Genomic DNA, 103,355 nt, shown 5'->3' with positions numbered 1-103,355 from the left:
CAGTGGCGCCGACGCCATCAAGCCCGAGCTCGAACCTGCCACTACCAGGCGCGGGCCGCCCAATAGCCGCAAGATCACGATCTACGGCTGGAGTACTAGGTGAGCGGGGACGCCGAGGTTCTGGGGGGAGGGCCTATAACCCATGAGTCGTCGCTCCAATGGATTGGTCGGCATTTGGGCTGAGGCCCAACGCCAGCAGCAACGCCAGCTTGAGGCGCAAGCCAGGCAACAGCGTGAACATGAACGGCAACACCGCGCCCACCAGCGGGAACTAGCACGCAGCCATCGCGAGCAGCAGGCCGCGTACCGGCAGCAGCGAGAGGCCGATGCCAGGCGGCGGACGGAGGAGCTGGAGGCCCAGGTCAAGTCCCTGCTGGGCTTGTTGTCCGCCGGATGTCGGACTGCAGCATTCAGAGCCACCACGCTCACCCGACCCGAGGACATCGCGGCATTCTCCCCGGGCCAACTCGCCTACCCCATCGCAATGCCGAATCCGAGCCAGTACCAAGCACAGGGCGGTTGGACCTCCAACCGGCGAGCTCAGGCGCAGGCCGAAACGCGGGCCCGGTTCGAGCGTGACTGGCACGCCGCGCAGGCTGCAGAGGCACAGCGTCAGCAGCAGCTGGCGACGTATCAGCAGCAGTATGAGCAATGGGCCAATGCTCAGCTGGCGGAGATCCGCCGGCACAACACCGGCATTGCCGAGATGACAACGGCACTTCGCAACGGTGATCCCGAAGCAGCGGTGGAGTACTTCTCTGCTGCTCTCTATTCGTCTGCCGCGTGGCCGGAGGGGCTGCCGCGTCAGGTGTCTGCTGCGTACGACTCGGCTGCGCGCCAGCTGGTTCTGAACTGGGAGCTGCCCAAATACGACGTCATCCCCGAAATGAAGTCGGTGCGGTACATGGCTTCGGCGGATCAGGACAAGGAGACAGCTCGCCCCGCAGCCCAGCGTCGAGCGATGTATCGGGACGTGCTCGCGCAGTGCGTTCTCCTCGTTCTGCACGACCTCTTCGCAGCCGATGAGTTCGGCGCTTTGGAGTCGGTCGCATTGAACGGGTTCGTGGACGACCACGACCCGGCGACGGGCAGACAGGCACAGGTCTTCCTGGCCACTGTAATGGCTTCGCGTTCAACCTTCACCGAGCTCCACTTGGAGCAGGTGAACGCTGCCGATTGCCTGGTGGACGGTCTTCGAGGCCAGCTGTCTCTGCGCCCTGATCAACGCGCTACGGTACGGCCTGGCCGGGTGCCCGAGGATGTAGGCAACGGCGTCGTCACCCACGGAGGAGACGATGAGCCGGATCTATACGAGATGGATCCGATCGCCTTCGAATCGCTGGTCGCTGATCTGTTCCGTGCCATGGGCATGCAGGCGGTGACGACTCAGCGCTCGAACGACGGCGGTGTGGATGTCGATGCGCTGGATCCGACCCCGATCCGGGGTGGCAAGATCGTCGTGCAGGTGAAGCGCTATCGCAACACCGTGCCGCCGACAGCTGTCCGTGACTTGTACGGCACCGTCCAGGACGCCGGCGCTAATAAAGGCGTACTGGTCACGACTTCCGGATTCGGCCCCGGCTCGCACACCTTCGCCAACGGCAAGCCCCTAGAACTGGTATCTGGCGCCGAATTGGTTGACCTGCTGCACCGGCACGGACTGCGTGGACGCCTGGGCAGCCGCGGACGCTCGGTTCCTGCCCAGCGGGCGACCCCGCGTGCTGCGGACGAGGCGGATGACGCCAACATCTTGAGCATGTCCTGGTCAGGCACCGTCGCCGTGGACGTGTGCGCCCTCGTCTGCCATGGCAACCGGGTACTGGACGACGACCACTTCGTCTTCTTCAACAATCCCCAGACACCAGATTGCACGGTCCGTGCGCATGCTGCTGTAGCGCCGGACAAGGCCGCAATCCGGGTGTCCTTCGACGCACTGCCCGATAGAGCTGACCGACTCGTCTTGGTCGCCGCAGTCGACCCTGCCATTAATCCTGAGGCAGACCTTTCCGGGTTCACCGAGGCTCGCATCCGACTGCTGGACCTCCCGGGGGCCGAGCTCGACCAGCTAGAGGTCTCAGACGGCCGCGCCAATGAAACCGCTTTGGTGCTCGGGTCATTCCGCCGCCGCGTCGGCGACAACTGGGAGTTCGTTATCGGAGGCAAGGGATACAGGGGCGGGCTGGAGGAGCTGATCCGGGAGTACGGCATTGACGTGGGTTCGTAGTGGCCTTCCTGCGAACACGGCTGGACGAGGACCGAGCTGGCTAGCAGATGCGACGCCAAAGGCACGTATCGGCGGCGCAGTGCGTGCCAGATCCGTGCCAGATCGAGCAGCCAGCCACGGTCAATCGGGGGCGCCGGGGAGCAGGTACGTCCCGACGGGCTCAGTCTCGTTCTGCACCTCTTGACCAGCCAAGACGGTCCCGTGATCGGCGCCAGGCCTAAAAGGCAGGCATCACCGGGAGCTCGTCGCGTTCCTGGGTGCGTGTAGTGATTCTTCTGCCTGTGTGGCCGGATCGCTCCCTTGTGGATGCTTCAGGCGCCTGTCACACAGGCAGATAGGTGGACGAGGGGGAGGGGGAGCTTCATGGCTGCGTCAGGGGAGAACTGGGCCAGGCCTTCAGATTGGGCAGTGAAGCGGTTCGGGCAACAGGCCGGCAACCTTGCTGCAGGCGTCCCGGTACAACTGGCCAAAGCGCACGCGAAGGCTCACGCCACACACGTCGCAGCCGGGCTGAAGAAGCGAAGCCCATACGGCGTGACCCTCGCGGAGGCCGTGCGCGAGTACCTGGCGGACATGGCGCGCGAGCTGGGCGAGCCCGTGCGAGAGGTGCGTTCGTACGAGTACGCGGTGATCAACGATCACGCGCTCTTCCCGTTCAAGTACGCAGACAGGCCGAGGCCCCTCGATCGCGCCCGGTTGCCCGCCAAGGCTTCTTCTACACGACGCCGCATGTTCTGGGCGCACGCGCCGGAGCCGCGGGATGCGCTGTTCGACCTCGACGGCGACCTGACAACGGAGGAGTACCTGGAACTGCACGAAGCGTTTGAAGAGCTGGGGGCCTCGACGAAGCTGGTATGTGTGTTCTTCACGGCCAGCCCTGAGAGCGGCATCCATGCCATCCATTGGGGACAAGCCCACCTCGAACCGGACCGCACCTTTGACTGGCTCCACAGCGAACAGCTCCCGGTCGCCCCCCAGCCGCTTGTGTGACGGCTCAGGGCGGGCGCGACCTGAGCCGTAGCAACGACGATGGGCGCCTGCCGGGCCGCCCCTGGGCCGTGCGAGGCCGCTCGGCAGTGACCGACAGCGACAACCAGTGACAGATCAGCTAGGGGTGGGGTAGGAGGAAAGACCAGGTCGCGGGCCCTCTGCCATACGGGTTTCCATCCGGGGATGGACGTCAGGCAAGATGGGGTGTATCTGCCCACACATCTATTGCCGGACGGTTTCTCTTGGCTGAGTTCATCTACACCATGCGCAAGACGCGCAAGGCGCACGGCGACAAGGTGATTCTCGACGACGTCACCCTGAACTTCCTGCCCGGCGCGAAGATCGGTGTCGTGGGCCCCAACGGTGCCGGTAAGTCCACGGTGCTGAAGATCATGGCGGGGCTCGAGCAGCCTTCCAACGGCGAGGCGTACATCTCGCCCGGTTACAGCGTCGGCATCCTGATGCAGGAGCCGCAGCTCGACGAGTCGAAGACCGTGCTGCAGAACGTCCAGGACGGCGCCGCCGAGCTCATGGGCAAGCTGCAGCGGTTCAACGAGGTCGCCGAGCTGATGGCGACCGACTACTCGGACGCGCTGATGGAGGAGATGGGTAAGCTCCAGGAGGACCTGGACCATGCCAACGCCTGGGACCTGGACGCGCAGCTCGAGCAGGCCATGGACGCCCTGGGCTGCCCGCCCGGCGACTGGCCCGTGGTGAACCTCTCCGGTGGTGAGAAGCGCCGCGTCGCGCTCTGCAAGCTGCTGATCGAGGCGCCGGACCTGCTGCTGCTCGACGAGCCCACCAACCACCTGGACGCCGAGTCGGTGAACTGGCTGGAGCAGCACCTGTCGAAGTACCCGGGCGCCGTGGTGGCCGTGACCCACGACCGGTACTTCCTGAACAACGTCGCCGAGTGGATCCTCGAGCTCGACCGCGGCCGCGCGCTGCCCTACGAGGGCAACTACTCCACCTACCTCGACAAGAAGGCGGCCCGCCTGAAGGTCGAGGGCCGCAAGGACGAGAAGCGCGCCAAGCGGCTCAAGGAGGAGCTGGAGTGGGTCCGCTCCAACGCCAAGGGCCGGCAGACGAAGTCCAAGGCGCGCCTCGCCCGCTACGAGGAGATGGCAGCCGAGGCGGACAAGATGCGGAAGCTGGACTTCGAGGAGATCCAGATCCCGCCGGGCCCGCGGCTCGGTTCCATCGTGGTCGAGGTCGAGAAGCTGTCGAAGGCCTTCGGCGACAAGGTGCTCATCGAGGACCTGTCCTTCACGCTGCCGCGCAACGGCATCGTCGGCGTCATCGGTCCGAACGGCGCGGGTAAGACGACGCTGTTCAAGATGATCCAGGGCCTGGAGACACCGGACACCGGTTCCATCAAGGTCGGCGACACGGTCAAGATCTCGTACGTCGACCAGACCCGGGGCAACATCGACCCGAAGAAGTCGCTCTGGGCGGTCGTCTCGGACGAGCTGGACTACATCAACGTCGGCCAGGTCGAGATGCCCTCGCGGGCGTATGTCTCGGCGTTCGGCTTCAAGGGGCCGGACCAGCAGAAGATGGCCGGGGTGCTCTCCGGTGGTGAGCGCAACCGCCTCAACCTGGCGCTGACCCTCAAGGAGGGCGGCAACCTGCTGCTCCTCGACGAGCCGACCAACGACCTGGACGTGGAGACGCTTTCCTCGCTGGAGAACGCGCTGCTCGAATTCCCCGGTGCGGCCGTGGTCATCTCCCACGACCGCTGGTTCCTGGACCGGGTCGCCACGCACATCCTGGCGTACGAGGGCGACTCCAGGTGGTACTGGTTCGAGGGCAACTTCGAGTCGTACGAGAAGAACAAGATCGAGCGCCTCGGCGCGGACGCGGTCCGCCCGCACCGTGCCACGTACAAGAAGCTGACGCGAGGCTGACCGTGCGGCACATCTACTCCTGCCCCCTGCGCTGGTCGGACATGGACGCCTTCGGGCACGTCAACAACGTGGTCTTCCTGCGGTACCTGGAAGAGGCGCGGATCGACTTCATGTTCCGGCTCGCGCCGGGGGACGGTTCGCCGTCGTTCTCCGGCGGGTCGGTGGTGGCCCGGCACGAGATCGACTACGTCCGCCCACTGGTCCACCGGCACGAGCCGGTGACCGTCGAGTCCTGGGTCACCAAGATCGGCGCGGCCTCGCTGACCATCGCCTACGAGGTCAAGGACGCCGAGCAGGTCTACGTACGGGCGTCGACGATCGTCGTCCCCTACGACCTCCGGGCCCAGCGGCCGCGGCGGATCACCGCCGAGGAGAAGGCGTACCTCCAGGAGTACCTGGACGCGCCGGGAGCACTCGTCGCATGACGGCGCGCCTGGCGTTCGCCGACGCGGGGGAAGCGGCCGATCTCACCGCTTTCCTGTCCCGGCTGATCCACTACGACCGGGCGGCCGCGGTGCGGCTGCAGTCGGGCGCGGCCGGTGGCGGCCCCGGGTCCGGTGGCGGGCAGAGCCTGGCGGTGTTCGGGCGCCCGCCCTCCTTCGAGGTGCTGGCGATCCGCACGGCCCGTCTGGAGACGCCTGCTGCGCTGGACGTCACGGTATCCGCGGGAGAGCTCCTCGAGTCGGTCGACGAGACCACCGGCACGGCGGCTGTCCCGGCCGCGGTCACCGGCCCGCCCTGGGCCGGTCTGCTGCCGCCCCGCAGCGGCTGGCAGCAGGTCCAGAGCCTGCCGTCGCCCGAGGCGATGCGGTCCACCGTGGCGGCCGTCGTCGCCGAATTCCGGGCGCGCACCGAGGGATTGGCCGCCGACCGGCGAACCCGGGCCGAGCTCGACCGGATCGGCCGGGAGATCTGGTCCCGGCCGGTCGGCGACACCGAACTCCCGGTACGGGCCGCGCACGCCGCCCAGTCGCTGGGCTTCCTGCGGCCGGTACGGGTCGCGGTGCCGGACCTCGGTACGACAGGCGGGCCCGGCGAGCCGTTGGCGCTGCTCGCCGCCGGCTCCTGGCTGCGGCTGCGCACCCCGTACGGCTCGGTGGCGGTGCGCAGGGGGACGGAGTCGATCGGTCTCGGCGGGCTGAGCGTCACCCCGGCGTAGTGCGGGTCCTGTGGCGGCGCTGCGCGTGTCGTCTGCTGCCGGACGAACCCCACCACGTCGCGGTGGTAGCGCGGCCGCGGCGCGTCGCATCCCGGTCCGGCGGGCGGGGTGGCCCGGTCATCAGCCCTCGGTGTTCACCATGGAAGCCGCGGCGTAGGTGAGGTACTTCCAGAGCTCCCGTTCGTGTTCCTCGGCGAGCCCCATTTCGTCCAGGGCCGCCCGCATGTGCTTCAGCCAGGCGTCATGGGCGGCACGGTCCACCTGGAACGGCGCGTGTCGCATTCGCAGGCGGGGATGCCCGCGGTTGTCGCTGTAGGTGCGGGGGCCGCCCCAGTACTGGATCAGGAACAGCGTGAGCCGTTCCTCGGCAGGGCCGAGATCCTCCTCCGGGTACATCGGCCGCAGCTCGGGATCCCCGGCGACACCCTGGTAGAAGTGGTGGACCAGGCGACGGAAGGTCTCCTCGCCGCCGACCTGCTCGTAGAAGGTCTGCTCCTGAAGCGTGCCGCGCGGAATCTCTGTCACACGTCCATGGTCTCAGACGTCACGCCGCAAACCGGGGCCCCGGCTGATTCGCCCGCCGGAGCATCGCTCGCCTCCCGGGCGGACGCGCCGCACAGTGGGGACATGGGTGCAGAACACGGCGCGGACATGGGCGCAGAACAGGAATTGCGGGCCGTGCTGGTGCGGGAGATCGCGGAGAGCGGTGCCCTGGCGGATCCGGCCTGGCGAGCGGCGTTCGCCGAGGTGCCGCGGCATCTCTTCGTGCCGTACTTCTTTGTCGGCGGCTTCCCCGGCCACGAGCGGCTGTGGGGCGAGGATCCGGACCCGGAGCGGCGCGAGCGCTGGCTGAAACGTGTGTACGCCGATGAGGCGCTGGCCACCCGGATGCGGGACGGTGAACTGATCTCGTCCAGCAGCCAGCCTTCGCTGATGGCGCGGATGCTGCACAGGCTCGACGTGCGGGACGGGAACGCCGTGCTGGAGATCGGCACGGGCAGCGGCTACAACGCGGCACTGCTGGCCCATCGGCTCGGAGACTCCCGGGTCACCACCGTCGACCTCGACCCCGAGATCACCGAGTCGGCCCGCCGGCACCTGCGGGCCGCCGGATACGCGCCCGCGGTGGTCACCGGGGACGGCGCCCGGGGCTGCCCGGGGCGCGGCCCGTTCGACGCGATCATCGCGACCTGCGAGCTCCCTTCCGTACCGCAGGCCTGGCTCGCACAGTGCCGGCCCGGGGCCCGCATCCTGGCGCCGCTGTCGACCGGGCTGATCCTGCTCCGGGTGCGGGACGCGGAGCACGCCGAGGGACGGTTTCTGCGCACGCCCGCCTACTTCGTGCCGCTGCGAGGGGGATCGGCGCAGGAGATCACCCCGCAGGCCGAAGGACTGCCCGGCAGGGCGGGCGAGGACGACCTCTTCCGCTTCCTGCTCACACTGACCGCGGGCAGCCTCCAGCCACCGGACGCGCTCTCCCTCTGGGAGCGCGCGGGGCGCCCGCAGAGGGAGAGATACGGCATCACGCTGAGCAGCGGGCGCGAGTGGGCCTGGCTGGACGAGCCCGACGGGCCGTGCGCCTGGCCGCTGGGACCGCAGAAGGACGTCGCTAATCCCGGTGGATCCTGATGGTGGTCCAGGCACCGACGTGGACCCGGTCGCCCGGTTCGAGCTGGACCGGCACGTAGGGCTGGATCGGGTCCTCGGCGCCGTTGACCGTCGTGCCGTTGGTCGAGTTCTGGTCGACCACGGCCCAGGAACCGTCGGGCTGCTGGACCAGCACCGCGTGCTGATGCGAGACGCCCGGGTCCTCGGGCGGGACCGACAGATCGATGTCGGGGGACTCGCCGGTGGAATGCCTGCGGCGGCCGATGGTGATCTGGCTACCGGTGAGCGGAAGCTGCTGCTCGGGGGAGTACGCGGGCAGGTTCAGGCCGGTGGCCTCGGGCCCGCTGCGCTGCATCATCGCCATGAAGTACTCACGGTCGGGGCCGACGGTGAGCGACCAGTTCCCGGGGCCCTGGGACTGCTGCGGCACGGGGGGCCGCTGTTGCTGAGGCGGCTGCGGAGCTTGCTGCTGGGCCTGCGACGGCGGGGGCAGCAGCCAGTCGTCGGGGCCCGGCTGCGGCGGCTGAGGCTGCTGGGGAGCCTGCGGCGCCCGCGGCGGCTGCGCGAACGACGGAGGCTGGGCGAAGGACGGTGGCTGCGCGAACGACGGCGCCGGAGGCCCGGACTGCTGCTGATACGACGGCGGGGGCGGCCCCTGCCGATGCGACGGGTCGTTCGTCAGCGGTTCGGCGGGACGGTTCATCTGCGAGGGCCGAGAGCTCTGGTAGTCGAACGAGTCCGGCGGCCGCGGCTGCTGGGACTGGAAGTCCGGCGGCAGGTTGGGGGCCACCGGCGTGTAGGACGTCGCGGTGTTGGTGAGGAAGTTCCAGCGGCACTCCTCGCAGAACGGCGCTCCGGCCTCCCGGGGGGTACGGCACTGCGGGCAGAGCTCCGCCTGGGCGGTGGGCTCCGGCGGGTAACCGTAACCGGCGGCAGGATGACGGTCCTGCTGGGGCTGCTGCTGCTGCGGCGGCTGCTGCTGGGGGGCTCCGCCCCCGGTGTACGCCGGCGGCGGTGGGGGAGGCGGCGGCACGGCGCCCATGCGATGGCCGCAGACCTCGCACCAGTCGTCGGAACCCGACTGGTGTCCGTTCGGGCAGGTCGGCATGGAGTCGCTTCCCCCTCTCCTCATCCGGCCCGAAGGCCGCAAAACGTTACTTCTGTTGCTTTTCGTTACTTCTTGACGCGAACTGTCTTCGTGGAGCGCGTTTCGAGGGTCATCTCGTCCGCCTCCGCGACCTTTGCCTTCAGTCGCACAGTACCTGCCACCTCGTCGACGACGTCCACCACCTTTGCCAGCAACTTCGCAGTGTCCTCGTTCCCGGAGGCCGCCGCCAGCTGTACCGCGCGGCCGAGCTTCGCCGTCGCACCATCCAGATTGCCCGACTTACGGGCATCCAATCCTTGTTGGATGGCTTGCGCCAGTTCGGCCTGTCCGGTGTAGTGCGCGACCTGGGGATTGATGGAGGTGGACGCCACCATGTCGTCCGTCCACACCGCACGCACCAGCCCCTGCGACAGCGTCTGCGAGGTGCCTGTCTGCGGGGCGCCTCCGGACGGACCGTGTCCGGACGGATCGTGTCCGGACGGCTGGGGGAGGACCAGCGAGACCCGGGCGGCGAGCATCTCCTGACCGATGCCGGCCTCCGGCACCTGCACGCAGATGTGGTAATCGCGGGACTCGTCGCCCCACGAGCCGGTCGGGTAGTCCCCGGCCCGCGGCCCGACTTCGGTACGCCGGTCCGTCAACTGCTCGACCCGGGGCGCCACTTGCTTGACGAACTTGATCTGTACGCCGACCGGCGTCCACAGCCGCAGCGAGACGTCCGCGACCTCCTTGCCCATCGCGTGCTCCATCATCCGTGTGAAGTCGGCGGCCAGGCCTGCCGGATCGGCCACGATGTCGGCCGTGCCCAGCAGCGCCGAGGCGATGCCGGTGACCTCCTTGACCTCCCAGTCGGTGCCGACCCCGCGGGCATCACAGGTGAACCGGCCGGCAGCGGCATCGATGGCGGCTCGCAGGTCCTCCGGCGACTCGTGCTCGTTACGGCCGTCGGTGAGCAGGATTCCGTGCCGTATCACCTGCTCGCCGAGAGGGCTGCCGACGGTGTTCAGCAGCCGGTCGGCAAGCCGCAGCCAGGTGCCGATCGCCGTACCACCGCCCGCGCTCAGCCTGCGCAGCGCTTCCTTGGCCTGATCGCGGGTCTGCGGATCGGCGATGGCCAGGCCGCCGTTGCCCGGGTAGATGTCCTTCGCCACATGGGTGCCCGCGACCACCGCGAAGGCGGTGCCGTCCCGCAGGGCGTCGATGGCCGCGGCCGTCGCGTCGCGTGCGTTGCGCATCTTCGTCGGCGGATAATCCATCGAGCCGGAACAGTCCACCATGAGCACTACGGCGGCTCCGGCCGCTCCCCGGGAGGCGGACGACGTGGTCAGCTCGGTGAGGGTGCCCCCGCTGGTGCCGCCTCCGGTCGAGGTGACCGTCACGATGGCGTTGACCTCGCGGCCGCCCTCCGGCAGGAACTCGTTCTGATAGACGTCGACGGAGAACTGCGGCACGGTCGATTTGGAGAAGTTGGCCATCGGGGCGGCTCCTTGAGGGCACGGCTACGGGTACACGGAACCAGTCTGCGGACAGGAGCGTGCGGACAGGGATGTGCGGACAGGGATGTGCAGACACCGATCTGCGGATACGGATATAGCGGCCTTCACGCCTCCTTGTAGCCGGATCCTGCCCCTTGTCGCGGCACCAGGAACGGCAGAACGGCCACTGTTACGTTGTCGTGGCCCCCGCCGTCGAGCGCATGACCGACGAGCACCTGGGCGCAGTGCAGCGGGCGGGCGCCCGCGTCGGTGGTGACGACCTGGGCCATCTCATCGGCCGATTCCGCGTAGTTCCACAGCCCGTCCGAGCAGACCACCACCACACCGGGGCGGTCCGGTTTGAACGATGCGGTGTGCGGCTCCAGTTCGTACGCGTCGGCGCCGAGCCACCCGGTGATGGCATGGGCGCGCTCGTCCGCGTACGCCTGCGCCTCGCTCAGCAGGCCGGTCGCGACCATCTGCGCGGCCCAGGAGTCGTCCTCGGTGAGCCGGGACGGCTGCGCGCTGCGGTCGTCGGGCACCCAGTAGACACGGCTGTCGCCGACCCAGCCGACGATCAGGAGGCCGCCCGCCACGATGGAGGCGACCAGGGTACACGCGGGGGCGTTCTGGTGCCGGTGCGGCTCGTGCTCCGTGGCCTGCGCGGGCACCGTGGCAAGGACGTTGACCGCTTCCGATGCGGCGACGATCGCGTCGTGCAGCGCCTGCTGCGGGTGGGTGCCCTGCGGGAGCGAGACCTGCAGCGCCGCATTGGCGGCGCTCGCGGCCGCCGCCGATGCCTCGTCGGGGCGGGTCGCCGATGACACGCCGTCACAGACCACGGCGACCACGGCGGGTGAGCCGTCGGGCAGGGCGACCGAGGAGACCACGAAGGCGTCCTCATTGCGGTGGTGGCGCAGCCCCCGGTCACTGACCGCGGCCACCGCGTCCAGTTCCTGCTCCATGTGGTCACGCTCGCGCGGCTGGGCGTGCCCGCAGTTCTCGCAGTAACCTTCGCCGTCGATACGGCCGGTACGGCAGGCCACACAGACCTTGCCGCCCTCCGCCGCTGCGGTGGCGGGGGCCGCCGGGGCACGCGGGTCGGGCGCGGGCAGCGGGTAGTCGTCCGGCTCGGGCGGGTCGTCGCGCCGGACCTGCGGCGGCAGTTCGCCCCCGTCCGACTCGGTGCCCGGCACATCGGCCGCGGACTGTACGGGGGCCCGGTTGCCGGCACTGTCCTGGTCGGGGGCGGCAGGCCACCCGGCCGCTCCGGTTCCCGCCTCGGCAGCGCCCGCCTCGCCGGCAGCCGGCTCCGGCTCCGCCTCCGCGACGGTGGTGGGCCGGGCGTCCGGCGGGCCGGACACGGCCGACAGGTCGTACCCGCACGCGCCGCAGAACAAGTCGCCGGGCTCCAGCGGCTCCTCGCAGCTGGGGCAGGCAGCCCACTGGTTCATCTGGGACATCAACTCACACCCACGTCCGGGGGCGGAGACGGTTGGCCCGCTCCACCAGTTCGATCCTCTCCTCGCCACGCTGGGCGAGCCGGGCAAGTACCCGGAACGAGCGTTCGAGGCCGAAGCGCAGGCCCCGCTCGTCGAGTGGACTGCCGAGCAGGGTGGTGGACTCCACCACCTGGCCGCCCCGGCCCCCGGAGAGTATCCAGTCGAGAGCCGTGCCCAGCACTTCGGTCGCCAGCTGCTCCCGGCGTACGGCATCGAGACCGAACCCCTGCAGCGCCGTCACCTGGTTCGCCGCCGCCACCAGGTCGTCCAGCAGGGCATCGGTTGCGACACGCCGCCGCAGCCTTGCCCGTACGGTGGCGACCCGGGCCGCCGTGTAGTGGATCGACGCCTCGGGCACCGACTCCAGCGTACGGACGGCGCCGCTGCGGTCACCCACCGCCAGCTGCACCCGCGAAAGGCCGAACGCGGCGCTGACGAAGCTCGGGTCCGTGGCCCACACCAGGCGGTAGTACTCGGCCGCGTTGTCCAGCTGGCCGAGCACCTCGGCGCAGACGCCGAGCGCCAGCTTGGGTGCGGGCTCGCCGGGAAACGCGTCGTAGATCGCGTCGAAGGAGAGCGCAGCCGTCTCATGGTCACCGGTGACCAGCGCGGCCAGACCCCGGTACCAGACGACCCGCCAGTCGTCCGGGTGCCGCGCCTCCAGCGCCTGGATCAGCTCCACCGCGGCGTACGCGTCCTGGTTGTCCAGCCGGGCCCGGACCTGACGCAGCCTGCGCTCCGGCGAATCGCCCGGGGCGGCCTCCAGCGCGGCGATCACTTCGCTCGGCGCCGACGCCAGCAGCCCGGCCAGGAAACCGGCGTTGGGGTCGTTCGGATCGACCAGCGGTACGGGCAGCGCCAGCGCGGTGGCGCGTGCATCGAGACCTGCCAGGAACGGCCGGTGCGGCGCGGTCTGCGGTACGGCCGCCGGCGCCGTGGGCACCGGCGGCCGCTGCGCCGGAATCCCGGACACGGTGGCACGTCGCCGCGACGGCAGCGCGCGCATCCCGAGCAACGACACGTCGCCCACCGGCTCGGCGAAGAGATCGGTGTCGGTGACCCGCACCTCGGGCCCGAACAACGTCGAGAGCGCGGGCCGCGGCCGCCCCGTCTGCAGCGACACGGCCTCCCGCAGTACGCCGGTGAGCTGCTCGGCCATCTCCGCGGCCGAGGCGAACCTGCGTGCCGGGTCCGGGTCGGTCGCCCTGACCAGCAGCCGGTAGAAGGACTCGTACGCCCGGAAGACCTCGATGTGGTCCGGGTCGGGAAGGCTGTCCACGAACACGTTCGTATAGCCCTGGAAGTCGAAGGTCAGCACCGCCAGGGTGCGCGCCACCGTGTAGAGGTCGGAGGCGATCGACGGGCCCACCTCGGCGACCTCGGGCGCCTGGTAGCCGACCGTGCCGTAGATGGCCGACTCGTCGTCGTCCATCCTGCGCACCGCGCCCATGTCGATCAGCTTCAGCTGGTCCTGCTGCTGGATCGCGTTGTCGACCTTGAAGTCGCAGTACAGCACGTTGCGGCTGTGCAGGTGGCCGAGCGCCTCCAGGGCCTCGATGCCGTACGCACAGGCCTGCTCGACCGGCAGCGGATCACGCTTTCCGCCGCTGCCGCGCCGCTCGTTGGCGATCTCCTTGAGCGACTTCCCCCCGACGTACTCCATGACGATGTAGCCGTCCATGGAACCGGTGCGCTGGTCGAGGTGTTCGACGAAGTTGTAGATCCGCACGATGTTCGCGTGCTCGATCTCGGCGAGGAAGCGCCGCTCCGAGATCGCCGCGGCCATCGCGTCCTGGTCACCGGTGTCCAGCAGACCCTTGAGCACCACCCAGCGGTCGGAGACGGCACGGTCGACGGCCAGATAGACCCAGCCGAGGCCGCCGTGCGCCAGGCAGCCCATCACCTCGTACTGACCGTGCACGATGTCGCCGGTGTGCAGCTTCGGCACGAAGGAGTACGGGTGGCCGCACTTGGTGCAGAATCCTTCCGTCCTGCCCGGTCTGTCACCCCGCGAACGGCCCACCTGGGCCCCGCAGTCGGAGCGTGAACAGAACCGCTTCCGCTCCGGCACCTCCGGATGCTCCATCACCGCGGACCGCGGATCGGGGCGTGGCACATCGGGCACGGTGACCAGGCCGGCGCCGAGCCGGCTGCGGGCCGAAGAACTCGCCGGAGCCCCGGAACTGCGCACCGACACAGAACGGGCGGAGGCCCCGCCGGACAGCCCACGCGACAGCCGCCCGGACACCGAGCGGCGCGAGGTCGACGACCGCGACGAGGAGCGCCCGGACGCGCGGGACGACGAGCCCGTGCCGCCGCGCGCGGAGGAACTGTCACCGCCGCGGCCCGCCCGGGTGAGCCCGGTCGGCGGCGAACCCAGCATGCTCGTGGCGGACACCACCGGCGCCAGACCGCAGACACCGCAGTACAGCTCGCCGCCGCCCATGTCCTCGTAACTGCCGTCGCAGCCGGGCCGCTGGCACTTCTGCTGGTCGCTCATACTGCTTCCCTCACGCGTTCCCCCTGTGGTCGGCCGGCCCGGACCGCCTCGGGACCAGGACCTCCGCCGCCGCCTGCTGATAGCGCAGCACCGCCTGTTCGGCGACGCGCAGATCGCACGGTGCGCTCCACAACATCCTGCGGGCCGCGTCGTACCGCTCGATCAGCAGCGGATCCTCGGCCATCCCGTGCCGGGCGACCTTCGCCTTGTACGCGTCCAGCCTGCCGCGCAGTTCCGCGCGGACCGCGAGCGGCGCGGTGACCGCAGACAACGACTCGCGGGCGCGCAGCAGTTCGTCGTCCGCCTCCCGCTCCAACGACTCCAGGAGCGGGGACAGCCGGTGCCACTGCGCGTGCCTGCGGTATTCGGCTGCCGCGCGTAACTGTTCCTGCAGCACCGTCGAGGGGCCGCTCACCGCGGGCACCTCCGATGCGGCGATCTTCGCGAGGACCTCGCCGCGCGCCGATCTGGCCTCGGTGAGCGTGCGGTCGGCGCGTGACAGCACGTCCCGCAGCCGCAGCAGTCGCTGCTCGGCGTCCTGCCGCACCGTGAGCACCGCTTCGATCTCGCGCCTGATGTCCTCCAGAGCGCGGGCCGCCCGGTCGTAGCGCTCGGTGTCGGCGCGGCCGCCGCCGGGCGCCGAACTGCCCTGCGCGGGGTGCCAGTAGGCCAACGGGTCGGATATCACCTCGGCGCGCAGCGCCGACAGCTCGTCGGTGATCTCCGCGAGCTCGTCACCCGCCGGGTGCTCGCCCGGCCGTACGCCGACGGAGTGCGCCAGCGAGCGGGTGCGGGCCAGTTCGGCGGCGAGCAGATCTATCCGGGCGGGCAGCGCGGACCACACCGAGTCGGAGGCGACGACCATGTCCAGGGACTGCGCGTACAGCTCGTTCATCCGGGTCACCAGCTCATCGAGCGAGACCTGCTCGGCGAGCCTGGCCGGTCCCGTGTCCGGGGGCGGGGGCCCGGTGGGTGCGCAGTGGGTGGCGGCACCGGCAAGGGTGACGCCCCGGTCGCGCAGTACGTCGGTGAGCTCCGCGAGGTCCTCCCGGCCGGGCCAGCGCCTGCGCGCCCGTAGCTCGCGGGCCTCGTGCAGCGCCGCCGTGTAGGCGTCGAAGTACGCCCAGAGCACGGTGATGCGCTGCTCGGTGGCCGCCCAGCGGTCCTTGGTGAGGCCGGTCAGCTCGGCGCCCTCGAGGAGCCTGCGGCCGGCGTGGTCCTGCAGGGCGAGGAGCGAGGTCTCGATCGCCTCGTGCTCCGCGCCGAGCCGCGCCAGTGCCCGGTCCACCTCGTCCCGGTCCATCGCCGGTCCGGTGGACCTGCCGGGCCCCTCCGGACCGGGCACGGAACCCGCGACGCCCATCGTTCACCTCTCCGCTCGGATCCTGCCTTGCCCGTTCCGGGCCCTGCCCCGTTCGACGCTGCCCTGTTCGACTCTGCCCTGAACACCCCGCCTAGCGGTACTTGGGCGGGGGCGGACCCGATATCCCCTTCATGTCGGCTGCCAGCCACGCGTTGTACGCGTGCATCCAGGGGCTGCCGGTGCCGCCCTTGCGGTAGTCGACGAGCACCTGATTGATCCGGCGCACCAGATCGTCGTTGCCCAGCTTGGTCGCGACGCCGTAGTACTCGGTGGTGAACGGCTCGCCCTTGAGGGCGACCGCCGGGTCCTGCGCCGCCTGGCCCGCGGCCAGTGCGTTGTCCGTCACCACCGCGTCGACCAGGCCCAACTGGATCCGGACCAGGCAGTCCAGCTGATTGGGCACCGTGCGCTGCTCGGTCGGCGTGTCGGCGAAGATCGCGCCGAACGACTTCTGCTTCAGCGCGTCGTACGCCGTGGAGCCGGTGGCCGTGCAGACCCGCTTGCCCCTGAGCGTGTCGTTGTATCCGGTGATCGTGGAGTCCTTCGGGGCCAGCACCTGCTGTCCGGCCTGGAAGTAGGCGGTGGAGAAGGCCACCTGACGGATCCGCGCACAGTTGATCGTCATGGTCCGCACCACGATGTCGACCTTGTCGTTCTGCAGTGCTTCGATCCGCTGATTGGTCGGGATGGCACGGTAGGTGACCTTGTCGGGATCACCCAGGATGTTCTTCGCTATGGCCCGCACCAGGTCGATGTCGAAGCCCTCCAGCGCGCCGCTTGCCGGATCGCGGTAGCCCCAGCGGTAACTGTTCTGGTCGACTCCGACGACGAGACGGCCGGCCTTCTTGATCTTGTCGATGGTGGGACCGTCGGCACTGGACGGCTGCAGGCTCGCTTCCGGGTCCTTGCAGGTGTCGGCCTCGACGGGCGACGCCGTCGCCACCCCCTGGCCGGTCGGCTGCCCGCGGTCATCCGGGCCGGCCGCGCCCAGGGAGAGCGGGACCAGCGTCGCCGCCGCCGTCAGCACGCAGGCCGCGGCCATCCCTGTGACACCGCCCCAGCCACGCAGCACGCTGCGCCTCCCCACCTGGCGCCTTCGCATAGGCTGACGCCTCCTCATCGATACTCCGAAAGCCTGCGGCTCACACCCAGACCGGCGGCCGCGGCACCGAGCACCGCCAGCACCGCGGAGCCCACCGGCAGCCCGGCCAGCGCGCCGCGCCCGTCCGATGCGGCGCTGGTGAACTCGCTCTGTTCGTGGGCGAGCGCCTGCTCCAGAGCTTTGTCCACCTGGTCGAAGCACTGGCCGGTGGAGTCGGTCTTGCCGATGACCTGCTGCAGCGCGTCTTCGTAGTCGCCGCTGTCATCGGTGCGCCGGGCGGTGGCGTGCCGGTCCTGCCAGACCTTGACGTCCGTGACCGCGGCCCGCACCGGCTCGCTGCCCGCCTTGTCGTCGGCCAGGCTCACCGCCTTGTCGAGCCCGCCGACCAGGGACGCCATCTCCTGTGCGTAGGCGAACTCGTACTGGTCGTGCTTGCCGTCCTTGGTCAGCACGGCGCCGCGGGCGACCAGGGTGAGGTTCTCGTTGGAACGGGCCTTGAGCGAGCTGATCCGGGCGTCGGTGAGCACCTTGAGTGATTCCTGGCCGTGCGCCCGGGAGGTGTGCAGGTCGGCGTCCGCGACCAGATGCCCGGCGACCATCCACAGCAGCACCACGGCGGAGGCGACCGAGGCGGCCACCAGGCCGTGGTTGAACACCCGGTTGGTGCGCAGGAAGTTCCGCCGCTGCAGGTAGATCAGGCCGGCCAGTGCCAGGACACCCACCGCGGTCCCGAAGTAGGGCCAGACGGCGGCGGAGTCGTAGTCGTCGTACAGCCGGCCGGTCTCCGCCTCGTAGAGCTTCTCGGCGGCCGGCAGCAGTTCCGTGTTCATCTGCTGGTTGGCATACCGGAGATAGGCGCCGCCGAGCGGCAGACCCTGCCGGTTGGTGGCCCGGGCGCGCTCGATCAGGCCGGTGTAGCGGGGGAGTTGCTCGTTGAGCTGGGCTATCTGCCGACCGGAGTCGGTCGAACTGTCCGTGTTGACCGCGGCTTTCACCAGCAGCCGGGACGCCGTGGTGATGTCTGCGTCGTACCGGGCACGCACATCGGCCGGCTCCTGAGTCCCGGCGAGGAAGCCGCTGGCTGCCGCCGTGTCCGCGTCGGCCAGCGAGCGGTAGATGTTCGCCGCGTCCGCGCTGAGCGGCTGGCTGTGGTTCACCACATCGTCGGCGGCCGCCGCACGGTGGGAGATTTCGATCGCCGTCACGGCTCCGAAGGCCACCACCAGTGCGGCCACGAGCGAACCGATGACCCACAGCCGTCCCGGCTCGGTCCTCGCCGCGGCGCTCAGCCGCCTCCGGGACGCGGGCCGGCCGCTGCCGGGCGCCGGCGGGTGCGTGGACGGCGCGGGTGCGGGCGCAGGGGGGTACGCAGGTGGTGGAGACTGCGTCGCGCCCCCGATCGACGGCTGTACCACTTGACCTCCCCCTCGGTCATGGACCCTTGGTCACGGACGGTGTCCCGTCTCCCGCGGCGTCGGGAGACGTGTGCCCGGCCAGCAGTATGGCCGCAGGGAGCTGTCTTCACACCAGGATTGGCTGGATCTTGATCGACCTGTCGCCCGCCTCCCCGCTGTGTCCCCACCATGAATACGTCATGGCGATCATTTCGGTTCCCCTTCCGGACGTACCGATCCGCAGTTCACCCGCAGGAGCAACGGCTTGTCGCGCCGTCAGGCCCACGTCACCCCGTCAGGCCCACGCCACTCCATCAGGCCCACGTCACCCCGTCAGGCCCACGTCACCCCTTCAGGCATAGTGCGACCGCACCCGGGCCCGCGCCTCCGCGGGCGCCCCCACCCGGTCGAGTCCCAGCAGGGCGGCGCCGAGCACCGGCGATTCGGTCACCACCCGCGGTACCGCCTTCGGCGCGCGCTCGGCCAGCAGCCGGCCGATGTGGTCGTCCAACTGGGGATGGCGGGCGGCCAGTACGCTGCCGCCCAGCAGTACGGGTGTCTCCTCGCCCAGCAGACCCAGCCGCCCGAGCGCCACCGTGGCCAGCGAGACCACCTCCTCGGCCTGCCGCTCGACCAGCGAGCGCGCCGTCGCGTCACCGGCCGCGGCGGTGGCGAACAGCACCGGTGCCAGTTCGTGCTTGCGCCGGGCCGGCAGCCGGCCCAGGTGCAACGCCTCGATCAGGGCGTACATCGTCGGCAGCCCGAAATGCGCGGGCAGCGTCCGTGCCAGCTCGGTCGGGCCGCCCCGCCCGTCCTCGGCCCGTGCCGCATGCCACAGCGCCTCCTCGGCCAGCCCCCCGCCGCCGCCCCAGTCCCCGGATATCCGGCCGATCGCCGGGAAGCGGGCGGTGCGCCCGTCAGGTGTCATGCCGACACAGTTGATGCCGGCACCGCACACCACGGCCACCCCGCGCGGCTCGTCCACCCCGGCCCGCAGAATCGCGAAGGTGTCGTTGCGCACCTCGACCGAACGGCCCCAGCGACGGGCCCGTATCGCGACGGCCAACTCGTGCTCCTCGACGGGCAGATCGGCGTTGGCCAGGCAGGCGGACACGAAGCCGGCGAACGGCTGGTCCGCTGCGCAGCCCGCCGCCCGCACCGCCTCGTCGACCGCCCCGGCCAGCACGTCCACCGCGGCCTCGACCCCCACCACCGGCGGCTGGAAACCGCCGGCCCGGCCCCTGCCCAGGACGGTGCCGTCCGCCGCGACGACGGCCACGTCCGTCTTGCTGTTGCCGGCGTCGATCGCCAGCACACTTGCTGTCACGCCCACGCCAGGTGCTCCCGGTTGTGCGCGAGGAGCTTGTCCGTCAGCTCATCGGCGTATGCGTACTGCCCGATCAGCGGGTGGGCGAGCAGCGCCCGGAAGACCCGGTCACGGCCACCGCGCAGCGCCGCTTCCAGGGCCAGGTCCTCGTACGCCGTGACGTTGGCGATCAGCCCGGCGTAGAGCGGGTCGAGGGCCGGCACCGCGAGCGGGGTCGCGCCGCTGCCGTCCACGGTGGCCTGGACCTCGATCACCGCGTCGTCGGGGAGGAACGGCAGCGTGCCGTTGTTGTAGGTGTTCACCACCTGGTAGCGGGAACCTCCGGAGCCGAGCAGCGAGGACGCCAGGTCCACCGCCGCCTCCGAGTAGAAGGCGCCGCCCCGCTTGGCGAGCAGCGCGGGCTTCTCGTCCAGCTCCGGGTCGCCGTACATCGCCAGCAGTTCCTTCTCCATCGCGGCGACCTCGGCGGCCCGCGACGGCTTGCTGCCCAGCTCCCGCACGACCTCGTCGTGCGCGTAGAAGTACCGCAGGTAGTACGAGGGCACCACGCCGAGCCGGTCCAGGACCGAGCGCGGCAGGTGCAGGTCGTCCGCGATCGCGTCACCGTGCTCGGCGAGCAGCTTCGGCAGCATGTCCGTGCCCTCGGGGCCGCCGATGCGCACGCCCAGCTCCCAGCTGAGGTGGTTGAGGCCCACGTGGTCGAGGAACACGTCCGACGGCGCGGCATCGAGGCGCGCGGCGAACTTCCGCTGGAAACCGATGGCGACGTTGCACAGCCCGACGGCGCGGTGACCGGCCTGCAGCAGCGCCCGGGTGACGATGCCGACGGGGTTGGTGAAGTCGATGATCCACGCGTTCGGGTTGGTGCGCCGGACCCGTTCGGCGATGTCCAGCACCACCGGCACCGTACGCAGCGCCTTGGCGAGGCCGCCGGCCCCCGTCGTCTCCTGTCCGACGCAGCCGCACTCCAGCGGCCAGGTCTCGTCCTGCAGCCGGGCCGCCTGTCCGCCGACCCGCAGCTGGAGCAGTACGGCGTCGGCGTCGGCCACGCCCGCGTCCAGGTCCGAGGTCGTGGTGATGACACCCGGGTGGCCCTGCTTCGCGAAGATCCGCCGGGCCAGGCCGCCCACCAGCTCGAGGCGGTCGGCCGCGGGGTCGACGAGTACCAGTTCGCTGATCGGCAGCGTGTCCCGCAACCGGGCGAAGCCGTCGATGAGTTCGGGCGTGTAGGTGGACCCGCCCCCCACTACTGCGAGCTTCATGTCAGCTACCCCTTCACTCCGGTCAGTGTGACGCCCTCGACAAAGGCCTTCTGTGCGAAGAAGAAGACGAGGATCACAGGGGCCATGACCAGTACGGTCGCGGCCATGGTCAGATTCCAGTTGGTGTGGTGCGCACCCTTGAAGGACTCCAGGCCGTAGGAGAGCGTCCAGGCCGCCGGGTTCTCCGAGGTGTAGATCTGCGGTCCGAAGTAGTCGTTCCAGGCGTAGAAGAACTGGAAGAGCGCGACGGCCGCGATGCCCGGTTTGGCCATCGGGACGATGACCCTGATCAGCGTGCGGAATTCGCCGCAGCCGTCGACCCGGGCGGAGTCGATGTACTCGTTGGGGATGGTCAGCAGGAACTGCCGCAGCAGGAAGATGGAGAACGCGTCGCCGAAGGCCATCGGGATGATCAGCGGCCAGAGCGTCCCGGAGAGATCCAGCTGCTTCGCCCAGAAGAGATACATCGGGATGATCACGACCTGCGGCGGCAGCATCATCATCGAGATGACGAGCATCAGCGACAGGTGCCGGCCGCGGAAGCGGAACTTGGCCAGCGCGTAGGCCACCGGGAGCGAGGACACCACGGTCAGCACGGTGCCGAGCCCGGCGTACAGCAGGGTGTTCCGCCACCAGGTCAGGAAGCCGGGGGTGTCGAAGACCTTGCGGTAGTTGGACCACTCGAAGGTGTGCGGCCACAGATCCCGGGTGAGGGTCTGCTGGTCGCTCATCAGCGAGGTGAGGACCACGAACACGAACGGCAGCACGAAGAAGAGCGCGGCGGCCACCCCCAGGGCGTGCACCGCGATCCAGTGCAGCAGGGCGCTGCGGCGTGCCGTCCGCCGGGCTTCGGTCACGTCGTCCCGTGGCGGCGCGGGCCGGTCGACGGCGTGGGTGAGCTGGGTCATGACGTCAGTCACCTGCCTGTACGAGTCCGCTGCGGCGCCGCATCAGCAGTGCGGTGAAGGCCATGGCGAGGGCGAAGAGGACCAGCGCGACCACGCAGGCGGAGCCGTAGTCGAAGCGCTGGAAGCCGAGCGTGTAGACGAGCTGCGGCAGGGTCAGCGTGGACTTGTCGGGGAAGCCGGGCTGGAACTGCTGGCCGCTGCCGCCGATGATGCCCGATGCGACCTTCCCGGCCACCAACGGCTGGGTGTAGTACTGCATCGCCTGAATGATCCCGGTGACCACCGCGAACATCACGATCGGTGAGATGTTCGGCAGCGTCACGAACCGGAAGCGCTGCACCGCGGACGCCCCGTCCAGCTCGGCCGCCTCGTACTGCTCCTTCGGTACGTCCAGCAGCGCGGCCATGAAGATCACCATCAGGTCGCCGATGCCCCAGACCGCGAGCATGGTCAGTGCCGGCTTGGACCAGCTCGCGTCGGTGAACCAGCCGGGCGTCGGCAGGCCGATGTCGCCGAGGATCGAATTGACCGGCCCGGTCCCGGGGTTGAGCAGAAAGACGAAGGCGAGGGTGGCGGCGACCGGGGGCGCCAGATAGGGCAGGTAGAACAGGGTCCGGAAGACCCCGGCGGCAGTCTTGATCTTGGTGATCAGCAACCCGATGCCGAGACCGAAGACCACCCGGCAGGCGACCATCACGATCACCAGCCAGAGGGTGTTCCGCATCGCCGGCCAGAAGTCCGGGTAGTTCGCGAAGACATACGTCCAGTTCTTCAGGCCGTTGAAGACCGGGGCCTTGAAGCCGTCGTACTCGGTGAACGAGAAGTAGACGGTCGAGACCAGCGGGTAGACGAAGAAGACACTGAACCCGATGAGCCACGGCGACATGAAGGCCGCCGCCCGCATCGCCGATCTCCGGCGCTTCGAACTCAAGGTGTAGGTGGCCATGGCGGGGGCTACTTCGCCTTCTCGATGTCCGTGTCGATCTGGTCCGCGGTCTTCTTCAGACCCGCCTGCAGGTCCTTCGCCTTGCCGGACTCGAAGTCGTAACCGAAGTCCTGCAGGGTCACCTGGTAGGTGCCGCCGTTGACGGAGGCCGGCGTGGTGTTGGACTTCGGGTTCTGCGCGATGTCCAGGAAGGTCTGCAGGCGCGGGTCGAACGTCAGCTTCGGCGATTTGAGCGCGGCCAGCGTGGAGGGGACGTTGTGGATGTCGTTGGCGAAGCCGACCACGGCGTCCGTGTCGGTGGTGATGTACTTGACGAACTCCCAGGCGGCGTTCTGCTTCTTGCTGGTCGACGCGATGCCGACGACGGTGCCGGTGATGTAGCCCTTGCCGTAGCTGTCGGCCTGGTCCGCCGGCACCGGCAGCGGGGCCACACCGATGTCCACCTTCGACTTGGCGTCCTCGGCCATGCCGAGCCGCCACTCACCATCGACCTGCATCGCGACCTGACCGGTCTGGAAGGGGTGCTTGGCGCCCCACTCGTCGCCGAAACCGGACCGGAACTTCTCCAGCTTGGTGAAGCCGCCGAGCTTTTTCACCAGGCCCTGCTGCCAGCTGAACATCTTCGCGAAGGCGGGGTCCTTGGCGATGTCGGACTTGCCGTTGCGGTCGAAGTACGTCGGGCTCCACTGGGCGACCAGGTGCCCGGGGGTGGACTCGTAACCGTGGAACGTCGGCATGAAGCCGAGCTGTTGGTAGGAGCCGCCCTGCGGCTTGGTGAGCTTGACCGCGTCCTTGTCGAACTCGGTCCAGGTCTTCGGCGGGGAGGCGATACCGGCCGCCTCGAAAGCGTCCTTGTTGTAGTAGAGCGCGTAAGCGTCACTGAGCAGCGGCAGGGTGCAGCGCTTGCCGTCGAACTGGGTGTACGCCTGCAGCGGCTTGGTGAACGTCTTGTCGAGGTCGATCTTCGACTTGTCGAGGAACGGCTTGAGATCGGCGAAGGCGCCGGACGAACAGAACTTCCCGACGTTGTCGGTGGTGAACGACGAGACCACGTCGGGGGCGTTCGAACCACCGGCCCGCAGCGCCTGGTTGATCTTGTCATCGGTCATGTTGCCGACGGTCTTGACCGTGATGTTCGGGTGCACCTTCTCGAAACGGTCGACGTCCGCCTGGATCGCCTTCACCTCACTGGGGGCGCTCCACCCGTGCCAGAAGGTGATGGTGGTCTTCGCGTCCGCGTCGTCGGTCGCCCCACCGGAGCTCTGGCCGGTACAGGCGGCGGCGAGCAGCAACACGGAGGCAGCGGCGACAGCGGCCGCGGCAGCTCGGCGGTTTCTGGGCATGACGGAATCTCCCTCTGGCGGATCCGGGGCGGTACGGGGCTGTACGGGGTCGGAGCGAGTGGCGCGGCAGCGGCGCGTGTGCGAGATCAGTGGGCCGAGGTGTCGAACACCTCGTCGCGGGTGGTGGCGAGGGCGCTCTCCAGCGCACCGCGCAGTACGGGATGTTCCTGCACGTCGCCGAGCACCAGCCGCGGCCGGGCGGCGGCCAGCTCGGCGAGTTCCCCCTGGACGAGTTCGCGCAGCGGTTCCCCGCCGGCCACGATCAGATCCCCGGACAGCACGAGCAGTTCGGGATCGAGCACCGCGACCAGCGAGGCCAGACCGGTGGCGATCCCGGTGGCGAACACCTCGAGCAGCCGCCGGTACGGTCCGGCGTCGGCCCGCGCGGCCTCGGCGATCAGCGCGCTCGCCACCTCGGCGTGCGAACCGTGCCCGATGTCCTGGATACCTGCCTCGCGGGCCAGCCGGGCCAGCGCCTGGGAACCGGCGAGCTCCTGGAAGCCGCCGGCGTTGGCCTTGGTGACCTGACGTACCAGCGGCGCACCGGGCACCGGCATGAACCCGACCTCGCCGGCGCCGCCGGTGAAGCCGCGGTGCAGCCGGCCGCCGAGGACGACGGCGGCGCCGATGCCCTCCTCGTTCCAGAGCAGTACGAAGTCGTCGTGCCCGCGGGCCGCGCCCAGCCGCTGCTCGGCGACGGCGACCAGATTGACGTCGTTCTCGTACTCGACCGGCATCGGCAGGGCGCCGGCCAGTGCGTCGAGCAGCGTGGCGGAGTGCCACCCGGGCAGGTGCGATGCGTAGCGGAGCCGCCCGGTGTTCGGATCGAAGGCGCCCGGCGTGCCCATCACCACCCGTCGCACATCGGCTCGCGCCAGACCTGCGGCCTTCACCGCACCGTCGAGGGCGTCCGTCACCTGCCGCACGACCCCGGTGCCACGCCGCCCCGGGGTCGCCAGCCGGAACTCCCCGACGGTCCGCCCGGTGATGTCGGCGACGGCGGCCCGGATGCGCTGCGGGTTCACATCGATCCCGGCCGCGTAGGCGGCCTGCGCGTTGACCGCGTACAACTGCGCGCTGGGTCCGGGGCGGCCCTCGCTGGTGCCGGTGGCGACCACGAGTCCGGCCGCTTCGAGACGCGCCAGCAGCTGGGAGGCGGTCGGCTTGGAGAGCCCGGTGAGCTTGCCGATCCTGGTGCGGGACAGCGGCCCGTGCTCCAGCAGCAGATCGAGCGCGGCCCGGTCGTTCATCGCTCGCAGTACCCGGGGGGTCCCCGGGGTGGCTCCACCGGCCATGTCGCACGCACCTGCCAAGTGTCAGGAAGTCACTGTGAGGAGTGGCTCTGTAGGAGTATCACTGTTAGGAAAGTTTCCAATCCGCTGGAGGAACCTAGGCCGCAGGTCAGCCGGTCGTCAATGGGCAGCCCCGCCGCACCTCGCTCCGGCAACCAAAGCGTTACCCGAACAGCACACAGGGCGCCCCCGGCGGAGTGCCGGAGACGCCCTGGTGGAGTTACTTCAGGTGTTACTTCGAGAGATCCTGCGAGGGAATCGGTGATGCCGCGATGGACTGCGGAGAGGTGGGGCTGGCCAGCGCCGAGGGCGCCGCCACCGCCGCCGCAGCATCGACCGGCGGTTCCTCGGTATCCACCGCGACCGGCCCGCCCACGATACGGATGCCCGCCTCGTCCAGCGCTCGCTTGAGCCGCCAGCGCAGCTCCCGCTCCACGCCCAGCGCCTTGCCCGGCATCGTCTTGGCCGAGACCCGCAGCACCATCGAGTCGAGCAGCACCGAGTCCAGCCCGAGCACCTCGACCGGGCCCCAGAGACGCTCGTTCCACGGCTCGGACTTCGCCAGCTCCTCGGCCACCGTGCCGATGACCTCGCGCAGCCGCTCCAGGTCCTCGGTCGGCCTGACCTGGACGTCCACCGCGGCCGTCGCCCAGCCCTGGCTGAGGTTGCCGATCCGCTTGATCTCGCCGTTGCGCACGTACCAGATCTCGCCCTTGTCGCCGCGCAGCTTGGTCACCCGCAGGCCGACCTCGATGACCTCGCCGGAGGCGACGCCCGCGTCGATGGTGTCCCCGACCCCGTACTGGTCCTCCATGATCATGAAGACGCCGGACAGGAAGTCGGTGACCAGATTGCGGGCGCCGAAGCCGATCGCGACACCCGCGACACCCGCCGATGCGAGCAGGGGCGCGAGATCGATCTTCAGCGTGGAGAGGACCATCAGCGCGGCGGTGCCGAGAATCACGAACGACGCCACCGAACGCAGCACCGAACCGATCGCCTCGGAGCGCTGCCGACGCCGCTCGGCGTTCACCAGCAGGCCGCCGAGCGCGGTGCCCTGAACGGCGGTGGCATGGCGGTTCATCCGGTCTATCAGCCGGGTGAGCGAGCGCCGGATGATGGAGCGCAACACCACGGCGATGACCAGGATCAGTGCGATCCGCAGACCGACCGACAACCAGGTGGCCCAGTTCTGCTCCACCCAGGCGGCGGCGTTGTCGGCCGACCGCTGTGCCCCGCCGAGGCTGTCGGCCGACCCGGCCCCGGCGCCGTCGCCCGCCGCAGCGAACCAGGTCACAGCAGTCACGACAGGAACCTCCAGAAGCACGGGCGGACGTTCCACACTAACGGCGCATCGGTCCTTCCCCGCGCCCCTCGGCGCCAACGAGACCTCTCTCACCTGCGACGCAGCGAAGTGTGGGCGAAAACACTCCGAGCCCGTTACCTGACGTTGGTAGCGCTTCGACCAGGCAGGAGTAGAGACTGAGAGCAGATCGTCCCGGCGCGAGCCACGCGCCGCCGGCGTACAAGGAGGCATCCGTCGTGCCGCATGTCCTGGTCCTCAACGCGTCGTACGAGCCGCTCGGCGTCGTACCGCTCCGTCGCGCACTCGTCCTCGTCCTGGAGAACAAGGCAGTCTCCCTGGAAGAGTCCGGCGCCTTCATGCACAGTGCCACCCGCATCGTCCCCGCGCCCAGCGTCGTACGACTGAAGCGGTTCGTCCGAGTCCCCTACCGGGGGCCCGTCCCCCTCACCCGCCGCGCGCTCTTCGCGCGGGACGGCGGGCGCTGCATGTACTGCGGTGGCGTCGCAACCAGCGTCGACCATGTCATTCCGCGCAGCCGCGGCGGACAGCACCGCTGGGACAATGTGGTGGCCGCGTGCCGCCGCTGCAACCACGTCAAGGCCGACCGGCACCTGCTGGAACTGGGCTGGCGACTGCACCACCAGCCCGCCCCGCCGAGCGGACTGGCCTGGCGCATCATCGGCACCGGGCACCGCGACCCGCGCTGGCTGCCGTACCTGCAACCCTTCGGCGCGGACGACGCCCTCGCCCGGATCGACGGCATCTCCGCCTGACGGTCCGGGGCGTCCGCGGCACGTCTCACGTTGTGCTGTTCGGGTGGTGAGCGCAGCACCCCCGTGGCGAAGGTGTCGACGCGTCGGGCCGGTGTGTCTGAATTGTCCGCGGAGAGGAGGTGTGGACCACCCCGGCAGGGAACGAAAAGTGACCCGGGACACGTTGGCTGAATGTATACGGATGGGGCCGCGCCTACTGGGTAGGGCTGTGTCCGACCTTGTAGCCGACTTTACGGAGGCCCCCGTGGCCGCTTCAGTCCAGCTTCTGCCCCCGGCCCTGTCCAAACGGGTGCCCGAGCTCCTGCCCGATCTGATGACCGACCCCGATGCCAGCACCAGCTCCATGGAACTGCCTCTGACGAGCGAGCCGCCGCTCGCCGATGTCGCGCCGCTCACCAGCGAGCCGCCGCTCGCCGATGGCACACCGCTGACCAGCGAACCGACCGCATACGGAACAGCCGCCGGAATCTGACGCCGCAGCCCGCAGCCCGCAGCCCGCAGCCCGAGCCCGAACGGGGAGTCCGCATGAGTCTTGCCAGGCTCGCCGAGCTGCACGGGGTCGCCACCTCGTATGCGCCCTCCGCAGATGTCACCGTCCCGGTCCGCGACGCCACCGTGATCGCCGTGCTCGCGGCGCTCGGCGTCGACGCGTCGACACCGGAGGCGGTGCACGAGGAGCTCGACCGGCAGGCGGCGGCCGCGGGGAGCCGGCTGCTCCCGGAGACCGTGGTGGCCCGGGGCGATGTGCGGCCGCAGGTGGTGCGCGACCTTCCGGACGGGACCGCGCTGCGCATCGAGACCGAGCAGGGCGCGACCCTCGACGCCTGGCACCAGCTGCCGTTAGGGGTGCACCGGCTGCACGCCGAAGCGCCCGACGGGCGGACCGGGCGGGCCACCCTCGTGGTGGCGCCGGAGCGGGTGCCGCAGCCACCCGGGCGCACGCACGGCTTTCTGGTCCAGCTCTACTCGCTGCTCTCCGCCCGCTCCTGGGGGATGGGCGACCTCGGCGACCTCGCGGACCTCGCCGCCTGGTCGGGGCGGGTGCTCGGCGCCGGGTTCGTCCAGGTCAACCCGTTGCACGCGGCGGTGCTGGGCACGCCCACCGATCCCTCGCCCTACCGGCCGTCGTCCCGCCGCTTTCCCGACCCGGTCCATCTGCGGGTCGAGGCGGTCCCCGAGTACGCGTACGTCGAGGACCACGGCCGGCTGAAGCAGGCCGCAGCACTGCGCGACGCCGTTCTGCGGGACGGCGGCCTGATCGACCGCGACGCGGTGTGGGCGCTGAAGAAGGAAGCCCTGGAGCTGGTGGCGCGTATCCCGCTCGGCCCCGGGCGGCGCGCCGCCTACGCGGACTTCCTCGCCGCGCAGGGCCAGGCCCTCGACGACCACGCCACCTGGTGCGCACTGGCCGAAGTGCACGGCTCCGACTGGCACGGCTGGCCCCCCGGACTGCGCGACCCCCGCTCGGCCGAGACGGCCCGGGCGCGCGTGGAGCTGCAGGACCGGGTGGACTTCCACATGTGGCTGGCCTGGCTGACCGACACCCAGCTCGCCGCCGCGCAGCGCGCCGCCGTCGACGCGGGCATGGGGATCGGCGTAGTCCACGACCTGGCCGTCGGTGTGCACCCGGGTGGCGCCGACGCCTGGGCACAGCAGGACGCCTTCGCCGCCGGCATGTCGGTGGGCGCCCCGCCGGACGCCTTCAACGCCCGGGGGCAGGACTGGGGCCTGCCGCCCTGGCGCCCCGACGCCCTCGCCGCTTCGGGTTATGCGCCCTTCCGGGGGCTGCTGCGCGGCATCCTGCGCAATGCCGGGGCGTTGCGCATCGACCATGTGATGGGTCTCTTCAGGCTCTGGTGGGTGCCGGACGGCGGCGACCCCACCGAGGGCACCTACGTCCGCTACGACGCCGAGGCCATGCTCGCCATCCTGGTGCTGGAGGCGCACCGGGCCGGTGCCACGGTCATCGGCGAGGACCTCGGCACCGTCGAGCCCGGTGTGCGGGAGGCCCTGTCGCGCTCCGGCGTACTCGGCACCTCCGTGCTCTGGTTCGAGCGCGACTGGAGCGATACGGGGCGGCCGCTGCCTCCCGAGACATGGCGGGAGGGGTGCGTGGCGACCGTCACCACCCACGACCTGCCGTCCACCGCCGCCCGGCTGACCGGTGAACACGTCGAGCTGCGGCACCGCCTGGGCCTGCTCACGCGTCCGCTCCAGCAGGAGGAGGCCGAGGACCGCGCGGAGATCTCGGAGTGGCTCGGCCTGCTCTCCCGCAGCGGGCTGCTGCCGGAGGGCCCCGGCTGCGAGGAGGGCGAGGTCCGCGCCGTCTACCGCTTCCTGCTCCGCACCCCCGCGCTGATGACCGGCGTCTGGCTGCCGGACGCGGTGGGGGACCGCAGGCCGCAGAATCTGCCCGGCACCTGGGACCAGTACCCGAACTGGCGGCTGCCGATCGCCGATGCGCAGGGCCGCCCCGTCACTCTCGAGGAGCTGACCGCATCCCCCCGTCTGCACCGGCTGATGAGTGAGTTCCCGGCGCGTAGGACACCCCCGGGCGCGCCTCGCGCCCGGGCGTTCGCTACGTTGGGTCCGTGGACAAGAAGAACGCCCTGCGCGCCGGCGCCGTAGCAGCCGGTACGACGCTGATGATGCTGCTCATGTCGTCCCCTGCGCTCGCGGTGACCCGCGACAACGGCGACGACCCCGGTCCCGGCCTGAGCGTGATCCAGACGATCGGCCTCTACGTGCTCATCCCACTGGCGCTGTTCGCGATCATCGCCGGACTGGTGATGGTGCTCGACAAGTCCCACAAGAAGGCCTAGCACCACCGCCGGCGTACCGGCCGCACCAAGGTCCGACGTGCTTTTCCGAGGCGCTGCGGAGTTGCCCACGCGACTCCGCAGCGCCTCTGTACGCGGGATAGGTTGCCGGGCATGACCGACTGGGACATCAAGAAGCTCCGGATCCTGCGCACCCTGAGCGAGCGCGGGACCGTGACGGCCACCGCCGAGGCGCTGCTGATGACCCCGTCGGCCGTCTCCCAGCAGCTCACCAACCTCTCGAAGCAGCTCGGTGTGCCGCTGCTGGTGGCACACGGCAGGCGGGTCAGGCTCACCGACGCGGCCCATCTCGTGCTCCGCCACGCGGAGGCGGTCTTCGCTCAGCTGGAGCGCGCCGATGCCGAGCTGGCCGGTTATCTCCAGGGCGAGGCCGGCGAGGTCCGGGTGGGGGCCTTCTCCACCGCGGTGCCGGCCCTGGTGGTGCCCGCCGTGGCCGCGCTGCGGGTGACCAGTCCGGGCGTCGATGTCCGGGTCAGGGAGGCGGAGGCGGCCGAGGCGTACGAGCTGCTCTCCGGCGGCGATGTCGACCTGGCCCTCTCGCTCGCCGCCCATGCGCCGACGGCGGGCGATCCGCGCTTCACCCGGGTGTCCCTGCTGGCCGACCCGCTCGACGTCGCACTGCCTGCCGGGCATCGGCTGGCCGCCGCCGAGGGGTTGCGGCTCGCCGATCTCTCCGCCGAGGCGTGGATCTTCGGGGGGAGCGGCCCCTGGTCGGAGATCACCACCGTCGCCTGCGAAGCTGCCGGCTTCGTCCCCGAGCAGGCGCACAGCGCGGCGGGCTGGACGGCGATCCTGGCCATGGTGGAGGCGGGGATGGGCGTCGCCCTGGTTCCCAGGATGGCCGCCGCGGAGCGCCGCGCCGGTGTGGTGACCCGCGTGCTGAGCGCCGACCAGCCGCGGCGTCAGGTGATCGCTGCGGTACGCCGCGGTGCACAGGACGGCCCGGCGGTGGCCCGGGTGCTCGCGGCGCTGCGCGACGCGGCGGCAGCGCGCGGCCCCCAGGGAAACGTTTAGAAGACCTGAAAGAATCGTCCGAAAACTTTCGATGGACACGATCGATCCGGCGAGGCACAGTCGAGTTATGACTTCCACCGACGCACCGGACTTCCAGGACCCGCACGCCAACGACGCAGCCCCCTACGGCGGCGGCGACCCGTACGCCGACTACCGCACCGGGGACTTCCCCTTCACCGAACTGGTGGACCTCGCCGACCGCAGGATCGGTGCGGGTGTCATCGCCGCCAATGACGAGTTCTTCGCCGAGCGGGAGAACCTGCTGGTCCGGGAGCGGGCCGTCTTCGACCCCGAGCGCTTCGGCCACAAGGGCAAGATCATGGACGGCTGGGAGACCCGCCGCCGCCGCGGTTCGCTGGACGCGCCGTTTCCCGCCCCCGACGAGCACGACTGGGCGCTGATACGGCTGGGAGCCCCCGGCGTGATCCGCGGGATCATCGTCGACACCGCGCACTTCCGCGGCAACTACCCGCAGCGCGTCTCGGTCCAGGCCACCTCGGTCGAGGGGTCGCCGAGCCCCGAGCAGCTGCTCGGCGGCGACGTGAAGTGGGAGGAGATCGTCCCGCCGACCCCCGTGCTCGGCCACGCGGCCAACGGCTTCGAGATCACCACCGGCCGCCGCTACACCCACATCCGGCTCTGCCAGCACCCCGACGGAGGCGTGGCCCGGCTGCGCGTGCACGGCGAGGTCGTCCCCGACCCGGCCTGGCTGGAGCTGCTCTCCACCGTCGACCTGGTCTCCGTACTCAACGGCGGCACCTACGAGGACGCCTCGGACAAGTTCTACTCGTCACCGACCCAGATCATCCTGCCGGGCACCTCCCGCAAGATGGACGACGGCTGGGAGAACCGCCGCCGCCGGGTCCGCGACACCAACGACTGGGTCCGCTTCCGGCTCGCCGCGCAGGGCACCGTACGCGCCGTCGAGATCGACACGGCGTACCTGAAGGGCAACGCGGCCGGCTGGATCGCGCTGAGCGGACGCGACGGCGAGACCGGCGACTGGTTCGAGATCCTGCCGCGCACCGCCCTGCAGCCCGACACGCTGCACCGCTTCAAGCTCGCCAGTACGGCGACCGTCACCCATGTACGCCTGGACACCTTCCCGGACGGCGGCGTCGCCCGCATGCGGCTGCACGGCACATTCACCGAGTCCGGCGCCGCAGCCCTGCGCACCCGCTACCAAGAACTGACCGCCTGACCCGGGCTGTCCGCCCCGAGGCCCCGCCGCAGCGGACCCGCACGGTGCAAGCGGCGGGCGGGCGGGGCCCGCAGGGCCACCCCACCCGCCGCACCATCACTACAGGCGCGCCGCCGCCGCGTCCGCGGCCTGAGCCCGCAACGCCCGCTCCACACCCGCCCGCGACTCCGACATCAGCCGCCGCAGCGCCGCGCTCGGCTCCGCCGACGCCAGCCAGGCGTCCGTCGCGTCCAGCGTGTCCTGCGACACCTGCAGAGCCGGATAGAGCCCGATCGCCACCTGCTGGGCCATCTCGTGGCTGCGGGAGTCCCAGACGTCCTTCACCGTGGCGAAGTACTTCTCCGTGTACGGGGCGAGCAGATCGGCCTGGTCGGTCTGCAGGAAACCGCCGATGACCGCTTCCTGCACGGCGTTGGGCAGCTTGTCCGACTCGACGACCGACTCCCAGGCCTCCGCCTTCGCGCTCTCGGTGGGCCGGGCGGCCCGGGCACTCGCCGCGTGCCGCTCACCGGCCGAGGTGGGATCGCGCTGCAGCTCGCTGGTGATCTCCTCGGTGTCGAAACGGCCGACCGCGGCGAGCCGGTGTACGAACGCCCAGCGCAGCTCGGTGTCGACGGCCAGACCTTCGATGGTCTGCTCACCCTCGAGCAGTCCGTTCAGCAGGTCGAGCTGGATCGGCGTACGCGCCGTCGCCGCGAAGGCTCGGGCCCACGCCAGCTGGTGGTCGCTGCCCGGCTCGGCGGACCGCAGATGCGCCAGCGCCGCGTCCGTCCACTGGGTCAGACCGCTCTCCCGCCACGCCGGGTCCGCGTACAGGTCGAGCGCCAGCTTCACCTGCCGGTGCAGCGACTGGACGACACCGATGTCCGACTCCTTGGCGATGCCGGACAGCACCAGGGCCAGGTAGTCGCGGGTGGCGAGCTCGCCGTCCCGGGTCATGTCCCAGGCGGAGGCCCAGGACAGGGCACGCGGCAGCGACTCGGTGAAGTCGCCCAGGTGCTCGGTGACGACCCGCAGCGACTCCTCGTCGAGACGCACCTTGGCGTACGAGAGGTCGTCGTCGTTCAGCAGGACCACCGCGGGACGCGCGGTGGTCTCCGGGAACGGCACCTCGGTCCGCTCGCCGTCCACGTCCAGCTCGATCCGGCTGGTGCGGACCAGCTTGCCGTCCTCGTTCAGGTCGTAGCAGCCGATCGCGATGCGGTGCGGGCGCAGTGTCGGCGCGCCCTTCGCGCCGGCCGGCAGGGCCGGGGCCTCCTGCGTCACGGCGAAGGAGGTGACATGGCCGGCGCCGTCGACCTCGATCTCCGGGCGCAGGATGTTGATGCCGGCGGTTTCCAGCCACGCCTTCGACCAGGCCTTGAGGTCACGCCCGGAGGTCTCCTCCAGCGCGCCGAGCAGGTCCGGAAGGCGGGTGTTGCCGAAGGCGTGCCGCTTGAAGTACGCCTGCACACCCCGGAAGAACTCGTCCGTGCCGACATAGGCGACCAGCTGCTTCAGCACCGACGCACCCTTGGCGTAGGTGATGCCGTCGAAGTTGACCAGGACGTCGTCGAGATCGTTGATCTCGGCCATGATCGGGTGGGTGGACGGCAGCTGGTCCTGGCGGTAGGCCCAGGTCTTCTCGGAGTTGGCGAACGTCGTCCAGGAGCCCGGCCACTTCGAGTTCGGCGCGTGCGCCAGGCAGGCGACCGAGGTGTAGGTGGCGAACGACTCGTTCAGCCACAGGTCGTTCCACCACTCCATGGTGACGAGGTCGCCGAACCACATGTGCGCCAGCTCGTGCAGGATCGTCTCGGCGCGCGCCTCGTAGGCGGCGTCGGTGACCTTGGACCGGAAGACGTACTGGTCGCGGAAGGTCACCGCCCCGGCGTTCTCCATCGCCCCGGCGTTGAACTCCGGTACGAAGAGCTGGTCGTACTTGGCGAACGGGTAGTCGTAGTCGAACTTCTCCTGGAACCAGTCGAAGCCCTGCCGGGTGACGTCGAAGATCGCCTCCGCGTCGAGGAACTCGGCCAGCGAGGGCCGGCAGTAGATCCCGAGCGGCACCGTCCTGCCGTCCTTCTCGTAACTGCTGTGCACCGAGTGGTACGGACCGGCGATCAGCGCCGTGATGTACGTCGAGATCCGCGGTGTCGGCTCGAAGCGCCAGACCTGGTCATCGGGGGTCGCATCCGCGGGACCCTGCAGCGGCGAGTTCGAGATGACGGTCCAGCCCTCGGGGGCCTTCACGGTGAACGCGAAGGTCGCCTTCAGGTCGGGCTGCTCGAAGCTGGCGAAGACCCGGCGGGCGTCCGGAACCTCGAACTGGGTGTAGAGGTACGCCTGGTCGTCCACCGGGTCGACGAAACGGTGCAGGCCTTCCCCGGTGTTGGTGTACGCGCAGTCGGCGACGACCCGCAGTTCGTTCGGCCCGGCGAGCAGCCCCGCCAGGGCGATCCGGGAGTCCTTGAAGACTCCGGCGGCGTCCAGCGCGGCGCCGTTGAGCACCACCTCGTGCACGGTGGGCGCGATCAGGTCGATGAAGGTCTCGGCGCCGGCCTCGGCGGAGTCGAAGCGCACGGTCGTCACCGACCGGTAAGTGCCTCCCGCCTGGGCCCCGCTCAGGTCGAGGTCGATCTCGTACGCGTCCACGGTGAGCAGGCGCGCCCGCTGCTGCGCCTCTTCGCGGGTCAGATTCGTGCCAGGCACCAGGAAATCTCCTCGGTATGCGACGTTTGGGGAGTCATCCTTCCACGTCGCACCCGTGCACAGCAGAGGATATCCGGGCCGCCCGGATCAGCCGGCGAGCTCGGCCGCCACCAGCTCCGCGATCTGGACGGCGTTCAGCGCGGCGCCCTTGCGGAGATTGTCGTTGGAGACGAAGAGGGCGAGACCGTTCTCGACGGTCTCGTCGTTGCGGATCCGCCCCACGTACGACGGGTCCTGGCCGGCCGCCTGGAGCGGGGTGGGGATCTCGGAGAGCTCCACGCCCGGTGCGTCCTTCAGCAGCTCATGGGCCCGCTCGACCGTGATCGGACGCGTGAACCGCGCGTTGATCTGCAGGGAGTGGCCGGAGAAGACCGGAACACGGACGCAGGTGCCGGAGACCTTGAGTTCCGGGATCTCCAGGATCTTGCGGGACTCGTTGCGGAGCTTCTGCTCCTCGTCGGTCTCGAACGAGCCGTCGTCGACGATCGAACCGGCCAGCGGAAGCACGTTGAAGGCGATCGGGCGCTTGTACACACCGGGCTCGGGGAAGTCCACCGCCGCGCCGTCGTGGGTCAGCTTGTCCGCGTCGGCCACCACCTTCGACGCCTGGCCGTGCAGCTCGGCGACGCCGGCCAGCCCTGAACCGGAGACGGCCTGGTAGGTGGCGACGATCAGCGCGGCGAGACCGGCCTCGTCGTGCAGCGGCCGCAGGACGGGCATCGCGGCCATCGTGGTGCAGTTCGGATTGGCGATGATTCCCTTGGGGCGGTTCGCGATCGCGTGCGGGTTGACCTCCGAGACCACCAGCGGGACATCGGGGTCACGACGCCAGGCGGACGAGTTGTCGATCACGACGGGCCCCTGGGCGGCGACCTTCTCGGCGAGCGCCTTGGACGTGGCGCCACCGGCGGAGAAGAGCACGATGTCCAGACCGGAGTAGTCCGCGGTCGACGCGTCCTCGACGGTGATGCCCTTGCTCTGCCAGGCGAGCGTGGTGCCTGCGGAACGGGCGGAGGCGAACAGCCGCAGCTCGTCGACCGGGAAGTTCCGGTCGGCGAGGATCTTGCGCATGACTGTGCCGACCTGACCGGTGGCTCCGACGATTCCGACCCTCACGCTGACTCCTCCGTACGTGTGCGCACCTACTGCGCGTAACTGCTGGCCTGGTGGTCACACCATGATGCGTATGTCCGACGGCACCTTGTCCAATCCATTGTCCGGGGTACGGACAGCGAACGCGCTGTGGGGCAGGCACCGGTCCTGGTGCCTGCCCCACAGCCTGGTTCTCACACCTTCTTCGTAAGGTGCGTCACACGGTCACGGCGTGACCTCGGCGATCTGCACACTGCCGATCCCGGCGACCGTGCCGCCGGTGGTGACCAGCTGCACCTCGCCGAAGAAGCTGCGCCCCGCGGGGGCCGATCCGGCGGCGACGATCTCGGCGCCGACCTGGGCGGAGGCCCCGTTGGCCAGCTTCACGGCCGTGTTCTCGTCCACCTTGACCGAGCCGAGCGACGGCGCGAAGTACACATCGCGGTAGTCGTAGGTCGTCGAGCCCGATGGAACCGCGTAGGCGTCGACCTCGATGGTGTACGTACCGGCGGCCGGCTTGGTCAGGCTGACCGACTCCTCGGAGTCGCCGTCCGCGGAGTAGCCGACCTGGGTGGCGCCCTTGTAGACGTACAGGTCCAGGTCCGCGCCGGTGTCCGAAGTACCGCCGATGGCCACGTCCAGACGCTCGACGCCCGCCCCGATGGTGACCGTGGTGGTCCGGCTCTCACCGGCAGTGATGGTCGGCGTCGCGTCCTGCGCGGAGCCGAGCGAGCCGCCCTTCAGCTTGCCGTCGATGGCGGCGAAGCCATTGGTGACCTTCCAGTCGACCAGGGCCGGGGTGCCGACCTTGGCCTCGGGGAGGGTCTGCACGGCCGGGTCGAAGGCGGCGCCGAGCAGGGCGACGTTCAGCTTGTACGGGTTGTCGAGGTACGGCGACGTGCGGCGGGCCTCGACCTCGATCTCCCAGACGCCCGGCGCCGGGTCCGCGTAGGAACGCAGATCGGGGCGGCAGGTGTTGGCCGGGTTGTCGTAGTTCGGGTAACAGCTCGGCGTCCCCGTGTCGTCGACCGGCACGCCGTAGGGGTGGATCGAGATGAACCGGGTCTGGCTGCCCGAGCGGAGCGCGCTCATCCCCACCTCGAGCGCCTTCGCGCCCTCCGGCACCGTCACGAAGTACGACCTGGTGCTGTCACGCTGCACCGAACCCGAGTCCGTGAAGGTGTACGAAGGCTTCGCCAGCGGCGTCGAGACCACCACGGTGGCCAGGATCTGCTGGTCCACACCCACCGTGCGGGCGTCGTCCACCTGGAGGATGGCACTGTGCGTACCGGCCGTCCTGGCCTTCGCCTGCACCTGCACGGTCACCGGCTCGCCCAGCGGAAGGTCCACCCGGCTCGGTCCGACGATCTTGAACGTGCCGTCGTCGTTCTTGAAGGACAGCCGGTGCGACAACGCCTTGTCCGGCCCTGTGGTGCGGGTGACCGTGACCTGGTAGGTCTTCTTCTGGCCGGTCTTCAGGCCGCCCTCGCGGTCATAGATGCCGGTGCCGAAGCCGGGCGTCTTCAGCGCGTAGGAGATCGCCGTGTCGACCGGGGCCTTCACGGTGTACTCGTGAGCCGGCGCCCGGTGGCCCTTGGCACCCTTCTCGATCAGCTTCCAGGCGCCGATGATGTTGATCAGGCCCGCGCCCTCGGCATGCGCCGGGATTCCCTTGATGTGGGTGGCCGTGCTGGTCAGCGCGGTACGCAGATCGGCCGGCGGCAGCTCGATGTGCTGCTGCTTCGCAGCCGAGAGGAGCAGCGCGCTGGCGCCTGCCGCCTGCGGCGACGCCATCGATGTGCCCTGCAGCATCGAGTAGCCGGCGGGCAGCGAGTAGCCCGCCTCCTTCACCGGCGAGCCGGGCAGCCAGGTCTGGGTGGAGTTGATGGCGGCGCCGGGTGCGGAGAGCGTCGGAGCGAAACCGCCGTCCTCACGCGGGCCGCGCGAGGAGAACGGCAGCATGTCGTACTTCTTGCGCACCGCGGAGCCGTAGTTCGACGCCCAGGTCTCCTTGGAGATGGTCGCGCCGACCGAGATGACATGGTCGGCGAGGCCCGGGTCACCGATGGTGTTGACGCCGGGGCCGTCGTTGCCCGCCGAGATGACCAGCTGAACGCCGTAGGTGTCGATGAGCCGCTTGTAGAGCTCGTCCCGGGCGTTGTTGCCGTCGTTGAGCGGCGGCAGACCGCCGATCGACATGTTCACGATGTCCACGCCGCGGTTCACGACCAGGTCCATCATGCCCTCGGTGAGCGCGACGTTGGTGCAGCCGCCGCTCCAGGTACAGGCTCGGGACGAGACGATCTTCGCGCCGGGCGCCGCGCCGTTCATCTTGCCGCCGAAGAGGCCGTTGGCCGCGGTGATGCCCGCGACATGGGTGCCGTGCTCGCTCTCGATGACGCCGATGTTGACGTAGTCGGAGGTGTCGCCGGCGCCGTCGTAGACGACGTTCTTGCGGATCTCGACGACGAAGGGGACGCGCTCGGCGACCTGCGTCCGCGGGTCGTCCTTACCGAAGTAGCCGATCTGGAACTTGTCCTTGTACGGCTTCATCGCGGCGTCGTCGGTGAAGTCGCCGTTGTCGTTCAGGTCCACCCGCACGGTTCCGGCGACCGGGTCGTACAGCACGCCCCAGACATCGGTGGTGTCGCCGTCCCGGTTGAGGTCGCCCGCCTCGTCACCACCCGTGGTGACCTTCTCGGCGAAGGTCTGCAGCCGGTAGGAACCGGCCGGGGCCTTCCACGTGCGCCCGCCCGCGGTGAAGGACGGACCGGTCACCGCGGTGTTCATCCGCAGCCAGGTGCCGTCGCCGTCCGAAACCGGGTCGGTGGACGTCACCCAGTCGACGATCTTCCGCTCACCGGTGGAGGTCTTCCGCAGCGCGGGATGGCTCAGGTCGACACCGGCGTCGAGGATGCCGATCGTCACCCCCCGGCCGTCCGACTTCGGGTGCTGCTTCACGAAGTCCACCGCGCCCGTCTCGAACGACGGGTTGTACGGGTTCTTCGCCGGGGTGTTCTTCCCCGGTGCGCCGTAGGAGCCCGAGGACGCTTGCGTCCTGGCGCTCTTCACCGTGTCGGCGGCGGGCGTCGGGTCGTCGAGCTTGATCTCCTGCTTGAGGTCGATGCCGTGGACCGAGGAGAGCTTCTCGGCGGCCTTGATCGCCGAACCCGCCCCGGGGGTGGGCAGCGTGGCCCGCACATAGCCGAGCTTGTCGTCGGTCTTGCCGACGACGGCGCCGGACACCGCGCCGAACTGCTTGCGCACCTGCTCGGTGGAGCCGGGCGCGGTGGCGACCATGACCGTGACGGTCTTGGCGCCCTTCGCCTCGGCCCGGTCGAGCAGCTGCGCGTCGGACGCGCCGAGCTTGTCCGCAGGGGACTTGGCGGATTTCACGCCGCCCGGTGCGGGATCGTCCGGACCGGCCGCGGCGAGCGCGGGAGCCACCCCGGAGGCGGCCAGCGCGAGCACCACGCCGGCCGCTGCCGCGATACGGGCGGTGCGTCTCGCCCGTGACACGGGGCGGGGTATGGAACGGGGGAATTCGAGGGTCATCTGCATCCCTGGATGTCAAAGAGGGTCCGGAATTCGGTGCCTGATGACCGGTAATCTTTACGTAAAGGACCGGTCTTTGGGGAGAGATGGCCTTGACGTGATGAGTTCATGGCGGACTTCCGCCATACGCCACGGCGGACACAGCGGGATGAAAGGTGACACCGGCCCGAGTCCGGCCGCCCGTCGTCGGCCAGGTCGTAACCTCACTGAATGAACAAGGAGCTCAGGGTGGCCGCGTATGCCATCTGCGTACGCGACGAACAGGTCCTGCTGGCCCGCTGGGTGGCGCGTGACGGAGCCAAACGCTGGACGCTGCCCGGCGGCGGGATGGACCACGGCGAGGACCCGCTCGACACGGTCGTCCGCGAGGTCGACGAGGAGACCGGCTATCGGTGCGAACCGGTCCGGCTGCTCGGCCTCGACTCGATCAACCGTGTCTACCCGCGCAAGCTCGGCATGTTCGCGGACTTCCACGGGCTGCGCATCGTGTACGAGGGCCGGATCACCGGCGGCGAACTGCGGCCCGAGACCAACGGCTCCACCGACCTGGCCGCCTGGCATCCGCTGCACGCGGTCGACGCCCTGAACCGGGTCGAACTCGTCGACGTCGGCCTCGGCCTGTGGCGGGAGCGGCCACCGCTGGGGCGGGCCGACCACCCCGTGCGGTGAACGCCGCGTACCGCGCGCCCCGGTGACCGTACCGCGTACCGTCAACAGCCCCGAAGTGGCGTCACCCTCGCGGCAGCACCACCAGATAGGCGGCGGGCTCCCGGTCGGCCGCGGCCATCAGCGCGGTGCGCACCACCACGGCCTGGTCCGCCGGTGCGGCGCGCAGCTTCCTCGGCGGGATGTGCACGACCGTGACGCCCAGCCTTTCCAGGTGTTCGCGCTTGCGGGCATACGGTGTCGCGGACGAGGTCTCCAGTTCCACCGCCACAGCCTCCTCCGGCCAGTACGCGTCGACGCCGCCCAACTGCGGGCCGCCCGGCAGCCGCAGGTCCACGTTCCACAGGGGATCGGGCAGCGCATGGCTCCGCACCATCGCGTAGAGCCGGTCCTCGGCGATGGCCCGGCCCTCCGCCACCAGCGCGTCCACCGCGTCCGCCACGTGCGGCAGGGTGAGCAGCTGTGAACCGGTCAACTCCTTTACCACTGCGGCCGGTTCGCAGTGCCCGCCGCGTACCGCCTCGGTGAGCAGCCGGCGTACCACATCCGGGTCCGAGAGGTTCGCGACCGCGTCGGCCAGTGCGCGAGCCACCGGTGCCACCGGCACATCGGCGACCTGCTGCGGCCGTGGCAGCGCCCGGGTACGGATCAGCCGGGCACAGCCCGTGGAGCGGAGCCGGCGGGTGCGCTCCACCAGCACATCGATCCGGTCGACCGCGATCAGCGGGGGAGCGGCCGAGAAGCCGTGCAGCGCGAGCGCGGCGAGGCCGGTGACCATGGCACTGCCGTACGCGGACGGGGCGGCCGCCGCGTTCCCGGCTGCTGCGTTGTCGGCCGCCGCCTTCTCGGCCGAGGTGGGCCCGGGCTGGACCGGCACCCGGACGGTGCGTTCCGCGGGGGGCCGCCCGGCGTAGAGCAGAGCGGCATGCAGCCGCTCCTCGCCGGTGAGTGGCCCCGGGTGCAGCACGAAGACCCCTGGCAGCAGTTGCTGCCAGGGGCCTCCGGGACGGCACCGGTCGCTGGTGCAGGCAGCGGTCACCCCGTGTTCACGCAGTTGGGCGGCGGAGAGCACCCGGTGCTGGACGGACAGGTGGCTGAGGGGGCGGGGGGAGATCGAGGACGAGGTCTCGCCGCCGCAGAGGGGGGAATTGCGATCCATGCCCCGCAGGTTCCCGCGCCGCGGCCGCCGGCTAACCGGTGTTACAGGACCGTCGACAAAACCGGACAACACCGCTCTAAAGTACGGACGTTCGACTGCCGATCAGGCCGTCGCCCGGATGGCCCAGGCGACGACCCCCGGATGGCGCACGGCCTAGGAAGCCGCCGGGCCGGCAGCCGCGTCACACGCCTGACCGCGCAGCGAGCGTGCCAGGTCGTCCCGGGCCTCCAGTACCAGCCGCCGCAGCGCGGGCGCCGCGTCCGGGTGCCCCTCCAGCCAGCCGTCGGTCGCGTCCAGCGTGGCCCGGTCGTCCTGCAGCCCCGGGAAGAGGCCCCGCACCACCAGCACCGCGATCTGAATCGAACGCGACGACCAGACCCGCTCGAGCGCCTCGAAGTAATGCGGCGTGAACGGCGCGGTCAACTCACGCTGCGAGGGCTGCCCGAACCCGGCGATGGTGGTCTCCACCAGCGCGTTCGAGAGCGTGTCGGACTCGACGAGCGCCGCCCATGCCTGGGCCTTGACCTCAGCCGTCGGCCGCGCGGCCAGGCAGCGCACCTGGTGCCGTTTGCCGGAGGCGGTGTCGTCCCGAGCCAGCTCGGCGTCGATCACCTTGTCGTCCGCGACGCCGTGCGCGGCGAGCGGCGAGAGCAGCGACCAGCGCAGCTCCTGGTCCACCTCGAGCCCGTCGATCTGCGCCGTGCCGTCCAGTAGCCCCTCGAGCAGCTGGAAATCGGAGTCGGTGGCCGCCGTGTCCGCGAAGAACCGCGCCCAGGCCAGCTGGTGCTGGCCGCCGGGCTCGGCCGCCCGCAGCTCCTTCAGCGCGCCCGCAGCGATCAGCCGGCCGCCCTCCTCGCGCCAGTCGGGCGCCGTGTAGTGGATGAGCGCGCTCCGCGTCCAGGCGTGCAGCATCTGCAGCACGCCGATGTCGCTCTCGCGCCCGGCGAACCGCAGCACCAGCGTGATGAAGTCCCGGGCCGGCATCAGCGCGTCCCGGGTCAGGTTCCACAGCGCGGACCAGCACAGCGCGCGGGCCAGCGGATCGGTGATGTCGCCGAGGTGCGCCCGCAGGGTGTCCAGCGATCCCGTGTCGAAGCGGACCTTGCAGTAGGTCAGGTCGTCGTCATTGACCAGCACCAGATCGGGCCGGTCGGCGCCGGTCAGCTCACCGACGACGGTGCGCGGCCCCGACACGTCGAGCTCGGCGCGCGCATAGCGCACCAGCGCGCCCGACTCGTGCCGATAGAGGCCGACGGCGACCCGGTGCGGGCGCAGTCCCGGATGGCTCTCGGCGGCGTCCTGCAGGACGGCGAGCTCGGTGATCCGGCCGCCGGCGTCGTAGATGACCGCAGGAGTCAGCGAGTTGACCCCGGCCGTCTGCAGCCAGGACCGGGCCCAGGACCCCAGCTCCCGGCCGCTGGTCTCCTCGAGCACCGACAGCAGATCGCCGAGCCGGGTGTTCCCGTACGCGTGCCGCTTGAAGTAGCGGCGGGCGCCCTCCAGGAAGGCCTCCTGTCCGACATATGCGGCGAGCTGCTTCAGCACCGAGGCACCCTTGGCGTAGGTGATCCCGTCGAAGTTGAGCTTGGCGTCCTCCAGGTCACGGATGTCGGCCGTGATCGGGTGGGTGGACGGCAGCTGATCGGCGCGGTACGCCCAGGACTTGCGGTTGTTGGCGAAGGTGACCCAGCCGTCGGTGAAGCGGGTGGCGTTCACCATCGAGAAGGACCCCATGAAGTCGGCGAACGACTCCTTCAGCCACAGATCGTCCCACCACACCATGGTCACCAGATCGCCGAACCACATGTGCGCCATCTCGTGCAGGATGACGGTGGCCCGGCGCTCGTACGCCGCCTGCGTGACCTTCCCGCGGTAGATGTACTCCTCGCGGAAGGTCACCAGGCCCGGGTTCTCCATGCCCCCCAGGTTGTACTCCGGAACGAACGCCTGGTCGTACTTGCCGAACGGGTACGGGTAGTCGAAGTGGTCGTGGAAGAAGTCGAGCCCCTGCTTGGTGATCAGGAAGACGTCGTCGGAGTCGAAGTGCTTGGCGAGCCCCTTGCGGCAGAGGGCGCCGAGCGGGATCTCCAGCTCCGTACCGTCGGCGAAGGTCCGCCGGTAGACGTCCGTCACCCGGTGGTACGGACCGGCGGCGACCGCGGTGATGTACGTCGGGATCGGCTCGGTCTCCGCGAAGCTCCACGTCCCGTCCACGAGTTCGCCGACGCCGTTGCTCCACGCCGTCCAGCCTTCCGGCGCGGTCACCTCGAAGAGGTAGGGCGCCTTCAGGTCCGGCTGCTCGAAGTTGGCGAAGACCCGGCGGGCGTCGGCCGGCTCGTACTGCGTGTAGAGGTAGACCTCGCCGTCCTCCGGGTCGACGAAGCGGTGCATGCCCTCGCCGGTCCTGCTGTACGCGCACTGCGCATCCACCATCAGCACGTTCTCGGCGGCGAGGTCGTCCAGGGCGATCCGGGCCCCGTCGAACACCACCGCCGGGTCCAGCGCCCGCCCGTTCAGCGTCACCGCGTTCACCGAGGGCGCCACCAGATCGGCGAAGACCGACGCGCCCGCCTGCCGCGACCGGAACCGGATCGTGGTCACCGAGCGGAACGTCCGCGGCTCGCCGTCCGGGATGTCCCCGATCGCCGAGCGGAGATCGAGGGCGACGGCGTACCCGTCGACGGAGAGCAGCTCCGCCCGCCTCCGGGCTTCGTCGCGGGACAGGTTCTCACCGGGCACGGGACACTCCTTCGTGTATACGATCCGTGGTCCGAATCCTCCCACGGGCCGCTCCGCGGCAGCATCCGGGAATGGCCGAAGCACCGAGAGACGTTGCCGAGGCAGAGACCGAAGCCCTTCCGAGGAGAGACATGTCAGAGAAGACCCCCGTCGACTTCTGGTTCGATCCGCTGTGCCCGTGGGCATGGATGACCTCCCGCTGGGTGCTCGAGGTCGAGAAGCTCCGGGACATCGAGGTCCGCTGGCACGTGATGAGCCTGGGCGTCCTCAACGAGGACAAGCTCGACCAACTGCCCGATGACTACCGCGAGCTGCTCACGGTCAAGGCCTGGGCCCCGGTGCGGGTCGTCGTCGCCGCGCAGCAGAAGCACGGCGACGAGATCGTCGGCAAGCTCTACACCGCGCTCGGTACCCGCTTCCACAATGAGGGCCAGGGCCCCACCCGGGAGGCGATCGCCGCGGCGCTGGACGACGTCGGTCTGCCCGCCGACCTGCTCGACTACGCCGACCAGGACCCCTTCGAGTTCGAGGCCGAGCTGCGCGCCTCCCACAAGGAGGGCATCGACAAGGTCGGCCAGGAGGTCGGTACACCGGTCATCGCCGTCCCCGGTGCCGACGGCGAACAGATCGCCTTCTTCGGCCCGGTGGTCACCCCCGCGCCCAAGGGCGAGGAGGCGGCCAAGCTCTGGGACGGCACACTGATGGTCGCCTCGATCCCCGGCTTCTACGAGATCAAGCGCACCCGCACCCAGGGCCCCGTCTTCGACTGACCCGCACCCCCGCCCGCACCCGGTACGCAGGCAACCCGTACGCAGACAGTCGGCCCCCGCGAGTCACATCCTCGCGGGGCCGACTTTTTTCCCTCAGGGGGCGGGTCGCTCGGCCACTCCCTCGGTCCGCCGCCCGAGCACCTCGCGTACGCCCGCGACCACCAGCACCACCGCCGTCGCGCCGAGCGACCAGAGCAGCTGCGGACGTGCCGTGTCGTCGGTCAGCATCAGGACGAAGACGGCCGCGAGCCCGGCCAGGGTGGCCCACGTCAGCCAGGGGAACGCCCACATCCGCAGCTGCAGCAGCTCCGGCGTGTCCCGTTCGATCTTCCGGCGCAGCCGCAGCTGCGAAGCCGCGATGAGCGCCCAGACGAACAGCAGCACCGCGCCGACCGCATTGAGCATGTAGAGGAAGACGGTGTCCGGCCACTCGAGATTGAGCAGTACGGAGATGAAGCCGAAGAGGACGGACGCGAGCACCGCCCGGCGCGGCACACTGCGGGTGAGCTTGAGCAGACCGCGCGGCGCCTCCCGACGTTCGGCGAGCGAGAAGATCATCCGGGATGATCCGTACAGATTCGCGTTCAGTGCGGACAGCATCGCCACGAAGACGACGATGTTCATGATGGTCCCCGCCGACGGCACGCCGATCGCGTCGAGCACCGTGACGTACGGCGAGAGCCCCGCCTGCTGCGCGGTCCAGGGCAGCACGGTCACGATGACCAGCATCGACCCGACGTAGAAGAAGAGGATGCGGAACATCGCGCTGCGCACCGCGCGGCCGACGGCACGCGCCGGGTCGTCGGTCTCGGCGGCCGCGATCGTCACCACCTCCAGACCGCCGAAGGCGAAGACCACCGTGAGCACGCCGGATATGACGCCGTGCCAGCCGCTCGGCAGGAAACCGCCGTCACCGGTGAGGTGGGAGAGACCGACGGGATCGGTGTCCGGGAGCACCCCGAAGACCGCGAGCAGCCCGAGCACCAGGAAGAGGACGATCGCGCCGACCTTCAACGTGGCGAACCAGAACTCGAATTCACCGAAGTTCCGCACCGCTGCCAGGTTGGCGCCGGTGAAGACCACCATGAAGACCAGCACCCAGGTCCACTGCGCGATGCCGGGCACCCAGCCATGGGCGATCTGCGCCGCGGCCGTCGCCTCCACCGCCAGCACGACCACCAGCAGGAACCAGTACAGCCACCCCACGGTGAACCCGGCCCACCGTCCGAGCGCCCGCTCGGCGTGCACCGAGAACGAACCGGACGCGGGCAGCGCCGACGACATCTCACCGAGCATCCGCATCACCAGCATCGCGAGCGCGCCCGCGATCAGATACGACACGATGATGCCGGGGCCGGCGACCGCGATCCCGGCGCCCGAGCCGACGAAGAGTCCGGCCCCGATCACCCCGCCCAGCCCCAGCATGGTCAAGTGGCGTTGCTTCAGCCCGTGGGAGAGGGGCTCGGCGGGGAGCTCAGCGGGGAGTCCTGCGGGGGGTGTATCGGACATGGTGCTCGACGCTCGCGATGCTCGTGACGTTTGGGGGAAGCCCACAGTCTGTCCGGGCGGATATCAGATGCGCAATGCTGACCGCGGCCCCTGTACCTCCAGTGACGAGCGTCACGCCGTCCGGCGGTTGAACCCATGTCTTTGTATGAAACCCACCAAGCCGTCAACCCCCGCTTTGTGGGCCGCTGATGGTGATCCGGCGCCGTCCGACGGGCTAACGTCACTCTGTTCCACCTGCCCTCGCCCGCCCTGCCCTCACCCGTGGAGTCCAGATGAGCACTGCTGCCGTCACCACCCGTCCCGGAGCGGTCCTCGCCGATCTGCTGCCGGCCACCCGCACCCGGGACATCGCGCTGGTGCTCGGCGGCGCCGCGCTCACCGGCATCGCCGCGCAGCTGGCCGTGCCGATCCCCGGCTCGCCCGTTCCGGTCACCGGTCAGACCTTCGCCGCGCTGCTGGTGGGCACCTCGCTCGGCGCCCGCCGCGGCTTCCTCTCCCTCGCGCTGTACGCGGTGCTGGGTGTCGCCGGGCTGCCGTGGTTCGCCGACGGCTCTTCCGGCACCGGTAGCGCTTCCTTCGGCTACGTGCTGGGCATGGTCATCGCCTCCGCCGTGGTCGGCGGCCTGGCCCGGCGGGGCGGCGACCGGTCGGTGCTGCGCACCGCGGGCACGATGGTGCTGGGTTCCGCGATCATCTACGCCATCGGCGTGCCGTATCTGGCGCTGGCTACCGGGATGTCGGCGACCGCGGCCATCGCCGCAGGGCTCACCCCGTTCCTGATCGGCGACGCGGTCAAGGCGGCCCTGGCCATGGGCGCGCTGCCGAGCGCCTGGAAGCTGGCGGGACGCCGCGGCTGACCGAGCACCGGCCGCGTACGGGGCCGCGCACGTGAGGGCCGAGATGTCCATGACGGTGCGGAATATCCCTGATGGGGCGCCCGGCGGGCGCCCCGGTCAGGCGTCCTCCCCACCCCTCGTGCCACACTCGACGCATGCGCGTGTACCTCGGCTCCGATCATGCCGGTTTCGAACTCAAGAACCACCTCGTCGAGTGGCTCACAGCCCAGGGCCACGACCCTGTGGACTGCGGCCCGCACATCTACGACGCGGTGGACGACTACCCGCCGTTCTGCCTCCGGGCCGCCGTGCGGACGGCCGCGGACCCGGAGAGCCTCGGCATCGTGATCGGCGGCTCCGGCAACGGGGAGCAGATCGCCGCGAACAAGGTCAAGGGCGTCCGGGCGGTGCTCGCCTGGAGCGAGCAGACCGCCGCGCTCGGCCGGGAGCACAACAACGCCAACGTCATCTCGGTCGGCGGCCGGATGCACACCCAGGACGAGGCGGTGAAGTTCGTCGAGACCTTCCTCGCCACGCCGTACTCCGGCGCGGAGCGCCACCAGCGCCGGATCGACATGCTCTCCGCGTACGAGGAGACCGGCGTCCTGCCGCCCGTTCCGGCCCACCACCCGCAGCCCGAGGCCTGATGCCCGAGGGGCACACGATCCACCGACTGGCCGCCGACCACTTCGAGAGGTTCGGCGGCCGGCCTGTGCGCGCGTCCAGTCCGCAGGGGAAGTTCTCCGACAGCGCCGCCCTCATCGACCGCCAGGTCATGGAGACCACAGAGGCGCACGGCAAACACCTCTTCCTGGGCTTCGGGGCCGGCGGCTGGGTCTACATCCACTTGGGCCTCTTCGGCAAGCTGGGCTTCGGCACGACCCCGGCGCCGCCGCCCACCGATACCGTCCGACTGCGCCTGCTGGGCGACGAGGCCTACGCCGATCTGCGCGGGCCGACCACCTGTGCGCTGATCACCGACGGCGAGAAGCAGGCGATACACGACCGCCTCGGCCCGGACCCGCTGCGCCCCGACGACGTATCGGACAAGGCCTGGGCGCGGGTCTCCCGCTCCCGTACCACCGTGGCCGCCCTGCTCATGGACCAGAAGGTCATCGCGGGCGTCGGCAACGTCTACCGCGCCGAGGTTCTCTTCCGGCACGGCATCGACCCGTACCGAGAGGGCCGGAGTCTGACCCGCGCCGAGTGGGACGGCATCTGGGCGGACCTCGTCGCCCTGATGCGTGAGGGCGTACGGAACAACCGCATCGACACCGTCCGTCCCGAGCACACCCCAGAAGCCATGGGCCGCGCACCGCGGGTCGACGACCACGGCGGCGAGGTGTACGTCTACCGGCGCGCCACGCTGCCCTGCCATCTCTGCGGCACCGAGATCCGCACCGCACCACTCGCCGCCCGCAACCTCTTCTGGTGCCCGGACTGCCAGCAGGACCGGGCCCGGCACTAGAACCCGTGGGGGAGCCACGGCGCGACGTCGGAGCCGAAGGCGAGCGACGCCTCGGCCACCGCGCCCTGCCGGAGTTCCCGCACCAGACCCGCGGCCGCCAGCCCGGACAACGGCGTGCCGCCGAGGTAGACCGCCGCCAACTCCTTGACCGACAGGGCCAGATCAGCGGGCTCGTCGACCCGACCGCAGGACGCGCCTTTCGCATCTCCGGTCAGCCGCCACCTTCCGGTGTTCCAGGGACAGAAGTCGTCCACCACGTCGAACACGACGTCCACCGGCGCCTGGTAGGTACGGGCTTCGAGCGCCGCGCCGACATCGACCAGGCGCACATGCAGCACATCGCGCACCTGGAGACCGCATCTGCGGATGTCCGACACCAGGTACTGCCACGGATCGTCGAGCGGCCGGTTGCGCACCCGGACGGTCGAGGTCAGATCCACCCCGAACAGGAAACGCCACAGCGCGGCATGGGCCACCGGATCCAGCGCGTTGATGTGCTTCACCACGACAGCACCGCAGGGGCCCGCCGCATCCCATGCCGGCTTGAGGCGAAAACGGGTGTATCCGACGATGTCGCCGTCCCGCTCGGCGACGACGCACTGCAAGGGCGATCCGCCTTCACGCTCGGAGGGCGGATCGAGAAGCGTCAGACGCTCCCAGCCCGGGGTACGGACGATCATGCCCGGCCGGGAGCCGGACGTCCGGGCATACAGCGCCTCGCACTGCTCCAGCACGTCCTGCGGTGCGGCGAACCGCAGTTGGACGTCGTCCGTCCCGGCCGGAACCGTCAGCGTCACCCGCGAGGTGTCGATGTCGGCCGAAAGCTGCCGGGTCGCGACGCCATATCCGAAGCGGCCGTAAATGGCCGGTTCCGATGCGGTCAGTATCGCCAGTGGCTCGCCCAGCGCCCGTACGTCGTCGAGCTGCCGCCGCATCATCGAGGTCAGGATGCCCCGCCGCCGATGCGTCGCGGCGACACTGACCATGGTGACGCCGGCCGCCGGTACCTGCGCTCCGCCGGGCACCGTCACCCGGAAGCTGAACGCCCCCGTCGTGCCCACGCAGAGGTCCCCGTCCCAGGCGCCGATGCACCGGTCGTTCTCGGTGAGGGCGTCCCAGAGCTCGCGCTCCTCGGGAGACTCAGGGGTGCCGCCGAAGGCGAGCAGCAATCCCGAATACCAGGTGTCCCGGTCGGCCGGACGCAATACTTTCAACTCTGTACGCATGGGCCATGCCTACCAGCGGGGGTCCACGCCGGGCGAGTCGATTTCGAACAAGATGTCAGAGGGGTCCCCTGCACGGGATCCGGGCGGGTGGATAAGGTCCGAACAATGGCCCGTGGCTCCGCAACAGAATCGTTCACGGCCCGGATGCGGAAGTCGGCGCACCGGGCTCGCATCGGCCTGCGCAGATCCGGCGTCGACTACTTCCGCGGGGACGGCTCGGACTGGATCGCCCTGGTGGGTCTGCTGCTGACCGTACCGGCGCTGGCCTGCGCCACCATGCTGATGCCGGTCTGGTGCGCACCGTCGGCGCTGGTCCTGCCGATCGTGGCCGGCGGCCTGCTGCTGCGCCCGGCGAGCCTTCTGGGGCTCTACGCGGCAGCGGCGGCGGCTCTGATCATCGAGTCGGTCAAGCTCGGTCCCTACACCCAGGGCCCCGCACGGGTCACCCCGGGGACGGTCCTCGTGGTGGCCGCCTGCGGACTCTTCGGCCTCCTCATAGCCCAGTTCCGCAGCCGGGTCGGAGTTCCGTGGCGACGCGGCGGGACCATGCTCTTCGACCTCCGTGAGCGGATTCGGGTCCAGAGCAAGCTCCCCGCGTTGCCGCAGGGCTGGCACCACGAAATGGCGCTGCGCCCCGCCGGTGGCCAGTCCTTCTCCGGCGACTTCGTGGTCGCCGCCCGTACCCATGGTGGCCGCACCCTGGAGGTCGTCCTCACGGACGTGTCCGGCAAGGGCATGGACGCGGGCTCCCGCGCCCTGCTCCTCTCCGGTGCCTTCGGCGGCCTCCTCGGCTCGCTACCGCCGCCCAGCTTCCTGCCCGCGGCCAACGGTTACCTGCTCCGCCAGGACTGGGACGAAGGCTTCGCCACCTCCATCCACCTGGTCCTCGACCTGGACACCGGCGACTACGAACTTCTCTCGGCCGGCCACCTCCCCGCTCTCCAACTCCACGCGGGCAGCGGCCGCTGGGAGGAGAAGTCCGGCGAGGGCCCGCTGCTGGGCGTCTACGCCGGCGCCCAGTTCGACCCGGCCAAGGGTTCGCTGGCACCCGGCGACGTCCTGATGCTCTTCACCGACGGCCTGGTGGAGGCGCCGGACCGCGACATCAGCGAGGGCATCGACCGGTTGACCGGGGAGGCGGACCGGTATGTGTCCTCGACGTTCGAGGGAGCCGCCTGGCATCTGATCGAGGCGGTCGCGAAGGACGTCAACGACGACCGGGCGCTCCTGCTGATCTGCCGCGACGCGGACGCCGGACCGATGCTGTAGCGGATGCGGCCCGACCACCCAGGCCCGACCACCCAGGCGGGGGCCGCCCCGGCCCGGGCAGCCCCGGCCCGGCGGACCGGCCCGGCACCGCCGTTACGCCGCCACGCCCTCCCGCTGCCGCGCCCCTTCGACCGGGTCGGACCGGAACGCCCACGCCATCTCCGGCTCCGTGGCGAACCGCATCACCCGCCGTACCGGCTTCGTGCAGAACAGCGTCACCGCGGCCGCCATGAACAGCGTTGAGAACACCTCGCCGAGCGGGCTCTTCAGCCAGCTGTAGTCGTCGATCCAGCCGGCGTACTCAATGGTCTTGATCAGCAGACCGTGCAGCAGGTAGCCGCAGAGCGTGCCGGCCCCCAGCGTCGTGAACCAGGTCCTGCCGCGCGGCACCAGAGCCAGGAAGCACGCGGTCAGCACGAGCGAGCAGACGGTGTTACCGAGCGTCATGACGACCCCGGTCCACCAGTCCATGCCCAACTGCTGGGCACTGGTACCGCGGTAGAACCAGCTGAGGGTCATCCGGGGCGCCGCCCAGTATGCGAACACCAGGGTGGCCAGCATCACCGCGACGGCGATCGGTCGCGCCCCACGCCGCTGCACCAGCCGGAAGTGCTCGGGCTTCAGCCGCAGGCCCAGGACGAAGAACGGCAGGAACTGCAGAACCCGCTGGAGATCGAGGTCGTCACTGATGTTCGGCGTGATCGACGCCAGCACCGCGATGACCATCGAGATGGTCAGCGGATAGCGCAGATTGCGCCAGATCGGTGTCGTCATCCGCCAGATGAACAGCGCGGCCAGGAACCAGGTCAGGTAGTACGGATCGAGCAGGCTGATCTCGTGACCGGGGTCGTCGTTGCCCCACTTCTCGTAGAGCGAGTAGGTCGTCTCGAAGATCACGTACGGGACGACGACGCCGGTGACCAGCCGGCGCAGCCGATCGGGCCGCATGTCGAAAGTGCGGGAGAAATAACCCGAGATAATGATAAATGCGGGCATGTGGAACGTGTAGACGACCATGTACAGCGCCCTGGTGGTACGGCTGCCGTCCATCAGTGGTTCCCACGCGTGTGCCATGGCCACGAGCACGATCGCGAGGAATTTCGCGTTGTCGAAGAGCGCGTCCCGCTGCTTCTTCGCGCCCGGTGCGGCCGCCGGTACGTGCGCCGCCTCCGGTCTGGGTGGAGCCTGTGCCGTCGGGGGATCCGGGAGTTCCGTCTCCCGTTCCAGGGGGAGTGCGGCCCGCTGATATCCGTGTGGAGCGTGAACCATTCGAGGCACCCTAGCGTTGCTCGAGGGATTTCGTAAAACCCTCTCCGACCTGTGTGATATTCGCAGTACGTATACCCCGTCCGCTTACATCCAGCGGCCTCACTTTATGTCCGTATATGTTCGTTCTAGGCCGGTCTAAATGCGACATAACTCCGAGCGGCAGTCGCGTTGCCCGCCCCAACGGCCCTTATCGCAATGCCCTGTGACCAAAATGTGTGGGCCATGAAACGATCGATCCATATTCGCGTTCGCAAGTAATGGTGCGAACGGTCGGGGGCAGTCCCTCCGGCGCGGAAGGCGCAGCCGGACGCCCGGAGTGAGCGGCGGACCCGCCGAGCGGGCCGGATGGCGCGAACCGATCGGCGACGATTCGCCACGAGGCAACAACCAGGGGGGTGTTGATGGCACGATGGTCATGCGGAAGAGTGCTGGAGCGTCGCCGCTCCCGGCCGGCAAGGCGGACCGACCAAGGGTGTGATCAGTTGTGGCCATTTCACTGTCTGTGGTGCTGCTGTTGGCGATCGTCCTTGTGGTGTTGATCCGGGGCGGATCCATCAAGGCGGGCCCGGCCATCGTCGCCGTACTCTTCGGCTTCTTCCTGGCATCGACGGGCATGGCGCCGTCGATCAACAGGTTCCTCAACTCGATAGCCGACACCATCAACCAGATCAACTTCTAGACCGGCGTCGCTCCCGGACCCGGGCGGCGGCCACGGCCCGGGCGGCCGACCTGCTGGAGACCCTCGGTAAGACCGGCCCGGCGACGGCGGCGAGCTGCGGGCGGGTGCTGGGCGTGTCACAGGCCAGCTGCTCCTTCCAACTGCGCCAGCTGGCAGCTCGACTGGGTGGACCGCTCGCCCGGCGAGGACGTCCAGTGGCAGGACGCGGCCCGCGGCATGGCCGCCACCGTCCGGGTCTCGGCCGCCGAGGCCGCCGCGATCAAGGCGCACTGGCGCGTGATCCTGGCCCCGTACCTGACCAGGGACGCCGCCGAGGTCCGGAGCGCCGACCCGGACGCCCTCGCCGACGACCGGCGCCACGTCCGCTACTTCATGGCGGCCTCGCCGCTCACCGGCAGCGACCTGGGGGACGGCACCGATGACCAGTAGCGCCATATCCGACCGATCGACTTCAGCGGCAGCGCCCCGGTGACCGGCAGCCTCGCCGTGCGCTGGAACCACGGCACGGGCTCCAGGCGTGACGTCGCCGAGCCGCTCATTCAGGTGCACGCCTACGACGAACACACCTTCGTCCTGCGGCAGAGCAAGAGCGTCAGCTACGAGCCCCCTTCATCGCGGGCCACCGTCGACGAGCTGCTGGATGCCTGGCTGCGCGTGCACCCGCGCCCGGGCTACGGGCTGGTCGTGGCCCACACCCACGGACACGGCGACCACGTCGCCACCGACGCCCAGTTCGCCGACCGGCCGGCGACCACCGTGGTGGCCCGGGAGCTGGAGGCGGTCCGGGAACGAGAGATCGCCGCCGCCGCTGACGAGATGATCGTCGCGGCTCTGAAGCGCGGCCCCGGCCGGAACGGGCACGCAGGGGGCGCGGACGGCTGATCCGGCCCGAGAGACGACGAAGGCCCAGGTGGAGGAAACACTCCTCTTACCTGGGCCTTCGTCATGTGGAGCGGGCGACGGGAATCGAACCCGCGTAGCTAGTTTGGAAGACTAGGGCTCTACCATTGAGCTACGCCCGCAAGCGGTGCGCCACAGGTCGGGATCGACCGCGGCACGAGATGCATCGTAGCGGGTCGGACCCGGTCGGCGCACACCGTCCCACAGCGCAGAAAGCGCGCGCGGCGCCGCGTCGGGGCATGTACCCTACGTGTCGCACCAACGGGGTGTGGCGCAGCTTGGTAGCGCGTCCGCTTTGGGAGCGGAAGGTCGTCGGTTCGAATCCGGCCACCCCGACCACCGGCACGACCCGATCAGACCAGCAGTAGAGCCGTTCATCGGCAGGACCCGCTCGCATTGTGGGTCTCCTCCCGCTTGCCGTTACTATGCAAGCTGTGTGCCCGCGTGTCTCTCAACCGGGCAGAGATTCTGAAGTCAGCCCCCAAGGAGACCGAACCGTGAAGAGCGCCGTGGAGACCCTGAACCCGACTCGGGTTCGGCTCAGCATCGAGGTGCCCTTCGAGGAGCTCAAGGACAGCCTCGACGCGGCGTACAAGAAGATCAACGAGCAGGTCACGGTGAAGGGCTTCCGTAAGGGCAAGATCCCGAACCGCGTCATCGACCAGCGCTTCGGCCGCGGTGCCGTCCTGGAGGAGGCCGTCAACGACGCCCTCCCGAAGTTCTACACCGAGGCCGTCAACGAGGGTGAGCTGAATGTCCTCGGCCAGCCCGAGGTCGACATCACCGAGCTCAAGGACGGCGAGCTGCTCGCCTTCACCGCCGAGGTCGACGTCCGGCCCGAGATCGCGATTCCGGACTACTCCGGCATCGAGGTCGAGGTCGACGCCGTCGAGGTCAGCGACGAGGACGTCGACAAGGCGGTCGAGGAGCTGCGTGAGCGCTTCGCGTCCACCAACCCGGTCGAGCGCGCCGCTGCCGACGGCGATGTCGTGACGATCGACCTGCAGGCCAAGGTCGACGGCGAGGTCCTGGAGGACGGCGTGGCCGAGGGTGTCTCGTACACCATCGGCTCCGGTGAGCTGCTCGACGGCATCGACGAGGCCGTGACCGGCCTGGAGGCCGGTGGCGAGGCCACCTTCACCTCCGAGCTCAAGGGCGGCTCCGCCGAGGGCAAGGCCGCCGAGGTCTCCGTCAAGGTCACCGCGGTCGCCGCTCGCGAGCTTCCCGACCTGGACGACGACTTCGCTCAGCTGGCCAGCGAGTTCGACACGCTGGACGAGCTCAAGGCCGACAGCCGCAAGCGCCTCGAAAGCAACAAGCAGTACGAGCAGGCCACCCAGGCCCAGGAGCGTGTCCTCGACAAGCTGCTGGAGCTGGCGGAGGTCCCGATCCCCGAGAAGCTCCTCGAGGACGAGATCAACACCCGCAAGCACAACCTTGAGCACCACCAGCTCGGCCAGATGGGCCTCGACCTCGCCAAGTACCTGGAGATCCAGGGCAAGACCGAGGAGGAGTTCACCGCCGAGACCAAGGAGCAGGCCGAGAAGGGCATCAAGACCCAGTTCATTCTCGACGAGCTGGTCAACAAGGAGAAGCTGAACGTCAACCAGGAGGAGCTCACCGAGCACCTCATGCGGCGCGCGCAGTCCTCCGGTATGAGCCCCGACCAGTTCGCCCAGGCGGTCGTCGAGGGCGGCCAGGTTCCGATGCTGGTCGGCGAGGTCGCCCGCGGCAAGGCCCTCGCGGTCGTCGTGGAGAGTGCCACGGTCAAGGACACCAAGGGCGAGATCGTCGACCTCACCGACGACGAGGACGAGGACGAGGCTGCCGAGTCCGCGGCCGCCGAGTCCGAGACCGAGTCCGCCGACGCGGCCGAGGGCGACGAGAAGACCGAGGCCTGAGCCTCCTTCCCGTACCGGTGACGCCCTCCCGGCGAGCCGGTCTCGCCGGATCGCCGCCGGGTGACCGGGTGTGATCACGAGCGAAGGGTCCGGACGTCCTGTGCGTCCGGACCCTTCGTCGTATGCGTGCAGCATCCGCGTGAAGTACGCGTGAACAGGTGGCTACCTTGCGCTCCGAGCGAACAGTTCCGGAACCGGGATGGCGTTGTCCTACCTGCGCGTTAGGGTCCATGAAGAGGAGGGCAGGGGAGTACCCGACCCCCGCACTCCTTCAGTACGAAGACGCTGAGACGGCCGCAGCCGTCAGAGACGAGCAGGTGGATACGTGACGAATCTGATGCCTTCCGCCGCCGGCGAGCCCAACATTGGTGGCGGCCTCGGCGACCAGGTCTACAACCGACTGCTCGGCGAGCGGATCATCTTCCTCGGCCAGCAGGTCGACGATGACATCGCCAACAAGATCACCGCACAGCTGCTTCTCCTTGCCGCCGACCCGGACAAGGACATCTACCTCTACATCAACAGCCCCGGCGGCTCGGTGACGGCAGGCATGGCGGTCTACGACACCATGCAGTACATCCCGAACGACGTGGTCACCATCGGTATGGGCCTCGCGGCCTCGATGGGCCAGTTCCTGCTGACCGGCGGCAGCGCCGGCAAGCGCTTCGCGCTTCCCAACACCGACATCCTGATGCACCAGGGCTCGGCAGGCCTCGGCGGCACCGCCTCGGACATCAAGATCCAGGCCGAGCAGCTGCTGCGTACCAAGAAGCGCATGGCGGAGATCACTGCCCGGCACTCCGGTCAGACCGTCGAGACGATCATCCGAGACGGTGACCGCGACCGCTGGTACACGGCGGAGGAGGCCAAGGAGTACGGCCTCATCGACGAGATCATCTCCTCCGCTTCGCGCGTTCCGGGCGGCGGCGGCACCGGAGCCTGAAGCTCCGCAGCCCCGCCCACGAGCCCGACCGACCACCGAACGCCACCAGGATGGTGAACACCCACATGAACGACCACTTCGCTTCCGCCGGCGGCCTGTACACCGGCCCGCAGGTCGACAACCGCTACATCGTTCCGCGCTTCGTCGAGCGCACCTCGCAGGGCGTGCGCGAGTACGACCCGTACGCCAAGCTCTTCGAGGAGCGGGTGATCTTCCTCGGTGTGCAGATCGACGACGCCTCCGCCAACGACGTCATGGCACAGCTGCTCTGCCTCGAGTCGATCGACCCGGACCGGGACATCTCGATCTACATCAACAGCCCCGGCGGCTCGTTCACGGCCCTCACGGCCATTTACGACACGATGCAGTTCGTGAAGCCGGACATCCAGACGGTCTGCATGGGCCAGGCGGCATCCGCCGCCGCCGTCCTGCTGGCGGCCGGCACCCCTGGCAAGCGCATGGCCCTGCCGAACGCCCGCGTGCTGATCCACCAGCCGTCCTCGCAGACCGGCCGCGAGCAGCTCTCCGACCTGGAGATCGCCGCCAACGAAATCCTGCGTATGCGCAACCAGTTGGAAGAACTGCTGGCGAAGCACTCCACCACGCCGATCGAGAAGATCCGCGACGACATCGAGCGCGACAAGATCCTCACGGCCGAGGACTCGCTCGCATACGGCCTGGTCGACCAGATCGTTTCGACCCGCAAGGGCTCCGTCGGGATGCTGGCCAACTGACGGGCGTTTGATTTGCCTGCCGTCCCCTGGCACGGTTCACGTCACAGTGAACCGTGCCAAGGGGGGCCCGAACGGGGGGCCCGGCAAGGTACCGTCGAATATGAGGCACCAGGAGACGCTGAACGTGGCGGCTCCCAGGCGAAGGGGAAGCACCTCGTGGCACGCATCGGTGATGGCGGCGACCTGCTCAAGTGCTCGTTCTGCGGCAAGAGCCAGAAGCAGGTGAAGAAGCTCATCGCAGGCCCCGGGGTGTACATCTGCGACGAGTGCATTGACCTCTGCAACGAGATCATCGAGGAGGAGCTCGCAGAGACCTCCGAAGTGCGATGGGAGGAACTCCCCAAGCCACGCGAGATCTATGAGTTCCTCGAGGGGTACGTCGTCGGCCAGGAGCCTGCGAAGAAGGCTCTCTCGGTAGCGGTCTACAACCACTACAAGCGCGTCCAGGCCGGTGAGAACGGCGGCGGTGCCAACCGCGAGGACGCGATCGAGCTCGCGAAGTCGAACATCCTGCTGCTCGGCCCCACCGGCTCCGGCAAGACGCTGCTCGCCCAGACGCTGGCCCGGATGCTCAACGTCCCGTTCGCCATCGCGGACGCGACGGCGCTGACCGAGGCCGGCTATGTCGGCGAAGACGTCGAGAACATCCTGCTGAAGCTGATTCAGGCCGCTGACTACGACGTCAAGAAGGCCGAGACCGGCATCATCTACATCGACGAGATCGACAAGGTCGCCCGCAAGAGCGAGAACCCGTCGATCACCCGCGATGTCTCCGGCGAAGGCGTCCAGCAGGCCCTGCTCAAGATCCTGGAAGGCACCACCGCCTCGGTGCCGCCGCAGGGCGGCCGCAAGCACCCGCACCAGGAGTTCATCCAGATCGACACCACGAACGTGCTGTTCATCGTGGGCGGCGCCTTCTCCGGCCTGGAGCGGATCATCGAGTCCCGGGCGGGCGCGAAGGGCATCGGCTTCGGCGCGACCATCCGCTCCAAGCGGGAGATCGAGGCGAGCGACCAGTTCCAGGAGGTCATGCCGGAGGACCTGGTGAAGTTCGGGATGATCCCGGAGTTCATCGGCCGCCTCCCGGTGCTGACCTCGGTCCACAACCTGGACCGCGAAGCGCTGCTGCAGATCCTGGTCGAGCCGCGCAACGCGCTGGTGAAGCAGTACCAGCGCCTCTTCGAACTCGACGGCGTGGAGCTGGAGTTCGACCGTCCGGCGCTGGAAGCCATCGCCGACCAGGCGATCCTGCGCGGCACCGGCGCGCGCGGCCTGCGCGCCATCATGGAAGAGGTCCTGCAGTCGGTGATGTACGAGGTGCCGTCCCGCCAGGACGTCGGCCGCGTCGTCATCACGGCGGACGTCGTCCGGAACAACGTGAACCCGACGCTCGTCCCGCGCGAGCCGCGGATCGTCGGCAACGACGGCCGGCACGAGAAGTCCGCGTAGCGGTTGGACTACGAACGCACAGGGGCGCCCGGTCGGTTCACCGACCGGGCGCCCTGCGTCGTTGCGGTGGCGCCGTTACTTGACCGGGACGCGGACCTCCTTGCGGAGGTCGGCGGTCACCTTGGCCGAGTCGTCGAGGCTGAGGCCGTCCCCCGCTCCTTGGGACGGAATGCCGACGCCGAGGGTGCTGTAGTCGGCCCACATACAGATGTACTCGGTGTTCGTCTTCTTCGTCGTGACGTTTTCACCTTGCGCCTGCTGGCACTTCATCACGGCGCCGTCGAGGCTGTCCGGGGAGACCGACTTCGGGTCGCCGATCCACTTCAGTTTGCTGTCGTTCTTCTTCAGGCCATCGAAGCCCTGGTCCACGGCGGCCGCCGGGTCCTTGACCTTGCCGTACAGGCCCAGGAAGGTGACGGTCCGCGCCCCGGCGATCTCCAGGGGGTTCACCTTGGACGGGTCGCTGAGGTCGATCGTCGAGTAAAGAGCGCCGACCGATTTGGCGTTGGTGATGCCGCTGCTGGCCAGGTCCTTCTCATCGCTGGACGACGCGTCCTCCGGGGGTTGGTTCTCCCCCGACCGCTTGTAGTCGCCGAGCACCTTCGCCGGCGTGATCAGCTTGTGCGGCCCGTCGTCGGCCACCGAGCTGTTGCCACCGCCCTTCGTCAGCAGATAGACCCCGCCGCCGATCACCGCGACCGCCACCACAGCCGCGACCACGATCAGCCCGGTCTTCTTCTTCGGTGCCTGCGGCGGAGCCGGCACCTGACCGTAAGGGGGCTGCTGGCCGTACGGCGGCTGCTGCGGCTGCTGGTCGTAGGGTCCCGGCTGCTGCTGCGGGTAGCCGTAGCCCGGCTGCTGGGGCGGTACACCCTGCGGGGCCTGCTGCGGGTAGCCGTAACCGGGCTGCGGCTGGCCGCCGGGCTGTCCGTACGGTCCCGGCTGCTGCGGCGGCTGCTGACCGTACGGTCCGGGCTGCGGCGGCTGCTGGCCGTACGGTCCGGGCTGCGGCGGCTGCTGACCGTACGGCCCCGGCTGCTGCGGCGGCTGCTGGCCGTACGGGCCCGGCTGGTTGTAGCTCATGGACTGGGTTCCCCCTCTGAATACTTACTTCTCGTGAACATCCTGACGGACGCAGTCACAGTGAAGTGCGACGGGGCGCACAGTCGCACCAAACATTCTCGTTTCAGTACGGGACCGTGACGCCCTTAAACTGAGCCGGTGACCGAGAACTCATCGCAGCAGACTCCAGAGCCCCTGCCCTCTCAGGAATTGCCGACCCAGTACACGCCGGCCGAGGTAGAGGGGAAGCTGTACGAGCGCTGGGTGGAGCGCGGTTACTTCGAGGCCGACGCGAAGAGCGAGAAGCCCCCGTACACCATCGTCATCCCGCCGCCGAACGTCACCGGATCGCTCCACCTGGGGCACGCCTTCCAGCACACGCTGATGGACGCCCTCACCCGCCGCAAGCGCATGCAGGGCTTCGAGGCCCTGTGGCTGCCCGGCATGGACCACGCCGGGATCGCCACCCAGAACAAGGTCGAGCAGCAGCTCGCCGAGGAGGGCAAGTCGCGCCAGGACCTGGGGCGCGCCGAGTTCACCGAGCGGGTCTGGCAGTGGAAGGAGGAGTACGGCGGCAAGATCCTCGGGCAGATGCGTCGCCTCGGGGACGGCGTGGACTGGTCGCGCGAGCGGTTCACCATGGACGAGGGCCTGTCCCAGGCCGTCCAGACGATCTTCAAGAAGCTGTACGACGACGAGCTGATCTACCGCGCCGAGCGCATCATCAACTGGTGCCCGCGCTGCCTGACCGCGATCTCCGACATCGAGGTCGACTACCAGGACGACGACGGCGAACTGGTCTCGCTGAAGTACGGCGAGGGTGAACAGACGGTGGTCGTCGCGACGACCCGGGTCGAGACGATGCTCGGTGACACCGCCGTCGCCGTGCACCCCGACGACGAGCGGTACGCGCATCTCATCGGCAAGCGGATCAAGCTGCCGCTGACCGACCGGACCATCCCGGTCGTCGCGGACGCCCATGTCGACCCGGAGTTCGGCACCGGAGCCGTCAAGGTGACGCCCGCCCACGACCCGAACGACTTCGCCATCGGGCAGCGGCACAACCTGGAATCCATGACGATCATGGATGAGCGCGGTGTCATCACCGTGCCGGGCCCCTTCCAGGGCCTGGACCGTTTCGAGGCGCGTGCCACGATCGTCGAGGCCATGCGCGAGCAGGGCCGGATCGTCGCCGAGAAGCGTCCGTACACGCACTCCGTCGGGCACTGCTCGCGCTGCAAGACGACCGTCGAGCCCCGGCTCTCCCTGCAGTGGTGGGTCAAGGTCGAGACGCTCGCCAAGGACGCGGGCGACGCGGTCCGGGACGGCCGCGTCAAGATCCACCCGAAGGAGATGGAGAAGCGGTACTTCGACTGGGTCGACAACCTCAACGACTGGTGCATCTCACGGCAGTTGTGGTGGGGCCACCGGATCCCCGTCTGGTACGGCCCGCAGGGCGAGGTCGTCTGCCTCGGACCCGGCGAGGAGGCACCCACCGGCGACGGCTGGCGGCAGGACGAGGACGTCCTCGACACCTGGTTCTCCTCGGGCCTGTGGCCGTTCTCCACGCTCGGCTGGCCGGAGCGGACCCCGGACCTGGAGAAGTTCTATCCGACCGATGTCCTGGTCACCGGGCACGACATCATCTTCTTCTGGGTGGCCAGGATGATGATGTTCGGTCTGTACGCGATGGACGGCGTCGCGCCGTTCCACACCATCGCGCTGACCGGTCTCGTCCGCGACGAGAACGGCAAGAAGATGTCCAAGTCGTTCGGGAACGTCGTCGACCCGCTGGACTGGATGGACGCCTACGGCTCCGACGCCGTCCGCTTCACCGTGGCCAACGGCGCCAACCCCGGCGCCGACGTGCCGATCGGTGAGGACTGGGTCAAGGCGTCCAGGAACTTCGCCAACAAGATCTGGAACGCCACCCGCTTCGCGCTGATGAACGGCGCGAACGTCGAGGGCGCACTGCCCTCCGCGGACCGGCTGTCGGCCAACGACCGGTGGATCCTGTCGCGGCTGAACGCGGTGGTGGCCGAGGCCGACACGTACTACGACGACTACCAGTTCGGGAAGCTCGCCGACACCCTCTACCACTTCGCGTGGGACGAGGTCTTCGACTGGTACGTCGAGTTGTCGAAGACCACCTTCTTCGCGGGCGGCGAGCCCGCGCAGGCGTCGGCGCGGGTCCTCGGCGAGGTTCTCGACGTGATGCTGCGGCTGCTGCACCCGATCGTGCCGTTCGTGACCGAGACCCTGTGGACCACGCTCACCGGCAAGGAGTCGGTCGTCATCGCCGACTGGCCCCGGGACTCCGGCTTCCGCGACAGCGCGGCCGAGCAGGAGATCGCCCTCGTCCAGCAGGTCATCACCGAGGTCCGCCGGTTCCGTTCCGACCAGGGCCTGCAGCCCGGCCAGAAGGTTCCGGCCGAGCTGGACCTGACCGGCACGGCGCTGGCACCGCACGAGGCGGCCATTCGTCAGGTGCTGCGACTGCAGCCGGCCGGTGAGGGCTTCCACGCCACCGCGTCGCTGCCGGTCGCCGGTGCGAAGGTCGCGCTGGACCTGTCCGGCACGATCGACGTCGAGGCCGAGCGCAAGCGTCTGACCAAGGACCTCGGCGCGGCCGAGAAGGAGAAGACGCAGGCGCTCGGCAAGCTCGGCAACGAGGCGTTCCTCGGCAAGGCGCCCGACCACGTGGTCGACAAGATCCGTACCCGGCTCGCCAAGGCCGAGGCGGACATCGAGCGGATCGAGGAGCAGCTGCGCGGCCTGCCGGCCGCGTAGGGCGGGTCGTGAGAGCAGCGCCGGCCGGGGCTCACCCCCCGGCCGGCGCTGCGCGCGGTACCGGACCGTTCTCGCAGCGTGCAGGGCGACCGTGAAACCACGGCGAGGGGGCGGGGCGCAAGCCCTCGCGCCCCATCTCCGTAGACTGGTCCTGTGAGCGAGCCCGACCCTTTCGACGAGATCGTCGACGCAGAGACCACAAGCGACCCCGACCTGGCGGTGATCGAGGCCGGTAGCCGTACCCTGCGTACCCAGTCCGGCCCGCCGCCGGGCGACGGCATCCCGGCCCGTCCCGCCGATCCGGAGGTGGACAAGGCGCTGCGGGCGGTGGAGCAGGAGCTGCTCGGCCGCTGGCCGGAGACCAAGCTCGACCCGTCGCTGGTACGGATGGAGGCGCTGCTCGACCTGCTGGGCGATCCGCAGCGGGCGTATCCCTCGATCCACATCACCGGCACCAACGGCAAGACGTCGACGGCCCGGATGATCGAGGCGCTGCTGGGCGCGTTCGAGCTGCGCACCGGGCGGTACACCTCGCCGCACGTGCAGTCGATCACCGAGCGGATCAGTCTCAACGGCGCCCCGATCGAGGCCGAGCGGTTCATCGAGGCGTACCAGGACATCAAGCCGTACATCGACATGACCGACGCGCAGCAGGAGCACCGGCTGTCCTTCTTCGAGGTGCTCACCGGCATGGCGTACGCGGCCTTCGCCGATGCGCCGGTCGATGTGGCGGTCGTCGAGGTCGGGATGGGGGGCAGCTGGGACGCCACCAACGTCATGGAGGCCCCGGTCGCCGTGATCACCCCGATCGCGCTGGACCACACCGACCGCCTCGGCGACACGCCCGGCGAAATCGCCGTCGAGAAGTCGGGGATCATCAAGCAGGGCGCCACGGTCATTCTGGCGCAGCAGCCGGTCGATGCCGCGCAGGTGATGCTGAAGAAGGCCGTCGAGACGGACGCCACCGTGGCCCGTGAGGGCATGGAGTTCGGCGTCGGCAGCCGGGAGATCGCGGTCGGCGGCCAGCTGCTGACGCTGCGCGGCCTCGGCGGTGAGTACGAGGAGATCTTCCTGCCGCTTTACGGCGCCCACCAGGCGCACAACGCCGCGGTGGCGCTCGCCGCGGTCGAGGCGTTCTTCGGCGTCGGCGCGCAGCAGGCGGGCCTGCTCGACGTGGAGCTGGTGCGCAAGGCGTTCGCATCGGTGCTCTCACCGGGCCGTATGGAGGTCGTGCGGAGCTCGCCGACCGTCGTCCTGGACGCCGCGCACAACCCGGCGGGCGGGCAGGCCGCGGCCGCTGCCATCACCGAGGCCTTCGGCTTCTCGCGGCTGATCGGTGTGGTCGGCACGAGCGGCGACAAGGACGTACGAGGGCTGCTCGAAGCCTTCGAGCCGATCTTCGCCGAGGTCGTGGTCACCCAGAACTCCACCCACCGCGCGATGAGCGCCGACGATCTGGCCGCGCTGGCGGTGGAGGTCTTCGGCGACGATCGGGTGGTCGTCGAGCCGCGTCTCGACGACGCGCTGGAGACGGCGATCACGCTGGCCGAGGAGGAGGACGAATACGCCGGAGCAGGTGTTCTGGTCACCGGCTCCGTGATCACGGTCGGCGAGGCCCGGCTGCTCCTGGGGAGGGCCTGACCCATGCGGACGCTCTGCGCTTCCACCCTGATCGGTGAGTTCTTCGTGATCGGCTTCGCCGGTCTGGTCGCCATGAAGGGCGACCTCTCCGGCACCACCGTCTGGACGGTCTGCGGCATCGCGATGCTGCTCTCGGTCCTGCTCTGCGGGATGCTCGGCCGGCCGGGCGCGATCCAGATCGGCTGGGCCCTGCAGATCGCACTGGTGCTCAGCGGCTTCGTGGTGCCCACGATGTTCTTCCTCGGCGCGGTCTTCGCAGGTCTGTGGTGGGCCTCGATCCACTACGGCCGCAAGATCGACGAGGCGAAGGCCCGCTGGGCCGCTCAGGAGGAGCAGGCTTCCGCAGGGCCTGACGCTGCGTAACGGTCGGCGGGTGCGGCCCTGTAACCTCAGGGGACGTACCCCGCGAACGAAGGAGTCCGCCCCGTGAGCCAGCGCACGCTCGTCCTGCTCAAGCCCGATACCGTACGCCGCGGCCTGATCGGTGAGGTCATCAGCCGTATCGAGCGCAAGGCGAACTGGACCATCTCCGCGCTGGAGCTGCGCACCCTCGACCAGGACACGCTCGAGCAGCACTACGGGGAACACCAGGGCAAGCCGTTCTACCAGCCGCTGGTGGAGTTCATGGCCTCCGGCCCGGTCGTGGCACTGATCGTCGAAGGCGATCGGGTGATCGAGGGTGTGCGCGCGCTGGCCGGCCCGACCGACCCGATTGCAGCAGCGCCCGGCTCCATTCGTGGTGATTTCGGGACCATCGTCCGGGAGAACCTCATCCACGCCTCGGACTCCGAGGAGTCCGCAGAGCGAGAATTGAAACTTTTCTTCCCGGCCGTATCCTGACGTCCTGTCAGCCCCATAGCGCCTGTGGCCTCGGGCGACCGAATTAATTCGGTCGCCCTTCGGCATATGCCCGGCGATTCCGGGAACGCATCGCTCCAACATGACGTCACCATGACTGAGGCGGGTGTATCTACCGCCCACATGGCGGAGACCCTCGCGCGATGTTCGTGCAGGCGGCACTACGATGAAGCCTTCACACCCACAGCGCTCACTTCGCCTACCCATTGCCCATCAGCTCCACTTGGGAAAGGCCCGACGCATCCTCATGGGGAACAAGGGGAACTCAATGTCGTTCATCGGCCGTGACATGGCTATTGACCTCGGGACTGCCAACACGCTGGTGTACGTCAGAGGTCGCGGAATCGTCCTCAACGAGCCGTCGGTCGTCGCCATCAACACCAACACCGGGGGCATTCTCGCCGTCGGTGCCGAAGCCAAGAAGATGATCGGTCGTACGCCGGGCAACATCGTTGCCGTGCGGCCGCTGAAGGACGGCGTGATCGCCGACTTCGAGATCACCGAGCGGATGCTCAGGTACTTCATCCTGAAGATCCACAAGCGCCGCTACCTGGCCCGTCCGCGGGTCGTCGTCTGTGTGCCTTCGGGCATCACCGGCGTCGAGCGCCGCGCCGTCATCGAGGCGTCCACGCAGGCCGGCGCCCGCCAGGTGCACATCATCGAAGAGCCGATGGCCGCGGCCATCGGCTCGGGACTGCCGGTCCACGAGGCCACCGGGAACATGGTCGTGGACATCGGTGGCGGCACCACCGAGGTCGCCGTGATCTCGCTGGGAGGAATCGTCACCGCTCAGTCGATCCGCGTCGCGGGCGACGAGCTGGACAACGCGATCATCCAGCACATCAAGAAGGAGTACTCCCTCCTGCTCGGTGAAAGGACCGCGGAACAGATCAAGATCACGATCGGCTCGGCGTTCGACCTGGAGAAGGACGAACACACCGAGATCCGCGGCCGCGACCTGGTCTCGGGCCTGCCGAAGACCGTGGTCATCTCGGCGGCCGAGGTCCGCAAGGCCATCGAGGAACCGGTCAACGCGATCGTCGACGCGGTCAAGACCACGCTCGACAAGTGCCCGCCGGAGCTCTCCGGCGATGTCATGGACCGGGGCATCGTCCTCACCGGCGGCGGCGCACTGCTCCGCGGCCTGGACGAACGGCTGCGCCACGAGACCGGAATGCCGATCCATATCGCTGAGGACCCGCTGGACTCGGTCGCGCTCGGCTCCGGCAAGTGCGTGGAGGAGTTCGAGGCGCTCCAGCAGGTACTGGACGCCCAGCCTCGGCGCTAGCCGGGCACCGGGCGGAACACGCCGTTCCGCCGTCACCGGGTGCGTCCGCCCGGTACGGCGGAACGTTGATATACACAAACGCATAGGAATTTTCGACGAGGAAGGCACGGCCTCCGCACGTGAGGGACACACGAGAGAGCCGGCTGCTCCTGGTGCTGCTGATCGTCATCGCGTTCGCGCTGATCACGGTGGACATCCGCGGCGGTGAGGCGTCACCGGTGGACGGCGCCCGTAGAGCCGCCGCCACCGTCCTCGGACCGGTCGAGAACGGCGTCGCGAACGTCGTGAACCCGGTGGGCAACGCGATCGGCGCAGTACGGGACTCCGGCGACCGCCACGCTCGCATCGCCGCGCTGGAGCGGGACAACGCCGCTCTGAAGCAGCGACTCGGCAGCACCGACCGCAACCGCAGCCGGGTCCGCCAGCTCGACGCCATGCTCAAGACCGCGGCCGCCGGCCAGTACGGCATCAAGGGCGCCGAGGTCATCGCGGTCGGAGCGGCCCAGGGCTTCTCCTGGACGATCACGATCGACGCCGGATCCGACGACGGCATAATGCGCGACATGACGGTGCTCAACGGCGCGGGGCTCGTCGGCCGGGTCACCACCGTCGGACCGCACACGGCGACCGTACTGCTCGCCAACGACCCCGACTTCACCGTCGGCACCCGCATGGAGAACACCGACGAAATCGGCTTCGCCACCGGTCGCGGCGACCGTCCGCTCGCCGTCCAGCTCCTCAACGGCAAGGCCCAGGTGAAGAAGGGCGACCGGCTGGTCACGTTCGGCTCCAGCAACGACAAGCCGTTCGTACCGGGCGTCCCGGTCGGCCAGGTCGTCAAGGTCGATCCCTCGCGCGGTGACCTGACCCGGACCGTCTCCGTCCGTCCGTTCGTCTCGTTCACCAAGCTGGACCTGGTCGGCGTCGTGGTCGAACCGCCGCGCGAGGACCCGCGCGACACCGTGCTGCCCGCCAAACCCGCGAAGCCGAAGCCGGCCCCCACGGTCACCGTCACCGTCACCCCGTCGGCGGACACCGGCGCCGGCACCGATGCCACCACCGATGCCGGTGCCGGTACCGACGCGGGCAGTGACCCCAACGCCGACCCGAACGCCGACCCCAATGCCAACACCCCCCAGTAGCAGGAGCTGATTCGCATGCGCCTCAACCGGATGCTGCTTTCGGCCACGCTGGTGGTCGTCGCCCTGGTCGTCCAGGTGAGCGTGCTCGCCCGACTCCAACTTCCCGGCGCCGTACCGGACCTGCTGCTGCTCACGGTGGTCGCCCTCGCGCTGGTCTACGGCCATCTGGCCGGCGCGTTCATCGGCTTCGGCGCGGGACTGCTCGCCGATCTCGCCCCGCCCGCCGACCACGCCGCCGGACGGTACGCCCTGGTGCTCTGCGTCGTCGGCTATGCCGTCGGGCTCGCCCGACCGGAGAACGGCCGCATCAGGTCCGTCGTCGGACCGATGATCGTGGTGGTGGCCGCGGCGATCGGCTCCACCCTGCTGTACGCCGGGGTCGGTTCGCTGGTCGGCGACACCGCCGCTCGCCATGTGGGCCTCGCCGGTCTGCTGTTCAGCGCGGCCGTGTACGACCTGCTGCTCGCGCCGTTCACCGTCCCGTTCATCATGGCGCTGGCCAGACGCACCGACAACGATCCGCTCGCCGATGCCCAGGGCGGCGGTGGTGCGGGCGATGTCGCGACCGGATGGCTGGCCACCGGCACCGGACTGCAGATCGGGAACCAGCGTGGCGGTCTGCGGTTGCGGGCGGCACGGTCACGGGCGAACAAGGCAGGACGCATCAAGGGGGTCAAACGACTGTGACGCGGCGCCACCCCGGGGACCCCCGTACCCCCAGCCGGGCAACCCCGATCCGGAGCACGCAGAACCGTGCAACCCAGAGCCGGAGCACGCAGTGAGCAATATTCCCGAGACCGGTCGCACCTCACGGGTGCAGATCCGGCTCGTCGTCATCCAGATCCTCGTCTTCTCCCTGCTGCTCACCCTCGGCGGCCGGCTCTGGTACCTGCAGATCCGCAACGGCGACGAATACACCGCCGAAGCCAAGAACAACCACGTCCAGCAGGTCGTCCAGCCCGCCGTGCGCGGCTCCATCCTCGACGCACGCGGTGTGCCGCTCGCCGACAACGAGACCCGGCTCGTGGTCTCCGCCAACCGCACCAAGCTGCTGAAGATGGCGGACGACGGCAAGGCCGTCCTCACCCGCCTCGCAGGCGTACTGAGCATGAAGCCCGCCGACGTCATCGCGAAGGTCAGGCTCTGCGACGCGAAGACGCCCAAGCCCTGCTGGAACGGGTCGCCCTACCAGCCGATCCCGGTCACCGAGGACGCCACCACCCAGCAGGCCCTCCAGATCCGCGAGCGCAGCGAGGACTTCCCCGGCATCACCGCCGAACCCACCGCCGTACGCAGCTACCCCGGCCCCGGCGGCGTCAACGCCGCGCAGGTGCTCGGCTACCTCGGCCCGGTCACCGACAACGAGGTGGCCAAGTCGGAGAAGACCGACAACCCGCTGCTCCGCTCCGACCAGGTCGGCCGAGCCGGCCTGGAGTCGACGTACGACCAGCAGCTGCGCGGTAAGTCGGGTGTCACCCGATACGAGGTGGACAACCTCGGCCGGGTCATCGGCAAGGCCGGCGACACCCCCGCGAAGCCCGGTAGCTCCCTCGTCACCAGCATCGACTCGCGGATCCAGGCGATCACCGAGAAGGAACTGGTGACGGCCATGAAGAACCTCCGCAAGACCTACGACTCGGTGACCCACAGCAACTACAAGGCCGACTCCGGTGCGGCCGTGGTGATGGACGTGCACACCGGCCGGATCATCGCGATGGCCAGCGCCCCGACCTACGACCCCAACGTCTGGAGCGGTGGCATCTCCGCCAAGGACTACGCCAAGCTCACCAAAACCTCGTCCAACTACCCGCTGCTGAACCGGGCCATCCAGGGGCAGTCGGCGCCCGGCTCGACCTTCAAGGTCATCTCCACCAGTGCGGCGGTCAACGCCGGATACGCGCCCGACGGCGGCTACCCGTGTACCTCGTCGATGTCCATCGGCAACCGGGTCTTCAAGAACTTCGAGGGCGAGAGCTTCGGCGACATCAGCCTGGGCAAGGCGCTCGAGGTCTCCTGCGACACGGTCTTCTACTACCTGGCCTACGACCAGTGGAAGAAGGACGGCGGCAACCACCCCAAGCACCCCAAGGACTGGTTCTTCAGGACGGCCCACCAGTTCGGGCTCGGCAAGAAGACCGGTATCGACCTGCCCGACGAGGTGTCCGGCCGCGTCCCGGACCGCGCCTGGAAGCAGGCCTACTGGGAGGCCAACAAGGACCTCTGGTGCAAGCAGGGCAAGAAGAACGGCAATTACGTCGAGCAGATCGAGTACGAGAACTGCACCGACGGCAACCAGGTGCGTGCCGGTGACTCCGTCAACTACGCCATCGGCCAGGGCGACACGCTCCTCACCCCCATCCAAGAGGCCGTGATGTACTCCGCCATCGCCAATGGCGGCACGATGTACCAGCCGAGCGTCGGCAAGGCGATCATCAGCGCCGACGGCAAGACGGTGCAGCCGATCAAGCCGACGGTCGCGGGCAAGCTGCCCGACACCAAGAAGACCGTCTCGTACATCGACAAGGCGCTGGAAGGCGTGGTCACCAGCGGAACCGCGGCCTGGCAGTTCGGCGGCTGGCCGCAGGACAAGATCGCACTGCATGCCAAGACCGGTACCGCGGAGGTCGCCGGCAAGCAGACCACGTCCTGGCTTTCGACCTACACCAAGGACTACGCGATCGTCATGACGATCTCCCAGGGCGGTACCGGATCCGGTGGTTCGGGTCCCGCGGTCCGCAAGATCTACCAGGCCATGTACGGCCTCGACGGCAAGGGCAAGCAGGACCTCAAGAAGGCGCTGCTGCCGAAGCCGCAGACCGCCCTGCCGAAGATCTCCAAGGACGGCACCATCGACGCTCCGACGGTCACCGCGAACAAGCCGGACTCGAAGCCGACGCCGCCCGCGAACGGTTCCGAGCCACTCGCCGCCACCACAGGCCGGAGGGACTGAAACCATGGGCGGTTTCTCCGTAGCCCGGTACGCGCCCACCGAGCAGGGCCTGTGGTCCAAGCTGACCGCCCGCGACTCGCTGGTACGCAGGCTCGACTGGCCGCTGCTGCTGTCGTCGCTGGCGCTGTCGTTCATCGGCGCACTGCTGGTCTACTCGGCCACCCGCGGACGTGACTCGCTCACCCACGGCGATCAGTACTACTTCCTGCTGCGCCACGCCATGAACACCGGCATCGGCTTCGGCCTGATGGTCGGCACCATCTGGCTCGGCCACCGCACCCTGCGCGGGGCGGTGCCGGTGCTCTTCGGGATCTCCGTGCTGCTGATCCTCGCCGTCCTCTCACCGCTCGGTCAGACGGTCAACGGTGCGCACGCCTGGATCGTCATCGGCGGTGGGTTCTCCCTGCAGCCCTCCGAGTTCACCAAGATCACCATCATCCTGGGGATGGCGATGATCCTCGCCTCCCGGGTCGACGCCGGGGACCAGGCGCACCCCGACCACCGCACGGTGGCCAAGTCGCTGGGCGTGGCCGTGATTCCGATACTGATCATCATGCTGATGCCGGACCTCGGCTCGGTCATGGTGATCGCGATGATCGTCCTCGGGGTGCTGCTGGCCTCCGGCGCGTCCAAACGCTGGGTCCTGGGGCTGCTCGGCGCGGGTGTGGTCGGCGCCATCGGCGTCTGGCAGGCCGGGCTGCTCGACCAATACCAGATCGCCCGGTTCGCCGCCTTCGCCAACCCCGCCCTGGACCCGGCCGGCGTCGGCTACAACACCAACCAGGCGCGGATCGCGATCGGCTCGGGCGGACTGACCGGCACCGGCCTCTTCCACGGCTCGCAGACCACCGGACAGTTCGTTCCCGAGCAGCAGACCGACTTCGTCTTCACCGTCGCGGGCGAGGAGCTGGGCTTCCTCGGCGCCGGACTCATCCTCGTCCTGCTGGGCATCGTGCTGTGGCGCGCCTGCCGGATCGCCCGGGAGACCACCGAGCTCTACGGCACCGTCGTCGCGGCCGGGATCATCGCCTGGTTCGCCTTCCAGGCCTTCGAGAACATCGGCATGACGCTCGGCATCATGCCGGTCGCCGGTCTGCCGCTGCCGTTCGTGTCGTACGGCGGATCGTCGATGTTCGCGGTCTGGATCGCGATCGGCTTGCTGCAGTCGATCCGGGTGCAGCGGCCGATAAGTGCCTGAGGTCCGTCCGAGGGCTGCCCGGCGCCCGGCATCGGGCAGTCGGCTGCCGGGGTAACCTGGACGGTCACCCCTGCCAGCCCAGCGAAAGTCGCCGAAGATGTCTGTCGAGTCGGTCTTCCCCCGCCTGGAAGCCCTCCTGCCGCACGTGCAGAAGCCCATCCAGTACGTGGGCGGAGAGCTCAACTCCACCGTGAAGGACTGGGAGTCCTGCGACGTCCGCTGGGCCCTGATGTACCCGGACGCGTACGAGGTCGGGCTCCCGAACCAGGGCGTCATGATCCTTTACGAGGTACTCAACGAGCGCGAGGGCGTCCTCGCCGAGCGCACCTACAGCGTCTGGCCGGACCTCGAAGAGCTGATGCGCGAGCACCATGTGCCGCAGTTCACCGTGGACGGACACCGCCCGGTCAAGGCGTTCGACGTCTTCGGGCTGAGCTTCTCCACCGAGCTCGGCTACACCAACATGCTCACCGCCCTGGACCTGGCGGGCATTCCGCTGGACTCCAAGGACCGCACCATCGACGACCCGATCGTCCTGGCCGGCGGCCACGCGGCCTTCAACCCCGAGCCGATCGCGGACTTCATCGACTGCGCGGTGATCGGCGACGGCGAGCAGGCCGTGCTGGAGATCACCGAGATCATCCGCGCGTGGAAGGCCGAGGGCCGCCCGGGCGGCCGTGACGAGGTGCTCTTCCGGCTGTCGCGGACCGGCGGCGTCTACGTCCCGCGTTTCTACGACGTCGAGTACCTGCCCGACGGCCGGATCGGCCGGGTCGTGCCGAACAGGTCCGGCGTGCCGTGGCGGGTCTCCAAGCACACCGTGATGGACCTCGACGAGTGGCCCTACCCCAAGCAGCCCCTCGTCCCGCTCGCCGAGACCGTGCACGAGCGGATGTCCGTGGAGATCTTCCGCGGCTGCACCCGCGGCTGCCGTTTCTGCCAGGCCGGCATGATCACGCGCCCCGTGCGGGAGCGAAGCATCACCGGCATCGGCGAGATGGTCGAGAAGGGGCTCAAGGCGACCGGCTTCGAAGAGGTCGGCCTGCTCTCCCTCTCCTCCGCGGACCACAGCGAGATCGGCGACATCGCCAAGGGCCTCGCCGACCGCTACACCGAGGACAAGGTCGGTCTGTCCCTGCCGTCCACCCGGGTCGACGCGTTCAACGTCGACCTGGCCAACGAGCTGACCCGTAACGGCCGCAGGTCCGGGCTGACCTTCGCCCCCGAGGGCGGGTCCGAGCGGCTGCGCAAGGTCATCAACAAGATGGTCTCGGAGGAGGACCTGATCCGTACGGTCTCCACCGCGTACGGCAACGGCTGGCGCCAGGTGAAGCTCTACTTCATGTGCGGCCTGCCCACCGAGACCGACGAGGACGTGCTGCAGATCGGCGACATGGCGGTCAACGTCATCGCCGAGGGGCGCCGGGTCTCCGGCCAGAACGACATCCGCTGCACCGTCTCCATCGGCGGCTTCGTCCCCAAGCCGCACACGCCGTTCCAGTGGGCCCCGCAGCTGTCCGCCGAGGAGACCGACGCCCGGCTGGCCAAGCTCCGCGACAAGCTCCGAGGCGACAAGAAGTACGGCCGCTCGATCGGCTTCCGCTACCACGACGGCAAGCCCGGCATCGTCGAGGGCCTGCTGTCGCGCGGTGACCGCCGGGTCGGTTCGGTCATCCGCGCGGTGTACGAGGGCGGCGGCCGTTTCGACGGCTGGCGCGAGTACTTCAGCTACGACCGCTGGATGAAGGCCGCCGAGCAGACGCTGCCGGACTTCGGCGTGGACGTCGACTGGTACACCACCCGGGAGCGCACCTACGAAGAGGTGCTGCCCTGGGACCACCTGGACTCCGGCCTCGACAAGGACTGGCTCTGGGAGGACTGGCAGGACTCGCTCGACGAGACCGAGGTCGAGGACTGCCGCTGGACGCCGTGCTTCGACTGCGGGGTGTGCCCGCAGATGGACACGTCCATCCAGATCGGCCCGACCGGCAAGAAGTTGCTGCCCTTGACGGTCAAGTAGCTCACGCTTGCCGCCCGGTCACGGAACCACGTGGCCGGGCAGCGTCGTCCGGGGGGACATGGTGGACCTGCAGAAAGCGCCGCAACCCGACCCGGAACGGGAGCCGACGGGCTGTCTGACCACGGTGATCAGGATCCCGGTGCGGATCGTGGTGCTGGTGGTGGTTCTGCCGCTGCGGCTGGTGTGGGACGCCCTCACCGCCTGCGGCCGGGCCGCCAGGCGCCTCACCGCCGGGGCGGGCCGACTGCTGTCCACGTACCTTCTGGTACCGCTCGGTTACGTGATCCGGTTCCTGGCCATGACCCTGTTCGTGTGGTCCTGGGTCGGCCTCTACCGGTATCTGCTGACCCCGCTGGGTCACGGCGTCGGCTGGCTGGCCCGGTATCTGGTCGCCGTACCAGCGGCCTGGCTGTACCGGTGGGTGCTGACCCCGTCGGGCCACGGCATCGGCGCACTGGGCCGCTGCTGCGGGGTCGTCCTGGGGTGGCTGGGCCGGGCGCTGCTCGTGTGGCCATCGGTGGGGCTGTGGCGGTTTGTGCTGGTTCCGTTGGTCCGGTACGGGATGGTGGTGCCGGCGGTGTGGGTGTACCGGCAGCTCCTCACCCCGGCCGGCCACGGACTGGCCCGGTTCATGCGCTGGACGGCGCGCGGTACCGGCCTGGTGCTCGCCGCCCTCGGCCGGTGGCTCCTCGTCGTACCGGCGGTCGCGCTGTGGCGGTTCGTGCTGACGCCCGTCGGTCGGGCCCTCCGCGTCGTGGGGCGCGAGGTCCTGGACGCCATCGGATTCGCCTGGCGTGTCGCCGGACACATCTCGCGGGCCGCCGGCCGCGCGCTGAAGTGGCTCGCCCGGAACCTCCTGGGGCGCCCGGCCCGCTGGGTGTGGCAGGGAGTCGTGGCTCCGGTGGCGAGCTGGGTGCACGGCCACATCCTGCGCCCGGCAGGACGGGCCGCGGCGGAGGCCGGTCGCAGCGCCCGCGCCGCGCTGCGCTCCGCGCGCGAAACCGTACGGCAGGTCCGGCGCGACGCCTGGCGCGCGATGGTCGGCGGAGCCCGTCCGAGCGAGGTACGGGAACCTGACGTGGCCGCGGCGCGTACTCTGGGTGTTACAACGACTGTCCCCGACGCGGCACCGGGACCCGAGATCTCCTTGCTGGGCGACAAAACCGCCGAGCCGGGGTGAGCCGGGTCCGGCGCCCCGGGAACCCGCCGTAGGGCGGCGCGCCCCCCGCGCCGGCCCCGCACCGAGGAGAAGAACCACTGGGCAAGCGACAGCCCGAAGGCCCGCCGCCCGCACCGGCGGTGCAGCGCATCCGACTGCGCTACACCAAGCGCGGCCGCCTCCGGTTCACCAGCCACCGCGACTTCCAGCGCGCGTTCGAGCGCGCCCTGCGCCGGGCAGAGGTGCCCATGGCGTACTCGGCAGGTTTCACACCGCACCCGAAGGTCTCGTACGCCAATGCCGCACCCACCGGCACCGGCAGCGAGGCCGAGTTCCTGGAGATCGCCCTCGCCGAGAAGCGCGATCCCGAGACACTGCGACTGCTTCTCGACCAGGCACTGCCGGACGGCCTGGACATCACCGACGCCGTCGAGGCACGGACCTCCGCTCTCGCCGACCGGCTGACCGGGTCCGTATGGGAGATGCGGCTGGACGGTGTCGCGCTCGACACCGCCGGGCAGGCCGTGGCGGCGTTCCTGGCAGCCGGGGCCGTCGAGGTCCAGCGCAAGACCAAGAGCGGCGTCAGAACCTTCGACGCCCGCGCCGCGGTGGCCGACCTGCAGGCTGTGCGTCCGGCGTCCGATAGGCCGGGGGGTGTGCCCTGTGCGATACTGCGGCTGGTTGTACGGCACGTGACACCTGCCGTCCGGCCCGACGACGTCCTGTCCGGTCTCCACGCTGTGGCCGACCTGGCGCCGCCGGTCGCCGCATCGGTGACCAGGCTGGCGCAGGGGCTCTTCGACGAGGAGTCCGGAACGGTGACCGACCCGCTCGCGCCCGACCGCGAGGCAGCCCCGGCCGCTATCACTGTGGCCGCCGGGACGGCCTCCCCCTAGCTTCGCCAGGGGCCGCCGACGGCAGCAGTGCGGACGGTCCCGCCGCGCAAGGACAGTCGCCGCGTAAGGACAGTCGTTGCGCAGCCCTCGGATCCGGGAGCCACCTGGATCGGGCAGCGCACAGACCAGAAGACTTTCGCCAGGCCGTACGTACATCGCGTAGGGAACCGGCGAGCCAGACATCAGCTCCCGTGCGGCGCCCGCGCCCCGGACGAGCGGAACCGCGCTTCAGCCGCGGACCGTGCCGGACCGGAAACAGACGCGGCGCCCGGGAGCGTGACGGGAGAACCGCCCGCATGCCCCAGTCGAACGAATCCGTTACCAACGGAACCAACGGAACCAACGAGAACACCGGCGAGAACACCGGTCCCGGCGACACGCTTCCCGTGCGCCGCAGGCGCCGAGCGGCGTCGCGCCCCGCCGGGCCGCCGACCGGCGCGGAGAGCGCCGGCAAGGCGCCCGAGACCGTCGCGACCACCGTGGCGGAGACGGTGGCACCGGCCATACCGCCCACCGAGGGTGCCGCGCCGCCCACCGAGGTCGCCGCCGAGACGGCGCCGCCCGCCCGCCGCCGCGCCACCCGCAAGGCGACCGCACCGGCCGGCGCCCCGCAGGCCGAGGCCGTGACCGAGACCGGAGTGGGCGAGGCCACCGCACCGCAGGCCGAGACCCCGGCGCCCGCCCGGGCTCGCCGTCGTGCCACCCGTGGCACCACCGCGCCCGTCGCGGAGCCGCAGACCACCGAGGCCCCCGTGGCCGCTGCCGAGCCGGAGACCGTTGTGGCCGATGCACCCGCCGCCGACGAGCGTCCCGAGGCGCAGGACGCCGCCCCGCCGCGGGCCCGTCGCCGTGCCACCCGGAAGGCGACCGCGCCCGCGGGTGCGCCGAAGAGCGCCGAGGCGCCGGTGACGGACCGGGCCGAGAACGTACAGCCCGCTGCCGTCGAGCCGGACGCTGCTCCGGCCGGTCAGGCTGCAGAGGCGCAGGACGCCGCCCCGCCGCGGGCCCGCCGCCGTGCGACCCGTAGGGCGACCGCACCGGCCGCAGAGGCACCCGCGGTCGAGGCACCCGCCGCAGCGGCACCCGCTGCCGAGACGCAGGTCACCGAGGTGCAGAGCGCGGAGGCGCCCGCTGCCGAGGCGCCGCGCGGACGTGGTCGCCGTCGTGCCACCTCGCCCGCCGCCACGCCCCGCTCCGAGTCCGTACCGCCCGAGACCGCTCAGCCAGAGGCCACTCAGTCGGCTGCCGCCGCCGAGAGCCTGCCGGAGGCCGTCGCCGAGACGCTCGCCGAGGAGACCGAGGAGCGGGCCGAGGCCGCGCCGCGCGGACGTAAGCGCCGCAGGGCCGAATCCCCGCAGTTCACCGCCGTGGGCGAGAAGCAGACGGCGAAGCAGCCCGAGAAGAAGCCCGAGAAGAAGAGCGGCAAGGAGAAGGCGCCGGAGCCCGTCGAGCCCGCCGAGACCGGGCGTTCACGCCGCCGGTCGGCCCGCCCGGCCGTGGCCGTGTTCCAGGCACCGGTCTTCGCCGAGCCGATGTTCCAGACGCCGGAAACCGCTGCGGCCGCTGCCGCCGCCCGGCCCACCGAGCAGGCCGAAGCCGTGGACGAGGACGAGACCACGGAGCAGACCGCCACCGCGGACCGGACCGCCGAGTCCGCTCCGCAGGGCACCCGCGGCCGTCGTCGCCGTCGCCGGGGCGAGCCCGCCGAGGCCGAGAAGGCCGACCGGTCCGAAAGGGTGCCCGAGCCGGCCGCCGTACCCGCTGCCGAAGAGCCCGTCGAGGAAGAGCCCGAGGACGCACAGGCTGAGGACGCGCAGGCCGAGGAGTCCGACGAGTACGGCGACCGCCCGTCGCGCCGTCGCCGCCGGGGCGGCCGTCGCCGTCGCCGCGGCGAGGCCAACGACGCGGACGACGGCGCCGACGACGAGGCCGAGGACACCGAGGAAGCCGAAGCGCCCTCCGGGGCAGCAGCCGCTCCCGCCGCCGCGGAGAGCGAGGAGGAAGAGGACGACAACGGTCCGGCCGGCTCCAGCAGCAGCCGTCGCCGCCGTCGCAGGCGCCGTCGCAGCGGTGACGCGGGCACCGACGCCGATGCGGTCGCCGACGACCCGGAGCGTACGGTCGTCAAGGTCCGCGAGCCGCGCAAGAAGGAAGAGCGCGAGCCCGGTACCGGCTTCGACGAGGTGCAGTCCATCAAGGGCTCGACCCGTATGGAGGCGAAGAAGCAGCGCCGCCGCGAAGGCCGTGAGCAGGGCCGCCGCCGGGTGCCGATCATCACCGAGGCGGAGTTCCTGGCGCGCCGGGAGGCCGTCGAGCGGGTCATGGTCGTCCGCCAGTACGGCGAGCGCACCCAGATCGGTGTCCTCGAGGACAACGTGCTCGTGGAGCACTACGTCAACAAGGAACAGGCCACCAGCTACGTCGGCAACGTCTACCTGGGCAAGGTCCAGAACGTCCTGCCGTCGATGGAGGCCGCGTTCGTCGACATCGGCAAGGGCCGCAACGCCGTCCTGTACGCCGGTGAGGTGAACTTCGAGGCACTCGGCATGGCCCACGGGCCGCGCCGCATCGAGACCGCGCTCAAGTCCGGCCAGTCGGTGCTCGTCCAGGTCACCAAGGACCCCATCGGCCACAAGGGCGCCCGGCTGACCAGCCAGGTGTCGCTGCCCGGCCGCTACCTGGTCTACGTGCCCGAGGGGTCGATGACGGGCATCAGCCGCAAGCTGCCCGACACCGAGCGCTCCCGGCTGAAGACCATCCTCAAGAAGATCGTCCCCGAGGACGCGGGCGTCATCGTCCGCACCGCGGCGGAGGGCGCCAGCGAAGACGAGCTGCGCCGCGACGTCGAGCGTCTGCAGGCGCAGTGGGAGGACATCCAGAAGAAGGCGAAGGGCAGCGGCAGCACCAACGCGCCGACGCTGCTCTACGGCGAGCCGGACATGACCGTCCGGGTCGTCCGCGACATCTTCAACGAGGACTTCTCGAAGGTCATCGTCAGCGGTGACGACGCCTGGGACACCATCCACGGCTACGTCGCCCACGTCGCCCCCGACCTGACCGACCGGCTCTCCCGCTGGACCTCCGAGGTCGACGTCTTCGCGACGTACCGCATCGACGAGCAGCTGATGAAGGCGCTGGACCGGAAGGTCTATCTGCCGAGCGGCGGCTCGCTGGTGATCGACAAGACCGAGGCGATGGTCGTCGTCGACGTCAACACCGGGAAGTTCACCGGCCAGGGCGGCAACCTGGAAGAGACCGTCACCAAGAACAACCTGGAGGCGGCCGAGGAGATCGTCCGCCAGCTGCGGCTGCGCGACCTGGGCGGCATCGTCGTCGTCGACTTCATCGACATGGTGCTGGAGTCCAACCGGGACCTGGTGCTGCGGCGGCTGCTCGAATGCCTGGGCCGGGACCGTACGAAGCACCAGGTCGCCGAAGTCACCTCGCTTGGCCTGGTCCAGATGACCCGTAAGCGGGTCGGCCAGGGCCTCCTCGAATCCTTCTCCGAGACCTGCGTCCACTGCAACGGACGCGGCGTGATCGTGCACATGGAGCAGCCGACCTCGGCCGGCGGCGGTGGCGGCGGCAAGCGCGCCAAGAAGCGCGGCCGCGGCGGCCCGGCGACCGACGAGCACGACCACACGACCGAGCACGACCACGTGGACGAATTCGCCGAGCACGACGAGGCGCACGGCCACGAGCCGGAGGCCGCGCCGGCCGCCGCGACGGTGCCGGACGCCGTGGACTCCTTCGTGCCGGACGAGGAGCTGTACGGCAGCGCCGCCGAGGCGGAAGCGGCCGCGACCCGCACCCGTGGCCGCCGCCGCGCCACCCGCAAGGTGTCGGCCCCGGCCGGTGCCCCCCGGGAGGCGCAGCCCGAGCCGACCGCCGAGGCCCCGGCACCGGCCGCGGCCGAGCCGGTGACCGAGCAGCCCGAGCCCGCGCCGGAACCCGTTCCGGCAGAGCCCGCGCAGGAGGCCGCCCCGGCCCGTACCCGCCGCCGTGCCACCCGCAAGGCGACGGCCCCGGCCGGTGCCCCGAAGGTGTCTGACGAAGCCGCCGAGATCGTGGTCGCCGAGGCCCCGGCCCCGGTGGCCGAAGAGCCGGCCGCCGAGCCCCGGGCGGAAGCCCCCACGGCCGCCGCCGAGCCCGCACCCCCGCGGGCCCGCCGCCGCGCCACCCGCAAGGCCACCGCGCCCGCCGGATCTCCGGCCGGGTCGACCGAAGCGGCGGTCGTCGTGGTCGAGGCCGCTCCGGACGAGACCGCTCCGGACGAGACCCCCGCTCCGGCGGAGGCCGAGTCCGAGCCCGCGGCCCCGGCCAAGAAGACGGCCCCCCGCAAGGCCGCCAAGAAGGCACCGGCGAAGAAGGCGACCGCCAAGAAGGCAGCCGCCAAGACCACAGCGGCGAAGAAGACCACGGCCAAGAAGGCGACGGCCAAGAAGGCCTCGAAGAAGACCGTGGCCGCCGAGCAGGCGTCACCTGCGGGAACGTCCACGGACATCCCGCAGGACTGACCCGAGCCGCAGTAGTTCACCGTGGGCCCCGTCGATTCGACGGGGCCCACGGTGCATTCATGCCGTCACGGGGTGTTCCCGGCCGGACATCCCCTCTGCGCAGTAGCAGATTCTTCTTTTAATGCGCTCGAAATATGCTATGAAAACCCTGATAATGTGACGCCCATCGTTGCCTGTTGCCCACATTTTGCGCCGACTTCGATCACTGGTCGGTCGCTCGTGCGACAAGCCGATACACATCATTGCGTAAGTCATCCTTTGGGGAGAACTGGGTGATTTGCCCGATGAAGGCAGTAATAACGTCGGCCTTGTGTCGGGGGGTCAGCAGGGCTTCGTAAGACGTCCGCACACCTCAGAACCTGTGCCGCTCAGAGCTCTTGCGGTGTTCAAGGAGGACGTCCATGTCGAGTGTCAACAGGGAGCCGATCCCTGCGGCCCGGCCGGTCATCGGCGAGGAAGAGATCGACGCCGTCGTGCGCGTTCTGCGCAGTGGCCGGGTTGTGCAGGGTCCGGAGGTCGCCGCCTTCGAGGAGGGGTTCTCGGAGTTGGTGGCAGGACGGCACTGTGTCGCCGTCAACTCCGGCACGTCGGCGCTGCACCTGCTGCTGCTTGCCCTGGGCATCGGCCCCGGCGACGAGGTCATCGTCCCGTCGTTCTCCTTCGCGGCGTCCGCCAACGCGGTCCGCCTGACCGGGGCCGACGTCGTCTTCGCAGACATCGAGGCGGACAGCTTCTGTCTGGACCCGGCAGCCGTGGAAGCCGCGATCACACCGCGTACCGCGGCGATCATGCCGGTGCACCTGTACGGACACCCGGCCGCGATGGACCGGTTGATGCCGATCGCCGAGCAGCACGGCCTCGCTGTCGTCGAGGACGCCTGCCAGGCCCACACCGCGGCTCTGCACGGCACGCCGGTGGGCGCGTTCGGCTCCGGTGGCACCTTCAGCTTCTACCCGACCAAGAACATGCACGCCCTGGAGGGCGGCATGGTCACCACCGCCGACGCGGAGATCGCACGCACCTTGCGTCTGCTGCGGAACCAGGGCATGGAGCAGCGGTACGCCAACGAGATCGTCGGCGCCAACATGCGGATGACGGACGTATCAGCGGCCGTCGGCCGCGTACAGCTCGGCAAGGTGCTCGACTGGACCGAGCAGCGCCGCGTCAACGCCGCCTACTTCGACCAGCACATCACGGCGTCGAACGTCACCGGCCCGCCGGTGGCAGCAGGCGCGCGTCACGCCTACCACCAGTACACCGTCCGTATCGAGGGCGACCGTGATGCCGCGATGCGGCAGCTGGCCGAGGCGGGTATCGGCAACGCCGTGTACTACCCGACCCCCATCCACCGGCTGAAGCCCTACTGGGAGCCGGACCAGAAGGCAGGCCGTCACTGGGAGCTGCCGGAGACCGAGCGGGCGGCCGCCGAGGTCGTCTCGCTGCCGGTGCACCCTTCGCTCACCGCGGAGGACCTGGAACGCATCGTCGTCGCCGTGAACGAGCTGGGGGAGAAGCAGTGACCGCAGGACTCAGAGCCGGACTGATCGGGCTGGGCTCGATGGGCCGCAATCACGCGCGTGTGCTGGCCGCCCTCGACAACGTCCGCCTCGTCGGCGTCGTCGACCCGATGGGCGACACGAACGGCTGGGCGCAGGGCGCCCCGGTGCTCTCCACCGTCGAGGAACTCATCGCGCTCGGCATCGACTACGCCGTTGTCGCCTGCCCCACCGCACTGCACGAAGAAGTCGGCCTGCAACTCGCCGACGCAGGGATCTGCGCACTGATCGAGAAGCCGCTCGCCGACACCGTCGAGGGGGCCCGCCGTCTGGTCGAGGCCTTCGAATCGCGGGGCCTGGTGGCCGGTGTGGGCCACATCGAACGCTGCAACCCGGCGCTGCGCTCGCTGCGTACGCGGCTCGAGGCCGGCGAGCTCGGTGAGGTTTTCCAGGTGGTCACCCGTCGGCAGGGTCCCTTCCCGCACCGAATAGCCGACGTGGGAGTGGTCAAGGACCTCGCCACCCACGACATCGACCTGACGGGCTGGGTGACCGGCCGGCATTACGAATCGATCGCCGCCCACACCGTCCACAAGAGCGGCCGCGCACACGAGGACATGGTCTCGGTGGCCGGCCGGCTCACCGACGGCACCATGGTCAACCACCTGGTCAACTGGCTCAGCCCGTTGAAGGAGCGCTTCACCTCGGTCACCGGTGAGCGCGGCAGCTTCATCGCCGACACCCTCACCGCAGACCTGACCTTCCACTCGAACGCGGCGGTGGCCACCGAGTGGGAGGCGCTGCGGGCGTTCCGCGGCGTGTCGGAGGGCGACATGGTCCGGTACGCCATACCCAAGCGCGAGCCGCTGCTGGTCGAACACGAGCTGTTCCGGGACGCCGTGCTGGGCACCTCCCAGGACATCTGCACACTGCGGGACGGGCTTCGTGCGGTGGAGGTGGCCGCCGCAGTGCTCGAGTCCGCCGCGAGCGGGCAGACCGTCACCATCAAAACGGAGGAACTCGCGGCTCATGGGGCCTGACAACATCACGGCGCTGCGGAGCGGCAGTCGTGGCCGGATCGTCATGCTGGTCGACAACGGCGTGAACGGTGATTCCCGGGTACAGAAGGAAGCACGCTCTGCAGCCGAGGCCGGCTGGGACGTGGTGTTGCTGGGAAAGTCGCCCAACAAGCGTGAGCAGAACTGGCAGATCGGTGGAGCGGAAGTCCGGCTGCTGCCCGTGCCCCAACCGATGCACCGGCGTCGGCATGAGTATCGCAGGGCAGTGTTGCGCTCCCCGCTGGCCTACCGGCCGGGCCCCCTCGCTGCCTATCGAAGGCAGAAGATGAAGGCCTGGCGCGCAGACCTGAATATCAGGCTCATCGAGGCGACAGCCACAGGCTCGGCAACCACGAAAGCGAAGCTGGTGGTGCCACGGCTCAGTGCCAAGGTGCTCAGCCGATGGGTCGAGCTGCGGTTCCGGAAGACGAGCGCTCTGGAGCAGCGCCGTCGGCGGATGGATTCCCCGCTCGACCGCTTCACCACGGCTATGTGGCAGCGCTTGATGGGCGGGAGGGCCTGGCGGAAGCTCGACCCGTATCTGCTCGATCTCGAGTTGGCGTACGGCAAGGTGATCGACGAGCTCAAGCCCGATCTCATCCACGCCAATGACTTCCGCATGCTCGGCGTCGGAGCCCGGGCGACGCTGCGGGCGAGGGCGGGGAAGCGTGACGTCAAGCTCGTCTGGGACGCGCACGAGTACCTGCCGGGCATCAAGCCGTGGAATTCGCACCCGCGATGGCACGTCGCGCAGTGCCTCCACGAGTTGGAGTACTCGAAGTACGCCGATGCTGTGACGACCGTTTCCGCGACGCTGGCAGACATGCTGGTGGAGCGGCACGGGCTCAAAAAGACGCCGGACGTGATTCTCAATGCCCCTGACGGGGAGGTTTCGCGCGAGCATGCCGACGAGCCGGTACCTGATCTGCGGGAACTGTGCGGCATCGGCGCCGACGTCCCGCTTTCCGTGTACAGCGGTGCCGCGGCCACCCAGCGCGGGCTCGACATCATGGTCGAGTCGCTTCCCCGGCTCCCGGGCGTGCACGTAGCGTTCGTCGTGCTGCGGCCGACATCGGCATACATGAACGGCCTTGCGGAACGCGCCGAGGAACTGGGTGTGGCCGATCGGGTGCACATCCTTCCCTACGTTCCGCACTACCAGGTTGTCCCCTTCCTGGCGGCAGCGAATGTCGGGGTTATCCCGATTCACCATTGGCCGAACCATGAAATCGCCCTTATCACGAAGTTCTTCGAGTACTCGCATGCGCGACTGCCCTTTGTGGTGAGCGATGTCAAAACGATGGGTGACATGGTTGCGAAGACAGGGCAGGGCGAGGTCTTCAAAGCCGATGACGTCGAGGACTACGTCCGCGCGGTGAAGGCAGTACTGAAGGAACCGAAGGCTTATCGCGCGGCCTACGACGTTCCCGGGTTGCTGGAGCAGTGGACATGGAAAGCACAGGCGGAGGCGCTGGACCGCGTTTACCGGGCGCTGGTTCCCGGAGGCACGAGCGAGACCGTTGAGGACTCTGCCGAGGTGATGGCATGAGCAGCAGGTCCGATGTTCCCGATGTCACCGTCGTTGTTGCCGTCTACAACACGATGCCCTATCTCACCGAGTGCTTGAACTCGCTCGTGGGGCAGACGATCGGCCGGGGCCGGCTCGAGGTCGTGGCGGTTGATGACGGTTCGACGGACGGAAGCGGGCCCGAACTCGACCGCTTCGCCGCGGACTACCCGGACACCGTCAAGGTGATCAGGCAGCCGAATTCCGGAGGCCCCGCCGCGCCGAGCAACAGGGCGCTCGATGTGGCAACGGGCCGGTATGTGTACTTCATCGGCTCCGACGACTACCTGGGCGAGGAAGCGCTGGAGCGGATGGTGGCCTGCGCGGACGAGCACGGGTCCGACGTCGTGGTCGGGAAGATGATCGGGACCAACGGCCGTTACGTACGCCAGTCGCTCTACAAGGCCAACGACCCGGACATCAGCCTCTACGGTCCTGAACTGCCCTTCGCGCTGGCCAATACCAAGCTTTTCCGCCGCGAGCTGGTGGAGAAGTACGATCTTCGCTTCCCCAAGGATCTCCCGGTCGGCAGCGATCAGCCGTTCACCATCGAGGCGTGCGTGCGCGCCCGCAAGATATCCGTGATCGCTGACTACACCTGCTATTACGCGGTGAAGCGCGGCGACGCCAGCAACATCACCTATCGTGCGAATCATCTTGCTCGGCTCCGCTGCGCTTCCGAGATCATGAAGCGCGCCGCCGATCTGATCGGGCCGGGCCCGGATCGGGATGCCCTGTTCAAGCGCCACTTCACCTGGGAGCTCTCCAAGCTCATCCAGGACGACTTCCTCCGCCTGGACAAGCGGACACAGGACGAGGTGTGCGCGGGAATAGGCACACTGGCGGATGCTTACTTCACGGACGCTCTCAGCGACTCCATGGGTGTGAAGCGCCGGACGAGGCTGCGGCTCGCGCAGCGGGGGGCTCTTGATGAGCTCTGCCGCGCGATCAAGGAGGAGGCCGAGTACGGCGCCCCGCCCTTCTACCTTGAGGAAGGCCGTGCCTTCGCGCGCTATCCGGGTTTTCGGGACGGCGAGTCAGGACTGCCCGACCGTTGCTTCGAGGTCCTTGGCGAAGTAGTGGCGGGCCGCCTTGCGGCCGGTACCGAGCTGGTCTCCTCGGACTGGCAGCAGGACGGCGAGAAACTCTGGCTTGACCTGGCGATACGGATCGGGGTCGTCGGCGATACCGCTTCGGCTGTCGTCCGCCTCGCTCACGGTGCCATGCCGGACAGCGCGGACAAGGCCCGCGCACGAAAACTGCCGACGACGTACCAAGCACCCCCTGCGCCGGGTGAGTTCCAACGCGAAACCGCGCCTGACGGGCGCGGGACGATCCTGCGAGCCAGGATCCCCATCGAACGTACGACCGCCAAATCCGGAGTCCGTGCCTATGTGGACATCGCCGGCGCGACGTACGAAATACCGGTGCGTGGCAAGGATCTCCCCATGCCGTTGGCGCGCCGCTGGGGAACCGAGAGCCCCTACAAGGTCGCCGCACACGTGAACTCGAAGGGCCGCATGGTGGTCAACACCGAACCGCTCTTTCCGCCCAAGGTCTCCCTGGGAACGCGACTGCGGTCCCGGCTGACCGGTGCCCAGCCCGCGAAGAGGAAGTAACCCCATGAACATCTGTGTAGTCGCCCTCGGCAAGATCGGGTTGCCGCTCGCGGTGCAGTTCGCGGCCAAGGGCCACCGGGTGATCGGCGCCGACGTCAACGAGAAGGTCGTGGAGCTGGTCAACGCCGGCACCGAGCCCTTCCCCGGGGAGCACGACCTGGACATCAAGCTCAAGGAGACGGTCAGCGCCGGGCTGCTGACGGCGACGACCGACACCGCTGCTGCCGTCGCCGGCTCCGAAGCCGTTGTCGTTGTCGTACCGCTCTTCGTGGACGCCGAAGGTGTCCCGGACTTCGGCTGGATGGACTCCGCGACCCGAGCGATCGCCGCCGGCCTCAAGCCGGGCACGCTGGTCAGCTATGAGACGACTCTGCCGGTCGGCACGACCCGCACCCGCTGGGCGCCGATGCTGGAGGAAGGCTCAGGGCTGATCGCAGGCCAGGACTTCCACCTGGTGTTCTCACCGGAGCGGGTGCTCACCGGACGCGTCTTCTCGGACCTGCGCCGCTACCCGAAGCTGGTCGGCGGCATCGACGACGCTTCCGCGAAACACGGCATCGAGTTCTACGAATCCGTCCTGGACTTCGACGAGCGCGCCGACCTGGCTCGCCCCAACGGGGTCTGGGACCTGGGCACCGCGGAGGCGTCCGAGCTCGCCAAGCTGGCGGAGACGACCTATCGCGACGTCAACATCGGCCTGGCGAACCAGTTCGCACGCTTTGCCGACCAGCAGAACATCGATGTCCTGAAGGTCATCGAGGCTTGCAACTCGCAGCCCTACAGCCACATTCATCAGCCGGGTATCGCCGTCGGCGGCCACTGCATCCCGATCTACCCACGGATGTATCTGTGGAACGACCCGTCGGCGACGGTCGTGCGCTCGGCGCGTGAGGCGAACGCCGCGATGCCGGAGTACGCGGTGGACCTGCTGGCCGCCGCATACGGCGATCTGACCGGCGTCGACGTCCTGGTGCTGGGCGCGGCCTACCGGGGAGGCGTCAAGGAGACGGCCTTCTCCGGCGTCTTCCCGACCGTAGAAGCGCTGAAGGCGCGGGGCGCCACCCCCTACGTGTCGGACCCGATGTACACGGCCGAGGAACTGGTCGCGCACGGTCTCACCCCGCACGCCGGTGAGCGCGTCACCGCGGCGATCCTGCAGGCCGACCACGCCGAGTACCGTGAGCTGGCGTCGACCGACCTTCCGGATGTCCGGGTGCTGGTCGACGGTCGCCGCACGACCGATCCCGCTCGCTGGGAAGGCGTCCGTCGCGTCGTCATAGGCGGCTGACCGAGCTGAGGTGGGCCCCCGGGGGCCCACCTCGTCGCTTATCCGACCGGACCGGCCTCGATCAGAGCGTCCGGACCGTTCTCGCGGTACCGCTCGCCGGTCTGCGGGCACTCCCACACACCGGCCTCCCCTGCACGCTCCACGAGCTTGACCCCGGCGCGGCCGACCCAACCGACCCTGCGGGCCGGGACACCGACGACCAGAGCGAAGTCCGGAACGTCCTTCGTGACCACCGCACCGGCCGCGACCATGGCCCAGCGGCCGAGTGTGACCGGGGCGACACACACGGCGCGGGCGCCCACCGATGCGCCTTCGGCGATCTTGACGCCGACCGCCTCCCAGTCCCCTCCGCGCTTCTGCTTTCCGTCGGGGTCGACGGAGCGCGGGTTGTGGTCATTGGTGAGTACCACTGCGGGACCGATGAAGACACCGTCGGCGAGCTCGGCCGGTTCGTACACCAAGGCATAGTTCTGGATCTTGACGTTGTCACCGATCCGCACGCCTGTACCGACGTACGCTCCACGGCCGACCACGCAGCCCGAGCCGAGTCGAGCCTGCTCGCGGATCTGAGCGAGCTCCCAGACGCTGCTGCCCTCACCGATCTCGGCGGTGTCATCCACCTGCGCGGAGGGCTGAACCCTGTAGTTCACTGAACGACTGCCTTTCAGAGGGTGGCTTCGACCAGCGAGCTTACGGGGTCGCCCGGGCGGAGCAGCAGGCTGTCGTAATCACCCTGCACGGCCGTCCGGTCCCATGGGGACAGCGCATATCGGGATGCGGCTCGGCCGTGCAAGGACCAACTGCACGGCCGTTCGGGCAACCGAGGCCAACAACTCATCGAGGATCTGCGGTACTGACACAGCCAGGCTCCACTACTGAATCCGCATCCCGGACCGTACGGTCATTCGGGAGCAGGCGAAAATCCCTGAGGGCCTGCGTGGCCAACGGGACACCGAACACGACGGGGATCCACATCAGCACGCCCAGCCGGTCGGCTTCCTGGGCCAGCGGATGTGCGACGACCTGCGAGACACCGGTCAGCGCGGCCGCCCAGACGAGCGGGCCGAGTCCACGGCCGTAGCGCAGCAAAGCCCAGAGGGCGAGCGCGGTGAGCGCCAGGAAGAGGGGCATCGCTGCCTGTGCCGCGATCCAGTGCTGCCAGTAGCGCAGGTCGAGTGCAACAAGCCGGTTCCAGGGGTTCGGGACCTCAGGGAAGCGGAAGTGCCTGGTGAAGGTGTCCTGGAGAGTGACTTCGGAATTCGGCAGCGCCAGGATTTTCATCACGAGTGCGATCGCGGCGGCTGAGCCTGCGGCTGCTCCGGTCAGCAGGAGAACTCGCCGGGAGCGCCGCACGCACCAGGACACGAACGTCGTTGCTGCGATGAGAGCCGCCAGGAGCAGCGCAGTCGAATAGCGAGTGACGGCACACACCGCGAGTGAGCCGGCGAACAGCACCGCGCCCGGCAGGTACTTGCCTCGCATGATCACCAGGCCGCCCCACAACGTACCCAGGACGCAGACGGTGACCACCCCCTCGCTGAGCGCCTGAAGACTCCACCAGCCCAGCGGCGACACGAGAAAGGCGATGTGGCCGATCGCGGCCCGAGGCGGGGAGAGCCCGACGTGGCGCAGCAGTTCGAACACCAGGAGAGCGCCGGCGAGGGACATCACCAGGCCGAACCCACGCATGCCGTGCAGCACGCCGAAGGCTCCGATGAAGGGAGCGACGACCAACGGATAGCCGGGTCGGGATGAGAAGATCGATTGGTAGCGGGGGTCACCCGTGGTGATGTCCGGGGCGTTGTTCCAGCGCTCGAGGCACGTCGTGGGGTCAGCCTTCGCTCCGTGCGCCAGTGGATCCAGCCGCTTGTTCTCCGCATCCGCCGAGGCCCGGCTTGTGCAGAACGCCTCGAGCGCGGTGCGGTGTGCCTCCTCCCGAGACTCACCGAGCCGCTGTTCGGCCGCACGGGCGTAGCGGTACGAGTCAGGGAAGAGAGTCCAGGACGAGCCGGCAGTGAGCTGCAGCAACACGTAGACGACGGAGATCAGCAGCGGCAATCGCCACGTGTGGTGGAGCAGGGTCGAGCGCGGCATCTGGAAGCCTCGATGTACACGGAACGTGACGAGAGCGTCAAGCTAGCACGGCGCGACTCACTCTTGTGAGGGCGTCCCCCAGCCTCCAGTGAGCCCTCAAGCGCGGGATGTACCCTCCGTACCGTTCCGGCGTGCTGCCCAGCCCAGCGGAGGCTCCACCACGAAACGGAACACCCGCCGGACGGGTGGGGTGCACAGAAGCGTGACGACTGCGATGGCGGCCAGCGTCACCGTAACCCTGCCCAGGGGAGTGCCGAGCACCGTCAGGTCGTCGTACCAGCCGAGATAGTTCGCCCCCCGGATGACGAAGCCGTGCAACAAATAGCCGTAGAGGGTGCCTGCGCCGAGCGCGGTGATCCACAGCCGACGGCCGGGCACCCAGGCGAAGAAGCAACCACCGAGCACCAGGGCGCAGCCAAAGAGGGCGAGCGTCATGATTCCGCCCACCCAGAAGGGCGCTCCCAAATCCTGGGCGTTGGAGCTCCGGAAGAACCACGCGTGGTTCATGCGCGGCTCGGTCCAGTACGCCGCCAACAACGCGACCGCGCACACTGGAATGGCCGCCAACCGCACGCGTGTGTTCCGCAACAACTCGAAGTGGTGGGGGCGCAGCCGCATGCCCAGCACGTAGAACGGCAGGAACTGCAGCACCCGCTCCAACTGCAGGTCGCCGCCGATGCCGTGCCCCATCGCGCCCACCACGGCGATCCCCAGCGACACCGGCACGGGCCACCGCAGCGCCTGCCAGATCGGCGTCGTCAACCGCCAGATGAAGAGCGCGGGCAGGAACCACAACAACCAGTACGGATCGGTCGGTGACAGCGGGAAGCTCGAATCCCCGAATACCCGCTCGAAGAGCGTGTACGCCACCTCGAAGATCGCATAGGGCACGACCAGAGTGGCGACCAACCGCCAGGCCCGGTCGGGCCGTAGATCGAAACTGCGGGAGAGATAGCCCGAAATCAAGATGAAAACCGGCATATGGAAGGTGTAAACGAAAGCGTAGGCCGCGGCGACGATCCGGCCGCTGTCGGGCAAGGGCTCCCATGAGTGGCCGGCCGCCACCAGGATGATCGCGAGATACTTCGCGTTGTCGAAGTACGGATCGCGCGCTGAAGACTTCGGCTTTGGGGGTACCGAAGCGGACACGGGGGCGACTTCTTCCCGATGGGCGGGGGTCTTGAGGGAAGTCATCCGGGGACTCTAGCCGCACATGGCTCAGGCGGACAGGTCTCACTCGTGCACCATGCAAGTACTGGCTGCATCGGGTTTCACCCTGTGCGCCCGGGCGTGAGATGTGCCCGGATGCCCCGTCCACGGCAGGGAAGACGGTGCCCATCATTCGGGAAGCGATTCATCTGTCCGCCCTGTCGCAGCGCGACTCGTTCCCGCCGCCGGCAGGCCGGGCCCGGTTTGACCCCCCGGATCCCGCCCCGTAGCCTTACCCCTCGGCGTGTTTCCTGTGCGCCAAACCTCTGAGCAACTCCCTCCCGGCTCTGTCGGGAGAGGCCGCTCGTCCAATCCGGATCGTCGCGGGGCTTCGGGCCCGTGTGAGCGGCTGGCATCAGAGGACCGACTCCGAGCGAAAGAGAGATCCGCGTGTACGCCATCGTGCGCAGCGGTGGTCGCCAGCACAAGGTTGCTGTCGACGACATCGTTGAGGTTGACAAGATTCCCACCGCCAAGGTTGGCGACACGGTCGAGCTCTCGACCCTGCTCGTGGTCGACGGCGACGCTGTGACCAGCGACCCGTGGGTGCTGGCCGGCATCAAGGTCCAGGCCGAGGTCGTGGACCACCACAAGGGCGCGAAGATCGACATCCTTCGCTACAAGAACAAGACCGGCTACCGCCGTCGCCAGGGTCACCGCCAGCAGTACACGGCGATCAAGGTCACCGGTATCCCCGCGGCTGCGAAGTAAGGGACTGAGGAGACATGGCACACAAGAAGGGCGCATCGTCCACTCGGAACGGGCGCGATTCCAATGCTCAGCGGCTCGGCGTGAAGCGCTTCGGCGGTCAGGTCGTCAACGCCGGTGAGATCCTGGTCCGCCAGCGCGGCACCCACTTCCACCCGGGCACGGGCGTCGGCCGTGGCGGCGACGACACGCTGTTCGCGCTGAACCCCGGTGCGGTCGAGTTCGGCACGCACCGTGGCCGCAAGGTCGTGAACATCGTTCCGGTCGCCTGATCACTGGGCTGCCGTAGAGCGATCTGTCGAGGGCGGACCAGGTTTCCCGTTGCTTACGGGAAGCCGGTCCGCCTTTGTCGTGTTAGACGTAGAACAATCCCGTAAGTTTCTGGAGGCACACCCATGACCACCTTCGTGGACCGCGTCGAGCTGCATGCCGCCGCGGGTAACGGGGGCCACGGCTGCGCCTCCGTACACCGTGAGAAGTTCAAGCCGCTGGGCGGCCCGGACGGCGGCAACGGCGGCCGTGGCGGCGACGTCATCCTGGTGGTCGAGCAGGCCGTGACCACGCTGCTGGACTACCACCACAGCCCGCACCGCAAGGCGACCAACGGCCAGCCCGGCGCCGGTGACAACCGCTCCGGCAAGGACGGGAACGACCTGGTGCTGCCGGTGCCGGACGGCACCGTGGTGCTCGACAAGGACGGCAACATCCTGGCCGACCTGGTCGGCCAGGGCACCACCTTCGTCGCCGGCCAGGGCGGCCGCGGCGGTCTCGGCAACCACGCGCTGGCCTCCGCCCGGCGCAAGGCACCCGGGTTCGCGCTGCTCGGCGAGCCCGGCGAGGCCCGGGACATCGTCCTGGAGCTCAAGACGGTCGCCGACGTGGCGCTCGTCGGATACCCGAGCGCCGGCAAGTCCTCACTGATCTCGGTGCTCAGCGCGGCCAAGCCGAAGATCGCGGACTACCCGTTCACCACGCTGGTCCCCAACCTCGGTGTGGTGACGGCCGGTTCGACCGTCTACACCATCGCCGACGTCCCCGGCCTGATCCCCGGGGCCAGCCAGGGCAAGGGTCTCGGCCTGGAGTTCCTGCGCCACGTCGAGCGCTGCTCGGTGCTGGTGCACGTGCTCGACACGGCGACGCTCGAGTCCGACCGTGACCCGGTCTCCGACCTCGACATGATCGAGGAAGAGCTCAAGCTGTACGGCGGCCTGGAGAACCGGCCGCGCATCGTCGCGTTGAACAAGGTCGACATCCCGGACGGCAAGGACCTCGCCGAGATGATCAGGCCGGACCTGGAGGCGCGCGGCTACCGCGTCTTCGAGGTCTCGGCCGTGGCCCACCTGGGGCTCAAGGAACTGTCCTTCGCGCTGGCGGGCATCATCGCCGAGGCGCGCGCCGCCAAGCCGGCGGAGCAGGCGACCCGGGTCGTCATCCGTCCGAAGGCGGTGGACGACGCGGGCTTCACGGTCACCTTCGAGGAGGCGGAAGGCGTCTACCGGGTGCGCGGCGAGAAGCCGGAGCGCTGGGTGCTCCAGACCGACTTCAGCAACGACGAGGCCGTCGGCTACCTCGCCGACCGCCTCAGCCGCCTCGGTGTCGAGGACCAGCTGCTGAAGGCCGGTGCCCGGGCGGGCGACGGCGTGGCCATCGGAGCCGAGGACAATGCGGTGGTCTTCGACTGGGAGCCGACCATGATGGCGGGCGCCGAGATGCTGGGCCGCCGGGGCGAGGACCATCGCCTGGAGGCGCCGCGGCCCGCAGCGCAGAAGCGCCGGGACCGTGAGGCCGAGCGCGATGACGCGCAGAAGGAGTACGACGAGTTCGACCCCTTCTAGGCCCGGCCTGTACACCGCCGTCAACCTGCTGAACTGCCCAGGGAGCCGGGGAAGGACCGCACGACGCGGTCCGACCCCGGCTCTTTGTTCGATCAAACCGCTTTCGGGTGATTTTTTTCCGGTCGGCAGACAACCTCCCGCCGTCAATGTCTCTCTTGCTATCAGGGTGGCTGAAGAATCGCCCCGTACCCGGGCACGCGACGTCATAGCGGGGGTTATGCGTCGGCCTGGATGACCGAAAGCGGAGCATTGATGAAGATCTCCTTCCTCATTCACACGGTCTATGGGATCGGGGGCACCATCAAGACCACCCTGAACCTGGCCGAGGAACTGGCGGACCGGCACGAGGTGGAGATCGTCTCGGTCTTCCGGCACCGGGAGATCCCGCTCTTCCGCATCGATCCCCGGATCACCGTGGTGCCGCTGGTGGACACCGACCCGGGCTCGGCGGCCAACGAGCTCAAGCATCCGCTGCACCTGCAGCCGGCCCAGTACTTCCCCGCCGCCGAGGCGCGTTTCAAGGAGTACAGCAAGCTCTGCGACACCCGGGTGCGTGCGCACTACGCCGCATCCGACGCGGACGTCGTCATCGGCACCCGGCCCGGACTCGTGGCGTACGTCGCCCAGTTCGCGCCGGTCGGCGCGGTGCTCATCGGTCAGGAGCACATGACGCACAATCACCACAAGCAGGCGCTGCGCTCGGAGTTGTACGAACACCTGGCCGCGCTCGACGCCTTCGTGACCGTTTCCGAGGGCGACGCCGCGGTGTACCGGGAGAAGATGCCGCTGCCCGCGACCCGGGTGCTGTCCATCCCCAACAGCGTTCCGGAGCCGCCGGTCACCCCCGCCGACGGCAGCGGCACCACGGTGGTGGCGGCCGGCCGGCTGGCGGCCGAAAAGCAGTACCACGTATTGATCGACGCCTTCGCCGGGGTCCTGGCCGAGCACCCCGAGTGGACACTGCGGATCTACGGCGGAGGCAGCGAACGGCCGAAGCTCCGGGAGCGTATCGACGCCGGCGGGCTGCACAACAGCGTGCACCTGATGGGCCCCCAGTCGCCCATCGAACCGGAATGGGCCAAGGGCGCCATCGCCGTGTCCACCTCCCGGCACGAGTCCTTCGGTATGACGCTGGTCGAGGCGATGCGCTGCGGTCTGCCGGTGGTGTCCACCGACTGCGACTACGGGCCGCGCGAGATCATCGAGGACGGGGTCGACGGGCTGCTGGTGCCGGTCGGCGACACCCGGGCCGTCACCGCGGCCCTCCTGACGCTCATCGAGGACGAGCCGCGGCGGCGCCGGATGAGCGCGGCAGCGGTGGAGAACGCCCGCCGTTTCGATCCCGGCCAGGTCACCAAGCAGTACGAGGATCTCTTCACCGAACTGCGCGAGCAGGCCGCGAGCCGGGCCGGTGACGCGCAGTTCCAGCCGGAGGCGGACTGCGTGGTGGGGGCGGCGGGCGAGTTGACCGTCAGCCTCGTGCCCACCCGCTCGGGCGCCGCCGGGCACGAGGGGTTGCGGCTGCTGTGCTCCCGCACCGAGGACCGCGCCGACGAGCGCTCCTACCTCTTCGACGCGCGGGGCGTCGCCACGGTCCCCGCGGACGAGCGGTTCGCCGAGGGGGTCTGGGACTTCTTCGCCGTGGTGCCGCAGTCCGGCCGACGGGTCAGGATCGCCGCCCGCTCCGTCGACCAGCGCGGCGCGATGCGGGTCGCGGCCCACGGCGACGGGGGCGTCCACAACAGGGTTGCCTACAAGGTCAAGGGCAAGGGCTTCCTGTCCCTGCGCGCCTGGAACCGGCCGGTGCACGCGGAGGCCGGCGACATCACCGTGGACGACACCCGCGTCACGGTGTCCGGGGTGCTGGTGGGGAAGGCCGCCTTCGCCGGCGAACCGGTCCTGGTGCTGCGCCGACGGGGCAAGATCCGGGAGGAGATGACCTTCCCCGGCAGCCGGCAGGGCGCGGACGGCTTCCGTTTCACCTTCTCCTGCGCCACTCCCGTCGCACGGCAGCTCACCAGGAACGACTACTGGGACCTGTACCTGCGGTACGCGCCGGAGGCCGCGCCGGTGAAGATCGGCCGGGTGCTCGACGACGTCATCGACAAGAAGGCCGTCTACGCCTATCCCGCTGCCGTGCTGCCCAAGAAGAGGCCTTGGGGTGCGCTGCGGAAAGCTGCCAGGAAGCTGCGGGGGAGACCCCAGCAGCGAGTCAGGGTCCGGCCGTACTACACCGTGAGCAACGACCTGGCACTCACCGTGGCGGACGTCTAGAGCCTCCGGCACTCCTGTGGTATCGGTCACTCACCGTTGCTGCCGGGGTGGAGCACGCTTTCGTGGCCGTAGGGTGAACCAGCGGTATCGCAGGGGCCGCGGACGCTTGGCGTCCACCTTGCGAGACGGTCACGGAGAGTGCGACCATCACACCGTTCCCTCGTCATCGCAAGGTAGGTCGTCTGTGTCTGTGCAGCACAAAGCAACCAAGCCCCGGACTACAGCAGTCGTTCTCGCCGGTGGGACCGGCCAGCGCGTGGGTCTGTCGATCCCCAAGCAACTGCTGAAGATCGCCGGGAAGGCTGTCATCGAGCACACCCTGACCATCTTCCAGCAGGCGGAGTCCATCGACGATGTGATCGTGCTGATGGCGCCGGGCTATGTTCCCGACATCGAGAAGATCGTCACCAAGTCCGGTCTGACCAAGGTCACCCGCGTCATCGAGGGCGGCTCCACCCGCAACGAGACCACCGAGCGTGCCATCGCCGCCCTCGGCGAGGGCCTGGCCGAGGGCGAGGACCGCAACGTCCTCTTCCACGACGCCGTGCGCCCGCTGCTCTCACAGCGAGTGATCAAGGACTGTGTGGACGCACTCGACCGCTACCAGGCCGTCGACGTCGCCATCCCGTCCGCGGACACCATCATCGTCACCCGTACCCACGGCGGCGACGGCGAGTTCATCACCGAGGTGCCGGACCGCTCCCGGCTGCGCCGCGGCCAGACCCCGCAGGCCTTCAAGCTCTCCACCATCCGCAAGGCCTACGACGTCGCCGCCGGGGACCCGAACTTCCAGGCCACCGACGACTGTTCGGTGGTGCTCAAGTACCTGCCCGACGTGCCGATCTACGTGGTCGCGGGCGACGAGTACAACATGAAGGTCACCCAGCCCGTCGACGTCTTCATCGCCGACAAGCTCTTCCAGCTGGCCTCCACCGCCGCCCCCCGCCAGGCCGACGAGGGCGCCTACCGCGAACTGCTCGCCGACAAGACCCTGGTCGTCTTCGGCGGGTCGTACGGCATCGGCGCGGACATCGCCACGATCGCCGAGTCGTACGGCGCGAAGGTGTACGCGCTGGGCCGCTCCACCACCGGCACGCACGTCGAGAACGCGGAGCATGTCGACGAGGCCCTCGCCAAGGCGTACGGCGAGACCGGCCGCATCGACTACGTCATCAACACCGCGGGCGTGCTGCGCATCGGCAAGCTGGCCGAGACCGACAACGCGACCATCCAGGAAGCGCTGAACGTCAACTACCTGGCACCGGTGCAGATCGCCCGCGCGTCGTACAAGTATCTCGCGGAGACCAAGGGCCAGTTGCTGCTCTACACCTCCAGCAGCTACACCCGCGGCCGCGCCGAGTACAGCCTGTACTCCTCCACCAAGGCGGCCATGGTCAATCTCACCCAGGCACTCGCCGACGAATGGGCGGGCGACGGGATCCGGGTCAACTGCGTCAACCCGGAGCGCACCGCGACTCCCATGCGGACCAAGGCGTTCGGCAAGGAGCCCGAGGGCAGCCTGCTGTCCTCCGAGGCGGTGGCCCGCACCTCGCTGGACGTGCTGCTCTCCGAACTGACCGGCCATGTCATCGACGTACGGCAGCAGGACCCGACCCGTGACGCCAGCGCGGATGCCTCCGGTTTCGAGCAGGCGCTGGCCTCGGTGCTGGACCGTCAGGCAGATGTGTAATAATTCCTGAGCAAAACTGGAAGCATTTTTCGGGCCTCTGCGATCGCGTTGTGCGATTCACAGAGGCCCGAATGCGTGAAGCCTCACCTTCACATTTCCCCCCGATAAAACCGGCACCCCTTGGAGCAGGTTCTTCGTGATTTCGACCGCCATCAGGCTGGCGCGCGTAGGCAGCCGGTCAGAGCTCATCGCCGCAGCCTTCATGGGTCTCGGCTACCCGTGCGTCATGATCGCAGCGCTGATCCCCAATATCTGGCTGTTTGCCGCGGCCACCGTCGCGACGTATGTGTCCGACTGGTATCTCCATCAGCGCGGCAGCTACCTCATCAACCGCCTGGCCAAGGTCCGTGCCGGTCTGTCGATCCGATTCCTGCTGCGTGAACTGCTGCTTATCCTGCTGCTCGCTCGGCTGGAACTGGCCGAGCAGATTGTCTACTACGCCGCCGTCGCGTGTTTCCTGCTCTTCTACGGTCTGCAGGCATCGCACGGCACGCTGACCACGCTGATCCGGCTGCGCCGCGTCATGCCGGTGGTCACCCGCAACGTCGACCTCGGCGCGGTCCGCATCCCCGACGCCCCACCGAAGCGGCTGCTGAGCCGCGCCGCCGAGAAGATGCTCCACCTGGACGTCTTCGCGGTGGCCGGACTGCTGGCCTGGGCACAGACCGGCACGGACGCGCTCGGATACGCCGGCATACTCGCCACGCTGTTCTTCGGCTCCGGCTACATCGCCTCGCTCGTTCCGTACATCCGCAAGGGCCGCCGGATCCCCGGCGCCCCCGCCGTGCTCGACGCGCTGGACGGCTGGCTGCGTGAGTACCGGCCGACCGTCGCGCTCTACTTCTCCGGTTCCAGGGACTCGGCCTACCAGGTCAACATGTGGCTGGAGACGATGGCGAACATCGAGGGCCGCCCGCTGATCATCCTGCGCGAGCGGGCCATCGTGCCGCAGCTCGGCTCGACCTCCGTGCCGGTGGTCTGTGTGCCGGGCGGTGTGCATCTGATGAACCTGGATCTGTCCACCGTGCGGGTCGCGCTGTACGCGGCCAACGTCGGCAAGAACATCCACATGCTCCGGGTCCCCACCATGAAGCACGTCTTCATCGGGCACGGCGACAGCGACAAGCTGGCCAGCGTCAACCCGTACAGCAAGGTGTACGACGAGGTGTGGACCGCCGGCCGGGCCGGCCGCGACCGCTATGCGCTGGCCGACGTCGGAGTGCGTGACGAGGACATCGTCGAGGTGGGCCGCCCGCAGCTGGCCCCCATCCGGAGCCGCCAGGCCACCCCCAGGCACCCGGTGCCGACGGTGCTGTACGCGCCCACCTGGGAGGGCTGGGACGACAACCCCGGCAACACCTCGCTGCTGCTGGCCGGTGAGAACATCGTCCGGCGGCTGCTGAAGGCCGAGCCGCCGGTCCGGGTGCTCTACAAGCCGCACCCCTTCACCGGCACCCGCAGCTCGGCCGCCAAGGCCGTGCACGCGCGGATCACCGACCTGGTGGAGAAGGCGGCAGCCCAGCGCGCCGCCGAGCCGCGCTGGGTGGAGCAGGCCGCCGCCGAGCAGGCCGACCGGGCCGCCGCCCATGCCGAGCTGGTCCGGCTCGAGGCCAGGCTGGCCGAGCTGTCCGTCTCCGGCACGGTGGGCGACGACGAGTCCGAGGAATCCCGGGCCTCACTGGCCGACCCGGCGCGCGAAAGCGAGACGGCCACGCTGCGCCGCGAGTGGAACGCCGCGTACTGGCGCACCTTCGGCTGGTGGGAGCACAAGGTCGTCACCGGCAGCGAGCCGCATCTGTACGACTGTTTCAACGAGTCGGACGGCATGGTCTCGGACATCTCCAGTGTCGTCTCGGACTTCATCGCCAGCGGCAAGCCGTACGCCGTCACCGACTCCGCCGAGCTGGGCGTCGACGAGTTCAAGCGGCAGAACACCGCGGTGCGAGCCGCGGTGATCCTCTCCAACAGCGCCCGGGAGATCGGCGAGCTGCTCGCGGCGATCTCCGGCGGAGCCGCGGACCCGCTGGCCGAGGACCGGCGCGAACTCAAGGAATATCTGCTCGGACCCGACGAACCGACCTCGATGGAACAGTTCAATGCGGCCGTGCGGGCACTGGCGGCCAAGGCGGAGGCACGCAACCAGGGCGTCGCCCAGAAAAGCGCCGAACCGGAGGCCGCGGCAGGTCTCAATGACTCCGACATCACCGGCGTCGACACCGCGGTCGGAAACTGAGAACTTGATGAGAACCCACTGAGGTCATGTCAGTTCCCGTCGTGATTACGGCCGCCCGCGCAGTTGCGCGGGCGGCCGTATCGGTTTTCGCTTACCGGCTCGTGACATCGGAGCGGATAAAATCCGCCTGACGGATCATGCTCTGCCAGACCGACCGATCGTCAGGGACAACCGTGAAGGCTCTTGTACTCTCCGGTGGCGCCGGCACCCGCCTGCGCCCCATCACGCACACCTCCGCCAAACAGCTGGTGCCGGTGGCCAACAAGCCGGTGCTCTTCTACGGCCTGGAGGCCATCGCCGACGCGGGGATCACCGAGGTGGGGATCGTCGTGGGCGACACCGCCGAGGAAATCCGCGAGGCCGTCGGCGACGGGTCCCGTTTCGGCGTCGAGATCACCTACATCGCGCAGCACGCACCGCTGGGGCTGGCCCATGCGGTGCTCATCTCCCGGGAATTCCTCGGTGAGGACGACTTCGTGATGTACCTCGGCGACAACTTCATCGTCGGCGGCATCACCGGTCTGGTGGACGGCTTCCGCGCCAGTCGGCCGGCCGCCCAGATCCTGCTCACCCAGGTCCCCAATCCGACGGCGTTCGGGGTGGCGGAGCTGGACGACAGCGGCCGGGTGGTGGCCCTGGAGGAGAAGCCGAAGGTCCCCAAGAGCGATCTGGCGCTGGTCGGCGTCTATCTCTTCACCGCGGCGGTGCACGAGGCGGTGCGCGCCATCGAGCCGTCCTGGCGCGGTGAGCTGGAGATCACGCACGCCATTCAGTGGCTGATGGACAAGAACCACGACGTGTCATCGACGACGATCTCCGGGTACTGGAAGGACACCGGCAATGTCACCGACATGCTGGAGGTCAACCGCGCCGTGCTGGAGACCATCGAGCCGTGCACCCGGGGCTCGGTCGACGAGGCCAGCGAGATCATCGGCCGGGTCAGGGTCGAGGAGGGCGCCCAGGTCGTTCGGAGCCGTATCGTCGGCCCGGCGATCATCGGTGCCGGGTCGGTGATCAGCGACGCCTATGTCGGTCCGTACACCTCGGTCTCCGAGGGGTGCCGGATCGAGGACAGCGAGATCGAGTACTCCATCGTGCTGCGGGACTCCTCGATCACCGGGGTCCGCAGGGTGGAGGCCTCGCTCATCGGCAGGGGCGTCGAGGTGACGCCCGCTCCGCGCCACCCGGCAGCCCACCGCCTCGTACTCGGCGACCACAGCAAGGTACAGATCTCCTCATGAACGGCACGACGGAACGGCACGGCATGACGAACGACACGACCCGGATCCTGGTGACCGGCGGCGCCGGTTTCATCGGCTCGCACTACGTCCGCACGCTGCTGGGACCGCAGGGCCCCGGCGACGTCGCGGTCACCGTGCTCGACAAGCTCACCTACGCCGGTAACCCGGCCAACCTCGATGAGGTCAGGGAGCACCCCGGGTTCGCCTTCGTCGAGGGTGACATCTGCGATCCGGAGCTGGTCGGCAAGCTGATGGCGGCGCATGACCAGGTGGTGCACTTCGCCGCCGAATCGCATGTCGACCGGTCCATCGACGGCGGCGCCGAATTCGTCCGGACCAACGTCGTGGGCACCCACACGCTCATCGACGCGGCGCACCGGGCCGGCATCAAGACCTTCGTGCACATCTCCACCGACGAGGTGTACGGCTCGATCGACGAGGGCTCCTGGCCCGAGACCCACCCGCTGGAGCCCAACTCGCCTTACTCCTCGGCCAAGGCGTCCAGCGACCTGATCGCGCTGTCGTACCACCGCACCCACGGCCTGGACGTCCGGGTGACCCGCTGTTCCAACAACTACGGTCACCACCACTTCCCGGAGAAGGTCATCCCGCTCTTCATCACCAACCTGCTGGACGGCAAGTCGGTGCCGCTCTACGGGGACGGCGGCAACGTCCGCGACTGGCTGCACATCGACGACCACGTGCAGGGCATCGAGCTGGTCCGTACGAAGGGCCGGGCCGGTGAGGTCTACAACATCGGCGGCGGTACCGAGCTCTCCAACAAGGAGCTCACCGGGCTGCTCCTGGAGGCCTGCGGGGCGGACTGGGACACCAGCGTCGAGTACGTCACCGACCGCAAGGGACACGACCGGCGGTACTCGGTGGACTGCAGCAAGATCCGCACGGAACTGGGGTACGAACCGCGCAGGACCTTCGCGGACGGGCTCGCCGAGACCGTGCGGTGGTACCGCGACAACCGCGCCTGGTGGGAACCGCTGAAGGAGCGGGCCGCGCTCGGCTGAACGGGGCCGGAGAAATCACGAGAACGGGTGAACATGAGTGACAGGTGGCTGATCACCGGAGCGGGCGGCATGCTCGGCCAGGACCTGCTGGCCGCACTGGCCGACGACGGCACACCGGCCGTGGGACTGGACCGGAGCGCTCTGGACATCACCGGCGAGGAAGCGGTCCGCGCGGCCCTGGCGGACCACCGCCCCGCGGTGATCGTCAACTGCGCCGCCTGGACCGCGGTCGACGACGCCGAGGCCAAGGAGGATCAGGCTCTCGCCGTCAACGGCACCGGACCGCGGGTCCTGGCCGAGGCGTGCCGGGACAGCGGTGCGGTGCTGCTGCAGGTCTCCACGGACTACGTGTTCGCCGGTGACGCCGACCGGCCCTACCCGGAGGACGCCCCGGTGGCCCCGCGCAGCGCGTACGGGCGCACCAAGCTCGCGGGGGAACGGGCCGTGCTGCGCACCCTGCCGGACCGCGGCCATGTGGTCCGCACGGCGTGGCTCTACGGGGCGGGCGGGGCGAACTTCGTCCGGACCATGATCAAGCTGGCGGGCATCAAGGACACCCTGGACGTGGTCGACGACCAGCGCGGACAGCCCACCTGGACCGCCGACCTCGCCGACCGGCTGGTGCGCCTGGGCAAGGGCGCCCTCGCAGGCACCGCACCGGCCGGCGTCTACCACGCCACCAGCAGCGGGGCGACGACCTGGTTCGGTCTCACCCGCGAGATCTTCCGGCTGCTGGGCGCCGATCCGGACCGGGTGCGCCCGACGACCAGCGAGGCCTTCGTGCGGCCCGCGCCCCGGCCGGCCTACAGCGTGCTGGGACACGAACGCTGGACGGCAGCGGGTATCGAACCGATCCGGGACTGGCGGGAGGCGCTGGGCGAGGCCTTTCCGGCGCTGCTCGCGGCGGAGCGCGGCCGTTGACCGGCCGACAGCGACGATTCGTCACTCGGCGCGTCAATAATGGTTTAAATTATCGTCGCCGCTTTCACAGCCCCTCGTTCATGAGGTAACTTCGCCGAGGATCGGGCCAGTTGATTTCGGCGAAGGGCGCTCCTTGTGAATCGTCATGAACTTCTGCGCGGCATGCATCGCGTATACCGA

General features: G+C 69.4%; 80 protein-coding genes and 2 tRNA genes (1 of these 82 only partly in view). 54 read left to right on the top strand and 28 right to left on the bottom strand.

Annotated features, from left to right (window positions below; all coding sequences use genetic code 11):
- Nucleotides 1-142 precede the first annotated feature (142 nt).
- The 5 genes from AB0436_RS04190 (at nt 143) to AB0436_RS04170 (ending at nt 6,280) form a co-directional block, all read left to right on the top strand.
- Complete coding sequence (locus AB0436_RS04190) at nt 143-2,224, top strand: restriction endonuclease (RefSeq protein WP_366466096.1); 2,082 nt, start codon at nt 143-145, stop codon at nt 2,222-2,224.
- Between the two features lie 408 nt (nt 2,225-2,632).
- On the top strand, nt 2,633-3,214 hold the full coding sequence (locus AB0436_RS04185) for a hypothetical protein (RefSeq protein ID WP_366466095.1): 582 nt from the start codon (nt 2,633-2,635) through the stop codon (nt 3,212-3,214).
- 242 nt (nt 3,215-3,456) lie between these two features.
- On the top strand, nt 3,457-5,121 hold the full coding sequence (gene ettA / locus AB0436_RS04180; RefSeq protein WP_366466094.1) for an energy-dependent translational throttle protein EttA: 1,665 nt from the start codon (nt 3,457-3,459) through the stop codon (nt 5,119-5,121).
- 2 nt (nt 5,122-5,123) lie between these two features.
- Nucleotides 5,124-5,546, top strand: a complete 423-nt coding sequence (locus AB0436_RS04175) for a thioesterase family protein (RefSeq protein ID WP_365850328.1) — start codon at nt 5,124-5,126, stop codon at nt 5,544-5,546.
- Nucleotides 5,543-6,280 (top strand): hypothetical protein, encoded by a 738-nt coding sequence (locus tag AB0436_RS04170; protein ID WP_366466093.1) that lies wholly within the window; start codon nt 5,543-5,545, stop codon nt 6,278-6,280. Before AB0436_RS04175 ends, AB0436_RS04170 begins: the two co-directional genes overlap by 4 nt.
- 120 nt (nt 6,281-6,400) lie before the next feature.
- Here the strand turns inward: AB0436_RS04170 and AB0436_RS04165 are convergent, their stop codons facing one another.
- Nucleotides 6,401-6,805 carry a globin gene (locus AB0436_RS04165; RefSeq protein ID WP_366466092.1) on the bottom strand — a complete coding sequence of 135 codons (405 nt, stop codon included), beginning with the start codon at nt 6,803-6,805 and terminating at the stop codon, nt 6,401-6,403.
- Nucleotides 6,806-6,907: 102 nt separating this feature from the next.
- Between AB0436_RS04165 and AB0436_RS04160 the strand changes: the two genes are divergently transcribed.
- On the top strand, nt 6,908-7,909 hold the full coding sequence (locus AB0436_RS04160; RefSeq protein WP_366466091.1) for a methyltransferase domain-containing protein: 1,002 nt from the start codon (nt 6,908-6,910) through the stop codon (nt 7,907-7,909).
- Here AB0436_RS04160 and AB0436_RS04155 read toward each other — a convergent pair.
- The 14 genes from AB0436_RS04155 to AB0436_RS04090 all read right to left on the bottom strand — a co-directional run bounded on the left by AB0436_RS04155 (nt 7,890) and on the right by AB0436_RS04090 (nt 26,716).
- On the bottom strand, nt 7,890-8,996 hold the full coding sequence (locus tag AB0436_RS04155) for an FHA domain-containing protein (protein WP_366466090.1): 1,107 nt from the start codon (nt 8,994-8,996) through the stop codon (nt 7,890-7,892). The two genes, AB0436_RS04160 and AB0436_RS04155, sit on opposite strands and share 20 nt — an antisense overlap.
- Before the next feature lie 65 nt (nt 8,997-9,061).
- Entirely contained in the window at nt 9,062-10,471 is a 1,410-nt protein-coding gene (locus tag AB0436_RS04150) for a VWA domain-containing protein (protein ID WP_366466089.1), read from the bottom strand.
- Between the two features lie 125 nt (nt 10,472-10,596).
- Nucleotides 10,597-11,934, bottom strand: coding sequence for a PP2C family serine/threonine-protein phosphatase (locus AB0436_RS04145; protein ID WP_366466088.1), 1,338 nt, complete (start codon nt 11,932-11,934; stop codon nt 10,597-10,599).
- Between the two features lie 4 nt (nt 11,935-11,938).
- Entirely contained in the window at nt 11,939-14,473 is a 2,535-nt protein-coding gene (locus tag AB0436_RS04140; protein WP_366466087.1) for a tetratricopeptide repeat protein, read from the bottom strand.
- 10 nt (nt 14,474-14,483) lie between these two features.
- On the bottom strand, nt 14,484-15,836 hold the full coding sequence (locus tag AB0436_RS04135) for a hypothetical protein (RefSeq protein ID WP_366466086.1): 1,353 nt from the start codon (nt 15,834-15,836) through the stop codon (nt 14,484-14,486).
- Nucleotides 15,837-15,927: 91 nt separating this feature from the next.
- Nucleotides 15,928-16,938, bottom strand: a complete 1,011-nt coding sequence (locus AB0436_RS04130) for a glutamate ABC transporter substrate-binding protein (protein ID WP_366466085.1) — start codon at nt 16,936-16,938, stop codon at nt 15,928-15,930.
- A 14-nt stretch (nt 16,939-16,952) separates the two neighbouring features.
- On the bottom strand, nt 16,953-18,227 hold the full coding sequence (locus AB0436_RS04125) for a hypothetical protein (protein WP_366466149.1): 1,275 nt from the start codon (nt 18,225-18,227) through the stop codon (nt 16,953-16,955).
- 457 nt (nt 18,228-18,684) lie between these two features.
- On the bottom strand, nt 18,685-19,665 hold the full coding sequence (locus AB0436_RS04120; RefSeq protein ID WP_366466084.1) for a BadF/BadG/BcrA/BcrD ATPase family protein: 981 nt from the start codon (nt 19,663-19,665) through the stop codon (nt 18,685-18,687).
- Nucleotides 19,656-20,921, bottom strand: coding sequence for a 6-phospho-beta-glucosidase (locus tag AB0436_RS04115; RefSeq protein WP_366466083.1), 1,266 nt, complete (start codon nt 20,919-20,921; stop codon nt 19,656-19,658). Before AB0436_RS04115 ends, AB0436_RS04120 begins: the two co-directional genes overlap by 10 nt.
- Before the next feature lie 5 nt (nt 20,922-20,926).
- Complete coding sequence (locus tag AB0436_RS04110; protein WP_366466082.1) at nt 20,927-21,829, bottom strand: carbohydrate ABC transporter permease; 903 nt, start codon at nt 21,827-21,829, stop codon at nt 20,927-20,929.
- Between the two features lie 4 nt (nt 21,830-21,833).
- On the bottom strand, nt 21,834-22,775 hold the full coding sequence (locus AB0436_RS04105; protein WP_366466081.1) for a sugar ABC transporter permease: 942 nt from the start codon (nt 22,773-22,775) through the stop codon (nt 21,834-21,836).
- Nucleotides 22,776-22,783: 8 nt separating this feature from the next.
- Nucleotides 22,784-24,118: an ABC transporter substrate-binding protein gene (locus AB0436_RS04100; protein ID WP_366466080.1), complete on the bottom strand. Its 1,335-nt coding sequence runs from the start codon at nt 24,116-24,118 to the stop codon at nt 22,784-22,786.
- A gap of 86 nt (nt 24,119-24,204) precedes the next feature.
- Complete coding sequence (locus tag AB0436_RS04095; protein ID WP_366466079.1) at nt 24,205-25,413, bottom strand: ROK family transcriptional regulator; 1,209 nt, start codon at nt 25,411-25,413, stop codon at nt 24,205-24,207.
- Nucleotides 25,414-25,642: 229 nt separating this feature from the next.
- Complete coding sequence (locus AB0436_RS04090) at nt 25,643-26,716, bottom strand: mechanosensitive ion channel family protein (RefSeq protein WP_366466078.1); 1,074 nt, start codon at nt 26,714-26,716, stop codon at nt 25,643-25,645.
- Nucleotides 26,717-26,952: 236 nt separating this feature from the next.
- Here AB0436_RS04090 and AB0436_RS04085 point away from each other — a divergent pair, with 236 nt between their 5' ends.
- The 6 genes from AB0436_RS04085 (at nt 26,953) to alc (ending at nt 32,544) form a co-directional block, all read left to right on the top strand.
- Nucleotides 26,953-27,489: an HNH endonuclease gene (locus AB0436_RS04085; RefSeq protein ID WP_366466077.1), complete on the top strand. Its 537-nt coding sequence runs from the start codon at nt 26,953-26,955 to the stop codon at nt 27,487-27,489.
- Nucleotides 27,490-27,733: 244 nt separating this feature from the next.
- Nucleotides 27,734-27,961, top strand: coding sequence for a hypothetical protein (locus AB0436_RS04080; protein WP_366466076.1), 228 nt, complete (start codon nt 27,734-27,736; stop codon nt 27,959-27,961).
- 53 nt (nt 27,962-28,014) lie between these two features.
- Nucleotides 28,015-30,117 carry a 4-alpha-glucanotransferase gene (gene malQ, locus AB0436_RS04075; RefSeq protein WP_366466075.1) on the top strand — a complete coding sequence of 701 codons (2,103 nt, stop codon included), beginning with the start codon at nt 28,015-28,017 and terminating at the stop codon, nt 30,115-30,117.
- On the top strand, nt 30,081-30,311 hold the full coding sequence (locus AB0436_RS04070) for a hypothetical protein (protein ID WP_365850289.1): 231 nt from the start codon (nt 30,081-30,083) through the stop codon (nt 30,309-30,311). Before malQ ends, AB0436_RS04070 begins: the two co-directional genes overlap by 37 nt.
- A gap of 111 nt (nt 30,312-30,422) precedes the next feature.
- Nucleotides 30,423-31,343 (top strand): LysR family transcriptional regulator, encoded by a 921-nt coding sequence (locus tag AB0436_RS04065; RefSeq protein ID WP_366466073.1) that lies wholly within the window; start codon nt 30,423-30,425, stop codon nt 31,341-31,343.
- A gap of 67 nt (nt 31,344-31,410) precedes the next feature.
- Complete coding sequence (gene alc, locus AB0436_RS04060; protein ID WP_366466072.1) at nt 31,411-32,544, top strand: allantoicase; 1,134 nt, start codon at nt 31,411-31,413, stop codon at nt 32,542-32,544.
- A 99-nt stretch (nt 32,545-32,643) separates the two neighbouring features.
- Here alc and pepN (AB0436_RS04055) read toward each other — a convergent pair whose 3' ends face one another.
- From pepN (AB0436_RS04055) to AB0436_RS04045, 3 genes are all read right to left on the bottom strand, one after another.
- Entirely contained in the window at nt 32,644-35,235 is a 2,592-nt protein-coding gene (gene pepN, locus AB0436_RS04055) for an aminopeptidase N (protein ID WP_366466071.1), read from the bottom strand.
- 87 nt (nt 35,236-35,322) lie between these two features.
- The gene (locus AB0436_RS04050; protein ID WP_366466070.1) at nt 35,323-36,351 is read right to left on the bottom strand and encodes an aspartate-semialdehyde dehydrogenase; all 1,029 of its coding nucleotides are present in this window, start codon (nt 36,349-36,351) and stop codon (nt 35,323-35,325) included.
- A gap of 201 nt (nt 36,352-36,552) precedes the next feature.
- Entirely contained in the window at nt 36,553-39,888 is a 3,336-nt protein-coding gene (locus AB0436_RS04045) for a S8 family serine peptidase (RefSeq protein ID WP_366466069.1), read from the bottom strand.
- Nucleotides 39,889-40,092: 204 nt separating this feature from the next.
- On the opposite strand from AB0436_RS04045, the gene AB0436_RS04040 reads away from it, so the two are divergent.
- On the top strand, nt 40,093-40,551 hold the full coding sequence (locus tag AB0436_RS04040) for an NUDIX hydrolase (protein WP_366466068.1): 459 nt from the start codon (nt 40,093-40,095) through the stop codon (nt 40,549-40,551).
- A gap of 61 nt (nt 40,552-40,612) precedes the next feature.
- On the opposite strand, the gene AB0436_RS04035 is transcribed toward AB0436_RS04040, so the two are convergent.
- Together AB0436_RS04035 and pepN (AB0436_RS04030) are read right to left on the bottom strand one after the other, a co-directional pair.
- Nucleotides 40,613-41,707, bottom strand: a complete 1,095-nt coding sequence (locus AB0436_RS04035; RefSeq protein ID WP_366466067.1) for a hypothetical protein — start codon at nt 41,705-41,707, stop codon at nt 40,613-40,615.
- A 153-nt stretch (nt 41,708-41,860) separates the two neighbouring features.
- Nucleotides 41,861-44,446 (bottom strand): aminopeptidase N, encoded by a 2,586-nt coding sequence (pepN, locus tag AB0436_RS04030; RefSeq protein ID WP_366466066.1) that lies wholly within the window; start codon nt 44,444-44,446, stop codon nt 41,861-41,863.
- A gap of 131 nt (nt 44,447-44,577) precedes the next feature.
- Between pepN (AB0436_RS04030) and AB0436_RS04025 the strand changes: the two genes are divergently transcribed.
- Nucleotides 44,578-45,216, top strand: a complete 639-nt coding sequence (locus AB0436_RS04025) for a DsbA family protein (protein ID WP_366466065.1) — start codon at nt 44,578-44,580, stop codon at nt 45,214-45,216.
- A 93-nt stretch (nt 45,217-45,309) separates the two neighbouring features.
- Here AB0436_RS04025 and AB0436_RS04020 read toward each other — a convergent pair whose 3' ends face one another.
- Entirely contained in the window at nt 45,310-46,725 is a 1,416-nt protein-coding gene (locus AB0436_RS04020) for an amino acid permease (RefSeq protein WP_366466064.1), read from the bottom strand.
- 272 nt (nt 46,726-46,997) lie between these two features.
- Here AB0436_RS04020 and AB0436_RS04015 point away from each other — a divergent pair, with 272 nt between their 5' ends.
- The 3 genes from AB0436_RS04015 to AB0436_RS04005 all read left to right on the top strand — a co-directional run bounded on the left by AB0436_RS04015 (nt 46,998) and on the right by AB0436_RS04005 (nt 49,029).
- Nucleotides 46,998-47,582: a biotin transporter BioY gene (locus tag AB0436_RS04015; RefSeq protein ID WP_366466063.1), complete on the top strand. Its 585-nt coding sequence runs from the start codon at nt 46,998-47,000 to the stop codon at nt 47,580-47,582.
- A gap of 134 nt (nt 47,583-47,716) precedes the next feature.
- Nucleotides 47,717-48,208: a ribose-5-phosphate isomerase gene (locus AB0436_RS04010; RefSeq protein ID WP_366466062.1), complete on the top strand. Its 492-nt coding sequence runs from the start codon at nt 47,717-47,719 to the stop codon at nt 48,206-48,208.
- On the top strand, nt 48,208-49,029 hold the full coding sequence (locus AB0436_RS04005; protein WP_366466061.1) for a DNA-formamidopyrimidine glycosylase family protein: 822 nt from the start codon (nt 48,208-48,210) through the stop codon (nt 49,027-49,029). Before AB0436_RS04010 ends, AB0436_RS04005 begins: the two co-directional genes overlap by 1 nt.
- Here the strand turns inward: AB0436_RS04005 and AB0436_RS04000 are convergent.
- A complete protein-coding gene (locus AB0436_RS04000; RefSeq protein ID WP_366466060.1) occupies nt 49,026-50,255 on the bottom strand; it encodes a GNAT family N-acetyltransferase in 1,230 nt (409 codons plus the stop codon). The genes AB0436_RS04005 and AB0436_RS04000 overlap by 4 nt on opposite strands.
- Before the next feature lie 105 nt (nt 50,256-50,360).
- Here AB0436_RS04000 and AB0436_RS03995 point away from each other — a divergent pair, with 105 nt between their 5' ends.
- Complete coding sequence (locus AB0436_RS03995) at nt 50,361-51,524, top strand: PP2C family protein-serine/threonine phosphatase (protein WP_366466059.1); 1,164 nt, start codon at nt 50,361-50,363, stop codon at nt 51,522-51,524.
- Nucleotides 51,525-51,617: 93 nt separating this feature from the next.
- Here the strand turns inward: AB0436_RS03995 and AB0436_RS03990 are convergent, their stop codons facing one another.
- Complete coding sequence (locus AB0436_RS03990) at nt 51,618-52,793, bottom strand: acyltransferase family protein (RefSeq protein ID WP_366466058.1); 1,176 nt, start codon at nt 52,791-52,793, stop codon at nt 51,618-51,620.
- A gap of 484 nt (nt 52,794-53,277) precedes the next feature.
- On the opposite strand from AB0436_RS03990, the gene AB0436_RS03985 reads away from it, so the two are divergent.
- The 3 genes from AB0436_RS03985 to AB0436_RS03975 all read left to right on the top strand — a co-directional run bounded on the left by AB0436_RS03985 (nt 53,278) and on the right by AB0436_RS03975 (nt 54,354).
- Nucleotides 53,278-53,472, top strand: coding sequence for a hypothetical protein (locus AB0436_RS03985; protein WP_366466057.1), 195 nt, complete (start codon nt 53,278-53,280; stop codon nt 53,470-53,472).
- Nucleotides 53,473-53,637: 165 nt separating this feature from the next.
- Nucleotides 53,638-53,901 (top strand): hypothetical protein, encoded by a 264-nt coding sequence (locus AB0436_RS03980; protein ID WP_366466056.1) that lies wholly within the window; start codon nt 53,638-53,640, stop codon nt 53,899-53,901.
- Nucleotides 53,902-53,940: 39 nt separating this feature from the next.
- Nucleotides 53,941-54,354, top strand: a complete 414-nt coding sequence (locus tag AB0436_RS03975; RefSeq protein WP_366466055.1) for a hypothetical protein — start codon at nt 53,941-53,943, stop codon at nt 54,352-54,354.
- Nucleotides 54,355-54,420: 66 nt separating this feature from the next.
- On the opposite strand, the gene AB0436_RS03970 is transcribed toward AB0436_RS03975, so the two are convergent.
- A tRNA-Gly gene (locus AB0436_RS03970) sits at nt 54,421-54,494 on the bottom strand.
- 140 nt (nt 54,495-54,634) lie between these two features.
- On the opposite strand from AB0436_RS03970, the gene AB0436_RS03965 reads away from it, so the two are divergent.
- The 5 genes from AB0436_RS03965 to clpX all read left to right on the top strand — a co-directional run bounded on the left by AB0436_RS03965 (nt 54,635) and on the right by clpX (nt 59,399).
- Nucleotides 54,635-54,711, top strand: a tRNA-Pro gene (locus AB0436_RS03965).
- A gap of 158 nt (nt 54,712-54,869) precedes the next feature.
- The gene (gene tig / locus AB0436_RS03960) at nt 54,870-56,273 is read left to right on the top strand and encodes a trigger factor (protein ID WP_366466054.1); all 1,404 of its coding nucleotides are present in this window, start codon (nt 54,870-54,872) and stop codon (nt 56,271-56,273) included.
- A gap of 337 nt (nt 56,274-56,610) precedes the next feature.
- A complete protein-coding gene (locus AB0436_RS03955) occupies nt 56,611-57,216 on the top strand; it encodes an ATP-dependent Clp protease proteolytic subunit (RefSeq protein ID WP_365850950.1) in 606 nt (201 codons plus the stop codon).
- 50 nt (nt 57,217-57,266) lie between these two features.
- Nucleotides 57,267-57,950 (top strand): ATP-dependent Clp protease proteolytic subunit, encoded by a 684-nt coding sequence (locus AB0436_RS03950; protein WP_366466053.1) that lies wholly within the window; start codon nt 57,267-57,269, stop codon nt 57,948-57,950.
- 156 nt (nt 57,951-58,106) lie between these two features.
- A complete protein-coding gene (gene clpX / locus AB0436_RS03945; RefSeq protein WP_365850262.1) occupies nt 58,107-59,399 on the top strand; it encodes an ATP-dependent Clp protease ATP-binding subunit ClpX in 1,293 nt (430 codons plus the stop codon).
- 75 nt (nt 59,400-59,474) lie between these two features.
- Here clpX and AB0436_RS03940 read toward each other — a convergent pair whose 3' ends face one another.
- Complete coding sequence (locus AB0436_RS03940; protein WP_366466052.1) at nt 59,475-60,482, bottom strand: hypothetical protein; 1,008 nt, start codon at nt 60,480-60,482, stop codon at nt 59,475-59,477.
- A gap of 138 nt (nt 60,483-60,620) precedes the next feature.
- Here AB0436_RS03940 and AB0436_RS03935 point away from each other — a divergent pair, with 138 nt between their 5' ends.
- The 18 genes from AB0436_RS03935 (at nt 60,621) to AB0436_RS03850 (ending at nt 87,948) form a co-directional block, all read left to right on the top strand.
- Nucleotides 60,621-63,251: a valine--tRNA ligase gene (locus AB0436_RS03935; protein WP_366466051.1), complete on the top strand. Its 2,631-nt coding sequence runs from the start codon at nt 60,621-60,623 to the stop codon at nt 63,249-63,251.
- A gap of 153 nt (nt 63,252-63,404) precedes the next feature.
- Nucleotides 63,405-64,892: a folylpolyglutamate synthase/dihydrofolate synthase family protein gene (locus AB0436_RS03930; RefSeq protein ID WP_366466050.1), complete on the top strand. Its 1,488-nt coding sequence runs from the start codon at nt 63,405-63,407 to the stop codon at nt 64,890-64,892.
- Nucleotides 64,893-64,895: 3 nt separating this feature from the next.
- On the top strand, nt 64,896-65,255 hold the full coding sequence (locus tag AB0436_RS03925) for a DUF4233 domain-containing protein (RefSeq protein WP_366466049.1): 360 nt from the start codon (nt 64,896-64,898) through the stop codon (nt 65,253-65,255).
- Between the two features lie 63 nt (nt 65,256-65,318).
- Nucleotides 65,319-65,732 carry a nucleoside-diphosphate kinase gene (gene ndk / locus AB0436_RS03920; RefSeq protein ID WP_366466048.1) on the top strand — a complete coding sequence of 138 codons (414 nt, stop codon included), beginning with the start codon at nt 65,319-65,321 and terminating at the stop codon, nt 65,730-65,732.
- A 286-nt stretch (nt 65,733-66,018) separates the two neighbouring features.
- On the top strand, nt 66,019-67,038 hold the full coding sequence (locus AB0436_RS03915; RefSeq protein ID WP_164261203.1) for a rod shape-determining protein: 1,020 nt from the start codon (nt 66,019-66,021) through the stop codon (nt 67,036-67,038).
- Nucleotides 67,039-67,157: 119 nt separating this feature from the next.
- Nucleotides 67,158-68,180, top strand: a complete 1,023-nt coding sequence (gene mreC, locus AB0436_RS03910; protein ID WP_366466047.1) for a rod shape-determining protein MreC — start codon at nt 67,158-67,160, stop codon at nt 68,178-68,180.
- 15 nt (nt 68,181-68,195) lie between these two features.
- A complete protein-coding gene (gene mreD / locus AB0436_RS03905) occupies nt 68,196-68,867 on the top strand; it encodes a rod shape-determining protein MreD (RefSeq protein ID WP_365850254.1) in 672 nt (223 codons plus the stop codon).
- A 91-nt stretch (nt 68,868-68,958) separates the two neighbouring features.
- Nucleotides 68,959-71,130, top strand: coding sequence for a penicillin-binding protein 2 (mrdA, locus tag AB0436_RS03900; RefSeq protein ID WP_366466046.1), 2,172 nt, complete (start codon nt 68,959-68,961; stop codon nt 71,128-71,130).
- A 4-nt stretch (nt 71,131-71,134) separates the two neighbouring features.
- Nucleotides 71,135-72,328 carry a rod shape-determining protein RodA gene (rodA, locus tag AB0436_RS03895; protein WP_366466045.1) on the top strand — a complete coding sequence of 398 codons (1,194 nt, stop codon included), beginning with the start codon at nt 71,135-71,137 and terminating at the stop codon, nt 72,326-72,328.
- 97 nt (nt 72,329-72,425) lie between these two features.
- On the top strand, nt 72,426-74,348 hold the full coding sequence (locus AB0436_RS03890; RefSeq protein WP_366466044.1) for a TIGR03960 family B12-binding radical SAM protein: 1,923 nt from the start codon (nt 72,426-72,428) through the stop codon (nt 74,346-74,348).
- Nucleotides 74,349-74,406: 58 nt separating this feature from the next.
- Nucleotides 74,407-75,528, top strand: a complete 1,122-nt coding sequence (locus tag AB0436_RS03885) for a hypothetical protein (protein WP_366466043.1) — start codon at nt 74,407-74,409, stop codon at nt 75,526-75,528.
- A 119-nt stretch (nt 75,529-75,647) separates the two neighbouring features.
- On the top strand, nt 75,648-76,403 hold the full coding sequence (locus tag AB0436_RS03880) for a TIGR03936 family radical SAM-associated protein (RefSeq protein WP_366466042.1): 756 nt from the start codon (nt 75,648-75,650) through the stop codon (nt 76,401-76,403).
- Between the two features lie 296 nt (nt 76,404-76,699).
- Nucleotides 76,700-80,920, top strand: a complete 4,221-nt coding sequence (locus AB0436_RS03875) for an Rne/Rng family ribonuclease (protein ID WP_366466041.1) — start codon at nt 76,700-76,702, stop codon at nt 80,918-80,920.
- Between the two features lie 401 nt (nt 80,921-81,321).
- Nucleotides 81,322-82,440, top strand: a complete 1,119-nt coding sequence (locus tag AB0436_RS03870; protein WP_366466040.1) for a DegT/DnrJ/EryC1/StrS family aminotransferase — start codon at nt 81,322-81,324, stop codon at nt 82,438-82,440.
- Nucleotides 82,437-83,456 carry a Gfo/Idh/MocA family oxidoreductase gene (locus AB0436_RS03865; protein WP_366466039.1) on the top strand — a complete coding sequence of 340 codons (1,020 nt, stop codon included), beginning with the start codon at nt 82,437-82,439 and terminating at the stop codon, nt 83,454-83,456. Before AB0436_RS03870 ends, AB0436_RS03865 begins: the two co-directional genes overlap by 4 nt.
- A complete protein-coding gene (locus AB0436_RS03860; RefSeq protein WP_366466037.1) occupies nt 83,446-85,023 on the top strand; it encodes a glycosyltransferase family 4 protein in 1,578 nt (525 codons plus the stop codon). Before AB0436_RS03865 ends, AB0436_RS03860 begins: the two co-directional genes overlap by 11 nt.
- Complete coding sequence (locus tag AB0436_RS03855; protein WP_366466036.1) at nt 85,020-86,660, top strand: glycosyltransferase family 2 protein; 1,641 nt, start codon at nt 85,020-85,022, stop codon at nt 86,658-86,660. The genes AB0436_RS03860 and AB0436_RS03855 overlap by 4 nt, the downstream gene beginning before the upstream one ends.
- 4 nt (nt 86,661-86,664) lie before the next feature.
- Complete coding sequence (locus AB0436_RS03850) at nt 86,665-87,948, top strand: nucleotide sugar dehydrogenase (protein ID WP_366466035.1); 1,284 nt, start codon at nt 86,665-86,667, stop codon at nt 87,946-87,948.
- A 38-nt stretch (nt 87,949-87,986) separates the two neighbouring features.
- Here AB0436_RS03850 and AB0436_RS03845 read toward each other — a convergent pair whose 3' ends face one another.
- The 3 genes from AB0436_RS03845 to AB0436_RS03835 form a co-directional block, all read right to left on the bottom strand.
- Nucleotides 87,987-88,598, bottom strand: a complete 612-nt coding sequence (locus tag AB0436_RS03845) for an acyltransferase (RefSeq protein WP_366466034.1) — start codon at nt 88,596-88,598, stop codon at nt 87,987-87,989.
- Between the two features lie 184 nt (nt 88,599-88,782).
- Nucleotides 88,783-90,042 (bottom strand): hypothetical protein, encoded by a 1,260-nt coding sequence (locus AB0436_RS03840; protein WP_366466033.1) that lies wholly within the window; start codon nt 90,040-90,042, stop codon nt 88,783-88,785.
- Between the two features lie 96 nt (nt 90,043-90,138).
- Nucleotides 90,139-91,236: an acyltransferase family protein gene (locus AB0436_RS03835; RefSeq protein WP_366466032.1), complete on the bottom strand. Its 1,098-nt coding sequence runs from the start codon at nt 91,234-91,236 to the stop codon at nt 90,139-90,141.
- A gap of 405 nt (nt 91,237-91,641) precedes the next feature.
- On the opposite strand from AB0436_RS03835, the gene rplU reads away from it, so the two are divergent.
- The 10 genes from rplU to AB0436_RS03785 all read left to right on the top strand — a co-directional run.
- Complete coding sequence (gene rplU / locus AB0436_RS03830) at nt 91,642-91,962, top strand: 50S ribosomal protein L21 (RefSeq protein ID WP_164265538.1); 321 nt, start codon at nt 91,642-91,644, stop codon at nt 91,960-91,962.
- Between the two features lie 14 nt (nt 91,963-91,976).
- Nucleotides 91,977-92,231: a 50S ribosomal protein L27 gene (gene rpmA / locus AB0436_RS03825; RefSeq protein ID WP_328538764.1), complete on the top strand. Its 255-nt coding sequence runs from the start codon at nt 91,977-91,979 to the stop codon at nt 92,229-92,231.
- Nucleotides 92,232-92,354: 123 nt separating this feature from the next.
- Nucleotides 92,355-93,794 (top strand): GTPase ObgE, encoded by a 1,440-nt coding sequence (obgE, locus tag AB0436_RS03820; protein WP_366466031.1) that lies wholly within the window; start codon nt 92,355-92,357, stop codon nt 93,792-93,794.
- Between the two features lie 252 nt (nt 93,795-94,046).
- Nucleotides 94,047-96,068: a glycosyltransferase family 4 protein gene (locus tag AB0436_RS03815; RefSeq protein WP_366466030.1), complete on the top strand. Its 2,022-nt coding sequence runs from the start codon at nt 94,047-94,049 to the stop codon at nt 96,066-96,068.
- Nucleotides 96,069-96,252: 184 nt separating this feature from the next.
- Entirely contained in the window at nt 96,253-97,758 is a 1,506-nt protein-coding gene (locus tag AB0436_RS03810) for a bifunctional cytidylyltransferase/SDR family oxidoreductase (protein ID WP_366466029.1), read from the top strand.
- Between the two features lie 136 nt (nt 97,759-97,894).
- Nucleotides 97,895-99,991, top strand: coding sequence for a hypothetical protein (locus tag AB0436_RS03805; RefSeq protein ID WP_366466028.1), 2,097 nt, complete (start codon nt 97,895-97,897; stop codon nt 99,989-99,991).
- 173 nt (nt 99,992-100,164) lie between these two features.
- Complete coding sequence (locus AB0436_RS03800) at nt 100,165-101,232, top strand: glucose-1-phosphate thymidylyltransferase (protein WP_366466027.1); 1,068 nt, start codon at nt 100,165-100,167, stop codon at nt 101,230-101,232.
- A gap of 23 nt (nt 101,233-101,255) precedes the next feature.
- The gene (gene rfbB, locus AB0436_RS03795; RefSeq protein WP_366466148.1) at nt 101,256-102,254 is read left to right on the top strand and encodes a dTDP-glucose 4,6-dehydratase; all 999 of its coding nucleotides are present in this window, start codon (nt 101,256-101,258) and stop codon (nt 102,252-102,254) included.
- A gap of 33 nt (nt 102,255-102,287) precedes the next feature.
- Complete coding sequence (rfbD, locus tag AB0436_RS03790; protein ID WP_366466026.1) at nt 102,288-103,175, top strand: dTDP-4-dehydrorhamnose reductase; 888 nt, start codon at nt 102,288-102,290, stop codon at nt 103,173-103,175.
- A 162-nt stretch (nt 103,176-103,337) separates the two neighbouring features.
- Nucleotides 103,338-103,355, top strand: the beginning of a protein-coding gene (locus AB0436_RS03785; RefSeq protein ID WP_366466025.1) for a class I SAM-dependent methyltransferase. Its footprint extends 750 nt past the window's final position; only the first 18 of its 768 coding nucleotides appear in the window; it begins with the start codon at nt 103,338-103,340; its stop codon lies beyond the right edge, outside the window.

This window comes from Streptomyces sp. NPDC051322 (assembly GCF_040689485.1).
Classification (GTDB): Bacteria; Actinomycetota; Actinomycetes; order Streptomycetales; family Streptomycetaceae; genus Streptomyces.
Note: the sequence above shows the minus strand (reverse complement) of the source record. Positions and strands in the feature narration are given on the sequence as shown.

Bases quoted from the DNA above. Each gene is read 5' to 3' on its own strand.
- AB0436_RS04190 (WP_366466096.1), top strand. From the start codon at position 143: ATGAGTCGTCGCTCCAATGGATTGGTCGGCATTTGGGCTGAGGCCCAA.
- AB0436_RS04170 (WP_366466093.1), top strand. From the start codon at position 5,543: ATGACGGCGCGCCTGGCGTTCGCCGACGCGGGGGAAGCGGCCGATCTC.
- AB0436_RS04160 (WP_366466091.1), top strand. From the start codon at position 6,908: ATGGGTGCAGAACACGGCGCGGACATGGGCGCAGAACAGGAATTGCGG.
- AB0436_RS04155 (WP_366466090.1), bottom strand. From the start codon at position 8,996: ATGCCGACCTGCCCGAACGGACACCAGTCGGGTTCCGACGACTGGTGC.
- AB0436_RS04150 (WP_366466089.1), bottom strand. From the start codon at position 10,471: ATGGCCAACTTCTCCAAATCGACCGTGCCGCAGTTCTCCGTCGACGTC.
- AB0436_RS04145 (WP_366466088.1), bottom strand. From the start codon at position 11,934: ATGTCCCAGATGAACCAGTGGGCTGCCTGCCCCAGCTGCGAGGAGCCG.
- AB0436_RS04140 (WP_366466087.1), bottom strand. From the start codon at position 14,473: ATGAGCGACCAGCAGAAGTGCCAGCGGCCCGGCTGCGACGGCAGTTAC.
- AB0436_RS04135 (WP_366466086.1), bottom strand. From the start codon at position 15,836: ATGGGCGTCGCGGGTTCCGTGCCCGGTCCGGAGGGGCCCGGCAGGTCC.
- AB0436_RS04130 (WP_366466085.1), bottom strand. From the start codon at position 16,938: ATGCGAAGGCGCCAGGTGGGGAGGCGCAGCGTGCTGCGTGGCTGGGGC.
- AB0436_RS04115 (WP_366466083.1), bottom strand. From the start codon at position 20,921: ATGAAGCTCGCAGTAGTGGGGGGCGGGTCCACCTACACGCCCGAACTC.
- AB0436_RS04110 (WP_366466082.1), bottom strand. From the start codon at position 21,829: ATGACCCAGCTCACCCACGCCGTCGACCGGCCCGCGCCGCCACGGGAC.
- AB0436_RS04105 (WP_366466081.1), bottom strand. From the start codon at position 22,775: ATGGCCACCTACACCTTGAGTTCGAAGCGCCGGAGATCGGCGATGCGG.
- AB0436_RS04100 (WP_366466080.1), bottom strand. From the start codon at position 24,118: ATGCCCAGAAACCGCCGAGCTGCCGCGGCCGCTGTCGCCGCTGCCTCC.
- AB0436_RS04095 (WP_366466079.1), bottom strand. From the start codon at position 25,413: ATGGCCGGTGGAGCCACCCCGGGGACCCCCCGGGTACTGCGAGCGATG.
- malQ (WP_366466075.1), top strand. From the start codon at position 28,015: ATGAGTCTTGCCAGGCTCGCCGAGCTGCACGGGGTCGCCACCTCGTAT.
- AB0436_RS04065 (WP_366466073.1), top strand. From the start codon at position 30,423: ATGACCGACTGGGACATCAAGAAGCTCCGGATCCTGCGCACCCTGAGC.
- alc (WP_366466072.1), top strand. From the start codon at position 31,411: ATGACTTCCACCGACGCACCGGACTTCCAGGACCCGCACGCCAACGAC.
- AB0436_RS04045 (WP_366466069.1), bottom strand. From the start codon at position 39,888: ATGCAGATGACCCTCGAATTCCCCCGTTCCATACCCCGCCCCGTGTCA.
- AB0436_RS04040 (WP_366466068.1), top strand. From the start codon at position 40,093: ATGAACAAGGAGCTCAGGGTGGCCGCGTATGCCATCTGCGTACGCGAC.
- AB0436_RS04035 (WP_366466067.1), bottom strand. From the start codon at position 41,707: ATGGATCGCAATTCCCCCCTCTGCGGCGGCGAGACCTCGTCCTCGATC.
- AB0436_RS04025 (WP_366466065.1), top strand. From the start codon at position 44,578: ATGTCAGAGAAGACCCCCGTCGACTTCTGGTTCGATCCGCTGTGCCCG.
- AB0436_RS04020 (WP_366466064.1), bottom strand. From the start codon at position 46,725: ATGTCCGATACACCCCCCGCAGGACTCCCCGCTGAGCTCCCCGCCGAG.
- AB0436_RS04015 (WP_366466063.1), top strand. From the start codon at position 46,998: ATGAGCACTGCTGCCGTCACCACCCGTCCCGGAGCGGTCCTCGCCGAT.
- AB0436_RS04010 (WP_366466062.1), top strand. From the start codon at position 47,717: ATGCGCGTGTACCTCGGCTCCGATCATGCCGGTTTCGAACTCAAGAAC.
- AB0436_RS04005 (WP_366466061.1), top strand. From the start codon at position 48,208: ATGCCCGAGGGGCACACGATCCACCGACTGGCCGCCGACCACTTCGAG.
- AB0436_RS04000 (WP_366466060.1), bottom strand. From the start codon at position 50,255: ATGCGTACAGAGTTGAAAGTATTGCGTCCGGCCGACCGGGACACCTGG.
- AB0436_RS03995 (WP_366466059.1), top strand. From the start codon at position 50,361: ATGGCCCGTGGCTCCGCAACAGAATCGTTCACGGCCCGGATGCGGAAG.
- AB0436_RS03990 (WP_366466058.1), bottom strand. From the start codon at position 52,793: ATGGTTCACGCTCCACACGGATATCAGCGGGCCGCACTCCCCCTGGAA.
- AB0436_RS03955 (WP_365850950.1), top strand. From the start codon at position 56,611: ATGCCTTCCGCCGCCGGCGAGCCCAACATTGGTGGCGGCCTCGGCGAC.
- AB0436_RS03950 (WP_366466053.1), top strand. From the start codon at position 57,267: ATGGTGAACACCCACATGAACGACCACTTCGCTTCCGCCGGCGGCCTG.
- AB0436_RS03940 (WP_366466052.1), bottom strand. From the start codon at position 60,482: ATGAGCTACAACCAGCCGGGCCCGTACGGCCAGCAGCCGCCGCAGCAG.
- AB0436_RS03925 (WP_366466049.1), top strand. From the start codon at position 64,896: ATGCGGACGCTCTGCGCTTCCACCCTGATCGGTGAGTTCTTCGTGATC.
- AB0436_RS03915 (WP_164261203.1), top strand. From the start codon at position 66,019: ATGTCGTTCATCGGCCGTGACATGGCTATTGACCTCGGGACTGCCAAC.
- mreD (WP_365850254.1), top strand. From the start codon at position 68,196: ATGCGCCTCAACCGGATGCTGCTTTCGGCCACGCTGGTGGTCGTCGCC.
- rodA (WP_366466045.1), top strand. From the start codon at position 71,135: ATGGGCGGTTTCTCCGTAGCCCGGTACGCGCCCACCGAGCAGGGCCTG.
- AB0436_RS03890 (WP_366466044.1), top strand. From the start codon at position 72,426: ATGTCTGTCGAGTCGGTCTTCCCCCGCCTGGAAGCCCTCCTGCCGCAC.
- AB0436_RS03885 (WP_366466043.1), top strand. From the start codon at position 74,407: ATGGTGGACCTGCAGAAAGCGCCGCAACCCGACCCGGAACGGGAGCCG.
- AB0436_RS03875 (WP_366466041.1), top strand. From the start codon at position 76,700: ATGCCCCAGTCGAACGAATCCGTTACCAACGGAACCAACGGAACCAAC.
- AB0436_RS03870 (WP_366466040.1), top strand. From the start codon at position 81,322: ATGTCGAGTGTCAACAGGGAGCCGATCCCTGCGGCCCGGCCGGTCATC.
- AB0436_RS03860 (WP_366466037.1), top strand. From the start codon at position 83,446: ATGGGGCCTGACAACATCACGGCGCTGCGGAGCGGCAGTCGTGGCCGG.
- AB0436_RS03855 (WP_366466036.1), top strand. From the start codon at position 85,020: ATGAGCAGCAGGTCCGATGTTCCCGATGTCACCGTCGTTGTTGCCGTC.
- AB0436_RS03850 (WP_366466035.1), top strand. From the start codon at position 86,665: ATGAACATCTGTGTAGTCGCCCTCGGCAAGATCGGGTTGCCGCTCGCG.
- AB0436_RS03840 (WP_366466033.1), bottom strand. From the start codon at position 90,042: ATGCCGCGCTCGACCCTGCTCCACCACACGTGGCGATTGCCGCTGCTG.
- AB0436_RS03835 (WP_366466032.1), bottom strand. From the start codon at position 91,236: ATGACTTCCCTCAAGACCCCCGCCCATCGGGAAGAAGTCGCCCCCGTG.
- rpmA (WP_328538764.1), top strand. From the start codon at position 91,977: ATGGCACACAAGAAGGGCGCATCGTCCACTCGGAACGGGCGCGATTCC.
- obgE (WP_366466031.1), top strand. From the start codon at position 92,355: ATGACCACCTTCGTGGACCGCGTCGAGCTGCATGCCGCCGCGGGTAAC.
- AB0436_RS03815 (WP_366466030.1), top strand. From the start codon at position 94,047: ATGAAGATCTCCTTCCTCATTCACACGGTCTATGGGATCGGGGGCACC.
- rfbB (WP_366466148.1), top strand. From the start codon at position 101,256: ATGACGAACGACACGACCCGGATCCTGGTGACCGGCGGCGCCGGTTTC.
- rfbD (WP_366466026.1), top strand. From the start codon at position 102,288: ATGAGTGACAGGTGGCTGATCACCGGAGCGGGCGGCATGCTCGGCCAG.